This is a genomic window from Sanguibacteroides sp. AM78-02pH3A (genome assembly GCF_027666085.1).
In the GTDB taxonomy this organism is placed as follows: Bacteria; Bacteroidota; Bacteroidia; order Bacteroidales; family Marinifilaceae; genus Gabonibacter; species Gabonibacter massiliensis.
Genome location: NZ_JAQEHX010000001.1, coordinates 346182 through 461524 on the forward strand (window position 1 = coordinate 346182; position 115343 = coordinate 461524).

Annotated in this window: 107 protein-coding genes and 3 CRISPR repeat arrays (2 of these 110 cut by a window edge); of the genes, 75 read left to right on the forward strand and 32 right to left on the reverse strand. The window is 41.7% G+C overall.

Annotation, left to right across the window (positions count from 1 at the left end):
- Positions 1–121, forward strand: the end of a protein-coding gene (locus tag PGR74_RS01485) for an MATE family efflux transporter (protein ID WP_041503784.1). 1235 nt of this gene lie to the left of the window's left edge; the window shows 121 of its 1356 coding nt (coding positions 1236–1356); its start codon lies off the left edge, out of view; its stop codon occupies positions 119–121.
- Positions 122–306: 185 nt separating this feature from the next.
- Here the strand turns inward: PGR74_RS01485 and PGR74_RS01490 are convergent, their stop codons facing one another.
- The 6 genes from PGR74_RS01490 to PGR74_RS01515 all read right to left on the reverse strand — a co-directional run bounded on the left by PGR74_RS01490 (position 307) and on the right by PGR74_RS01515 (position 4769).
- The gene (locus tag PGR74_RS01490; RefSeq protein ID WP_041503783.1) at positions 307–909 is read right to left on the reverse strand and encodes a response regulator transcription factor; all 603 of its coding nucleotides are present in this window, start codon (positions 907–909) and stop codon (positions 307–309) included.
- Entirely contained in the window at positions 890–1597 is a 708-nt protein-coding gene (locus PGR74_RS01495; protein WP_041503782.1) for a hemerythrin domain-containing protein, read from the reverse strand. Before PGR74_RS01495 ends, PGR74_RS01490 begins: the two co-directional genes overlap by 20 nt.
- Positions 1598–1786: 189 nt before the next feature.
- Positions 1787–2101: a hypothetical protein gene (locus PGR74_RS01500; RefSeq protein ID WP_052634689.1), complete on the reverse strand. Its 315-nt coding sequence runs from the start codon at positions 2099–2101 to the stop codon at positions 1787–1789.
- An 85-nt stretch (positions 2102–2186) separates the two neighbouring features.
- Entirely contained in the window at positions 2187–2558 is a 372-nt protein-coding gene (locus tag PGR74_RS01505) for a hypothetical protein (protein WP_110688382.1), read from the reverse strand.
- Between the two features lie 77 nt (positions 2559–2635).
- Positions 2636–3124 (reverse strand): YbhB/YbcL family Raf kinase inhibitor-like protein, encoded by a 489-nt coding sequence (locus PGR74_RS01510; RefSeq protein WP_041503780.1) that lies wholly within the window; start codon positions 3122–3124, stop codon positions 2636–2638.
- 148 nt (positions 3125–3272) lie between these two features.
- Positions 3273–4769, reverse strand: a complete 1497-nt coding sequence (locus PGR74_RS01515; RefSeq protein WP_041503779.1) for an IMP dehydrogenase — start codon at positions 4767–4769, stop codon at positions 3273–3275.
- A 168-nt stretch (positions 4770–4937) separates the two neighbouring features.
- Between PGR74_RS01515 and lgt the strand changes: the two genes are divergently transcribed.
- A complete protein-coding gene (gene lgt, locus PGR74_RS01520) occupies positions 4938–5771 on the forward strand; it encodes a prolipoprotein diacylglyceryl transferase (protein ID WP_041503778.1) in 834 nt (277 codons plus the stop codon).
- On the opposite strand, the gene PGR74_RS01525 is transcribed toward lgt, so the two are convergent.
- Positions 5768–6766 (reverse strand): PCMD domain-containing protein, encoded by a 999-nt coding sequence (locus PGR74_RS01525; protein ID WP_041503777.1) that lies wholly within the window; start codon positions 6764–6766, stop codon positions 5768–5770. The two genes, lgt and PGR74_RS01525, sit on opposite strands and share 4 nt — an antisense overlap.
- A gap of 364 nt (positions 6767–7130) precedes the next feature.
- Here PGR74_RS01525 and PGR74_RS01530 point away from each other — a divergent pair, with 364 nt between their 5' ends.
- Entirely contained in the window at positions 7131–8198 is a 1068-nt protein-coding gene (locus PGR74_RS01530) for an NAD(P)H-dependent flavin oxidoreductase (protein WP_041503776.1), read from the forward strand.
- A gap of 171 nt (positions 8199–8369) precedes the next feature.
- Positions 8370–8942, forward strand: coding sequence for a flavin reductase family protein (locus PGR74_RS01535; protein ID WP_041503775.1), 573 nt, complete (start codon positions 8370–8372; stop codon positions 8940–8942).
- Between the two features lies 1 nt (position 8943).
- On the opposite strand, the gene PGR74_RS01540 is transcribed toward PGR74_RS01535, so the two are convergent.
- On the reverse strand, positions 8944–10212 hold the full coding sequence (locus PGR74_RS01540; RefSeq protein ID WP_041503774.1) for a uracil-xanthine permease family protein: 1269 nt from the start codon (positions 10210–10212) through the stop codon (positions 8944–8946).
- Positions 10213–10362: 150 nt separating this feature from the next.
- Here PGR74_RS01540 and cas6 point away from each other — a divergent pair, with 150 nt between their 5' ends.
- Positions 10363–11142, forward strand: a complete 780-nt coding sequence (gene cas6 / locus PGR74_RS01545) for a CRISPR-associated endoribonuclease Cas6 (protein ID WP_041503773.1) — start codon at positions 10363–10365, stop codon at positions 11140–11142.
- Here the strand turns inward: cas6 and PGR74_RS01550 are convergent, their stop codons facing one another.
- Both PGR74_RS01550 and PGR74_RS01555 read right to left on the reverse strand, forming a co-directional pair.
- Positions 11143–11838: a phosphatase PAP2 family protein gene (locus PGR74_RS01550; protein WP_041504066.1), complete on the reverse strand. Its 696-nt coding sequence runs from the start codon at positions 11836–11838 to the stop codon at positions 11143–11145.
- 62 nt (positions 11839–11900) lie between these two features.
- Positions 11901–12347, reverse strand: coding sequence for a thioredoxin family protein (locus tag PGR74_RS01555; protein ID WP_052634687.1), 447 nt, complete (start codon positions 12345–12347; stop codon positions 11901–11903).
- Between the two features lie 149 nt (positions 12348–12496).
- Here PGR74_RS01555 and ispE point away from each other — a divergent pair, with 149 nt between their 5' ends.
- Positions 12497–13312: a 4-(cytidine 5'-diphospho)-2-C-methyl-D-erythritol kinase gene (ispE, locus tag PGR74_RS01560; RefSeq protein ID WP_110688383.1), complete on the forward strand. Its 816-nt coding sequence runs from the start codon at positions 12497–12499 to the stop codon at positions 13310–13312.
- A gap of 82 nt (positions 13313–13394) precedes the next feature.
- Here ispE and PGR74_RS01565 read toward each other — a convergent pair whose 3' ends face one another.
- From PGR74_RS01565 to bcp, 4 genes are all read right to left on the reverse strand, one after another.
- Positions 13395–13943, reverse strand: a complete 549-nt coding sequence (locus PGR74_RS01565) for an HdeD family acid-resistance protein (protein WP_041503771.1) — start codon at positions 13941–13943, stop codon at positions 13395–13397.
- Between the two features lie 108 nt (positions 13944–14051).
- Positions 14052–16130 carry a S9 family peptidase gene (locus tag PGR74_RS01570; RefSeq protein ID WP_041503770.1) on the reverse strand — a complete coding sequence of 693 codons (2079 nt, stop codon included), beginning with the start codon at positions 16128–16130 and terminating at the stop codon, positions 14052–14054.
- Between the two features lie 64 nt (positions 16131–16194).
- Positions 16195–17214, reverse strand: coding sequence for a recombinase RecA (recA, locus tag PGR74_RS01575; RefSeq protein WP_052634685.1), 1020 nt, complete (start codon positions 17212–17214; stop codon positions 16195–16197).
- A gap of 42 nt (positions 17215–17256) precedes the next feature.
- On the reverse strand, positions 17257–17727 hold the full coding sequence (gene bcp / locus PGR74_RS01580; RefSeq protein WP_041503768.1) for a thioredoxin-dependent thiol peroxidase: 471 nt from the start codon (positions 17725–17727) through the stop codon (positions 17257–17259).
- A 261-nt stretch (positions 17728–17988) separates the two neighbouring features.
- Here bcp and PGR74_RS01585 point away from each other — a divergent pair, with 261 nt between their 5' ends.
- From PGR74_RS01585 to PGR74_RS01605, 5 genes are read left to right on the forward strand one after another with little or no spacing between them, the layout of a single operon-like run.
- Entirely contained in the window at positions 17989–18300 is a 312-nt protein-coding gene (locus PGR74_RS01585; protein ID WP_041503767.1) for a DUF4491 family protein, read from the forward strand.
- A 14-nt stretch (positions 18301–18314) separates the two neighbouring features.
- Positions 18315–18731, forward strand: a complete 417-nt coding sequence (locus PGR74_RS01590; protein ID WP_041503766.1) for a PaaI family thioesterase — start codon at positions 18315–18317, stop codon at positions 18729–18731.
- Positions 18731–19780 carry a winged helix DNA-binding domain-containing protein gene (locus tag PGR74_RS01595; protein WP_041503765.1) on the forward strand — a complete coding sequence of 350 codons (1050 nt, stop codon included), beginning with the start codon at positions 18731–18733 and terminating at the stop codon, positions 19778–19780. The genes PGR74_RS01590 and PGR74_RS01595 overlap by 1 nt, the downstream gene beginning before the upstream one ends.
- A gap of 11 nt (positions 19781–19791) precedes the next feature.
- Positions 19792–20385 (forward strand): hypothetical protein, encoded by a 594-nt coding sequence (locus PGR74_RS01600; RefSeq protein ID WP_110688384.1) that lies wholly within the window; start codon positions 19792–19794, stop codon positions 20383–20385.
- 6 nt (positions 20386–20391) lie between these two features.
- Positions 20392–20700 carry a nitrous oxide-stimulated promoter family protein gene (locus PGR74_RS01605; RefSeq protein WP_041503763.1) on the forward strand — a complete coding sequence of 103 codons (309 nt, stop codon included), beginning with the start codon at positions 20392–20394 and terminating at the stop codon, positions 20698–20700.
- A 1-nt stretch (position 20701) separates the two neighbouring features.
- On the opposite strand, the gene PGR74_RS01610 is transcribed toward PGR74_RS01605, so the two are convergent.
- Positions 20702–23383, reverse strand: coding sequence for a MutS-related protein (locus tag PGR74_RS01610; protein ID WP_270516625.1), 2682 nt, complete (start codon positions 23381–23383; stop codon positions 20702–20704).
- Between the two features lie 456 nt (positions 23384–23839).
- Between PGR74_RS01610 and PGR74_RS01615 the strand changes: the two genes are divergently transcribed.
- From PGR74_RS01615 to PGR74_RS01630, 4 genes are all read left to right on the forward strand, one after another.
- The gene (locus PGR74_RS01615) at positions 23840–25426 is read left to right on the forward strand and encodes an ABC-F family ATP-binding cassette domain-containing protein (protein ID WP_110688386.1); all 1587 of its coding nucleotides are present in this window, start codon (positions 23840–23842) and stop codon (positions 25424–25426) included.
- Positions 25427–25686: 260 nt separating this feature from the next.
- Positions 25687–27462, forward strand: coding sequence for a DNA methyltransferase (locus tag PGR74_RS01620; protein ID WP_052634682.1), 1776 nt, complete (start codon positions 25687–25689; stop codon positions 27460–27462).
- 3 nt (positions 27463–27465) lie between these two features.
- On the forward strand, positions 27466–30207 hold the full coding sequence (locus PGR74_RS01625) for a DEAD/DEAH box helicase family protein (RefSeq protein ID WP_052634680.1): 2742 nt from the start codon (positions 27466–27468) through the stop codon (positions 30205–30207).
- Between the two features lie 14 nt (positions 30208–30221).
- Positions 30222–30680 carry a GNAT family N-acetyltransferase gene (locus PGR74_RS01630; protein WP_041503761.1) on the forward strand — a complete coding sequence of 153 codons (459 nt, stop codon included), beginning with the start codon at positions 30222–30224 and terminating at the stop codon, positions 30678–30680.
- A 109-nt stretch (positions 30681–30789) separates the two neighbouring features.
- On the opposite strand, the gene uvrB is transcribed toward PGR74_RS01630, so the two are convergent.
- The 3 genes from uvrB to PGR74_RS01645 form a co-directional block, all read right to left on the reverse strand.
- On the reverse strand, positions 30790–32796 hold the full coding sequence (gene uvrB / locus PGR74_RS01635) for an excinuclease ABC subunit UvrB (protein ID WP_041503760.1): 2007 nt from the start codon (positions 32794–32796) through the stop codon (positions 30790–30792).
- Positions 32797–32814: 18 nt separating this feature from the next.
- A complete protein-coding gene (locus tag PGR74_RS01640; protein ID WP_041504061.1) occupies positions 32815–33192 on the reverse strand; it encodes a thioesterase family protein in 378 nt (125 codons plus the stop codon).
- 330 nt (positions 33193–33522) lie between these two features.
- Positions 33523–35100 carry a peptide chain release factor 3 gene (locus tag PGR74_RS01645; RefSeq protein ID WP_041503758.1) on the reverse strand — a complete coding sequence of 526 codons (1578 nt, stop codon included), beginning with the start codon at positions 35098–35100 and terminating at the stop codon, positions 33523–33525.
- 248 nt (positions 35101–35348) lie between these two features.
- Here PGR74_RS01645 and PGR74_RS01650 point away from each other — a divergent pair, with 248 nt between their 5' ends.
- The 23 genes from PGR74_RS01650 to PGR74_RS01760 all read left to right on the forward strand — a co-directional run bounded on the left by PGR74_RS01650 (position 35349) and on the right by PGR74_RS01760 (position 63735).
- Positions 35349–38660, forward strand: a complete 3312-nt coding sequence (locus PGR74_RS01650) for a golvesin C-terminal-like domain-containing protein (protein ID WP_041503757.1) — start codon at positions 35349–35351, stop codon at positions 38658–38660.
- A gap of 87 nt (positions 38661–38747) precedes the next feature.
- On the forward strand, positions 38748–39164 hold the full coding sequence (locus PGR74_RS01655) for a carboxypeptidase-like regulatory domain-containing protein (RefSeq protein ID WP_270516626.1): 417 nt from the start codon (positions 38748–38750) through the stop codon (positions 39162–39164).
- Between the two features lie 13 nt (positions 39165–39177).
- Positions 39178–39504, forward strand: coding sequence for a carboxypeptidase-like regulatory domain-containing protein (locus PGR74_RS01660; protein ID WP_270516628.1), 327 nt, complete (start codon positions 39178–39180; stop codon positions 39502–39504).
- Between the two features lie 166 nt (positions 39505–39670).
- The gene (gene nfo, locus PGR74_RS01665; protein ID WP_270516629.1) at positions 39671–40519 is read left to right on the forward strand and encodes a deoxyribonuclease IV; all 849 of its coding nucleotides are present in this window, start codon (positions 39671–39673) and stop codon (positions 40517–40519) included.
- A 189-nt stretch (positions 40520–40708) separates the two neighbouring features.
- Positions 40709–41932 carry a metallophosphoesterase family protein gene (locus PGR74_RS01670; protein ID WP_041504940.1) on the forward strand — a complete coding sequence of 408 codons (1224 nt, stop codon included), beginning with the start codon at positions 40709–40711 and terminating at the stop codon, positions 41930–41932.
- A gap of 21 nt (positions 41933–41953) precedes the next feature.
- Positions 41954–45025, forward strand: a complete 3072-nt coding sequence (locus PGR74_RS01675) for an AAA family ATPase (protein ID WP_270516630.1) — start codon at positions 41954–41956, stop codon at positions 45023–45025.
- Between the two features lie 3 nt (positions 45026–45028).
- Positions 45029–45520: a metallophosphoesterase family protein gene (locus PGR74_RS01680; protein ID WP_041504060.1), complete on the forward strand. Its 492-nt coding sequence runs from the start codon at positions 45029–45031 to the stop codon at positions 45518–45520.
- A 99-nt stretch (positions 45521–45619) separates the two neighbouring features.
- The gene (locus tag PGR74_RS01685; RefSeq protein ID WP_041504938.1) at positions 45620–47209 is read left to right on the forward strand and encodes a S41 family peptidase; all 1590 of its coding nucleotides are present in this window, start codon (positions 45620–45622) and stop codon (positions 47207–47209) included.
- A 144-nt stretch (positions 47210–47353) separates the two neighbouring features.
- A complete protein-coding gene (locus PGR74_RS01690; RefSeq protein WP_041503751.1) occupies positions 47354–47719 on the forward strand; it encodes a DUF488 domain-containing protein in 366 nt (121 codons plus the stop codon).
- Between the two features lie 219 nt (positions 47720–47938).
- A complete protein-coding gene (locus tag PGR74_RS01695; protein WP_270516631.1) occupies positions 47939–48664 on the forward strand; it encodes a DUF5036 family protein in 726 nt (241 codons plus the stop codon).
- Positions 48665–49295: 631 nt separating this feature from the next.
- Positions 49296–49514 carry a hypothetical protein gene (locus PGR74_RS01700; RefSeq protein ID WP_270516632.1) on the forward strand — a complete coding sequence of 73 codons (219 nt, stop codon included), beginning with the start codon at positions 49296–49298 and terminating at the stop codon, positions 49512–49514.
- Entirely contained in the window at positions 49511–50914 is a 1404-nt protein-coding gene (gene cas8a1, locus PGR74_RS01705) for a type I-B CRISPR-associated protein Cas8b1/Cst1 (RefSeq protein WP_270516633.1), read from the forward strand. Before PGR74_RS01700 ends, cas8a1 begins: the two co-directional genes overlap by 4 nt.
- Before the next feature lie 10 nt (positions 50915–50924).
- Positions 50925–51983 (forward strand): type I-B CRISPR-associated protein Cas7/Cst2/DevR, encoded by a 1059-nt coding sequence (gene cas7i / locus PGR74_RS01710; protein WP_270516634.1) that lies wholly within the window; start codon positions 50925–50927, stop codon positions 51981–51983.
- Positions 51980–52651 carry a type I-B CRISPR-associated protein Cas5b gene (cas5b, locus tag PGR74_RS01715; protein ID WP_041503748.1) on the forward strand — a complete coding sequence of 224 codons (672 nt, stop codon included), beginning with the start codon at positions 51980–51982 and terminating at the stop codon, positions 52649–52651. Before cas7i ends, cas5b begins: the two co-directional genes overlap by 4 nt.
- A complete protein-coding gene (gene cas3 / locus PGR74_RS01720) occupies positions 52648–54921 on the forward strand; it encodes a CRISPR-associated helicase Cas3' (protein WP_270516635.1) in 2274 nt (757 codons plus the stop codon). Before cas5b ends, cas3 begins: the two co-directional genes overlap by 4 nt.
- A 36-nt stretch (positions 54922–54957) precedes the next feature.
- The gene (gene cas4, locus PGR74_RS01725) at positions 54958–55470 is read left to right on the forward strand and encodes a CRISPR-associated protein Cas4 (RefSeq protein ID WP_041503747.1); all 513 of its coding nucleotides are present in this window, start codon (positions 54958–54960) and stop codon (positions 55468–55470) included.
- Between the two features lie 36 nt (positions 55471–55506).
- On the forward strand, positions 55507–56511 hold the full coding sequence (cas1b, locus tag PGR74_RS01730) for a type I-B CRISPR-associated endonuclease Cas1b (protein ID WP_041503746.1): 1005 nt from the start codon (positions 55507–55509) through the stop codon (positions 56509–56511).
- Complete coding sequence (gene cas2 / locus PGR74_RS01735; protein WP_270516636.1) at positions 56512–56772, forward strand: CRISPR-associated endonuclease Cas2; 261 nt, start codon at positions 56512–56514, stop codon at positions 56770–56772.
- A gap of 219 nt (positions 56773–56991) precedes the next feature.
- Positions 56992–58405: direct repeats of the CRISPR family, unit length 30 nt; unit sequence CTATTAATTGAACTAAAGTAGAATTTAAAT.
- Between the two features lie 110 nt (positions 58406–58515).
- Positions 58516–58731: a helix-turn-helix transcriptional regulator gene (locus tag PGR74_RS01740; RefSeq protein WP_041503744.1), complete on the forward strand. Its 216-nt coding sequence runs from the start codon at positions 58516–58518 to the stop codon at positions 58729–58731.
- Positions 58728–59057: a HipA N-terminal domain-containing protein gene (locus tag PGR74_RS01745; protein ID WP_041503743.1), complete on the forward strand. Its 330-nt coding sequence runs from the start codon at positions 58728–58730 to the stop codon at positions 59055–59057. Before PGR74_RS01740 ends, PGR74_RS01745 begins: the two co-directional genes overlap by 4 nt.
- Positions 59057–59998 (forward strand): HipA domain-containing protein, encoded by a 942-nt coding sequence (locus PGR74_RS01750; protein WP_270516637.1) that lies wholly within the window; start codon positions 59057–59059, stop codon positions 59996–59998. The genes PGR74_RS01745 and PGR74_RS01750 overlap by 1 nt, the downstream gene beginning before the upstream one ends.
- A gap of 56 nt (positions 59999–60054) precedes the next feature.
- Positions 60055–60159, forward strand: a complete 105-nt coding sequence (locus tag PGR74_RS01755) for a CRISPR-associated endonuclease Cas2 (protein WP_181416477.1) — start codon at positions 60055–60057, stop codon at positions 60157–60159.
- A 219-nt stretch (positions 60160–60378) separates the two neighbouring features.
- Positions 60379–62198: a CRISPR direct-repeat array (repeat unit 30 nt; unit sequence CTATTAATTGAACTAAAGTAGAATTGAAAT).
- A gap of 181 nt (positions 62199–62379) precedes the next feature.
- Positions 62380–63735, forward strand: a complete 1356-nt coding sequence (locus tag PGR74_RS01760; protein WP_270516638.1) for an MATE family efflux transporter — start codon at positions 62380–62382, stop codon at positions 63733–63735.
- A 265-nt stretch (positions 63736–64000) separates the two neighbouring features.
- Here the strand turns inward: PGR74_RS01760 and PGR74_RS01765 are convergent, their stop codons facing one another.
- The 3 genes from PGR74_RS01765 to PGR74_RS01775 are packed head-to-tail and all read right to left on the reverse strand — an operon-like array spanning position 64001 to position 65831.
- Entirely contained in the window at positions 64001–64123 is a 123-nt protein-coding gene (locus tag PGR74_RS01765) for a twin-arginine translocase TatA/TatE family subunit (protein ID WP_235375079.1), read from the reverse strand.
- Between the two features lie 36 nt (positions 64124–64159).
- The gene (locus PGR74_RS01770) at positions 64160–64981 is read right to left on the reverse strand and encodes a carboxymuconolactone decarboxylase family protein (RefSeq protein ID WP_270516639.1); all 822 of its coding nucleotides are present in this window, start codon (positions 64979–64981) and stop codon (positions 64160–64162) included.
- 4 nt (positions 64982–64985) lie between these two features.
- Positions 64986–65831, reverse strand: a complete 846-nt coding sequence (locus PGR74_RS01775) for an aldo/keto reductase (protein ID WP_041504935.1) — start codon at positions 65829–65831, stop codon at positions 64986–64988.
- A gap of 424 nt (positions 65832–66255) precedes the next feature.
- On the opposite strand from PGR74_RS01775, the gene PGR74_RS01780 reads away from it, so the two are divergent.
- The 8 genes from PGR74_RS01780 to PGR74_RS01815 all read left to right on the forward strand — a co-directional run bounded on the left by PGR74_RS01780 (position 66256) and on the right by PGR74_RS01815 (position 74011).
- Positions 66256–66663 carry a hypothetical protein gene (locus PGR74_RS01780; RefSeq protein WP_041503739.1) on the forward strand — a complete coding sequence of 136 codons (408 nt, stop codon included), beginning with the start codon at positions 66256–66258 and terminating at the stop codon, positions 66661–66663.
- Positions 66664–66701: 38 nt separating this feature from the next.
- Positions 66702–67103 carry a hypothetical protein gene (locus PGR74_RS01785; RefSeq protein WP_146216407.1) on the forward strand — a complete coding sequence of 134 codons (402 nt, stop codon included), beginning with the start codon at positions 66702–66704 and terminating at the stop codon, positions 67101–67103.
- Positions 67104–67183: 80 nt separating this feature from the next.
- Positions 67184–69934 (forward strand): outer membrane beta-barrel protein, encoded by a 2751-nt coding sequence (locus PGR74_RS01790; RefSeq protein ID WP_041504934.1) that lies wholly within the window; start codon positions 67184–67186, stop codon positions 69932–69934.
- A 236-nt stretch (positions 69935–70170) separates the two neighbouring features.
- Positions 70171–70752, forward strand: coding sequence for a Crp/Fnr family transcriptional regulator (locus tag PGR74_RS01795; protein ID WP_082027479.1), 582 nt, complete (start codon positions 70171–70173; stop codon positions 70750–70752).
- 78 nt (positions 70753–70830) lie between these two features.
- Complete coding sequence (locus tag PGR74_RS01800) at positions 70831–71265, forward strand: DUF4405 domain-containing protein (protein ID WP_041504933.1); 435 nt, start codon at positions 70831–70833, stop codon at positions 71263–71265.
- Positions 71266–71567: 302 nt separating this feature from the next.
- The gene (locus PGR74_RS01805; RefSeq protein ID WP_270516640.1) at positions 71568–72443 is read left to right on the forward strand and encodes a DUF5655 domain-containing protein; all 876 of its coding nucleotides are present in this window, start codon (positions 71568–71570) and stop codon (positions 72441–72443) included.
- Positions 72444–72599: 156 nt separating this feature from the next.
- Positions 72600–73463, forward strand: a complete 864-nt coding sequence (dinD, locus tag PGR74_RS01810; protein WP_270516641.1) for a DNA damage-inducible protein D — start codon at positions 72600–72602, stop codon at positions 73461–73463.
- A gap of 188 nt (positions 73464–73651) precedes the next feature.
- The gene (locus PGR74_RS01815; RefSeq protein ID WP_270516670.1) at positions 73652–74011 is read left to right on the forward strand and encodes a DUF5655 domain-containing protein; all 360 of its coding nucleotides are present in this window, start codon (positions 73652–73654) and stop codon (positions 74009–74011) included.
- Between the two features lie 424 nt (positions 74012–74435).
- Here the strand turns inward: PGR74_RS01815 and PGR74_RS01820 are convergent, their stop codons facing one another.
- Positions 74436–74663: a helix-turn-helix domain-containing protein gene (locus PGR74_RS01820; RefSeq protein WP_270516642.1), complete on the reverse strand. Its 228-nt coding sequence runs from the start codon at positions 74661–74663 to the stop codon at positions 74436–74438.
- 159 nt (positions 74664–74822) lie between these two features.
- On the opposite strand from PGR74_RS01820, the gene PGR74_RS01825 reads away from it, so the two are divergent.
- From PGR74_RS01825 to PGR74_RS01840, 4 genes are read left to right on the forward strand one after another with little or no spacing between them, the layout of a single operon-like run.
- Positions 74823–78140, forward strand: a complete 3318-nt coding sequence (locus PGR74_RS01825; protein ID WP_270516643.1) for a SusC/RagA family TonB-linked outer membrane protein — start codon at positions 74823–74825, stop codon at positions 78138–78140.
- 4 nt (positions 78141–78144) lie between these two features.
- Positions 78145–79665, forward strand: a complete 1521-nt coding sequence (locus PGR74_RS01830) for a RagB/SusD family nutrient uptake outer membrane protein (RefSeq protein ID WP_041504925.1) — start codon at positions 78145–78147, stop codon at positions 79663–79665.
- A gap of 11 nt (positions 79666–79676) precedes the next feature.
- On the forward strand, positions 79677–80300 hold the full coding sequence (locus PGR74_RS01835) for a fasciclin domain-containing protein (RefSeq protein ID WP_270516644.1): 624 nt from the start codon (positions 79677–79679) through the stop codon (positions 80298–80300).
- Positions 80301–80312: 12 nt separating this feature from the next.
- Positions 80313–80729, forward strand: a complete 417-nt coding sequence (locus PGR74_RS01840; RefSeq protein WP_270516645.1) for a hypothetical protein — start codon at positions 80313–80315, stop codon at positions 80727–80729.
- A gap of 180 nt (positions 80730–80909) precedes the next feature.
- Here the strand turns inward: PGR74_RS01840 and PGR74_RS01845 are convergent, their stop codons facing one another.
- Entirely contained in the window at positions 80910–81272 is a 363-nt protein-coding gene (locus PGR74_RS01845) for a hypothetical protein (RefSeq protein ID WP_041504922.1), read from the reverse strand.
- A 394-nt stretch (positions 81273–81666) separates the two neighbouring features.
- Here PGR74_RS01845 and PGR74_RS01850 point away from each other — a divergent pair, with 394 nt between their 5' ends.
- Positions 81667–82110, forward strand: coding sequence for a LexA family protein (locus PGR74_RS01850; RefSeq protein ID WP_041503726.1), 444 nt, complete (start codon positions 81667–81669; stop codon positions 82108–82110).
- A gap of 1 nt (position 82111) precedes the next feature.
- Here PGR74_RS01850 and PGR74_RS01855 read toward each other — a convergent pair whose 3' ends face one another.
- Both PGR74_RS01855 and PGR74_RS01860 read right to left on the reverse strand, forming a co-directional pair.
- Complete coding sequence (locus PGR74_RS01855; protein ID WP_041504921.1) at positions 82112–82819, reverse strand: SOS response-associated peptidase; 708 nt, start codon at positions 82817–82819, stop codon at positions 82112–82114.
- Positions 82820–82822: 3 nt separating this feature from the next.
- Positions 82823–84082 carry a Y-family DNA polymerase gene (locus tag PGR74_RS01860; protein WP_270516646.1) on the reverse strand — a complete coding sequence of 420 codons (1260 nt, stop codon included), beginning with the start codon at positions 84080–84082 and terminating at the stop codon, positions 82823–82825.
- 302 nt (positions 84083–84384) lie between these two features.
- On the opposite strand from PGR74_RS01860, the gene PGR74_RS01865 reads away from it, so the two are divergent.
- A complete protein-coding gene (locus tag PGR74_RS01865) occupies positions 84385–85161 on the forward strand; it encodes a glucose 1-dehydrogenase (RefSeq protein WP_041504919.1) in 777 nt (258 codons plus the stop codon).
- Positions 85162–85614: 453 nt separating this feature from the next.
- Here the strand turns inward: PGR74_RS01865 and PGR74_RS01870 are convergent, their stop codons facing one another.
- On the reverse strand, positions 85615–85959 hold the full coding sequence (locus PGR74_RS01870; protein WP_041503722.1) for a hypothetical protein: 345 nt from the start codon (positions 85957–85959) through the stop codon (positions 85615–85617).
- 498 nt (positions 85960–86457) lie between these two features.
- On the opposite strand from PGR74_RS01870, the gene PGR74_RS01875 reads away from it, so the two are divergent.
- Both PGR74_RS01875 and PGR74_RS01880 read left to right on the forward strand, forming a co-directional pair.
- Positions 86458–87744, forward strand: a complete 1287-nt coding sequence (locus PGR74_RS01875) for a DNA cytosine methyltransferase (RefSeq protein ID WP_041504918.1) — start codon at positions 86458–86460, stop codon at positions 87742–87744.
- A gap of 1 nt (position 87745) precedes the next feature.
- Positions 87746–88810, forward strand: a complete 1065-nt coding sequence (locus PGR74_RS01880) for a hypothetical protein (RefSeq protein WP_041503720.1) — start codon at positions 87746–87748, stop codon at positions 88808–88810.
- Here PGR74_RS01880 and PGR74_RS01885 read toward each other — a convergent pair.
- From PGR74_RS01885 to PGR74_RS01900, 4 genes are read right to left on the reverse strand one after another with little or no spacing between them, the layout of a single operon-like run.
- Entirely contained in the window at positions 88796–89527 is a 732-nt protein-coding gene (locus PGR74_RS01885) for an ATP-binding cassette domain-containing protein (RefSeq protein ID WP_041503719.1), read from the reverse strand. The two genes, PGR74_RS01880 and PGR74_RS01885, sit on opposite strands and share 15 nt — an antisense overlap.
- Positions 89517–90419: a glycine betaine ABC transporter substrate-binding protein gene (locus PGR74_RS01890; RefSeq protein WP_041503718.1), complete on the reverse strand. Its 903-nt coding sequence runs from the start codon at positions 90417–90419 to the stop codon at positions 89517–89519. Before PGR74_RS01890 ends, PGR74_RS01885 begins: the two co-directional genes overlap by 11 nt.
- Before the next feature lie 6 nt (positions 90420–90425).
- Positions 90426–91067, reverse strand: a complete 642-nt coding sequence (locus tag PGR74_RS01895; RefSeq protein WP_270516648.1) for an ABC transporter permease — start codon at positions 91065–91067, stop codon at positions 90426–90428.
- A 13-nt stretch (positions 91068–91080) separates the two neighbouring features.
- On the reverse strand, positions 91081–92214 hold the full coding sequence (locus tag PGR74_RS01900) for a hypothetical protein (RefSeq protein ID WP_236684951.1): 1134 nt from the start codon (positions 92212–92214) through the stop codon (positions 91081–91083).
- Between the two features lie 179 nt (positions 92215–92393).
- Here PGR74_RS01900 and PGR74_RS01905 point away from each other — a divergent pair, with 179 nt between their 5' ends.
- The 19 genes from PGR74_RS01905 to PGR74_RS01995 all read left to right on the forward strand — a co-directional run bounded on the left by PGR74_RS01905 (position 92394) and on the right by PGR74_RS01995 (position 111476).
- Positions 92394–93302: a DUF5996 family protein gene (locus PGR74_RS01905; protein ID WP_041504917.1), complete on the forward strand. Its 909-nt coding sequence runs from the start codon at positions 92394–92396 to the stop codon at positions 93300–93302.
- A gap of 389 nt (positions 93303–93691) precedes the next feature.
- Positions 93692–93989: direct repeats of the CRISPR family, unit length 31 nt; unit sequence ACTTTAATAGCACTACGGAAGACTTGAAATT.
- A 119-nt stretch (positions 93990–94108) separates the two neighbouring features.
- A complete protein-coding gene (locus PGR74_RS01910; RefSeq protein ID WP_160289146.1) occupies positions 94109–94279 on the forward strand; it encodes a hypothetical protein in 171 nt (56 codons plus the stop codon).
- Between the two features lie 233 nt (positions 94280–94512).
- Positions 94513–96183 (forward strand): putative transporter, encoded by a 1671-nt coding sequence (locus PGR74_RS01915; RefSeq protein WP_041504916.1) that lies wholly within the window; start codon positions 94513–94515, stop codon positions 96181–96183.
- A 143-nt stretch (positions 96184–96326) separates the two neighbouring features.
- Complete coding sequence (locus tag PGR74_RS01920; RefSeq protein WP_041504915.1) at positions 96327–96656, forward strand: cupin domain-containing protein; 330 nt, start codon at positions 96327–96329, stop codon at positions 96654–96656.
- A 59-nt stretch (positions 96657–96715) separates the two neighbouring features.
- Complete coding sequence (locus PGR74_RS01925) at positions 96716–98944, forward strand: heavy metal translocating P-type ATPase (RefSeq protein ID WP_270516650.1); 2229 nt, start codon at positions 96716–96718, stop codon at positions 98942–98944.
- 19 nt (positions 98945–98963) lie between these two features.
- Complete coding sequence (locus PGR74_RS01930) at positions 98964–99179, forward strand: heavy-metal-associated domain-containing protein (RefSeq protein ID WP_041503712.1); 216 nt, start codon at positions 98964–98966, stop codon at positions 99177–99179.
- Between the two features lies 1 nt (position 99180).
- Complete coding sequence (locus PGR74_RS01935; RefSeq protein ID WP_059026128.1) at positions 99181–99951, forward strand: YaaA family protein; 771 nt, start codon at positions 99181–99183, stop codon at positions 99949–99951.
- Positions 99952–100010: 59 nt separating this feature from the next.
- On the forward strand, positions 100011–100760 hold the full coding sequence (locus tag PGR74_RS01940; RefSeq protein WP_059026129.1) for a CDGSH iron-sulfur domain-containing protein: 750 nt from the start codon (positions 100011–100013) through the stop codon (positions 100758–100760).
- A 205-nt stretch (positions 100761–100965) separates the two neighbouring features.
- Positions 100966–101697 (forward strand): DUF1295 domain-containing protein, encoded by a 732-nt coding sequence (locus PGR74_RS01945; protein WP_041504052.1) that lies wholly within the window; start codon positions 100966–100968, stop codon positions 101695–101697.
- A gap of 24 nt (positions 101698–101721) precedes the next feature.
- Positions 101722–102942, forward strand: a complete 1221-nt coding sequence (locus PGR74_RS01950; protein WP_270516651.1) for an NADH:flavin oxidoreductase — start codon at positions 101722–101724, stop codon at positions 102940–102942.
- 42 nt (positions 102943–102984) lie between these two features.
- The gene (locus PGR74_RS01955; RefSeq protein WP_041503708.1) at positions 102985–103779 is read left to right on the forward strand and encodes an SDR family NAD(P)-dependent oxidoreductase; all 795 of its coding nucleotides are present in this window, start codon (positions 102985–102987) and stop codon (positions 103777–103779) included.
- 48 nt (positions 103780–103827) lie between these two features.
- Entirely contained in the window at positions 103828–104700 is an 873-nt protein-coding gene (locus PGR74_RS01960; RefSeq protein WP_041503707.1) for an SDR family oxidoreductase, read from the forward strand.
- 45 nt (positions 104701–104745) lie between these two features.
- Complete coding sequence (gene nth / locus PGR74_RS01965) at positions 104746–105381, forward strand: endonuclease III (RefSeq protein WP_041504051.1); 636 nt, start codon at positions 104746–104748, stop codon at positions 105379–105381.
- A 213-nt stretch (positions 105382–105594) separates the two neighbouring features.
- Positions 105595–106449 (forward strand): lipoyl synthase, encoded by an 855-nt coding sequence (lipA, locus tag PGR74_RS01970; RefSeq protein ID WP_041503706.1) that lies wholly within the window; start codon positions 105595–105597, stop codon positions 106447–106449.
- A 1-nt stretch (position 106450) separates the two neighbouring features.
- Positions 106451–107125: a lipoyl(octanoyl) transferase LipB gene (gene lipB / locus PGR74_RS01975; protein ID WP_181416478.1), complete on the forward strand. Its 675-nt coding sequence runs from the start codon at positions 106451–106453 to the stop codon at positions 107123–107125.
- Positions 107126–107353: 228 nt separating this feature from the next.
- Positions 107354–107953, forward strand: coding sequence for a GNAT family N-acetyltransferase (locus PGR74_RS01980; RefSeq protein ID WP_235375075.1), 600 nt, complete (start codon positions 107354–107356; stop codon positions 107951–107953).
- Positions 107954–108152: 199 nt separating this feature from the next.
- On the forward strand, positions 108153–108902 hold the full coding sequence (locus tag PGR74_RS01985) for a copper homeostasis protein CutC (protein WP_316929911.1): 750 nt from the start codon (positions 108153–108155) through the stop codon (positions 108900–108902).
- A gap of 6 nt (positions 108903–108908) precedes the next feature.
- Entirely contained in the window at positions 108909–110657 is a 1749-nt protein-coding gene (locus tag PGR74_RS01990) for an aconitase family protein (RefSeq protein ID WP_041503704.1), read from the forward strand.
- 21 nt (positions 110658–110678) lie between these two features.
- The gene (locus PGR74_RS01995) at positions 110679–111476 is read left to right on the forward strand and encodes a nitrilase-related carbon-nitrogen hydrolase (protein WP_052634668.1); all 798 of its coding nucleotides are present in this window, start codon (positions 110679–110681) and stop codon (positions 111474–111476) included.
- A 183-nt stretch (positions 111477–111659) separates the two neighbouring features.
- Here the strand turns inward: PGR74_RS01995 and PGR74_RS02000 are convergent, their stop codons facing one another.
- Positions 111660–112847, reverse strand: a complete 1188-nt coding sequence (locus PGR74_RS02000; RefSeq protein WP_270516653.1) for a porin — start codon at positions 112845–112847, stop codon at positions 111660–111662.
- A 307-nt stretch (positions 112848–113154) separates the two neighbouring features.
- Entirely contained in the window at positions 113155–114267 is a 1113-nt protein-coding gene (locus tag PGR74_RS02005) for a hypothetical protein (protein ID WP_236684950.1), read from the reverse strand.
- Between the two features lie 106 nt (positions 114268–114373).
- Here PGR74_RS02005 and PGR74_RS02010 point away from each other — a divergent pair, with 106 nt between their 5' ends.
- Positions 114374–114784 carry a fibronectin type III domain-containing protein gene (locus PGR74_RS02010; RefSeq protein WP_041503695.1) on the forward strand — a complete coding sequence of 137 codons (411 nt, stop codon included), beginning with the start codon at positions 114374–114376 and terminating at the stop codon, positions 114782–114784.
- 66 nt (positions 114785–114850) lie between these two features.
- A protein-coding gene (locus PGR74_RS02015; RefSeq protein WP_041504912.1) for a golvesin C-terminal-like domain-containing protein crosses the window boundary here: on the forward strand, positions 114851–115343 show its 5' portion. Its footprint extends 2729 nt past the window's final position; 493 of the gene's 3222 nt are visible here — the first part of the coding sequence; it begins with the start codon at positions 114851–114853; its stop codon lies off the right edge, out of view.

Here is a 115343-nt window from a genome sequence, read left to right on the forward strand (position 1 = left end):
TTACTGGGGAATTACCGGCGTTTGGGGAAGTATGCCCATCTCGGATTTTGTCGCTTTCGTGACGGCTGTAGGAACGTTGATTTATTTTAAGAGGCATGCGATTTTTCTGAAAGAGGTATAAAAGGAACGAACCGGAAATGAGCTAAACCGGTTCGCTTGAGAGTGTTATCTCTTCCAAAATATAGAGGGCTTACTAAAATCCGAGATATCGTGTTATTTTCTGCGGACAAAGATGGGAGAATTCCCGTTGCGATGCTATCCCTATTTGTGGGGAAAATTTATTAGGACTATCCCCGATTGTGGGGGTTATTCGATTTCGTTTTGATCCAGGAGATTGTGCAAGAGAGCATAGACCGTAAGACCGGCGATTGATTTTATACCCGTTTTGCGGGAAATGTTTTTTCGGTGGGAAATAACCGTATGTATTGAAATGTGATGCTGGTCGGCTATTTCTTTGTTTTGTAAACCTTTAACGACTGAAATGAGTATTTCCGTTTCCCGGTCGGATAGTTCGTAGTTATTGCTACTTCCGGGGGTTGCTTCCTGATGCTCTATCGCTTGTTGTAATTTCTTATTGATCTTCGTTCCGTCATCATATATGGAGATCATTCCGTCGTATTGTTTTAGATTGTCAGCATAAACATAATGATACAAAAGGGCGATGAATAAAGTTTGAGAATATTGAGAGAATATGGATTTTATGGCGTGTTGGCGATGAAAATCCATGACGATCGGGTTGAGTATAACGATATCCGGGAGTGAAGCAGTCGGATGTTCGGAAAAATGAAATAAATCTTCAGAGCAATGGAGAATCTCAAATTCAGGAAGGGTTTGAAAAATCTTTTTTAAACCTTCCGTGACGATAGGTGAGGGCTCTATAAGGGTTATTTTATATTTTTTCCTGTTCATTGTTGTGGTTTTCTAATCGTTGGACAAACGGGACCAATATCTTATCTTCAAATAACGAGTGTTTGTTCAAATCTTCTTCCAATAAAAAAAGATTGAAAAGAATCTTATTTCGGAGATCGGGCTGACAATTACCCGGTAAGTATTTGATAATGATGTTTTTTAGGTCATTCAATTTATCTTCGATATTACTGTGATTTGCTTCAAATTGTTCAATGGAATAATTGCCCGAGGATTTGCCTTTTAATAAATCCAAGATATAGGGAAAGACCGTATTTTCTTCGTAACTCAGGTGATTGGCCACTTCGGCCCGGTAATCTTCGAAAAAGCGAGTCAACAGGGCTCCCTGCTTGGGATCGTAACAACGAACGAGTTCTGCGAGTTGAGCCTGAATAGCGGGGATTTGGTCTTTTATGTAATGATCGTGTGATTTTTGTAGATAACAGGTCAGATCATCGATATGAATCTGACTTAACTCTCCTTGGTTCGGAAAGTATTCATCAAAAGTATAGATATTGCATACCAATAAGAATAGTTCCGTCGATGTTCCCTCTTGTTTGCATACTTCCGCTACATTTTTATCCCCGAAGCCTAATTTTATATCGAATCTGGGCAATACTAACAACAATTTGAAATTGATATGGATCAAGTCGGCCAGTTTCTGCTTTTCAGAAAATAATAAATGTTTCATACGTTAAAATTTGAGACAAATATAAGTATTTATTTAGAATAAATAAAAAGAAAAATATTCGATTTTAGTCGAAATGGAGAGCGATTTTGTTTTATGGACGGGAAAGGTCTGAAAACGTTTCATGAGCATGTCCAGTTTAGGCCCTGTTCAAAGTTATGGGTGAAATTTTTCAGACCTTTCCCTATTTTATTATTTATCGGTTTCCGGAATGACAGCACCGGAGAGAGCGATAGCTTCCTTGTTTCGGAAAGTCATGACGGGTGATACGGCTACATACGAGAGTACGATGTATTCGAAGAGTTGTACGGTAGCGCGTTTCCCTCTATTCGTCAGGGAAATCTCAAGTTTTATTCCCGTGTTGTCTTCCGCGTATTGGCTCAGTCTGGAAAGATTAATGAATTGTTTGGTCTCCAGAAGGTATTGCAAACGAGGTAATTCGTCCGGTTCGAAGAACAAGGCATAATTTTGTTCTTTCCGGCTTTTTGAAAATAGATTTGTTTTCATGTCGGCTTTTATAGTGTGTGTTGTTAATAAAAATGAATCTTTTTCTCCTAAAAGAAAAAGGGTAATACGAACAGAATAAAAACCTTCAAATCAGTAGTTTGCATAATTCGTGAAAATGGTGTTTGTAATCACGAACTTGTGATGTTTTAATGTAATTGTAAGAGAAATTATGATCATTATTATTTATACATGCGTATTCCAAGGGAATTCCTTCCAAAAGAATACGAATCTGAGATGGTAATTGTGAACGGCGTAAAGACATCCCGTTTTGTTGCGGAAGAATACAGTCGCTATAATGGTTTTGATAATGTTCTTGGTCATGAACGTATCTCTCAGCCTGAATGAGTATTTGCTGAAAATGCTCTTGCTCGGATTCAGTCATCACCAATCCCATGACTACGTTGGTTAATTGGGAAACCACCAGGATCAGAATCGTATGTAGTATAAATCTGACCATAATTTTGTATTTGTTCCAAATATAAAAAATAAATAACACAAAACCAATGATTTAGATCGGTTTTGTGTTATTATATATTAAATCTTGTAATAAAAAATAACAGATGCTTTTTCTAACGTATGTTTCCATAGTTCTAAGCCGACCTGTGCCGGAAGGGCCTCTTTATCCGATTGGAGTTTCTGGATGTCGAGAGCGTACACCGTAATCACGTAGGCGTGCCAATTATCTCCCGGAGGAGGGCATGGTCCGCTATAACCGTAACTTCCGCCGTCATTCCGGCTTTGTATGGCATCGCCGGGAGCTATATGCTTGGATGTGTTTCCCGCATCAGTCGGTAATTCCCGGGTCGTGGGGGGAAGATCGAACAGGAGCCAGTGCCAGAATCCGCTTCCGCTGGGAGCATCTTTGTCGTACATGGTAACGGCAAAACTTTTCACTCCTTCCGGTGGATTGGTCCAATACAGTTGAGGGGATTTATTTTCTCCTCCGCATCGGGGATGGGCTTGTTCCAGTACGCCTATACCTCCCAAGTCATTGCTTCTTAATGTAAATGTTCCATTTTTCATATGATTCTTTTTATGATTCCGTATATAGATACTTATCGGGAGTGAAAATGTTACGTATGGGTAAGAAGAAGCCGAGAGATAGTTATAAAATGATATAAAAAAAAACAGCTCTGTTTCCAAAGCTGTTTTTATCGTATAATTGATTTTATCAATTGTGTTCTTTTAAGATCACGTCGTGGGCTCCGCCTTCCACGATACTGGTGGAAGAGACCAGGGTTATTTTGGCTGTCCGTTGTAGTTCCGGTATAGTGACGGACCCGCAACTGCACATGGTGGCTTTGATTTTTCCCAATGTTACGTTTAAGTTGTCTTTCATTTTACCGGCATATGGAACGTAGCTGTCTACTCCCTCTTCGAATTTCAACGATTCGCTGCCTCCCATGTCGTAACGTTGCCAGTTGTGGGCGCGGTTTGAACCTTCTCCCCAATATTCTTTTACGTAGTTATTACCGATTTTCAGCTTTTTGGTGGGGGATTCGTCGAAACGGGCAAAATAGCGTCCCATCATAAGGAAATCGGCTCCCATGGCCAACGCGAGTACCATGTGATAATCGTGTACCAATCCCCCGTCGCTGCATATGGGAACATATATACCGGTTTCTTGGAAATAACGGTCCCGTGCCGCGGCTACGTCGATAATGGCCGTGGCCTGTCCGCGACCGATACCTTTTTGTTCGCGGGTGATACAGATCGAACCTCCCCCGATACCTACTTTTACGAAATCGGCTCCGGCATCTACCAAATAACGGAAACCCTCTTCATCGACTACATTTCCGGCACCTACCAATACTTCTCCGTTGTATTTCTCCTTGATCCATCTGATGGTATCCGACTGCCATTCGGAAAAACCGTCTGAAGAGTCGATACATAAAACATCCACTCCGGCTTCAATCAGGGCAGGAACCCGGTCCATGTAATCTCGGGTGTTTATTCCGGCGCCAACCAGTAATTTTTTATCCCGGGTGTTTAGAAGTTCGTTCGGATTATCCTTATGGCTGTCGTAGTCTTTCCGGAAAACAAAATAGGCCAGATGCTGATCTTTATCTATAATCGGCAAGGTATTCAGTTTATGTTCCCAGATAATTTGATTGGCTTCGGAAAGCGTCATGCCGACTTCACCTACGGTTAATTTAGAAAAAGGAGTCATGAACTCTTTTACTTTTCTGTCGGCAGGATCTTTTTCAGCCCTATAATCCCGGCTGGTAATTAATCCTAATAATTTTCCGTTAGGAGTACCGTCGTCGGTAACACCCATGGTCGTGTGTCCGGTTTTTTTCGTTAGTGCAATAACATCAGCCAACGTGTTTTCCGGGGTCAGGTTGGAATCGCTGGTAACGAAGCCGGCTTTGAATTTTTTTACTTTTCTAACCATTTCCGCCTGGGACTCTATGGTCTGAGAACCGAAAATAAACGATAATCCCCCGTGGCGGGCTAACGCGATGGCTAATCCCGAATCGGAAACGGCCTGCATGATGGCCGATACAAAAGGTATGTTTAGTTCAATCGCAGACTTTTCGCCTTTTTTGAATTTCACCAAAGGTGTCTTCAAGGAAACATTGGTGGGAATACACTGTTTCGTAGTTAAACCGGGAATAAGTAAATACTCTCCAAAAGTTCTTGATACATCGTCTAAATAGATTGCCATATGATTCTCTTTTACGAAATGATTAAAAATTGTGCAAAGATAGTCAATACAAGGGATTTTTCAGCATTTTGCATGAAATGTTTTTAAGTGGTGAGGATTTTTTTTAGATATAGGGGAATAGATTGGAAATTTCTTATATTCGATTTTTGAAATGAAATTTTAAAAGGGATGAGTTATATACATTGGGATGCAGACCCGGTTTTTATCCGTATAGGGGCTATTCCTATCTATTATTATAGTTTGTCGTTTATTGCCGGAACGGTGTTGTCCGTGTGGATTTTAAAAAAGCTTTTTCAGGAGAACGGTATTTCGTGGGTAAATTTACAATTGTTGGTCGTATGGAGTACGGTAAGTTTATTTGTCGGGGCTCGTTTGGGACATTGTTTATTTTACGAACCGGATTATTTTTTATCCCATCCCTTAGAGATTTTTTTGCCGATAACGGCGAAAGCGGATGGCGGATACCTGTTTACCGGGTATCAGGGGATGGCCAGTCATGGGGGTGCATTGGGATTGGTCGTGGCCTTAATTCTTTATTCCGTGTGTCGGCACCAACCGGTCATTCGCACCTTGGATCATATCGCTATCGTATTGCCTTTGGCTGCGGCTTTCATCCGGATCGGGAATTTAATGAACTCCGAAATGATCGGAATCCCGACGGGGATGGCGGGGGCTTTTGTGTTCGAACGGGTGGATGCCATACCTCGTCATCCGGCCCAACTTTATGAGGCCCTGGCTTACTTGGTTGTTTTTTTTCTGAATATAGGACTTTACCGGAAAACAGGCATAGGAAAATATCCCGGATTATACTGGGGTATGATGCTGTCCTTAGTATTTATCGCCCGTTTTGGTATCGAGTTCGTCAAAGAGAAGCAGGTACCGCTCGAAGAGGGGATGATTTTGGATCTCGGACAGGTGCTGAGTATTCCTTTTATTCTTATCGGAATCGTTTTTTTAATTTATGCCTTTAAGAAAAGACCGCTTTCCGGTCGGACCGCTTAATAAGCGAATCTGACATTGTCTACCCAAAACGTGTTTCCTAAGGATCCCACGTAGGCTTCTCCGTGACTGGAAGAGATTTTCAATATAAGGTGTGTAGGGGTGTCGTCGGGATCTCCCCAACCTTCCTCTATGATGGGAACCGATTTCCCTTTGCTGTTTAGGCAGTATTGGTAATTGTCTGCCGGAATCAGATCCATATAAGGTTGGAATCCGGAATCCTTGGAAGCATCCCCGTAAATCAGTTTGATCGAGTGATTATTAACCCAATCCGGGGTCGTTTCGGAGAAACGCTCTACACCCGTGGCTATTCGTTTGGCATGCACGTTTCCTTTTTCGTCTTCCCATCGCTTTTGCAGGATAATAAACACTTCGGCGCAATCTTTTCCCGGAACTTTTGTCGTTCTTCCGAAGCCGGGAGCTTTAATTCGGTCCGGATCACCGTTGGTTTTCATTTTGTAATCGAATACCATCGTCAAAGGACGTTCGGTGAACGGAATACCCATGTTTAATTTAGCCTGGGGATTTTTCGTATCTTTTATGGGTTCCAGCATTTCTCCTAAAAATATGGTTCCTGAAGCCAATACCGTAATGTTCACGATGCCGAATACCTTGCAATTTTCCATACGGGTTTCTAATCGGGCACATTGCCCTTCTCCTCTTTTTTCGGGAAAAACCGTATTGCTGCATTTCGTGATTCCGCTCACGTGGGCCATAACATTGGAGGTCCTCCACGGTGACTGTGAAGAGTGACGGTAGGCGATGGCTCCCCTGATCGTATCGGCAGGGGCTATTTCGTGAAGAGTTTTGGTTTTTCCTCCGATAACGAATGATTCTTCGATAACCCTTACTAACCAGTTGTCCATGTCTCCGAACGGAATTGATTTTATATGAGAACTGTCTTGGGCCTTCCCGACGGCAACTCCCCAAAGAACGAAATTTAAACACAAAATACCTTTTAGTACACGGCTCGTAAAACAGCCTTTAATTCTTCTCATAATGGTCCCTAATTAATGTCTCCTTTTGGTCTACGAAAAAATGAAATTGCTTGTTACTTGAGCAATATTCGTGCCGTATTAACACAAGTAAACAATAATATCCATTTTATTTTTTCCGGATAGATTGCCTTTATCGTATCTGTTTCTGACAGGTCGATTGAAACGTGGGGATAAATAGTAATGTTTATAGAGGTTGAATCATAATTTTGGGGTGAATTAAAGAGTCTTTGAATATACGTTTCGATGGAGAATAAATGCAAGAGAGTATAAACATAGTTAATAATATGTTATAAGTGAGCGAGAAAATGCAATTAAGCGAGATTTTATTGTACATTCGTCAAATATTATTTAATTTTTTAGTAAAATGCGAACATTAAAAATTGGAAATTTATCCATTTCAATACCTATCATACAAGGTGGAATGGGCGTTGGAATTTCGCTTTCTGGATTGGCGTCTGCTGTTGCAAATGAAGGAGGAGTCGGGGTTATTTCGAGTGCCGGGTTGGGGTTGTTGTATCGGAATTTATCGAAGGATTATATTGAAGCAAGCATATTGGGATTAAAAGAAGAATTGCGTAAGGCAAAGGAGAAAACGAAAGGAGTAATCGGGGTAAACGTGATGGTCGCCATGTCTAATTTTGCGGATATGGTGAAAACGGCTGTTGCCGAGAAAGCCGATATTATTTTCTCCGGGGCAGGTTTGCCTTTGAATTTGCCGAGTTTCTTACCGAAGGGGAGTACCACGAAATTGGTTCCTATCGTTTCTTCGGCTCGGGCAGCCCGGGTAATTGCCGAAAAATGGAAAAGTTTATATGATTATTTGCCGGACGCCTTTGTCGTGGAAGGCCCGAAAGCGGGAGGGCATTTGGGATTCAAAGACGAGCAGATTAACGATGAGCATTACGATTTGGAACATATTCTTCCGGAAGTGATCGGAGAAATAAAGGAGATAGAGAAGCGTTATCATCAGGAGATTCCGGTTATCGTTGCCGGGGGAATATATACCGGAGAGGATATCCGGCATTTTATGGATATGGGAGCCGCGGGGGTTCAGATGGGGACACGTTTTGTGACCACGAAAGAGTGTGATGCTTCGGATGCTTTCAAACAAACTTATATTGATGCGAAACAGGATGATATTCAGATTATAAAAAGTCCTGTAGGAATGCCGGGAAGAGCGATATTCAGTAAGTTTATTCAAAAGGTGAAAGAGGGACAAAAACAACCTAAAACTTGCATGTGTAAGTGTATTAAGACCTGTGATATCAGTAAGAGCCCTTACTGTATTATTTCGGCTTTGTATAATGCTTTTCGTGGAAATATGGATAACGGTTACGCCTTCGCGGGAGCCAATGCTTTTCGGGCGACTTGCATTACTTCGGTAAAAGAGACTTTTAAAGCTTTGATAGAGGAGTTTAATAAGACTAAGTAACTGCTTGAGAAATAGAAGGGAGATAGGTATATGTCATATACCTGTCTTTTTTTTCGGGGAAAATTTTAATATGAAAGATACGTTTTTCTTGTCTTAATGCCGGTAATAATGTCTGTTTTATGCTATGTAAACTTTCTCTATCTTTGCCGGAAAATAGTAAAGTCTGTAAATATGAAACATAATTGGAAACCGGGGACGATGATATACCCGTTGCCGGCCGTATTAGTGAGTTGCGGAAATGCGCCGGAAGAGTACAACATTTTTACGGTTGCTTGGACAGGAACTCTTTGTACGAATCCGCCCATGTGTTATATTTCCGTGCGTCCGGAACGCCATTCGTACCCGATTTTGAAGAAAAACCGGGAGTTTGTCATTAATTTGACTACGGCGAATATGGCTTACGCGACCGATTGGTGCGGGGTACGTTCGGGCAAAGACTATAATAAGTTTGAAGAGATGAAGTTGACACCCGGACAGGCTACAATCGTTCAGGCTCCCACGGTGGAAGAGTCTCCCGTTTGTATCGAATGCCGGGTGAAAGAAATTATTCCTTTAGGATCCCATGATATGTTTATAGCAGAGGTGGTGAACGTGTTGGCCGACGATAATTACCTGGATAAAGAGACCGGTAAGTTCGAATTGTCAGATTCCAACCCGTTGGTTTATGTACACGGGGAGTATTTTGGTATCGGTGAGAAGATCGGTCATTTCGGTTGGTCGGTTCGGAAAAAAAAGAAGAAATAACCTATTTTTCTTTTCTGAAAATAAGGTGTTCCAATATTAAGACCGAAATGCCCCCCATGACAAACCCGTTACCGATGATGGGTCGGATAAGGGGAGGAATGGAGTTTAGTGCGCTATCCGGGGCAAAAGAGAGCAGCAATGCTACCATGAGCGGAAAGCCGATTACGATACCGTTATTAAAGTTTTTCACGGCGGTTTCATGGACCGTCATTTGCAAACCGGCAGAAAGTTGTGCTGCCATCAGGTAGAGTAGAACCGCTCCCATTACGACATGGGGAATATGTCCCATTACGATTATCAATTCGGGGAAAAAAGCACTTATTACAAGGCCTATGCCTGCCGGGATCAGGGTATAACGGGAAGCACATCCGGTGGCAGAGATGATACCCGGACTCATGGAGTAATCGATAGGGCCTACAATACCGACCAAGCCGGAAAGTATGTTGGTGATTCCTACAACGCCGACTCCTTGGGTCGTTCGTTTTTCCATTTTGTTTGCACCTATGAGTTTCCCCACGGCCTGAATAGAACCTAATTCGTTTACGATAAGTGCAATGAAACAAAAAATAAAGGAGAGAATGACACCTGCATCGAATTCCAAAGGAAAATTGAAAAAAGAGAGTCCTGCTTTTGAAAAGGCAGAGGAGGGAAATGAGGATTTCGGGAATCCTTGTACTCCGTAATACAGTAAACTGCCTATAAGAAGAGCCCAGAGGACAACGGTGGATTTCCATATGCCTCGAAATACTTGATTTCCAATGATCATGGCAAGGGTAAGCAAGATGGCGAACGAGAGATGAAACAAGGTATGTTCCGCTTCGCCGAACAGAAGTTTCAGAATAACTGGGGAGAGCGTAATGGCTATCAGGATGAGAATAACCGTGATAATTCTGGGAGTGAATATAAATTGTAACTTAGAGAGTAATCCGCTATAAGCGAGTAGGGATAGAAAGATTCCTCCGATCAGAATAGCCGTGTACACGGCGGAAACGGAGGCCGATGCGGATGCCAGGACACCGATGAGCAGAACGGAAGCAGGTCCTATGATAAGAGGTAAACGGTGTCCCCATAATACCTGTATAATTAAGGCAATGCCCATTATTCCGAAAATTTTTTGCATATAAAGAGTTTGGGCGATCGCATCGCTATAATGAATTTGCGATACGATAACTCCCAGAATGACGATGGAAGGAATGGATACGACAAACCATTGGAGTCCATACATAAGCAAAGGTAGCAGAGAGGGTTTGTCATTCAACGCGTATTTCATGGCTTTTTGTTTTAAGAACAAACAAACTTACGATATAAATGCGGGTCAAACAAATGGTACGGAAAGTTTATTAAAATGTTGGTAAAAAAGGGGCATGACTGGTAATATGTAAAATTATTTTTATCTTTAAAACGGATTAAAATAAGAAATATGAGGTTTAGGTTGATTTTGAGAGTCGATAAAAATGTGTGGGGTACGATATTGCCTTGCAATTATTTATATCCCCTGAGCTCCACCATTTATAAAATATTGAACGAAGGTAATTCCGAATTTGCCGCTTGGTTGCATGATCACGGGTATATAACGGGGGAGCGTAAACAGTTTAAGCTTTTTACCTTTTCGAATTTATATATACCCCGTTTTCAGATTTTTGGAGACCGAATGAATATCTTGTCGGAAGAGGTATGCCTGATTGTCTCTTTTTATCCGATCGATGCCATCGAAGCTTTTGTTGTCGGGTTGTTTAATAATCGTCATATCGTTATCGGGGATAAGCGAACCCGGGTTTCTTTCGATGTGGTTTCTGTCGAACGTCTGCCGGAGCCTTCTTTTAGCGAAACGATGAGGTTTCGGACGATTTCGCCGGTTTTTATAGATGAGAAGCGGGAAGGAGGAGGTACTACCCGTCATGTATCTCCCGATGAACCTGTTTTTTTGAGGTTGCTGGAGTATAACCTACTCGAGAAGTATCGTGCGTTCTATCGTCAGGAACCATTGCCAGAATGGCATTTGGATCGTTTGCAGGTATTGTCGCCCCCTAAGGCAAAGACGATTACTATAAAGGAGGGGACTTCTCAGAGAACCCAATTAAAAAGTTACCTGTTCGGGTTCGAGATCACGGGAAATCCGGAATTGTTGAAATTGATGTATGACAGCGGAGCCGGTAGGTTGGGCAGTCAGGGGTTCGGGTGTATCGAGGTCTGGACATGATCAGACGAAAAGAGCGTATATTCCGAAAGCGAAAATCGTAATAAGGCCCGTGTAAATGATGGTAAGCGTGTATTTTATACCGCCCGGATGTTCTATTAGGTAGCAATCGCGTTCGTTGCGGACAAATTCTCTTACACGCGTACAATGCAAGGCGAATCGGTAGAGTAGGTAAACGATACTACCCGCCGTTATACCGACAACCGTACCGAAAAGAAGGTCTCCGGGATAATGTACTCCCACGTAAATTCTCGAGTAACAGGTAATAACGGCCCATAAAATGAAAAAGACGGAGAGGGCTTTATTCCTGAAAAACCATAGGATAAAAAAAGTCAAGGCAAAGGTATTGGAAGCGTGACAGGAGGGAAATCCGTACATTCCTCCTCTTCTTCCGTTTATCAGGTGTACGATGTCTGCTATCTCTTGATTATGTGAGGGACGGGGACGTTCGAATAGGGGACGGAGGATGGAACTACAGGTTTGATCCGCCAAGGTAATGACCAAAGCAAAGGCTATTGTCGTCAAAATGACCGTGCGCCAGTTGAAATTCCTCCATAAAACGTAAAGAATGGAAGCATACATGGGAATCCATATTAATTTCCCCGTATATATAGACATGAAAGTGTCCCAATAAGGAGAATGTATGGAGTTGAGGTTTAAAAATAGTTCTTTGTCCAGTTCTTGAAGCGTTTCCAGCATGTTTTCAAATTTAATTCCGTAAACTTTAAAGTAATAAATCAAGCAAATTTATAATTTACAAATCATTTTTTACGATGTAAGCTTACTTTATTTACTTTGAGAACCTTCAAAATCATTTTTTCCAAGTCATTTTTGGAATGCACACCTAATACTTTTACCGGGTTTTCGTTTTTAGGGATAAAAAGCATCAATGGAATATTTTTAATCTCCAGTAACTTTGCCAGGTCTTTCTCTTTTTCGATGTTCACTTTATAAATTTGTAGCGAATCGCCGTACTCTTTTTGAATCTTTGTCAGGATCGGTGACAATCGGTGACAGGGGGGACACCAATCGGCATAAAAATCCACGATGACCGGTTTATCTCCTTTGTAACGCCATTCTTTATCCTTCGTGTAGTTCCATATCAACTCCTTGAACTCTTTCGTGGTAATGGATTTTACCCTCGGTTCTTTGGGCGTTGAACTTGTTGTTGAAAGCAGGATGATCGAGAAGAAAAATAGTACTCTCATGTTTTTAGTCGTTAGGTAATTGCAAATGTACGTGTTTTGTACGGGATTGATTACCTTATGGATGAAAATAATTTATTTTATGGATGTTTGGAAAACATAAAGAGATTCCCCGTAAATTAATTAATTTTGAGCCATTAAATAGGTAATTTATGGTACTGTTTCCAAATGCAAAAATAAATATAGGGCTTTTTATCACGGAAAAGCGGCCGGATGGTTTTCATAATATAGAGACGATTTTTTATCCGATAGGTTTATGCGATATATTGGAATTACATAAAGAAGAGAGCGGGGCGGGGGAGTGTATTTTTCATACCTCGGGGATACCGATTGATTGCGAGCCGGAAAAAAATTTAGTTATAAAGGCTTACCGGTTATTGGCTAAAGAGTTCGATTTGCCTTCGGTACGAGTACATCTGCATAAAATTATTCCTTTCGGTGCCGGTTTGGGCGGGGGATCTGCCGATGCCGCTTATATGCTGAAAGGATTAAACGAACTTTTTGTTTTGGGATTGTCCGACTCCCGTTTGGAAGATTACGCCGTTCGTTTAGGAAGCGATTGTGCGTTTTTTATTCGAAATAGACCCGTTTATGCCCGGGGAAAGGGAGAGATGATGAGCTCAATAGATCTGGATTTGAATGATTATTACCTTGTATTGGTAAAGCCGGATGGCGGAGTGGCGACTCCGGAAGCGTATGCCGGAATTACCCCGTGTGCTGCGACATTCGATTTGCGGGAAGTACCTTGTTGTCCGATAGCGGATTGGAAAGAACGGGTACGTAATGATTTTGAGAACACGGTAAATAAGAAACTGCCCGAGATAAACAGGATCAAAGAACGGCTGGACGAGGCTGGGGCTTTGTACGTTTCGATGACGGGAAGCGGTTCTGCCGTATATGCCTTGTTTGACCGTAAAGTTGAGGTAAAGGAGTATTTTCCGGATTATTTTACTTGGCAAAGCGAATAGTCGTGGATAAGTGACAAAAAGATCGAAGAGGCATGACAGCCTGTTCGATCTTTGATGACTAAAATACGATAGAAGATGAATCTTACCGTTTGTCTATAAAAGCATAAATGAATGACGAGATACCCGCGAAAATAAAACAAAGTCCCGTCCAGATAATGATATTCAATGCTCCCCAAACCGGATAGAAAATAATCATAAAGGAGAAAATCAACGTGAGTATTCCCCCGGTCAGTATCCAACCCCATCCTCCGATTTTCAGCGAAGACATTTGTAGCGAATCACTGATAAAATCAATGCTTTTAAACAGTAGGATGAAGCCCACGATGTATGGCAGGATATCTTCCGTTATGCCGGGATTGGTAAGTAATACGAAACCGATGATTAAATCGATGATACCGAGCGTAAAACCCCATCCCCAATGTCTGGCATGTTTGCCGGAAAAAGCGTTCAGAATCTCTCCGATACCGATAATCATGATAATGATACTGAAATAAAGGGCAAGTCCTAAATAGGAAATTACCGGATGGCGTAAAATACCGATCCCAAAGACAAAGAGTACGATTCCTAAAATAATGTATAGCCACCGGAATCCTTTGGAACGTGTTGAAGTTGAAATTGTAGATGTTGTCATAACTGTTTTCGTATTAATATTTTGTTTATATACGATACGGAACGAAAAAGTTATGGCTTTTAAGTAAAAATGTAATAAAAAAGTCGTCCGGTAGGACGACTTTTTTATTTATTGTTTTAACCATCGGTCTAACCAAGCGGCAAACGTGCGTTGCCATAGGATGCCGTTCTGGCAGCCTAAAACCCAATGGCACTCTTCCGGGAAATAGAGGTATTGAGCCGGAATACCCCGCATGCGGGCGGCATTGAAGGCTCCCATGCCTTGAGAGGCATCTATACGGAAATCCTGTTGTCCGTGGATGACTAAAATGGGAGTATCCCACTCTCCGACGAATTTATGCGGAGAGTTGTCGAATGTACGCTGAGCTATCTTGTTGTTTTTTTCCCAAGGTGCTCCTCCCATATCCCAATTGGCAAACCACATCTCTTCGGTGTTGTAGTACTGCATCTCCATATTGAAAATACCGCAATGGGCAATAAATGCCTTAAAACGTTTGTCGTGGTGTCCCGCCAGGTAATATACCGAGAAACCGCCGTAGGAAGCTCCGACACAACCCAGACGGTTTTCATCGATGTAGGGCTCTTTCTTCATTTCGTCGATGGCGGACAGGTAGTCTTTCATGTTTTGTCCCGTGTAGTCGCCGCTGATTTGTTCCAGCCACTCCTGTCCGAAACCGGGCAATCCCCGGCGGTTCGGTGCCACGATGATGTAATCGTTGGCTGCCATCATCTGGAAATTCCAGCGGTAGCTCCAAAATTGGCTGACCGTACTTTGCGGTCCTCCTTCGCAATAAAGGATAGCGGGGTATTTTTTATTCGGATCGAAATGGGGCGGATAGATGATCCAGGTTAGCATCTGCTTGTTGTCCGTCGTTTTGATCCAACGCGCCTCTACCTTACCCATCGTCAGTTGATCCAATATTTTTTTATTGATAAAGGTGAGTTCTTGGTCTTTGCCGCTTACCGGATCTACTTTGTATAGTTCTGCCGGCTTACTCATGGAAACCTTACCGGCCAACAAGAAGTCGCCTACCGGGGTCACGGAAGTATAGTTATGGACTCCTTCCGTCAATTTCTTGATGACTCCGTCGTCGAGAGTCAATTTGTAGATTTCGTCGGTAGCATGATAATCGGAGATAAAATAGATGGTATTGTTGTCGGCCCAATTCAATCCTCCCACGTTCTGGTCGAAGTTTCGCGTATACTCTTTTTTCTCTCCCGTTTGCAGGTTCATGACGAAAAGCCGGATCTTGTCGGCTTCATAGCCGTCGCGCTCCATACTTTCCCAAGCCATTAGCTTACCGTCGGGGGAGAGTACCGGGTTATTGTCATATCCCATCATGCCTTCGGTTAAGTTGCGTGTTTTACCGCTGCTTAAATCATAAAGGTATAGATCCGTATTCGTGGACGAGGCGTAAGCTACTCCCTCTTTTTTACGAGCCGTGTAGATGATGCCTTTGTTGTCTTTGGTCCATGCGATTTGTTCCGTACCGCCCCAAGGACGTACGGGAGACTCCCATTTTTCGCCTTCCATGATGTCTTTTCCGGTCGTGATCGGTTTGCCAGGGGTATACTCTGTCACGAACGGGTGTGTATAGGTCTCCACCCATTGGTTCCAGTGACGATACATCTGGTCGTTGATCAACCGGGCATTGGCTTTGGGAAGATCCGGATGCAGGTCGTGTACGTCTTGCTCTAATTTCACCTCTTTTAAAAAGAGTAATTTCGATTTATCCGGAGAATAGATATAACCTCCTATACCGCCTTCCACGTCGGTAATCTGCTTTAGATTGCTACCGTCCGCTTCCATTTCCCATAATTGGACGGAACCCGATCTGCTCGACATGAAAGCAATCTTTCCGTCCGGGGTCCATGTTTCTCCGAACTCTTTGTAATCGGTATCGGTTAATTGCCTACTTTTTCCATCCGCCAGATTCAGTAGATACAAATCGGAATAAGAACGATCTTCTTCCTTATTGAAATAAGTTACGTCGTACACGACGGATTTTTGATCCGGAGAGACCTGGAAACTTCCGAGTCTTCCGAAGGACCATAATATTTCCGGGGTCATAACATCGGAAGTAAGTTTCATATCCGGAGTTTTATAACTGGGTTTTACGATTTCTTTCTTGCTGTCGCATGCGGTAACGGACAACAAAATTAAGATAGAATAAAAATATCTTTTCATTCTTTTAGCTGTTATGTTATTAAATAAAAGAAAGGGATACGCACACCATCCCTTTCATTCGCTCTTATGCCTGTTTGTTTTGAACTTCATCCATGGCTACGACGATCTTTTGCTTTAACTCTTCGGCTAACTCGGGATTGTCCATCACCAATTGTTTCACGGTTTCGCGTCCCTGGCCTAATTTGCTTTCTCCGTAGGAGAACCAGCTACCGCTTTTCTTGATGACGTTGTATTCCACGCCCAAGTCTACGATTTCGCCCGATTGAGAAATTCCCTCGCCGTACATGATATCGAATTCAGCCTTTTTAAATGGAGGAGCGACTTTGTTCTTCACTACCTTCACGCGGGTATGATTTCCGAACACCTCTTCTCCGTCTTTGATCTGCCCGATGCGACGGATATCCAGACGTACGGAGGCATAGAATTTTAAGGCGTTACCACCGGTTGTCGTTTCGGGGTTACCGAACATGATACCTATTTTGTCCCTTAACTGATTGATAAAAATACAGCAAGTGTTTGTCTTGCTTATTGTTCCGGTTAATTTCCGTAAAGCTTGCGACATGAGGCGGGCTTGCAATCCCATCACGCTATCACCCATCTCTCCCTCGATTTCGGCTTTGGGAGTAAGGGCGGCGACGGAGTCGATAACAATGATATCGATAGCTGCAGATCGGATCAATTGCTCGGCGATCTCCAGGGCCTGTTCTCCGTTATCCGGTTGAGATATAAATAGATTATTTACATCTACACCCAGTTTTTCGGCATAGGTGCGATCAAAGGCATGTTCTGCATCGATGATAGCTGCAATACCTCCTAATTTTTGTGCTTCAGCAATAGCGTGGATGGCTAAAGTCGTCTTACCGGAGGATTCCGGTCCGAAGATTTCAATAACCCTTCCTCTGGGGTATCCTCCGACGCCTAAAGCCTTGTCTAAGGCAATGGAGCCGGTCGGAATTGCCGGGATATTTTCCACGACATTTTCGCCAAGTTTCATGACACTTCCCTTGCCGAAATTCTTCTCGATCTTATCGAGGGTAAGTTGTAGTGCTTTTAACTTGTCTTGATTGGTTTCATTTGTTGCCATATGATTGATTTAAAATTTGAATTTTCAATACAATATTTCTGGTTAACCTTTTATATCCAACTCTTTCAATATCTGGTTAGCATGGTCCTTCGTGTTAACCTTGGTGATTATCTTCTCGATACTGCCGTTCTGTCCGATAACGAAGGTGGTACGGACAACCCCCATATAACTTCTCCCATACATTTTTTTCTCGCCCCATACGCCGTATGTTTCCATGATTGTTTTGTCCGTATCGGCAATCAGGTTGAACGATAAATTGTATTTTGCGATAAATTTCTGGTGGGAGGATGCCGGGTCCGGACTTACTCCGATCACTTCAAAACCTTGAGAAGTAAGTGATGCGTATCCTTCGTTTAAACTGCATGCTTCCGCCGTACAACCGGACGTGTTATCTTTCGGGTAAAAATAAAGTATGAGTCTTTTACCTTTAAAATCATCAAGGGTTATCTCCTTGCCGTCCTGATTCTGCCCTTTGAAATAGGGGGCTTTTTCTCCTTCATTTAACTGTGTCATCGTTTTTCGAGTACTATGATATTTCTACAAAAGTAGGAATATTTTGGAGATTTCAGAGGAAGTCGAAAGAGAAAGTTTGAGGAAATTAAAGATTCCGGAAACAGAGTTGTTACGGCGGAAAAGATTTCTTTTTGATCCGGCACGATGATATGACAAAAGTCGGGGCGGATAGAAGGAGCCGACCGAATTCTCGGACGTTTTTTTATTCTTTGATAAAACGCTTTTTATCCGTAGTTTTGCGGTCAATAAAAATGAATTACTATGGAATTTATAGAGACCTATAATTTGACGGGTTTGATTATCGGGATATGTACGTTTTTGATCATCGGCCTGTTTCATCCGGTTGTCGTAAAAGCGGAGTACTATTGGGGAACGAGATGTTGGTGGATATTTTTGCTCTTGGGGATAGCGGGAGTTGTTGCGGCATTATTGGTAAGGGAAGTCATGTGGTCTTCCCTGTTAGGAGTCTTTGCATTCTCTTCTTTTTGGACGATCAAAGAGGTTTTTGAACAGGAAGAGCGGGTAAGAAAGGGATGGTTTCCTAAGAATCCGAAGCGGAAATATAATTTTTAGATTAAACAACAGAGATGAAAATTGAAGAGGTATTGATACAAATGAACCGGGAATGCCGGGGAACCTTGGTGGAACACTTGGGAATAGAGTTTACCGGAATCGGGGAAGATTGGCTGGAAGCCCGGATGCCGATAGATGAACGTACGATGCGTCCGGGAAATTTGCTGCATGGTGGAGCCATTATGGCTTTGGCGGAGACAGTAGGTAGTGGTATTACGTACGTTTCGGTTCCTCGGGAGGGATTTCACGTGTTCGGTATCGAGATAAACGGAAACCATATCCGGAAGGCTCAAGGGAGTTATGTTACGGGGCGTGCCGAATTTATTCATAAAGGAAAACGTACTCATGTAGTGAGTATCAACGTGACGGATGAATTTGGGAACTTGGCTTCCGTATGTCGGATTACAAATGTCATTCTTCCCAAATCATGATGATAGAAGAGGTTCGCGTATATAGCCAACAATTGTCAGAAGCCGTATTTGATAAGCCCGGGGAGCTTGTTCATTGGATGGGGGCCGTACAAGCCCAACATTATCAGATGGCCAAATGGGCTGTTGGTCTCCGCCTAAAGTCCGCCACTTTGCAAACGGTGGAAGAGGCATTGAGAAGAGGTGAGATATTGCGTACCCATGTGATGCGTCCTACCTGGCATTTCGTGGCTGCCGAAGATATTCGTTGGATGTTGAAGTTATCTTTTTCGCGGATAAAGTCCGCCAATGAATCGTTTGCGAAGAGTAAAAATTTAGGTATAACGGAAAAGTCGTATTTTCGCTGTAACCGATTGTTTGAAAGGATATTGGAAGGGAATAGAAGTTTGACTAAGGAGGAGATCGCGACGGAACTGATGAAGGCGGGATTGGTAGTCGATTTTGCTCGGTTGACCCATTACCTGACGCGTGCGGAGGCGGAAGGAATCGTATGCAGTGGTGTCGATAAGGATAAAAAGTCGACTTATGCTTTGTTGGAAGAACGGGTGCCGCCTGTGAAAGAGTTGCATAGGGAAGAGGCCTTGGCAAAGTTGGCGGTCAGCTATTTCAGAAGCCATTCGCCAGCCAGTTTACAGGATTTTGTATGGTGGTCTGGGTTATCGATCGGCGATGCCCGGCATGCCATGGATTTGATCCGCTCGGAACTGACTTCGGATCGTTTTTCCTCGTCCCGATTATTCGTGCACAGTTCATGTGATAAAAACATGAATATCGATAGGATATTGCATTTTCTACCTGCTTTCGACGAATACCTGATCAGTTACAAGGAGAGAGAGACGATCTTGAACCGGGAATATTATTTCAAGGCTTTTAATCGTTGGGGAACCTTTTATCCGGTTATTCTCTATAATGGAAAAATTGTCGGGAATTGGAACAAGGTGGCCTCAAGGGGACAGGTTTCCGTTGAAACCTCTTTTTTTGAACGGATGGAGTTGGATCGTGGCCTGTTAAAAGCGGCGGAGAAGAGGTATAAGGAGTTTATTATGACATAAACGAAAGAGAGATGGCTTCGGTAAAAAAGGCGTTTGAATGGCATTGTTCTTCCGCAAGTTGGGCGGAGGCGAACCGTAGGGCCGGTATACGTATCAGGTCCGAATATAGGCGGGATGTCCGGCTGGACGTTCCGCAACGGATAGAGAAGATCGCTATCGGATATATCGGGGAGTTTGCTTTTGATGAGTGGTGTCGGTTGAAAAAACTCCCGGTTGTTTATTTGGGAGAAAAGATTGGGGATACGCCCGATCATGGTGATTTTTTGGGTGCTCGGAACGAGATAATCGACGTTAAAACACAAGAGGTATTTTATTTTCCTCACGATGACTGGAGGTGTGAGGTTACGGACGAACAGGTCAAAAGAGTGGTGGATATCTATGTGTTTTCCAAATTATATACTCGCGGTCACGAGCGGGTGTTGTTGGTGTTAGGGTGGATATTCAAAAAAGATTTTTTGCAAAAAGCCGTTTTCAGAGCACCCGGAACGATATTACGGGGCAAACCGGTTCATTACGCGAAGTGGGACGTGACGATCGCAGCATTGAACGATATGGACCGGTTGGCGAGTGTGCTGGGGAGCAGATGCTATCGTATTACGAGATAACAGATAATGGACAAAAGTAAAGTTTTCCGCGTGGAACGGGAAAAGAAAATTGTAGAGAGGATGATTCGCCTCTATTGCAGGAAAAAGGAGGGAAATAAGACCTTGTGCCCGACTTGTGCGGAGTTATTGGAATATGCCCGAGCGAGATTGGAACATTGTCCTTTCGGGGAGGATAAGACTTCTTGTAAACATTGTCCCGTTCATTGTTATTCTGCGAAAATGAGAGAACGGATCCGGAGAGTGATGCGTTTCTCCGGACCACGCATGTTGTTGTACTCGCCTCGGGCGGCGTTGGAACATTTGTTTCGGAAATAATCTAACGGCTGTTGTTGATGGTTTCTATAATCTCTTCATTGTTGATAATACGCATTCCGTGACGATCGGAAGTTATCCCCTTTTCTAACAGATAAGGATAGACCGGACGGGATTCCTCGATTCTCGTGGGAAAATAGAAAAATTGGACATTCCGGTAATGCTCCTTTAAATCGTTAGCTGCTTCTATGATATGGGTAGATAGGAGGAAAAGACTGTCCCGACTCTCCGCGAAGCCCATGGATACGGCAACGGTTGCGTCGAAAGCGTCTTTCACGTTGGTTCCTTTAAACAGTTCGTCCATTATCAGTACCAGCCTTTTTCCCCGGTTCAACTCTTCGGCGACAGTCTTTACCCGTAAGACTTCCGAGTAGAAATGGCTGTATCCTACCAGCAGGTTATCGGATAAGTTAATGGAGGTGTACATGCCTTCCTGGAGGCTAAACTCCATCTCCCGTGCGGGTACGGGAAAGCCTAAATGAGCCAGGTATATAGCGATGCCGAAGGCTTTCATAAAGGTGGATTTTCCGGCCATATTGGCTCCGGTCAGGAAGAAAACGTTTTGTTCCGTATCTATTTGAATGGAATTGGCTACCGGAGACTCTACGTGGGGATGGTAAAGCCCTTCCATTCGAACGAAATTCTTTTTTTTCTCGCGGAGAAGCGCGTGGGTGAAATGTTTTTCGTTTGCCACGTTTGCCACGGACAGGTAAGCATCCATTTCGTAAATCATCCGCTCCAATGTTTTCATTTCCATAAAGACGGTTCGTCGTAACCGATAATCCAAATGGGCCATTTTAAAATAGGAGAGACGTTTTTTGTCCTTTTCTTTTTTCCACCAACGTATGTTTTTACTTTCCAGAATCGTTCTGAATACGGATCTCTCTTCTTGATAAACGGGAGTATTGTCGTCAAGCGTTTGCAGGAAGCTATTCAGAGAGTCTAACATTTTTACAGAGGAAAGAATACCGTCTTTGACAAAATCGAATTGGGCATCGTCCATGAAAAATTTTAAGATTCTCCATTTTATTATCCTGTAAAAGGAGAGAAGTTTGAAACGGGGAATCGGGACGTTAAAATAGGTATTGACCTCCTTCATGATAAAACTACCTACCGGGAGTTTTTTGTCGATACGTTGAAAATAACGGATGATCTCCCTTCTCCTCTCGATCTCCTTTGCATCGGTAGTGGGATTCATAAACAGAAGTTCGAGTGTCTGGCTGCCTCCCTGAGTTACCGTTCGGTTAAACGTGTTGAAAACGGATTCGTCTTTAAACTTGCCGAATAACTCTAAATCGTTTATCGTCTGTTTATCGACAAAAAAACGTCCTTCTTCTTTCGGAGAAGGAGGAACCTTCACCTTGCCTTGAATAATCTCGATGATCCGTTCATTGTTGATGATTCTCATTCCGAAACGGTCTTCCGTTATACCCGGTTGCAAGGTGTGCGGAAAGACGGGTTTTTCTCCCTTCATTAACGTGGAGAAGTAAGTGAACAAGATGTTGTCATAATGTCCTTTTAGGGCGACTCCGGCTTCCGTAATATGAGTGGATATCATGAAGATCGCTTTTTGGTACTTGGCAAATGCTTCCGTTACGGCATAAGTCCCGTCGTAGGCGTCTTTCACGTTCGTTCCCCGGAAAAGTTCATCGAAAATAATAACCAAGTCGTGTTGACGGTCTAAAAGTTCTGCTACTTTTTTTACCCGTTGAACTTCCGTGTAAAAATGGCTGTAACCCCGTTTTAATTGGTCGGGAAGGTTGATGGTGGTATATAATCCTCCTCGGAGAGAAAATTCCATAGACCGGGCGGGAACCGGAAATCCCATATGTGCCAGGTATAGAATAACGCCGAAGGCTTTCATAAAAGTAGATTTTCCGGCCATATTAGCCCCGGTTAAAAAGATGATCTGCTGGGAGGGGTCAATGGTCAGGTCGTTCGTCACGGCATTTTCCACGAAAGGGTGGTAAAGTCCTTTTATATCTATCAGCTGCTCTTGCTCCGGTAGGGGAATCGGAAAGGTAAAGTTGCGTGCGATGGCGGTTTGAGCGACAGCGATGTAGGCATCGAGAATAGAAAGATGAGTCATTAATCGGGACAGTATATCCCGGGCCCTGAAACGAAATATAGTATCGCAAGCAGCTGTTTTTTCATAATCGAATGTCTTTTGCCCGTTCTCTTTAAGAGTCCAAGCCAAACGTTCGTCGTCGACGATTTCTTTCATCTCCTCTATCATCGTTTTCAAAGGAGTTTCTTCTGTCGAATCTCTTTCTTCCGATACGAAGTTACGGACGGAGTTGATCAATCTGATTGTCAGCATGATTCCTTCCTGATTTCTCTTGTAATCCAAATCCATGCCGGATCTTCGTTTTAAATTTCCTTGTATGCTTGTGCTATTCGGGTCTATTCTGCTTTTTTCGCTTTGTTCCCCCAGGTAATTTTCCACGTTATTGATCAAGCTGCCCATAAAAGGGAAACTGCTTTTTTTATCATGGAAATAACGTATTACGGCTAAGCGTTTTCGGATTTCCTCCAGATCGGATATCGGTTGTTTAAACATGCTTTCCAGCAGTCTGGCTCCCGCGTTTGTACAGGTTTTGTTGAATAAACCGTATATGCTGCTATTTTTGTTTTTTCCGAATATACTCAGATCGTTTAAGGTTTGGTTATCTGTATAAAAAGTCATAAGTCGTGTTTATGGTTATTGATTGGTATTAGTTCGTATATTAAAGATTTTTTAAAGTTATGATGTTAAATGGATAAAAGGAATATATTTCGTTATTTTTAATTATTTGTAACTATTATATTTAATCACGAGTGTTTTACCATGATTTGCTTCTAATTTTGTTTGTTTATATTCTTCATGGTGACAAAAATATTGTTGAAACAGGGTATGACCTGTTTTCGTTTTGGATATACAGTAAAATGTATTACTTTTGTTCCAAATTATATCTTTACTCGAATGAATATTTAATTACTTCTTTTCAAAATCGGGGTTATACCTATGCCAGTAAACGGTTTTAAATAAGAAACCGGGCAGGTTTTTCGTTTAGAAAGTTGCTATTCGTGAATTTGATTCTTTATTATCACTTTTGCCCCGTGATTTCAACTATTTGAGTATTAATTGAGTAATTTATATAGAATGAGCATAGTTGTACGACGACTTACTTATCGACATGCCGACAAAGAGATGCTTTTTCAGGATCTTTCTTTTGCTGTAAAACGAGGCCAAAAAGTGGCTTTTGTCGGGAATAACGGAACCGGAAAGTCGACTTTAATGCGTGTTATAAACGGGGAGCTTTCCGCCGTGTCCGGGGAGATTATATGTAACGGAACAACGTATCATGTGCCGCAGCATTTCGGTCAATACGATCATCTGACGATAGCGGAGGTTTTGCGGATCGATAAAAAACTGACGGCCTTACGGGCCATTACGGGAGGCGATGTTTCGGAAGAACATTTTACGGTGCTCGGAGAGGATTGGGATATAGAAGAGAGGGCTCGGACGGCTTTGGAAATTTGGGATTTGGAGTATGTTTCGCTCTTCCGGCCGTTGGCAAGTCTTAGCGGAGGAGAGAAGACCCGGGTGTTGCTTGCGGGTATTCATCTGCATTCGCCTGAGATAATTTTGTTGGATGAGCCCACCAATCACTTGGATAGCGAGTGCCGTGAACGGTTGTATGGGCTTATACTAAACGCTAAAGCGACCATTGTCGTGATTAGCCATGACAGGGTATTATTGAATCTGATGTCATCGATTTACGAATTGGATAGAAGGGGAATAACTTACTACAATGGGAATTATGATTTTTATAAGACTCAGAAAGAGACTCTTATTCATGCGCTTTATTCTCAACTGGACGAAAAAGAAAAAGAATTGCGTCTGGCCCGTAAGGTCGCTCGGGAAACTGTCGAGCGCAAGCTGAAATTAGATGCCCGGGGAGAAAAAAGAAGTGCTAAAAAAGGGGTAAGCCGTATGGCGATGAACACTTTAAAGGACAGGGCAGAAAAGAGTACTTCAGCTTTGAAGGGAGTTCACGAGGAGAGGCAGAGGGGTATTACAGAGAAGTTGACGGAGGTTCGGGCCTGCCTGCCGGATATAAAGTCCATGAAAGTAGATTTTAAAACCTCGTCGTTACATACGGGAAAAATTTTAATCACGGCTCGGCATATTAATTTCGCTTATTCGTCTGTCCCTTTATGGGAAAAGGATTTGGATTTCCTGATAAAGAGCGGCGATCGGGTACTTATCCGGGGAAAAAACGGTTCAGGGAAAACAACCTTACTGCGGCTGATGACCGGAGAGTTGAATCCTTCCAGAGGGGCATTGACCCTTGAGGATTTTAAGTATGTTTATTTGGATCAGGAGTATTCGATCGTTAAAAATGATTTGTCCGTGTTTGAGCAGGTACGACGGTTTACCGCCGTGCGACAGGAACATGAAATCAAAACGATTTTGAATCGTTTTTTGTTTCCCATGCCGGTGTGGGAGAAAAGTTGCAGAAAGTTGAGCGGGGGAGAGAAGATGAAGTTGGCTCTTTGCTGTCTGATGGTCAGTGCCGATACCCCGGATGTTTTTATTTTGGACGAACCGACCAATAATATCGATATGCAGAATGTTGAAATTCTGACCGCTACCGTAAAGGATTTTCGGGGAACCGTGTTGGTGATTTCACACGATCCTTATTTTGTTGAACAAATCGGAGTAGACTACACGATAAACCTTTAATGAAAAGTATAATGGCTCTTTAACTCCGGGTAACATGTGTATTATCATTTTGAATTTAAAATACGAAGTTTAATTTTGTAACCGGAAAAGAGCGGAAGAAATTATTTCTCTTGTTTTCTTCGATGTCGTCGTATCTTAATTTATATTTGTAAAGGAATGATATTGAACCTGAATCAATCGAATGCGATTGATAATGGAGAGGTTAGAGAAAGGATGGGGAACACTTCCTAATAATAACAGAGGATAATACGTATAATAGAATGAAGAAATTGATCGGTTGCACGGATGTGGTTTTTGATATATTGAGAACAAAAAACAAGTGTTTGACGGATAGCGGTGAAGTGGATATGAATGCGCTTAAGAGAGCGGTAGGTGAACAAGAGGAGTGGTTGATCTCTTCTTTGTTGGAGAATGAGATATGCCGGAAACGTTTTTTTATTCGATGCGGTGCGGTTTATGTATTTAAGCAGAGAGATTTCGTTTTTTTTCTGGAGCAGGATATGCTGGATCACAGTTATACGAAATTTGAGAATAAAATCGGATTGGCTACCGGAAGAGGTAAACTATTGAAAGATTACGGAGAGGTGGTTTTGTACTTTCCGTTTAAAGATTGTGTACTCGAAGGAGGACAAAGCACGGAAGAGGGAGTGGACATTTATTTTGAAGCGAATGCCGATACATCCGATTACGTGGAGAAAAAGGCGAAGAGGAAAGAGGTGTTTTTCAATGCGGTCATAGGTAGTGAGGAGATAGATCGGTTGTTGGAACCTAAGGCTTTTGAAAACGTAAGGCGTAATACCGGAAACGGAGAGAAGCGATTTGCAGGATTTCAATACGATGAACGAGGAGTGATCAAGGATAATCTGGTCATAAAGGGAAATAACCTGTTGGCTCTGTACAGTTTGAAGGAACGTTTTTTGGGAAAGGTCAGGTTGATTTATATCGATCCCCCGTACAACACGGGAAACGATAGTTTTGGTTATAATGACAATTTCAACCATTCGACCTGGCTTGCTTTTATGCGTAATCGATTGGAGGTCGCCAAGGAGTTGTTGGCTGATGACGGGAGCATTTTGGTTCAATTGGATTGGAATGAGGTACATTATATGAAAATCCTGATGGATGAGGTATTCGGAAGAGAGAATTTCCGGAATGAAATTATCTGGTGTTACAATGGCCCGGGTTCACCTAAGATGAAACAATTGAACCGGAAACATGATAATATATTGTGGTATAGTAAAACCGGCAACTGGATTTTTAACGGGGACGATGTTAGGATGAAATCCGAAGTGCACGTGGGAGGTTTTAACGGGGAGATGAACAGTGACGTGAGTGAGGGGTACACGGAGAAGGGAAAAATTCCGGAAGATTGGTGGGAATTGTTCCACACGGAGGAGGATTTCGTGGAGGAGATGAAACGGATATTTGCCGAATATAAATTGAATTCCGATGCCGATTGGCTGAAGGCGGCGGTAGCGGCCCGAATAAGGGTGGACGGAGAGAAGAGGACTGGATATATCACGGAAAAACCCTATAAGTTAATGGAACGGTTGATTAAAATGACCACGAACGAGGGGGATATCGTTCTTGATTTCTTTGCCGGAAGTGCTACAACGGCTTATGTCGCCGACTATCTCAACCGTCGGTATATTGCCGTGGAACAATTGGAAGAGACGCAGGAGAAAATCAAGACCCGTCTGAAACATACGGAATACGTCTATTTCGAGTTGGCCAGAAATAACCAGAGAGCTATAGAGAAAATCAATACATGTAAAAATTACGATGAGTTGCTGGCTTTTTTTGAACGGATGTGCGAGCGCTATTTTTTGGATTACAACTTGAAGGTAAGAGAGTTTAGGGAAAAGGTCAGCCGCGAAGAAACTTTCATGGCTTTGCCTCTATGGAGGCAAAAAGAGATTTTCTGTAAAATGCTCGACTTGAATCAGCTTTATATCAACTACGCGGAGTTGGGGGATATCCGGTATACCGTGAAGGAGGAGGATGTTTTTGCCGCTAATGAATTTTATAAAAAATAAGATATGACCCATACGAGTTTAGGGAATCCGGCGAAGATCGATTATTTGTATGAAGAGTTGGAAAAGAGTAAGAAATATGTCGAGAACCCTATTGTTATACCTGAATACATCACCCGGAATCTGAAATTCGACCTGTTTTACTGGCAACGGGAGGCCCTGGAAAATTTTTTACTGAACGAGAGGAATAAGGAGAGAGGGAACCACCTGATGTTTAATATGGCTACCGGTACGGGTAAGACCTTGTTGATGGCGGCTTTATTACTCTATTACTATAAGCAGGGGTATCGTAAGGTGATCTTTTTTGTTAATCAGAACAACATTGTAGGCAAAACGGAAGATAATCTCTCCAATCCCGGACATAACAAATACCTGTTTCAGCCGATCATCACGATTGATCAGGAGACCGTGAATATAAAGAAGGTGGAGGTGTTTTCGGATCGGGATGATGTATTGGAGATAAAGTTTTGCAGCATACAAAAATTGCATAACGACGTCTATAATATAAAAGAGAATACCACGACCTTGCAGGAGTTGCAGGAGCGGGATATCATCATGATAGCGGATGAAGCGCATCATCTGAATGCCAACACGAAAAACGAAACGGGAGTATTGTATGGTCCGGATTTTAACACGGGCATATCGGAAACAAACGCGAAAGAGGAAGATATCGAAAGGGGATGGGAAAATACGGCCATACAGTTGCTGTTGAATAAATACGGTTATAGGGGTGACAGGCCGAACAAAAATATACTTTTGGAATTTACGGCTACTATCCCGGAGGTAAGGAGCGTGTTGCAAAAGTACGCGGATAAGACGGTTTATAAATTTCAGATTGAAGATTTCCTTCGGGCCGGATACACGAAAGAGATTCATTTAGTCAGCTCTTCTTTCGATAAACGGTTGCGAATATTGCAAGCATTATTGTTTAACTGGTATAGACAGGAAATTGCTATTAAGTTCCATTTATATGATTTTAAGTCGGTTATCCTTTTCCGGAGTAAAACTATTGAAGCTTCCCAGACGGATTTTGCCTTTTTTAGAGAGTTGATAGATAATTTGAGTATTTCCGATTTCGATTTTATCGGGACGGTTAAGGAAGAGGAGCTGGATAGGATGAAGGAGGTTTACCGAAGAGGACAAAGCCGGATTGTGGATATCAGGCGTTATATTGCGGACAACCGTGTTGAAGTTCAAAGTATAATCGAATTTTTGCAGACCCACTTTAAGGTTCAAAATTGCATTATAACCAATTCTTCCGATAGAACGGCTAAGGGGAAAGGGAAAGGAGAAGAGAAAACGACGGAAAGTCAGGATCGTTTATTGAACAATCTGGAAGATAGAAATAATATCATCCGGGCTGTATTTTCCGTGCAAAGATTGACGGAGGGATGGGATGTTCTAAACCTGTATGATATCGTACGATTGTATGAAGGACAGAATACGGGGGGCAGCAATGTAAAGAAATCGGCAACCAGTCGGGCGACGACCCAGGAGGTACAGTTGATAGGCAGAGGAATAAGGTATTATCCGTTTTCTTATGGAGATAAGGAGAGAGGAAGACGGAAATTTGACGATGATCTGACCCATGAATTGAGGGTATTGGAGGAATTTTATTTTCATAGCGATAACGATGAGCGCTATATAGGGGACCTGATTCAGGAGTTGAAACGGAAAAATTTGATAGAGGACAGGAAGATACGTAAGGTATTTGGACTGAAAGAAGCGTTCCGTGCCTGCGAATTTTACCGGAAGGCGAAGCTGTTTAAGAACGAACGGATCGTCAATCCTTTCAGGCAGAAGAAAAGTCTGGATCAGATCGAAAAGGAGTGGTATTTTGCCTGTACAATTATAGAAGAACAGAAAGAGGCTAAAATTCTTTTTGATGATAACCGGGACGATGAGGATAAATATGTCGATCATGCTGAATCCAAGACGCTACTGATAACGATTAGGGATATGGAACGTCATATCGTTATGAAGGCGATCAATCGATTGTCTAAGCAGGTGGATTCTGTCTATCGGATAGGAAATTTGTCTAAGGAATTGAAGGTCGAATCTATCGATGAACTGTATGATAGCGGCCTATTGGCGGGACTTCCTCTCTCCGTAACGACGAATCGGGCATTGACCCATAACGACTATCTGAAGATTGCAATCCGTTTCTTCGAACAGCTGGAACAGGAGATAAAAAAGTATTCGCGACCTTATACCGCCACCTGCTTTAAATCGGTTGCTTTGGCGGATGTATTTGAAAAATCTAAAGAAAAGCTGGTTGAGGCGAATTATGATAAAGAGTACGAAAAGAGTATGGTTGCGAACGATTGGTATGTGTTGGATGCGTTTGTGGGGACGGATGAAGAACGTGATCTTTTGGAATTCATAAAAGGATACATCGGTAATTTGAAAAGTCGTTACGATGAGGTATACCTGTTGCGTAACGAAGAGATATATAAAATATATGATCGCGAGGGACGAGGGTTTATGCCTGATTTTCTGTTGTTCCTGAGAAAGGGAGATGACTATTTTCAGGTATTTGTGGAACCCAAAGGGAGTGACCGCCTGAAAACGGATCAATGGAAGAATGATTTTTTGCAAGCCATAACGACAGAGGATCAAAATTATATAGATCGATCTTTGATGCAGCAAGGGAATAAAAGTTATCGGTTGATAGGTATACCTCTTTATAATTCGACTAATACAAAGAAAGAGGTGGAGACTTGTTTCGTCCGCCATCTTTTGTCTTAAATAAATAATTGAAAATGAGTGAGATTGTACGACCTTCAGTTTGTGATTACGATGAATTGACCGACCTCTGGGAAGCCTCGGTTCGGGCTACTCATGATTTTCTTGCGGAGGAGGATATTCGTTTTTTTAAGCCTTTGGTGCGGAATCAATATCTTGATGCCGTATCGCTCTTTGTCATTCGGGGGAATGAGGGGCGAATTCTGGCTTTTATGGGAATTCGGGAAGATATGCTTGAAATGTTGTTTGTCCATCCCGGAGTACAAAGAACGGGATTGGGGCGACGTTTATTGCATTATGCCGTGCAATGCAGAGGAATTTCTAAGGTTGACGTAAACGAACAGAATGAAAATGCGCTCTGTTTTTACGAGCGGATGGGCTTTGAAGTAACCGGGAGGAATGCAACGGATGCTTTTGGAAAACCGTTCCCTATTCTGCATATGAGCTTGAAAAGCGAAGGCTCTTCGAGAGAATAGGGGTAATTTCGCCCATATTTAGAGATTGGTGAATATTTTAATTTACGATTGAGTGCTGATCTTACCCTCTTTAAATCGCCAACCCCTCAATCTTAGAATCCCTCAATGGTTAATTCGTTAATTTCCTTAGATGTTCCTCCAATTTAAACATTTCGTCCCGTAGACGAGCGGCTTCCAGAAAATCTGTTTCTTTAGCCGCTTTTTGCATGGCGGCTTTGGTTTTTTGTAGCATTTTTTCTATTTCCGGTTTGCTCATGTAGGCGACGACTGGGTCGGCAGCCGTATTTACGTGCTCTTCTTCGACATAGGCGCGAGAAGTCTCTTTTAAGACCGATTCGGTGGTTTTATGAACTTGAGTCGGCGTAATACCGTGCTGGCGATTGTATTCCGTTTGCTTCTCCCGGCGGTATCTTGTTTCGTCGATGGTCTCTTGCATGGAGCGGGTAACGGTATCGGCATACATGATGACCTTTCCGTTCAGATTACGGGCAGCCCTGCCTGAAGTCTGGATCAGCGAACGGGTAGACCGCAGGAAACCCTCTTTATCGGCATCCAAAATGGCGACTAAAGAGACTTCCGGCATATCCAGTCCTTCCCGTAACAGGTTTACGCCGACGATGACATCGATGACTCCTTTCCGAAGGTTTTCGATGATTTGTACCCGTTCGAGCGTATCTACGTCCGAATGAATGTATTGACATTTGATGCTGATACGGTCGAGGTATTTGCTCAGCTCCTCCGCCATGCGTTTGGTGAGGGTCGTGACCAATACCTTCTCGTTAAGCTCTATTCGTTTCTGTATTTCGTTTATGAGATGATCTATTTGATTCTTACTGGGTACAACCTCTATTTCCGGATCCAGGATGCCCGTCGGGCGGATGATTTGCTCCACGACGACCCCGTTGCATTTTTCCAGTTCGTAATCGGCGGGTGTGGCACTGACGTATATGGTTTGTCCCGTGTTGGCCTCGAACTCTTCGAACGTGAGCGGCCGGTTGTCGAAGGCGGCCGGGAGACGGAATCCGTATTCCACCAGAGTCTGCTTGCGGGAGTGATCTCCCCCGTACATGGCCCTCACCTGGGGAAGAGTAACATGGGATTCGTCGACCACGAGTAAAAAATCCCGGGGAAAGTAATCCAGCAGGCAAAACGGACGTATGCCTGCGGCTCTTCCGTCGAAATAACGGGAATAATTTTCTATTCCGGCACAATACCCTAACTCGCGTATCATCTCCACATCGTATTTTACCCGTTCTTCCAATCGTTTGGCTTCAAAATGTTTTCCGATGGATTTTAGAAAATCGACCTGTACGATCAAATCTTGCTCTATATCGTGTATGGCTTTGGCAACGGTGGCCTTGTCCGTCACGAAAAGATTGGCGGGATAGATGTTTAAGGTTTCTAAAGTATCTATTATTTTTCCGGTTTGGGGACTGAAAGAGGAGATCCGGTCGATCTCATCCCCCCAAAATTCGAGTCGGTAAGCTATGCCGTCGAAAGTTTCAATCGAAGGGAATATGTCTACCGTTTCCCCTTTGGCACGGAATGAGCCTCTTTTGAATTCCAATTCGTTATTGGCATATAGAGCATCCACCAACCTGCGAAGTAGTTGGTTTCTTGCAATCTTCATCCCGGTTCGCAACCTGATCGTGTTGGCCCCGAAAGCGGTCGGATCTGCCATTCCATATAAACAGGAGACGGAAGATACGACAATGACATCCCGACGTCCGGATAGCAGGGAAGCGGTAGCCCGTAGACGGAGCTTATCTATTTCATCGTTGATAGCAAGATCTTTCTCGATATACGTGTTGGTAACGGGTAAATAGGCCTCCGGTTGATAGTAATCGTAGTAGGAAACGAAATATTCTACGGCATTTTCCGGAAAAAATGCCTTGAATTCCCCGTATAACTGGGCCGCTAACGTCTTATTATGGCTTAGAATCAGGGTCGGGCGTTGTATTTTTTGGATTACATTGGCAACGGTAAATGTTTTTCCCGATCCGGTTACCCCGAGTAAGACCTGACACGGATCACTCCCCTCGATGCCTTTCACGAGTTGCTCTATGGCCTCCGGTTGGTCTCCGGTCGGCGTATACTGTGACGTTAACTTGAACATGGATCTGTGCGATTGATGTTAACCGAGTTTACTCAAAAATTTCACGGGATTGATGATAAAACGATCATGAACAGCCGTACCGATTGTTGCGGTTTCATCCCATGCCTCGATTTCAAAGCGAATGCGACGTCCTTCTGTTTCCGTAATGGTTGCCTTACATCCTACTTTTTTACCGACGGGAGTGGCTTTCACGTGCTTCACGTTGATTTCTATACCGACCGTGTCGTTTTCGGCTTCCAACATGCCTTCTAAACATTTGATAGCGGTATTTTCCATTAAACCGACCATGGCAGGGGTTGCGAACACCTCTAATTTACCCGATCCGTACACGGCTGCGGTATCTTCATGTCTCACGATAATCTCCTGAGTAAAAGAGAATCCTATCTTTATTTCCATAACTTTATTTGTATTTGACATACAAAGTTACTGAATTATCTGGCCCATACCATGTTTTTGAGGATTTTTGACGGTTGATCTCTGCTTTTATCGAATGGAGACGGACCCTTTGTTTCTATTCCGGTTATTTTTCTTCTTTACAGTGTGGTATTTGATCCGTGCTGTAAATCTTTTCCAATGGTTTTCGGCTTGCTTGGGGATGAATGAGAAGTTCGTATTAATTGCGTATATCGTCCGTATGCTCGTTTATGCCGGAAAAATCGAACACGTTTTCTTCTTTGAAAATTTCCTGACTCTTTTGACGAGGTTATAAAGAATTTTTACCTCGGATTAAAACTCCGAGGTAAAGTGGAAGAGCAACTTTTTATAGTTATTCTGTGCCATTTGAAGCATGTATTGCGATTCGGCTAAGAATACGTCCCGTCCCCACTTGTCTTTAGCCAAATACTGGGCTTTATGGAGCTTAAAGTCTTCTAACTCTTTGTAATCTAACGCTTCGATCCAGCACGCTTTGTAAAGGTTGATGTTTTCCCAGCGACAGGCGGCACCGTACTCGTGGAGTAAGCGGTATTCTATTACCTCGAATTGTAAGGCTCCCACCGTCCCGATGATTTTTCGGTTATTAAATTGGTTGACAAATAATTGGGCGACACCTTCGTCCATTAATTGATCGATTCCTTTGGCTAACTGTTTGGATTTCATCGGATCGGCATTCTCGATGTATTTGAAGAGTTCGGGCGAGAAGCTGGGAATTCCTTTGAAATGCAGTTTTTCTCCTTCCGTCAGGGTGTCTCCGATCTTAAAATTACCCGTGTCATGCAAGCCGACGATATCACCGGGATAGGCTTCGTCGATGATGGATTTTTTAGAAGCCATAAAAGCGGTAGGGGTAGAGAATTTTAAATTTTTTCCCAATCCCACGTGCAGGTAATTGGTGTTCCGCTTGAATATGCCGGAGCATACCTTCACGAAAGCAATGCGGTCCCGGTGGTTTGGGTCCATGTTGGCGTGGATCTTAAAGATAAATCCGGTAAATTTATCCTCTTCCGGGCGGACTATTCGTTCTTCCGTCTCCCGGGGAAGCGGCGAGGGGGCTATTTCGATAAAACAATCCAGCATCTCCCGGATACCGAAATTATTTAAAGCCGAACCGAAAAAGACGGGAGCCACCGTGGCATCCAAGTACTCCTTGCGGTTTATGCCCGGATATACTTCCCGAACCAACTCTAAATCGTCCCGCAATTGTTGGGCACTCCGTTCTCCGATGTACTCGTCCAGTTCCGGGCTATCGATATCGTTCAGTTCGATACCGTCCTGTATGGTTTGTACGCTGGCCGAATAGAGGCATAAATTCTGTTTGTGGAGGTTGTAAATACCTTTAAAGGTATCACCGCTGCCGATAGGCCAACTTAAAGGATTTACCTTGATTTGCAACTCCTTTTCGATGTCGTCCAGTATATCGAAAGGATCGTTTGCCGGCCGGTCCAGTTTATTGATAAAAACAATAACGGGAGTTTTGCGCATCCGGCATACCTGCATCAGTTTGCGGGTTTGGGTTTCCACACCCTTGGCGGCGTCGATCACGATAATCACGCTGTCGCAGGCCGTCAATACCCGGAAAGTGTCTTCGGCGAAGTCCTGGTGACCGGGGGTATCCAAGATATTAATTTTGACGTCTTTGTATTCGAACCCCATCACGGAGGTGGCCACTGAAATACCTCTTTGTCTTTCGATTTCCATAAAGTCCGAGGTAGCCGTTTTTTTAATCTTGTTCGATTTAACCGCTCCGGCAATATGAATGGCTCCCCCGAAAAGGAGTAATTTTTCCGTTAAGGTCGTTTTACCCGCATCCGGGTGGCTGACAATGCCAAAAGTACGTCTTCTTAATATCTCTTCAGTAAAACCCATGTATTTCCGTGTGAATATATACGACTATTTTTTGCGGCTGCAAAGATAATGATTTGAGTATTTAATTTAAGGTTTAAGGCAGAAAAATTGCGGACGTAAAAATATCGAGTCTATTTTCCATTACGTTTAAAACGTTATCGCTTGTTTTTTTCGTAAAGTATAACCGGAATAAAAATATTTTTTATATTTACTACAATTCACATTCATCCTTTGATTGATTTGGTGGTGTCTATATAAAAAGGAAAATTATGCAACTAAAAAGAGTTATTACTGTAGCTCGTTACGAAAGACGATTATTAGGACGTAATTGGATAGTTCGAATTTTACTGGTATGGGGAATAATTGCCATTATCGGGGAACAATACTTGCTTCAAGGAGATCAGGACGTCAATCGGTTTATGATTGCCCTACCGGGCGCAATACCTTACGTGAATACCTATCTTTTCACTCTACTTCAATCGATACTGGTGATTTTGGCCGTTGTAGAATGGCGTCGAAGGGAGAAGAGCAGGGACACGTTGGAATCCGGGCGGGTAAGGTCAGTCGGTAATACGGAATACTTGTGGGGTAAAGGATTGGGAATTATTGTGTTGCTTTCTATATTTCAATTATTCTCTTTACTGTTGGCCATGGGAATAAACCTGTTCGCGAGTGAGTCTCCCTTTTGTTTCTGGGATTATCCTTTCTATTGGTCGACACTCTCTTTTCCGGCATTGATTTTTATGACAGGATTATCGATTTTTGTGACGGGGTGGATTCGGAATACGGGTCTTGGTCTTGTCGTTTTATTTACTTTTTTCTTGGGAACGCTATATTATTTAACCGATTTAGGACATGGTATTTGGGACTTCACATCGACAGATATACCCAATGTATTCTCGGACGTGACAGACTGCATGGGGATAATAGCTTATATCTCATATCGTTTCATTTATTTGACACTTGGCGTAGGCTTGTTGTTATGGTCGATAGGAGGAGAGTGTCGTTTGCCGAACGGAAGGAAGGAGATTCGGTACGGGTATTTGATGGGTGCGGTTCTTGTGATGCTGGGTTCGGGCACGGGTATTTTCCATTCGGTTCGTTACTGGCAGGATGAGACTACCCGTAAAATTTACTTGAAATTCGCTTTACAACATACTCCCTCTCCCTTTATTCGGGTCAATCGTCATGATCTGGAGGTAGAACAAAAGGGAAATCAAATTTTGGGAAAGAGTCGGTTGGAAATTATTAACCGGGATAAATCGCCCGTGGAACAATGGGTTCTGTATTTGAATCCCGGTTTACAAATTATTTCTTTTAACGAGTCTTCCGGACAGTCGGTGGAGTATGATCGGGAGAATCAAATCGTTGTGGTAAAGCGACCGTTAAAAGGTGGGGATACCTGTACTTTTAGCCTGACTTACAAGGGGAAGATCGATGAACGGGTGTGTTATCTCGAGGTTCCCTCGGCAGATTATTGGCATATGCAATGGTATAATTGTCCGATGCGCTTCGGAAAACGTTATGCCTTTGTGGGGGATAAATACACGTTGTTAACTCCGGAATGTCTTTGGTATCCGGTGGCGGTATCCCCGGTGAATCTCTCTTTCCTTCATGCAACGGGAAAAGATTTCACGGATTTTCGACTTCGGGTTTTTGATCCGAGCCGACGGAGTGTGGTATCACAGGGAGAAAGAATACGTGAGGGAGATTCGGTACGATTTTATAATTGGCAACGTTTACAGGGGGTGACATTGTGCATGGGAAATTTCGAGAGCCGTTCCGTCAGGGTGGATTCCGTCATGTTTGAATTATACAGTTTTAAAGGACACGACCAACTGTCGCCTTTGTTTAAAAACATGACGACGGAAGAGTTCCAAAACGTGTTAAAAAGATCCATGGGTAGATTGAAATTGAAAGACTACCCGTTTCGAAAGCTTGTGATGTTAGAGACCCCGGTATCTTTTGCGGTAAATTCCAGGTCATGGAAATCCGTCGGTGAATGTGTACAGCCAGAGCTTGTCTTATTTCCGGAGAGATGGTATCCTGTAAGATGGATGAACGTGAAGAATTCGTTTCGGAGTTTTGAAGAGAATTACCAAAGACAGTTAACTATGGGTATAGTGAGTAATCGTTCTTTCGAGGAGGAATTTTTAGCTTTTTTTATATATTATCTTACGTCTCAAAAGGTGTCCATGGGAATAAATAATGTTTTTATTCCCGCTTTTGCCGAAGGTTTTCGGGTTCCGCGATTGGAACCTAACGGGCAATATGTATCGCCGTTGTTTTTTAATTATTCCGGTTATTTTTTTTCGAACGATTATCCGATTATGGATAAGGTTATGTTTACCCTCTTGGAACGGAAAAGGGCCGGGAGAGCAGATTTTAACGGAAGTGATGAGATGCTGAAAGCTGATCGATATTTATCCACTCGTAGCTTGGAGGATGCCTTACGAGATACTTTTATTCCGGATCCTGTTTTTGAAGCGATTCTTATGCTAAAAATGAATTATATTAAAGACTATGTCTCTCTTAGCATACCAGAAAAAGAGTTTTATCTCTTTGTTGAAGAGTTTAAATCTCTCTATCCTTTTCAGGAAATGGACTTTAACGAGTTTATGCGAAAATTGAAATCGGAAAAGGGAGTGGACTTGGAAAAAATATTACCGGACTGGTTTCGTGGACGAGAAATCCCCGCTTATCTGATAAAAGATATCGGGGTGGATAAGGTGATTACCGATGAAGAGGAGGATATGTACAGGGTACGTTTTAAAATAAAAAATACCGGTAAAGTGGATGGTATTGTAAATTTGTCTTTATCTCTTGCCGATTTTGACAAGATGACATATTGTTACTTTATTCCGGCAGGGGAGAGTAAAGAGATTAAAAAGCTTGTAAAGACAAAACAGTTGAATTATGAATTGAATTTAAATCTCTCCTCCAATATACCTCACGGGTATACGGAAGTCCTTTATAAGGAACCGGATGAGGTCCGGGATACGGCGGATGGTATTTTTGATATAGACGATAGTGTTTTTGCTCCGGCCCCGGATGAATTTATCGTGGATAATGAAGATCCCGGTTTCCAATTGGTGGAAGCGGACAAACGGCAGCGTCTGTTTGAAAAGGAGAGTCGGAAGGAGAAAAAATACCAGTTTGATTATATCGCCTTACGCGATATGGGACAGCTTTTACCGACTCGCTGGACTTATTGTGCGGGAAGTTCCGGAATTTACGGAAATGTAGTTCGGAGTCTGGTATATAAAAAGGCAGGAGAAGGAAAAGCCAAGGCGATTTGGAAAACAGACTTGCCAAAGAGCGGGGTGTACGAACTGTTTGTTTACATTGGAGCGTATCAAGTGAGAATGGATGGGGAGCCCGTACAGAATTACGAGCTGACAGATCGTGATGGAATAAGGCAGGTCTCGGTGAAGACGGAAGAGGGCAAGGGATGGCTTTCTTTGGGTGAATTTGACCTTTCTGCCGGAGAGAATCAAATCGTGTTAAGCGATAAAGGAGTGGAGGAAGAACAGGTGATCTATGCCGATGCGGTGAAATGGAAATTTATGGGTGATAAATAATTTATTTTAATAATTTTTGTCTTAAAATTGTTTTTATAGTAAATATAAGTTATATTTGGGTGTTGTGTTTAATTAAAATAAAAAATGATGAAAACAAAAATGTTTGGACAAAAATTAATGACACTTTTACTTTTGATGTGTGTCATGAGTTCAATGGCTGTGGCTATTGAGATACAACACCAGGTAACAGGAACAGTTACAGATGCACAAGGTGAACCGTTGCCCGGGGTTAACATACAAATCAAGGGAACTACAATGGGAACCATTACGGATATGGATGGGAAATATTCTATCTATGCTGCTCCCAGTAGTATTTTAGTTTTTAGTTATGTTGATAAACAGACTCAAAAAGTGAAAGTCGGAAGTCAAAAAGTTATAAATGTCATTATGCAAGATAACCGCAAATCTTTAGTAGTTATTTATAATCGTTACCTGATTTATGGTCCCAATTACCTGGTGGCAATATTGGAGGATAAATCTATGAATAATAAAACTTTGTGTTGACAGTTAAAATCGTATGAAAAGAAAATTACTATTGATCGCTATTTTTTTGGGAATTATTGTGGTCGGAACTAATGGTGTGCTAAAAGCTTACGAGTCCCAGAAGAAAGTATCCGGTGTGGTGACCGATACGACGGGAAAAGCATTGGAGAAGGTAGAGGTGCTGATAAAAGGGACAATCACGGGAGCTTATACGGATGCAGAAGGGAAATATGTCATATATACTTCGGCAAGCGGAGTATTGGTCTTTTCGAAAAAAGGAATGAAAACACAGGAAATTACGGTTGGGAATCAAACGGAAATTAATGTGGTCATGCATAAAACAAAAGAAAAAAAGAAATAGACAAAACACGCTGGTGTGGGAGTTCCGGGTAATTAAACTATCCGGAACTTTTTATTGAATTTTCAAATTACCTCCCTATCTTTGTATACGAGTATAACTTCTTGCAATTTATATCGTTTGAAAGGTTATTACGGAGTTAGCATGAAGAGATTAAAAACTTGAAAGAATGAAAAAATATATAGGAGCGCACGTGAGCGCATCGGGAGGAGTAGAGAATGCTCCGTTAAATGCTCATGAGATCGGGGCCACGGCTTTTGCCCTCTTTACGAAAAATCAGCGGCAATGGAAGGCAGCACCGCTTTCGGCTGAAAACATAGTCCTTTTTAAGGAGCGTTGCGAACAATGGGGATATATGCCTAAGCAGATATTGCCGCACGATAGCTATCTGATTAACTTAGGACACCCCGAAGCGGGTGCTTTGGAGAAATCGAGAGAGGCGTTTTTGGACGAGATGCAGCGTTGTGAGCAGTTGGGACTAGATCGGTTGAATTTTCATCCGGGAAGTTCCTTAAAAGAGATCACCGACGAGGAGTGCCTGCAACGGATTGCTGAATCCATCAATTGGGCGTTGAGCAAGACCGAAGGGGTAAGTGCCGTTATCGAGAACACGGCCGGACAAGGCTCTAATTTGGGTTACCGGTTCGAGCAAATCGCTTACGTCATCGACCGGGTGGAAGATAAAAGCCGGGTGGGGGTATGTATCGATACCTGTCATGCTTTTGCTGCGGGATACGATTTGTCGACATCCTCCGGTTTCACGGAAACTTTCGAGCATTTCGACCGGGTGATCGGTTTTAAATACCTGATGGGAATGCACTTGAACGATGCCAAAAAAGGATTGGGCTCACGGGTGGACCGCCATGAAAGTATCGGTAAAGGCGAGTTGGGGATAGAGACATTTAAGATGATTATGCAGGATCCTCGTTTCGACGATATTCCGCTTATCTTGGAGACTCCCGACGAATCGTTATGGCCGGAAGAGATAGAGATGTTGAAAGGATTTGTAAAGGATTGATCGATTTAGGGATTAGGTGATTTAGGGATTAGGTGATTTAGGGATTAGGTGATTAAAAGATTAAGTGATTAAAAGATTGGGTGATTGAGAGGTTATATGGTTTTGGGATCGGATCTTCTGACCGGTGGATTGCAGAACTGTTTTAAAAGTGTGTAACGGGTGCGAAATAACGAATAAAACAGATAAAGTATGAAGATTTTGCATACTTCGGATTGGCATTTGGGAAAACGTTTGAACGAACGGGAACGGATGGCCGAGCAGATAGAGGTAATGGACGAGATTGTACGTATTGCCGGGGAGGAGCGGGTGGATGCCGTCGTGGTGGCCGGAGATCTTTTCGATACTTACAATCCTCCGGTGGAAGCCATCGAATTGTTATACCGTACCCTCTATCGGTTGGCAGACAGGGGACGTCGTTTGGTGGTGGCCATTGCCGGAAATCACGATTCGCCGGACCGGATCGACTCTCCCGACGTGCTGGCTAAAGAGTGCGGTATATTTTTCGTGGGTAATCCCATGACGGAGTTAAGGACCTCCGTTATCGAAGGAGAGGTAAGCCTGATAGAGGCTGACCGGGGATACGCTGCTTTCCGTCTTCCGGGATACGATTATTCGTTGCGGATTATACATACTCCATACACGAATGAGCAACGACTGAAGAAGTTTTTAGGAACAGAGGATCGACCTGCCCGTTTGCGGGAAGAGTTGGCCGAACACTGGCAGGAAACAGCCAAACGCTATTGTGACGATTCGGGTGTAAATCTACTGATCGCCCATCTTTTTGTAATGAGGGAAGGAGGCGAGGTTCCTGAAGAGCCCGAAGATGAACGTCCTATTCAGGTGGGAGGTGCCGATGCGGTATATTCCTCCATGATTCCGGCTGCCGTACAATACGCGGGATTGGGCCATCTGCACCGGTATCGGATGATCGATACGGTTCCCTGTCCGGTTGTTTATAGCGGTAGCCCGTTAAGTTACAGTTTTAGCGAGGCGGAACAACAGAAGTATGTTGTGTTGGTGGAGGTAGAACCCGGAAAGGCTCCATCGGTCGAAAGAAGGGTTTTAAAAAGCGGTTGTCCGCTGGTCAGGAAAAGATTTTATGGAGCCGGAGAAGCTATCCGGTGGTTGAATGAAAATCCCGATGTATGGGTCGAGTTGACCGTGGTAACGGATACTTACCTGACGGCGGCGGAGACAAGAGCCATATACGCCGCTCACGACCGGATCGTATGGTTGATTCCGGAAGTGAAGAACGAGTCGCTAACGGCAGCCCGTGCCGTTTCGATTCATGAATTGCGTTCGGACGTGAACGCATTGTTTGCCGAGTATTTTAAAAGCCGGAAGGGACAGGAACCCAACAAGGAACTGATGACACTCTTTCAGGAGGTACTGGCTAAAAATAAAGAACGATAACGTGCTATTAATTATATTTATATGATTCCCGTAAAGCTGACATTGGAAGGAATTTATTCGTACCGGGAGCGGCAAACGATTGATTTTACCCGACTGACCGGGGCTAAACTGTTCGGTATATTCGGTCCGGTAGGAAGCGGTAAGTCGACTATATTGGAAGCGATGATATATGTCTTATACGGAACTATCGATCGTTTGAATACGGAGGTGAAATACAATCTGATGAATTTGCAGGTCGATCGGCTTTTCGTGGATTTTGAGTTTGTTGCGGGAAGGGAAGGGAGAAGATACCGGGCTTCCGTGGAGAGTAAACGTAACCGGAAGAATTTTACGGATGTTTCTTCTCCGAAGTTCAATTACTATTTTGAAGAGAAAGGAGAGTGGCACCCGTTTACCCGGGAGGGATTGATCGGTGTCATCGGGTTGACCGTGCAGAATTTTAAACGGGTCGTGATTATTCCGCAAGGAAAGTTTCAGGATTTCCTGATGTTGCGGGACAAGGAGCGAACGGAGATGATGATGGAACTTTTCGGAGATCTGCGTCAATACGATCTTTCAGAAAGCGTGACGACATTAGAGACCGAAACCCGGCAACAAGTGACTGATTTTCGGGGCCGGATCGTCGGATTGGGAGAGGTCGCCCCGGAAACGATACAAGAAAAACGGGAGAAACGGGAAGAGTTGAAAACGGAGGAGGAACGATTGAAAGAGGAGATACGGGAGATTTTATCCCGGGAAGAGAAGCTGAAAACGACAAAACTGCTTTTGGACGAATTGGCCGTGAAAAAAGAGACGGAGCGGCAGTTGGTTGATATGCAACCGGAAATGGAGCGGTTGCAGGCCGAACTGACGGAATATGAGTTTTGTCTTCAGCATTTTCAACAACCGGTAGGAAACCTGGAAGATCTCCAACATCGTTCGGGAGAGGTGAGATTGGCTTTGGAAAACCTGCGGAAAATCGGGGAAGAGAATAAAGAGATTTTACTCTCCTTTATGAAAAATTTTGAAGTTCTTCAGGAGAGATACGGGGAAAAAGAGGAGATAAGGAAACGAATGGAGCGTGTAGATGCCTTTATTCGTCGCTTGGAAGTAGAAAGAGAATGCCGTGATTTGGAAGGTCGGAAAGCAAAAGGCGAAGAGATAGTCGTAAAGACCCGTCAGGAGATTGAAAAACGACAGGAAGAGTCGAAACGGGAGAAGAAGGAGTTGGAAGAGTTGATACGGGTTATCCCCGATATGAGGGTTTTGTCAGATATCCGGGAGTGGTTTACCGTTCGTCAACACTTGTTGACGGATCGGGAAAAAGACGGGAAAGAAAAAAAGAAAATCGAAAAAGAGAAAGAGGAACTTATCGGGGAGTATATCGCGTTGCGGAAAAAGTATACGGTTATACAACATTTGGAGAAGGTAGAAGGAGAAGTATGGTTAAAGGTATGCAGAGAACAGACGGAGTCGGTTGCCGAGCGGTTGAAGTTTTTGCGAAAAGAGGCGTTGCGTCTGGGTACCCGTGAATGTTTGGCGACTTTTGCCATGGAGTTGTCGGAAGGAACTCCTTGCCCTTTATGCGGTGCTTTGTCGCATCCTTATCCTATGCATGCGGAGGATGTGGAGGGAGATGTTAAGGAGAATACCGATTTGATCGTACAGTTGGAGAACGAAGAGAAAGAGCTTTCGGTTTTAACTTCCCGTTTGACCTTGCTGAATGAACGTTACCGGATATGTCGGGAACGGGAAGATCAGCTGGAGGCTGCGATGAAAGAGACAGAAGAGGCAATGAAAAAACATTCGGATCTATTTGGCTGGAAAACCTATTCCCCGGAGTGTCCGGAGAAGGTCGAGGAGGAGATGAAACGGGCGGCGGAGATGAAAGTCCGGCGGGAAAGGCAGGAGGGCCGGATCGCTCGAACCGGCGAGCAGATTGAGCTTCAACGGGAAAACTTGGAAAAATACAGACTCAGGTTGGATGAGATCGACCGGTTGTTGGCACAGAGAAGGGCGCAGGTGGAGTTATTGGCGGTACAGATCGAAGGACTCGATACGGAAAGATATGAATCCTACGGTTTGGAGCAGTTGAACAAGGTGTTGACGGATGGAAACAGGGAATTGGAGAAATTGGAAAAGGATTACGCGGGGGCCGTGGAAAAGCGACGGGAAATGGAGTTGGAAAATCGTAAATTGGAAGGAAATATAGAGGAAAAAGAGCGGGAATTTATCCGGTTAAGAAGGGAAGAGGAGAGTGTGAGAAAACAATTGGGCTCCCTTTTAAAGGGTACGGATTATTCCGGTATAGAACCCGTGAAAGAGGTATTAAAGAAAAAGATACATATTCGAGAATCCCACGAAAAAATAAATCGATATAATCAGCAACTGCATGCGGTAAGGTTACGGAGAATCGAATTGGAAAACTTGTTGAAAGACGTTGTCTATGATGAGGATCAGTACATGACCTTGCAAAAAGAAATTTCCGCAAAACAATTCCGCGAACGGGAGTTGGTAGCGGAATTAGGGGCTTTAGACAATCATATTTCGGATTTGGAGAAGCGCTATGCCTCCCTGCTGGAGATCCGGAAAGAGTTAACCGTTTTGGAAGAGCGTCTTCAGAATCTCCAGCTGTTGAAAGGACTTTTCCGGGGAAACGATTTTGTCAAATTTGTCTCTTCCATTTATTTGCAGAATTTATGTAATGCGGCGAACGAGCGTTTTTTCCGGATGACCCGTCAACGATTGAAATTGGAGTTGAGTGAAGATAACGATTTTCTGGTACGTGACTTTATGAACGAGGGAAGGACCCGGAGTGCGAGAACTCTTTCCGGCGGGCAAATTTTTCAGGCTTCCCTCTCTTTAGCTTTGGCTTTGACGGATAACATCCGGCATCTGTCGGGGTGCAAGCAGAACTTTTTCTTTTTAGACGAGGGGTTCGGTTCCCTCGACAAAGAGTCGTTGTCTGTCGTCTTCGACACCCTGAAAGCTTTACGGGATGAAAACCGGATCGTGGGCCTTATATCTCACGTGGAGGAGATGCAGCAGGAGGTTCCGGCCTGTATACAGGTGGAAAACACGAGTGAAAGAGGAACTATTGTAACACAAAAATAAATGATTATGAAAATCGGTTTGTTATCGGATACGCACGGGTGGTTAGACCCTAAGATCGTGGAATTTTTTAAAGATTGCGATGAGGTTTGGCATTGCGGGGATATCGGGGATACAGCCGTTACGGACGAGCTCTCCGGGCGTTTTACCTTACGGGCCGTTTACGGTAATATCGACGGAGGGATATTGCGCCGGATGTTTCCCGAAAGACAATTGTTCGATTGTGAAGGAGTGAAGGTGTTGATGACCCATATCGGCGGTTATCCGGGACATTATGAACAAAAGGTAGCCGGAATTATCTACCAGGAACATCCTAAACTTTTCGTATGCGGGCATTCGCACATTGCGAAGGTAAAATATGATAAAAATTTGGATTGTTTGCATATTAATCCGGGAGCGGCTGGAAAATTCGGTTTTCATACGGTACGTACGGCTGTTCGTTTTGTTATTGCAGCCGGAAATATATCCGATCTGGAGTTGATCGAATTGGAGAAATAGAATGATTTAAGACTATATTAATAGAATTAATAGTTTCTCTTCGTTACATTTGCATAATCTTTACGTAGAAGGATGAAAGAGAAATTAAAATAATACAATATGAGAAGAAGTTTATTATCGGCGGTTTTGATTGTGATCGCCTGTTTTAGCTGGGGAAGGGCAGACGCACAACGGGACGAAAGGGCCGTTCGCGAGCAATCCATCAAGTACCAGCGATTGATGCAAATGATTGATGCGGTATACGTGGATACCGTTAACCTGGGCAAATTGACGGAAGATGCTATCATAAAGGTATTGGCGGATCTGGATCCTCATTCCGTCTACATCTCCCGCGAGGAGGTGGAAGAGGCCAATGAACCCCTGGAGGGCGGTTTTTTCGGTATCGGTATACAGTTCAATATCTTGCGCGATACTTTGATGGTGGTGGACGTTGTACCCGGTGGACCTGCCGAAAAGGTGGGCATGATGGCCGGGGATCGTATTGTTGCGATCGATGGACAAAACGTGGCCGGGGTGGGATTGACCAACACGGAGGTCCGGAAGAGATTGAAGGGAGAGAAGGGAACCCGTGTGAATGTCGGCGTCTTGCGAGGTAACGAACGTTTTGATTTTAATATTATCCGGGATAAAATACCGATTCATAGTGTGGATGCGGCTTATATGATCGACAAAAACATCGGGTATATAAAAATCGCCCGTTTTGCGGCTACCACGGTTGAAGAGTTCGAGGAAGCCGTGAAAAAGTTGCAGGCTCAGGGAATGAAAGACCTGATCATCGATTTGCAGGGAAACGGCGGGGGATACATGGGGGCGGCCATAGGTATTGCCGATCACTTGCTGGACGGACGTAAACTGATCGTTTATACCGACGGTCAAGCCACGGGACGTATGGATGAGTATTCTACGCCTGCCGGGTTATTCCAAAACGGAAGAGTGGCTGTTTTACTGGATGGGAATTCGGCTTCTGCCAGTGAAATCGTTTCGGGAGCCGTTCAGGATTGGGATCGCGGTTTGATCGTGGGGCGTCGTTCTTTCGGGAAGGGGTTGGTACAACGCCAATTTCCTCTGACAGACGGCTCTATGGTGCGTTTGACCGTGTCTCATTACTATACACCTTCCGGCCGCTGTATCCAAAAACCTTATAAAGGAAAAGATTACCGGGCCGAGTTGTACGAACGTTACAATAGCGGAGAGTTGGTCAATGCGGACAGTATTCAGGTGACCGATTCTACTAAGTATTACACGAAAGAGAGACATCGTTTGGTATACGGTGGCGGTGGAATCATTCCCGATCTATTCGTCCCGATCGATACGGGAATCAACTACTCCTATTTCAACCACTTGATTGCCAAAAATGTGATTAACGATTTTATTTTGAACTACGTGGATAAAAACCGGGCGAGTTTGAAAAAACAGTATCCTCAGTTTGAAGATTTCCGGAAAAACTTCCGCGTGACCGAGGCGATGATCAACGAGATCGTGGCTAACGGAGAGAAACAGGGAGTAAAGAAAGACCAGAAATTACTCACCCCCGTTATTCCGGAGATGAAGCAATTTATTAAAGCTTTGATAGCCCGCGATCTCTGGGACATGAATGAGCTCTACATGATCACCAACGAGGACAATAAGGCACTGAATGCGGCTGTTAAAGCTCTTCACGATGGTACGTACGATAAATTGATGAAATGATTTCGATCGACGAAACGAAAGTCCGTGATACCCTTAGGCTGTCACGGACTTTTTTTATAGACCGGAAACTCGTTAAAAACGTAACTTTTGGCCGGATAAACCGGTATGAATGAATATACGGGAAGCTGATAAAACAGAAGAGAGATGACGAAAATACAATTGAAAAGAGTGTATGACGATCCGGAAAAAACAGACGGAGTACGGGTCTTTGTGGATCGTTTATGGCCGAGAGGTATGAAAAAAGGAGACTTTCACTACGATATCTGGGCCAAAGAGATCACCCCGTCGCCCGACCTTCGCAAATGGTTTCATGTCGATCCTGAAAACCGATGGAATGATTTTGCCTCTACATACGGGAAGGAACTGGAACATTCCGATGCGGCCCGCCAATTTGTCGAGGCTATCAAATCCTATTCCGTCGTCACCCTTTTGTATGCTTCTCGGAACAAAGAACACAATCACGCTGAAGTTCTAAAATCCTTCCTCGAAAAGGAGCTGTCAAAATCATAAATTTTACCATCCATTTAATTTTAAATTAGGTGAATGCTGAGATTAGGCGATTTTATGATTCAATCCCTAAATCTCCAAATCCTCAATCTTTACGTTGCTGGAATCTTTATTTTTGTTGTTAAATATCGAAGAGATTGGAACGAATGTCTAATATTTCTCTATTTTTGAGGCTGGAAACGAAGTAAAATTATCGTGTGTCAAACTAAAGTCAATTGAAAAATGGAGAAAAGAAATTTATGGGGAATGCTTTTGTTATTCCTGAGTGTGTGTAGTTTTGTAAGTTGTAGTGATGATGATAAAACGATTGTTGAGCCGGAGGGTACGATTACGTTGAATATGCTCAATGAAGATAACGGAAAGGTTATGCTCGGTCAATCCGGTGTCTACTTAAATAAATCGAATAACCTTACCGGAAGAGGGGTTTGGATATCCGATTTAGGAAGAATGCCCAATTTAGGCCATGTAAGCGATATAAAAGTATTGGCTACTGCCACGGAAATCGCAGCCACGGTTAGTCATGGCTACTTGATCTATTCTCAGGATATGATAATGGAATTTCCTTCGGGAAATAAAGCCTTCAGGGTAAAAGATACCTATTATAAAATGTACATCGAATCGGCTATGGAAGATAACACGGGAATAAAAGTGAAATACCTTCCCGTAACATTATCCAATGATGTTTTGCCAGAACCCGGAACGGATATCGGTTCTTTCGTTTATAATTACCGGTTGCAAATCGACATTACCCGCTTAAAGGATATCGAGTATATCATCCCGGATAATGAAGAATATTTCGATTGTAGCATTTATGAAGAAGAGGAACAAGGAAAGGTCGTAAAATATCTGACTGTAAATCAGATAAAAAATTATAGTTATCATGGAACCGTGTATTTGTACCTGCGAACGGGCAATACATTTACTTATTTGACTTTCACGGCTAATTGATAGCCGATAAGTTGAATACAATAAACGCCCCGGCAAACTAATGCCGGGGCGTTTATTGTATGGATGTCTACCTTACTTTTCCATAAAATGGAGCCTATAATCTGCTAACCTCTCTTTTTTTTGAATAAAAATTAACAAAATAGTGTAATACTTGTTTATTTCTTTCCAGAAGCAGATAAGCCTTGTCAAAAGTCTCGTATCATTCAAAAATGATTGTTTTGCTTCTAATTTAGTGTATTTGGGAGTTGATGTTTTCATTAAGTTGATGAATTTTATAAAATAAATTGTTATATTCGGAAATAATATCTATTTTCAGAGGCAAAATAAGTTTTTGATTTGATATGTGTAATTTTAGATCATTTGAACAGAAGAAATATTTGAAAGAGAAGTTTAATATAAAAAAAGCTCCAAAATTATTTGGAGCCATAATTCCGAAAGGTTCAATGAAAACTTTTGATACAGTTTGTTTCAATTCTATTAAGTGCATGATTAATAGGACAAAATTAATAATATAAATGGATAAAACAAAATACAAAATGAATGTATTTGGTAATGATTAATAAAAATAACTTGTAATATAGTTTTGGCGTAAATATCATTTTCTTATATTTGTGTGATAAAATACATAAATATGAATGATATAAAATATATTACTGACGAAGGATCTAAACTAGATGAAATAGATACGATGAATTATATTGTATTGAGAATTAATGATCTAAAAAGAGAAAGATTATCATATGACGATATTTTATATAGTATATTATCTGATGATAGTTTTGTCGGCGATCGTAAAAAATTAACTGAATTTGTGGAAAGAGTTTTGCAAAATATAATTAGAGCTATATGAATCAGCAAATAGAAAATGTAAATTATAGATGGTTGACAGAGCCGACGGGTGATCCTTTTGTCGATGCGGGGGGATATGCCTTGGAGGAGTTTGCCAAAAGATATCCGGATAAGGATATTTTGGAATTGATAGAAGAGGTATCTAAGATTTATGTCAATCGGTGGGAGGCTAAAATAAATCCTTTTTTCCTGAATTCTAAAATTACTCAACCCGCTTTTAAAGCGGACCGGAAGATAGAAGAAACAATGAAGTACTTTCGGGAATTGATAGAAGGGAAAGGGACTGTAGGAAAAGGAATTTGTCGAATAACCGGACAAAAAACAGAATTATTCGCAGCTGGTCGGGATAATTCCATTTTATCCGGTTCGGGAACATTTGTCAATTTTCATAATACGTTCGAAGCTGGAATTATGGTATCCAAGGAAGTATTGATTCGTAATCATTTTGTTCCTTTGGCTTGCATGTCATTGCAGGGACGAATAGCTTTGATTCATAGTAATGATAATAAATTGACCGCATTTTTCGCTGCTACTAATTGCAGCGAAAATTTGCATGCATTGGCAATTAATGTTTCGGAAGGAATTTTAAAGTCCAAATACCGGGCTCCGACAACAGCTCTCTTTCGTTTTATCGAGAGGGTTACAAGTGAGAGTATGCGAGAGTATGAAATCAGTAATTACTCTTTGATACTCTATCATTTTACCAATTTCGGGGCTAGCCCGGAAGTGAAAATATACACGGTTCCCGCAACTTTGTTCCGTTTTTATACTTTAACTCAAAGAGGAGAATATAAGGAAGATTGGAATCGATTTGTTGAAGCGTATTATCGGAATTCGGAGTATAAAGGAGCGAAATACAACGAGAGTACCCGGAATTTTGATTTTGAAAAAAAGGATAAAATAGAAAATATAAACTGCGTTGAGTATCAAACGTGGTTTAACCGGATTTACGAGTGTCTGTTAAACGAAGAATCTATTTTACCTTATATCAGAAATTGGAGTGAAAAACACGATTTTAATATAGAGATCGTAAAAAAATACCTAACCTTAATTAGAAATATGAAACAGGAAGCACAGAAAAAATTATTGCAATTAGCCGATTTTGTGATAGAAATTGAAGGGAAAGATCGGATAGGTAAGTGTATTCAACAAATTAAGAATGCCAAAACGTCTTCGGCTTTGAGTCGTTTTTTAATAACTAAGGTTCTCCCTAAGAATATGGAATTAAAAAATCCGCCGATTATCACCGTGGAAGATTACTGTCTTTATCTTTTTCCAGAAGATGTATACTGGAGAGACGTAAGGGATGTTTTCTTGATTGCTATTTATCAAAGATTACATGAAAAAGGCATTTATCTGAATGCAGAAGATATTGATGATGACGATAATATAAACGAATAAACATACGACTATGAAAAATTTAAAAACACAGGGTTTTGTCCTTTTGGATGTGGATGTGGTAGCATTGAATAATGCCGGGAAAAGTACTTCGACTTTAAATGATAACGGTGTTGCCACAAAAACGATCATAAAAAATGGTAGAACATACGTCTATGTTTCCGGACAAGCTTGGAGATATTGGTGGCGCGAAGCGTTACAAAAGAATTGCGGATGGGTATTATCTCCGGTAATTCGCGATTCTAAAATTGCTTACACGAATGCGGATCCTATTATGTATCCTGACGACGATGTGTTCGGATATATGCATGCCGCAACGGAGATAGTGAAGGACAATAAGGGAAAAGAGAAAAAAGGAAATATCACGGTAACGCGTGTTTCGCCTTTGAGAAATTCTGCTATTGTATCTGTCGCATCTGTCTCTTTAGCCGAAAATTGGTCGAGTATGGCCCGTCAGGAAGGCGATTCCGTACCCTATACGAAACAGGAATATAGTGCCGTGATGAAAGGAATGTTTAGTCTGGATTTAAGTATGATCGGAACTTTTTCCAATTATAATAAAACCGGCTATATGAATCTGTCCGATACATTGAAGAAAGAAGCGATAGAGAAGGGTGGAGTAGAAATAGAAGATCCTTTTATCCGTAATCAAAAACTGATTCGATTGAAGGGTTCGGAAAGAATCCGCCGTGCTGTCGATACGATAAAGGCATTGAAACATATTTCAGGAGGCGCTATGCAAACGGATAATATGGGAGACGTAACTCCAAAGTTTATCATCTTGGCAACCACGAATACGGGCAATCATCCTTTTTCTCACGTGGCTTCTACGACTGGAATTCGAGATGGCATTGCGAGGTTAAATGTAAATGGTATAGAAGAGGTTATTAAAGATTATCGGGAGACTATTATAGGAAAAGTATATATAGGAAAGCGAGGCGGTTTTTGGGATGATGAAAATGAAAGTTTAAATGTTTTAGCCGAAAAACATAAAGATTTGATTGTTTTGGGAACAGTAAATGAGGTGATTGATGCTTATTGTGAACAAATAAAAAAACAATTGGAGGAATGAAATTATACCGAATCAAGATTAGTTCATGGACAGCGAGTTTCAGATATCCGAATATTCTTTCAGGGTATCAGCCGACGCTTGAAGTCCCGCCTGTAAGTACTGTGTTGGGCTTGATGAATGCTTGTGCTGGAGAATATTTGAATCATGAAAAATTGGAGATAGGATATTATTTTGAATATGGAGCTAAAGAAGTAGATTTAGAAACGATCTACCAGATCGAGAGAACGGACAAAGGAACGCCTAAAAATGAAGTAAAATCTAATGTTATAAAGCGGGAATTCTTGTTTGATTGTCGGTTGTATGTTTATTTAAGTGATGTTGCGTTAGTGACGTACTTTAAACAGCCCTATTTTCCTTTGGTATTGGGAAGAAGTAGCGATTTGGCCAGCGTAGAATTGATCGAGGAGATTGAATTGCAAGAAATTGTTGGTGCTGAACATATAAAAGGGCAGCTTGTCCCTTTTAAAGGGAATTTTTTACCGGGAGTAATACAGGTATTATCTAATTATTTTACCGACGAGATTCCGCGTAGAAATATAGGTCCGGAGCCCTATTCTGTCATTTCATGTTTCGGAAAAACCGGAAAAACAAACATAAAAGCATATAGGGATGTCATAGATAATTCTCCGGTAGATATCTATCTTCATCAGCTTATTTTTGAAAAATGAATATAGATACTAATTTTCAGGTTCTGGCAAAATCAGAACCTGAAATTACTTTAAAGCAACATATTGAAGATTGTTTGAATATTTATCGGCAATTGCGGTTTTGTTTTCCTAATTTGCCCGTATCGGACAGAGATCATTTTTGGAAACAACTGTATAGAGCTGTCGTTATGCACGATCTTGGCAAAGCTCACCCTGAGTTTCAGCGTTTGTTGCGAAAAATAAAGAAACACGAATGGCATCAACAAAGACACGAGTTGTTTTCTCTGTATTTTTTGTATGCTCTTAAAATAACAGAAGAGGAGAGAAAAGCATTGTCCTACGCTGTTGCGGGACATCATAAACAATTGAACGAGTTATTCGATTTTATCAGTAAGAATTACAAGACGGAAAACGAGAATGAACTGTTGGAAGAGTACGTAGACGGATTAGTCGAGTTCATGCAGGAGTGTGCTAAAATCGATTATGCTATCGTCAAAGAACTTGTAGTTACCTATATAGGGACATGGAACGATGAAGTAGAAAATTTTGATATCAGTAACTGTATTCGTCGTTTAATGCGAGAGAGCCCCAATATCATAGATTCGGCATTTATGGACAGGTTATTATTGGTCGGGGGAATGAAGCAATGTGATCATATGGCTTCTGCAGGAATGCAAACTTTAGCACAATTAAAAACAGAAGATTTTGATTTTTTATTTCGTTATCCTTTATATTTCCACCAACAGATGGCCTTCCAAACTATTGGTAACGTGATCACGAATGCCCCGACCGGATCCGGAAAAACGGAAACAGCTTTGTTGTGGTTACGAAAACAAATGGAAGAAAGAGGACAAGGACGGGTATTTTATATTTTGCCATTTACGGCTTCGATTAATGCCATGTACGAGCGGTTAGATAAAGAGCTGAGTAAGGATGAAAAAAAGGTTGGGATGTTGCATGGTAAATTAGCTCAGTACTTGGAGTATCGGATGTCAGAGGAAGATGATGTATTATCTGGGGAAGAAAGGAAACAGTTATTGGAGGATTTCAAGTCTTTACAAATGCCTTTAAAAATTGTGACTCCGTTTCAATTATTAAAGCATCTATTTGGATTAAAAAGCTTTGAAAAAGGGATGTTTGAATGGAGTGGCTGTTATTTGATTTTTGATGAAATCCATGCTTATGATCCACGTATCTTTGCTCAAATTATCGTATTATTGAAATTTATGCTTCGTTATATGAACGCAAGGGTACATATCATGACGGCTACATTGCCTCAATTCATGTGTAAGGAGTTGGAGCAGGTACTGGGAGATTATACCCATATACAAGCTTCGACAGATTTGTATGAGAAATTTACACGGCATCGAATTCACGTACGAAAAGGAAAATTGGAAGATGCGTTGGATGAAATACAGGGAAGATTGGATAAAGACAGGAAGGTATTAGTTGTTTGTAATACTATAGCTGAATCTCAAAAAATATATCATGCTTTGGATGCCCAAAAGAAAGTATTATTACATGGATCGTTTAATGCAGAAGATCGTTTTGCAAAAGAGAAAATTTTAAAAGATCGTGATGTAAAGCTTTTAGTCGGGACGCAGGCTATAGAAGTAAGTTTAGATATCGATTATGATTGTATTTATACAGAACCAGCTCCTTTAGATGCCTTGATTCAGAGATTTGGACGGGTTAACCGGAAACGGGAAAAAGATTTATGTGATTGCTGTGTTTTTGAAGAGAGAAATGAGACTGATAAATATATTTATCGGGATGAAATCGTAATTTTTAAAACGTTGGAAGTTTTGATGAGAATAGAGCGAAAAGGGGGAGTAATCAAAGAGACTTATTTACAGGATGCTATTAATTTTGTTTATCCTGATTGGAATAAAGAAGCCAAAGAAGAATACGAACAGACTGTGAATTTATTAGAATATGCGGTGTTTCATGAACTGTCTCCTTTAAAATATTCTTCTGAACGAGAGGAGCAATTTCATGAACAATTTACTGGAGTACAAGTATTACCAGTTGCTTTAAGAAGAGCGTATCAGGAGTATTTGGAGGCGAATCAATTCGTGAAAGCCGAGGGATTATTAGTGAATCTAAACGAGAGAAGTTTTGTCGGTTTATTAAAAAAGCAACAAGCATACGGTGAAAGATTTGTGTTAACATCTGGTCTAACGGGAAAAATGTATGATAAATATACCTATTTGATAAATAGGAAATATTCTAAAGAATTAGGATTGTTGAAAAATGAGATAGAGCAAGACGAAATAGACTGTTTTTTGTAAGAGAAAAACGATCAATTAGTGTTAAAACGAATATTTATGTATATAACAGCTACTCACGTCAACTATTATTATATTTGCTTGAGAAAACTTTGGCTTTTTGCAAATGGGATAAATATGGAACATACTTCGGATATCGTTACTGAAGGTAAATTAGTACATGAAACCTCCTATTCAAATAGAGCTGCTCGTTACGATGAGGTTCGCATTGGAGGTTCGGTTATTGATTTTTATGATCCTCGTGATAGAGTTATTCATGAAATAAAAAAATCTTCGGCAAAAGAAGAAGCCCATATCTGGCAGGTAAAGTATTACATCAATCTTTTTGAGAAAGAAGGGATCGAAGGGGTTATTGGCCTGTTGGAATATCCATTGCTGCGGGAAACGTTGAGGGTTGAATTGGAAGAGGGCGACCGGGAAAGATTGCGGGAAATAGAAGTGGAGATTCTTAAAATAATAGAATCGGAAAATTGTCCGGAAAGAATACCTAAACGTAAATGTGGCTCATGTTCATATTATGAGTTTTGTTATGCCGGAGAAGAAGAAATATAAGATAAGCTGTTAGATTATAATGGAAAAAGAAGATACATGAAAAGAACATATTATTTGTTTAATCCGGGACGCTTGATTCGAAAGGACAATACGTTAAAATTTACGCCTGTAGATGAGGAGGGGAGAGAAGGGCAATCTCGTTATATCCCTGTCGAAACAGTCGATAATTTATTTGTATTCGGCAGTTTGGATGCCAATAGTGCCATGTATAATTTTTTGGGTAAGAATCAAATAGCTGTTCATTTTTTTGATTATTATGAACACTATACCGGTTCTTTTATGCCTAAAGATTATTTGTTATCCGGTAGGATGCAAATTGCACAGATGAAACATTATATTCGTAAAGATAAACGAATGGCCATTGCCCGGCGATTTATTCAGGGAGCGGCTTTTAATATGTTGAAAAATCTGAAATATTATAACAATCGAGCCAAAGATACTTTGTCACAAATAAACAGGATCGAAAATTATATTCCTTTAATTGAAACTGCAATAGAAATACCTGAATTAATGGGAATCGAAGGTAATATCCGACAAACTTATTATGAGGCTTTCGATATTATTATCGATGGCTTCGTTATGGGTAACAGGAGTAAGATGCCTCCTTCGAATGAAGTGAACGCTATGATTTCTTTTGCTAATAGTATGTGTTATTCTGTTTGCCTGGATGCTATTTATCATACGCAGTTGAATCCAACAATTAGTTTTTTGCATGAGCCGGGAGAAAGGCGTTATTCGTTAGCATTGGATTTGGCAGAGATTTTTAAACCTATATTGGCCGATCGGTTGATTTTTTCGATGTTTAATCGTAAACAAATTCAGAAATCTGATTTTGATCAGAAATTAAATGGTTGTCTTTTAAAGCCTTCCTCTATGAAAAAAGTTTCTCAAGAATGGGAAAACAAAGTAAAAGAGACGATTAAACATAAAATGTTGGGTCGACATGTAAGCTATAAACACCTGATCAAGTTAGAGTGTTATAAATTGACAAAGCATTTATTGAATATAGAAGAGTATAAACCTTTAAAAATGTGGTGGTAAATGTATGTGATATTGGTTTACGACGTGGATCAAAAGCGAACCTCTAAGATGTTAAAATTATGTCGTCGCTATCTTTCTTGGATTCAGAATAGTGTCTTTGAAGGAGAAATATCCGAAGTGCAGTTGAAACAATTAAATGCAGAAGCTAAAAATCTTATGGATGATAAAGATAGTTTGATTATCTTCAAAAGTCGGGATGAAAAATGGCTACAAAAGGAGATCATCGGGGATGAAAAAGCCAGCATTTCTAATTTTTTATGAAGTCGACCTCTTGTTTTAACGATTAAAAAGAGGGTTCCGTAAATGCATATTAACATAAAACGCTCTTTGAAATATTGATAATAAACGAATTAGATAAAGTAGTCGACCTCCCGGTAAAATCTACGAATTAGAGGTCGACTGAAAAATATCTCAAAGAATGATCTATCGACAAAGTATAACTATTTGATTCTTTGTCGATTTTGTTTAAATTTATAATGCCTATTAATTGAACTAAAGTAGAATTTAAATTTTTCATCTTATTTTGTTCGGTGTTCCGGCCAAAAACTATTAATTGAACTAAAGTAGAATTTAAATCTTTATATTAAGTCTCCTTGTGGAAAGTGTCCTTCTCTATTAATTGAACTAAAGTAGAATTTAAATAGGATTTTGAATATCGGGAAGGGAAACTCTTCCAGCCTATTAATTGAACTAAAGTAGAATTTAAATACGATTACCCGGAGTATATTTAGTATGCTTCACAAACTATTAATTGAACTAAAGTAGAATTTAAATAGAACACCAATCAAACGATCACGATCAAGAATCAACCTATTAATTGAACTAAAGTAGAATTTAAATATGAGGAAAACAATAAAGACCTGGATGAGATTTCTGCTATTAATTGAACTAAAGTAGAATTTAAATCTTTCGATCGAGATCGAGCAGAGTGAGTTTACAACCTATTAATTGAACTAAAGTAGAATTTAAATACAACACCAAGTAGCGCCATATCAATTCTTTTTAAGCTATTAATTGAACTAAAGTAGAATTTAAATTTACTTAGAGTTGTACGAGTGTTTAGGTTTTTCTGCTATTAATTGAACTAAAGTAGAATTTAAATTATCTCAATCGTTTAAGTTGTTCTATTTCTCTTTTACTATTAATTGAACTAAAGTAGAATTTAAATCGTATTAAATAGGTTTATTATGAAATTTTTAATTACCTATTAATTGAACTAAAGTAGAATTTAAATTACAGCGAATCAAAAAGACCGGGACCAGCTTCACCCTATTAATTGAACTAAAGTAGAATTTAAATCCAAAATATCATCAATTTTTTCACCGGAAAACACTGCTATTAATTGAACTAAAGTAGAATTTAAATATAATGGGCATGGCGTAGCACTATGCGAATGCATTTCTATTAATTGAACTAAAGTAGAATTTAAATATGTCTACGAGTAATATTCTGATAAGCCGGACGAGGCTATTAATTGAACTAAAGTAGAATTTAAATTGAAACAACAAAGGAAGAGTACTATAATGCGCAATAACTATTAATTGAACTAAAGTAGAATTTAAATTCAGAAGAAGTTTTTGATTGTTGCTTTTCCAACTCACTATTAATTGAACTAAAGTAGAATTTAAATTACTGCAAGATGGACGAAAGAGAGCGAAGCGTTTAGACTATTAATTGAACTAAAGTAGAATTTAAATAGCGGACTACCTTCAGACGAAGCAGAATTTTGATAACTATTAATTGAACTAAAGTAGAATTTAAATAAGCATAATAATAAATAAAATAAAATCCTGTATATACTATTAATTGAACTAAAGTAGAATTTAAATGGTCTGAATTTGTTATAAGTACTTTATCTTTATTACTATTAATTGAACTAAAGTAGAATTGAGATTTTTTATTTTATACCCTTTGGGGTGTAAAGAAGTTTTAGATTAATAATTTTATACCCCATGAGGTATAATATGAATATAATTGCTATATTTGTACCTAAACGGGTATAATATGAAAAACCAAACTATAGCGGGATATGTAAAGCAAATGCGTAAAGAGACAGGGCTTACGCAAGTGGATTTATCTGAGAAAGCAGGTGTCGGTCTGCGCTTTGTTCGTGAGTTGGAACAAGGAAAAGAAACACTTCGATTAGATAAAGTAAATCAGGTTCTTATTTTGTTCGGAAGTGAAGTAGGTGTTGTACCGGCCAAAAGAGATAAGTTATGAAAAAAGCTGAGATCTATGTTGGCAATCAATTAGCCGGGATTTTGATTGAAGATGAGAATGGGTTCACATTCACTTATATGGATGAATATGTCTCGGAACATGATTCACAACCTGTTAGTTTAACTCTTCCTATTGTCTCGACACCTTATAGGAGTTCTGTACTATTTCCATTTTTTGACGGATTAATTCCTGAAGGTTGGTTATTAGCTATCGCAGAAGAGAGTTGGAAAATTAATAGCCGTGACCGCATGGCACTTCTTTTGGCTTGCTGTAAGGATTGTATCGGAAATGTGAGTGTTGTCGCTAAAAGAGAGGAGGGTAATTAATGAAGAGATGTTTATACTGTTATCGGGAGTTGGATAACCAAATGATGGATTATCATTCTCAATGTTCTAAAAAAATATATGGTTCCAAAGAACCTCCTATTCTTCCTTATAACAAGAAAGATTTAGTGAAACTTGCTAAAAAGGTCGTGAGGAGTCAAACTACACTTACGGGAGTACAGCCTAAACTCTCTTTAAATATTGAAAAAGCAGAAGGAGTTTCTAAAAGTTTTACTATCGTCGGCTTATGGGGATGCTATATCTTGAAGCCACAGAGTCGATATTATAAACAATTGCCAGAGTTAGAGGATTTAACAATGCATTTAGCAGAAATTGCTAAAATTAGAGTCGTTCCTCATTCTTTGATCCGTTTTGAAGATGGGGAATTATGTTATATTACAAAACGTATTGACCGGAATGCAAGAGGGCAGAAGTATGCGATGGAAGATATGTGTCAGCTAACGGAAAAGCTTACTGAATATAAATATAAGGGTTCGTATGAGCAGATAGCTAAATGTATTCTCAAGTATTCCGCTACGCCTAAATTAGATGTGATTAACTTTTGGGAGGAAGTGCTTTTTGCGTGGATAACGGGAAATTCGGATATGCATTTGAAAAACTTTTCTTTATATAGCATAAAGCCTTATAATTACGTGCTGACACCAGCTTATGATCTATTGCCTACTAAGTTGGTGCTTCCTTTGGATTCCGAAGAATTAGCGTTAACTCTCAATGGAAAAAAGAGAAAAATAGGTAAATCTGATTTTGTAATGGCTATGAAATTAACAGGATTGGAAAATAAAATCATTGGGAATATTTTTAAGAAGTTTGAAAAGGTTCTATCCAAATGGCTCGAATTTATTGATATTTCTTTTTTAGAGGAAAAAACGAAAGAAGAATTTAAAGAGCTCATTAAAAATAATTTTGAGTTAATGAAGGAATAAATATATAGATAATTGGATAGAGGTTTGAACAATTAAATATAGAGGCTAAAAATCTTATGGATGATAAAGATAGTTTAATCGTCTTTAAAAGCCGGGATGAAAAATGGCTACAGAAAGAGATCATCGGGGATGAAAGAGCCAGCATTTCTAATTTTTTATGAAGTCGACCTCTTGTTTTAACGATTAAAAAGAGGGTTCCGTAAATGCATATTAACATAAAACGCTCTTTGAAATATTGATAATAAACGAATTAGATAAAGTCGTCGACCTCCCGGTAAAATCAACGAATTGGAGGTCGACTGAAAAATACCTCAGAAAATAAGATACTGACAAAGTATAACTATTTGATTCTTTGTCTGTTTTAATTAATTTTATAACGGCTATTAATTGAACTAAAGTAGAATTGAAATGATATTCAAAGTCCTCGGCAGATCGGTTCGTTTCTCCTATTAATTGAACTAAAGTAGAATTGAAATAGCCTTAACTTCAGCAGGAGCTTGAAGGTAACGACTATTAATTGAACTAAAGTAGAATTGAAATAGTAGAATCACACTCAACGCCAAAAATACTATCGAGACTATTAATTGAACTAAAGTAGAATTGAAATATGAGGAAAACAATAAAGACCCGGATGAGATTTCTGCTATTAATTGAACTAAAGTAGAATTGAAATAACATATTCAAAATAGAATTAGGAGGAGTATCCTTAGCTATTAATTGAACTAAAGTAGAATTGAAATGCAATAGGATCAATATTCTTACGAATCCAACGATTACTATTAATTGAACTAAAGTAGAATTGAAATTCAACAGAAGGAATAGGATCAGGAGATTGAAGAACACTATTAATTGAACTAAAGTAGAATTGAAATATTAGTCTGCGTAGTTTCAAACATACCTGTAACTACACTATTAATTGAACTAAAGTAGAATTGAAATAGAACACCTATCAAACGATCACGATCAAGAATCAACCTATTAATTGAACTAAAGTAGAATTGAAATAGAATCCAAACTATACAAATTAGAAAACAAAGAATTCTATTAATTGAACTAAAGTAGAATTGAAATAGCGATAGCACAAAGATGAGAAATCATGCCCAACGTCTATTAATTGAACTAAAGTAGAATTGAAATACATTATTGCGTTCTAAGAATTCTTGAAGCTTAAACCTATTAATTGAACTAAAGTAGAATTGAAATAACAAATATAAACATTAGTAACCATAATCGCAAGAAACTATTAATTGAACTAAAGTAGAATTGAAATAGCCTTAACCTCAGAAGGAGCCTGCAAGTAACGACTATTAATTGAACTAAAGTAGAATTGAAATATTGGTCTGAGTAGTTTCGAACATACCTGTAACTACCTATTAATTGAACTAAAGTAGAATTGAAATACGTAGTATAAGGAAAATTCTCCAAAACAGGACGGGACTATTAATTGAACTAAAGTAGAATTGAAATGCGACAGGATCAATATTCTTACGAATCCAACGATTACTATTAATTGAACTAAAGTAGAATTGAAATAGCAATAGCACAAAGATGAGAGATCATTCCTAACGTCTATTAATTGAACTAAAGTAGAATTGAAATTACAGGCAGAAACCTTAAATCCAAACATATTCAAAACTATTAATTGAACTAAAGTAGAATTGAAATGTTACAATAACGAAGAGTAAAGATATTGTTCCGACGACTATTAATTGAACTAAAGTAGAATTGAAATGAAGTCATGGCGTTAGTACCGCCAAGAAGGGCATAAGCTATTAATTGAACTAAAGTAGAATTGAAATCTGACTGCTTCGGGCTTTGCATTTCGTGATAATAAACCTATTAATTGAACTAAAGTAGAATTGAAATGCGTTGAGTTTTGGTTGCTTTGGTAAATTCATCGAGACTATTAATTGAACTAAAGTAGAATTGAAATACGTGTTGTACATTATCTATCCATTGCAAAAATTCCGCTATTAATTGAACTAAAGTAGAATTGAAATGTAGGAATATAAGTTATGCGCATAGAGTTTTCTTGTATCTATTAATTGAACTAAAGTAGAATTGAAATGACTTTGTCAGAGAATAATCGTTGAATAGCTGCCCACTATTAATTGAACTAAAGTAGAATTGAAATTTCATTTATACCGGGCAAACCGAACCATTTAGTAAGCTATTAATTGAACTAAAGTAGAATTGAAATCATTGAGGGGTTGTTATAATTAATAAGGTGTGTTTTACTATTGATTGAACAAGGGATTGGTGAATTCGATGATTAGGCAATTGGTGATAGAAAAATAAGACTGATTCGTCGAGGAAGGGGAGGAGATGCTTTTTCGTTTATTTATGTACCTTTGCGCCGGTAAAAACAAGACCTGATTTTAATGACGAAATCCATTGATTTGACGGTAGGACCTATCAGCCGGACGATGCTTTTGTTTGCGGTTCCCATGATAGTAGGAAATCTGTTACAGCAGTTTTATAATGTGGCTGACACGTTGATTGTTGGACGATACTTGGGTGCGGATGCGTTAGCTGCAGTCGGTTCGGCTTATACGCTGATGATTTTTCTTACTTCTGTGCTTCTCGGTTTATGCATGGGGAGTGGGGCTATATTCTCTCTCCGGTATGGAGCAAAAGACGGTGTAGCCTTAAGACGGAGTATTTATGTTTCATTAGTATTGATCAGTTTGGTAACGGTTGTGCTTAATATAGCTGTTTTTACATGGATTGATCAGATTATCGGTGTACTGCAAGTGCCCGAAGAGTTGTATGACCTGATGTATGATTATTTATGGGTTATCTTTTGGGGAATAGGTTTCACTTTTGTTTATAATTTCTATGCATCGCTATTACGTGCGATCGGGAATTCCATCGTTCCTTTATGGTTCTTAGCCATAGCGGTAGTATTAAATATTGTCTTCGATCTCCTGTTTATCCTCGTTTTTGACTGGGGAGTTATGGGAGCCGGTGTTGCCACGGTTATTTCTCAGGCTGTATCGGCTATCGGATTGTGTATTTATGCTGTTCAACGATTTCCGGAATTTAGAATACGACGTACGGATATGCATTTAGATTGGCCTACTATAAGAGAGATTACTTCTTATTCTATGCTGACATGTGCTCAACAATCCGTTATGAATTTTGGTATATTGATGATACAGGGATTAATAAACAGCTTCGGTACAGCTGTAATGGCAGCTTTTGCTGCTGCGGTTAAGATCGATTCGTTTGCTTACATGCCAGTACAGGATTTTGGTAACGCTTTCTCAACTTTTATTGCTCAAAATTTCGGAGCTAAACAGACAGACCGTATTCGCCGTGGGATTCGTAGTGCTATTATGACTACTACCGTTTTTTGTGTTATTATTTCCGTTCTCGTGTTTTTGTTTGCCCGTCCGTTGATGCTGATTTTTGTACGACCAGATGAAACGGAAATCATCTCTATCGGAGTGCAGTATCTTCGTGTAGAGGGGGTATTTTATTGCGGGATAGGTTGTCTTTTCCTGTTGTACGGTTTTTACCGTGCAGTCCGAAAACCGGCGATGTCCGTGGTATTGACGGTCATTTCTCTGGGAACTCGTGTTATTTTGGCTTACGTGTTGGCAAATATTCCGTCTATCGGTGTCGTGGGAATCTGGTGGGCTATTCCTATCGGCTGGTTCTTGGCTGATATAATCGGATTAGCCTATTATCGTAAAACTATAAACGAGTATCGATTGAGAAACGAGATTAATTGATAAATAAAATTCCAATATTAAAGTGGTACTTGATTTTGCCCCTCAGGCTGGCCCCGGAGGTGTTGATATTCTGAAAATAGTTGATTGCTAAAACTGTACGGAGTGGAAACACGCGTGTTGAATCGGGTTGTAAAACGTAATATAGGAAACAAAGGGGACGGTTCTCAAAGATTATTTTAAACCCCGAGAATCATCCCTGGTTAACTGTTCCGGCATCTCAACTCGTTCCGATACGATTTCCGGTTATTCGATTTTGTTCTCGATACTATTCATTCTCTCCCTCCTTGAAAGAGCGTACACCTTTCCCGATACCTTTCATGAGTTCGGGAATCTTTTTACCGACGAAAAACAGCAGTACGACCGAAGCGATAACAAGTACCTCTTGCATTCCGAGACCACCGAAATAATAATCTCTTATATGTCCTTACTTTAATTTGTCATATTCTTCGTCCGTCACCGGTTCGAGCCACTCGTTGGAGGTATTTTCTCCGGGTATCTCGAAGGCGAGGTGTGCGAACCAACTGTCGGCTGCCGCACCGTGCCAATGCTTTACGCCGGCGGGAATATGAATGACCGTTCCGGGCAGGATCTTTTGTGCGGGCTTGCCCTCTTCCTGATACCAGCCGCATCCGGCCACGCCGACGAGCATCTGACCGCCGCCTTTCGTTGCCCGGTGGATGTGCCAGTTGTTACGGCAACGCGGTTCGAATGTCACGTTAGCGAACGGAATCTGCGAATTCGATACACGGGCGAGGTAACTGTTGCCAACGAAATATTCGGCATATGCCGTGTTCGGTTCGCCGATAGGGAAAATCATCTCCTGCTGGAAACGTTCTTTCTCCGTTACCGCATCCTCGTCCGCCCAAACCTCCTTAGCCATGCGGAACCCTGCCCATGCGTTGGGCCAGCCGGCATAAAAGGCTGCTTGTGTCAACAACGCGGCAATCTCACGGCGGGTGATGCCATGTTTTTTGCCCATCTCCAGATGCGAACGGAAAGAGGAATCGATCACTCCTTTGCCGAGGAGGATAGAGATGGTAATCATGCTGTGGTTGTGAAGACTGAGCGTGGAATCGTTCCAGACGGCTTCGCCGAAAAGAACATCGTCATTGAGTGCCGCAAATTTGGGGGCGAACTCACCGAGAACGGTGCGTCCGGCAGTTTGGGTTATTTTATTCTGAGCCATAAGTGTAATGTTGGTAAATGTCGTAAGCATCGCAATGAATATAAAAATTATCTTTTTCATAAAATCAATCTGCTTTTAAAGTCAGTAAAAAATTGACGAACTCCGGATCGTAATGCGGGAAGAAGAGGGTTTTGCCTTCGTCCAAAGCGGCGATTGCCGACATGTCGTCATCGGCGAGCGTGAAATCGAACACTTCCATATTCTGACGCATCCGCTCCATACGGGTGGATTTGGGAATCACGATTACGCCCCGTTGAATCAGATAACGCAGAGCAACCTGTGCGGCGGTTTTACCGTATTCGTTACCGATTTTCATCAGCGTAGGGTCGTGGAACATATTGTTTCGGCCCTCGGCAAAAGGTCCCCACGACATGATTCGAGTTCCGTATTTCTCCATGATTTCCTGAGCCTTGAACTGCTGGTTGAACACATGAGTTTCCACCTGATTGACCATCGGTTTGATTTTCACGTGTTCCGCGAGGTCGATAAAGCGATCGGGATAGAAATTACTCACGCCGATGGCACGTGTTTTTCCGTCGTTATAAGCAGCCTCCATCGCGCGATAGGTTCCGTAATAATCGCCGAACGGTTGGTGGATGAGTAAAAGATCCACGTAATCGGTCTGTAATTTAAGCAGGGATTCGTTAATGGATTTCATCGCTTTTTTTTCGCCGCCATTGGTAATCCATATCTTGGTGGTAAGAAAGATTTCTCCACGGGCGATTCCGCTCTTCCGGATGGCATCGCCTACCTGCTGTTCGTTGAAATAGGCTTGTGCCGTGTCGATCAAGCGATAACCGACACGCAAGGCATCGGTTACGCAACGTTCGCACTCTTCGGGTGTTACCTGGTAAACACCGTAACCAAGTATCGGCATTTCAACGCCATTGTGTAATTTTACTGTTTCCATGTCTTATTGTCGTTATTTATTGATTCTATTCTTTTATAATGAATGCGTTAGGGTTATTTCTCCCCTTTCCGTTCAATAACTCATTTTGCTTATCTGTCGATTTACCAGTTTATCTATTACAAAATTACAGAAGAGTTCTCATTCCGTTGATATCAATTTTACGGATTGAATAACCAATTTCATCGGTCAGTACGAAACAGACTGTCGTGTCGATGAAAAGGATAGGGCAGATTGTTTTGATACATGCCGAATCATCTGAAAGTTTGTTAAACCAAATTGTTTAATTTATTTTCATGTATTTAACTTAAATTGTATGATTTTTGTGATTTAATATATTTCGAATAACTTATTATTTCGTTTAATTTGTAAAATAGCAATGTGATTTTATTCATCTTGTGATTTATTAACTAAACCTTATTTAATTATGAAAAAATTATTATTGATTTTAGCGACGCTCGTTTTCGCATTGACTTATTTGCCTTCTCGGGTAACTGCAGCTCCAACGGTTAAAGTTTCTCCTAAATCTATAGAAGTAAATGTAGGAGAGACATGTGTTTTTAACGTATTAGTCGAACTATCATCAGGTACTATACAAGAGGTCGTTATTGATGTCACGGGTTTTCCATCAGGGAGTGTACTTGAAGCTTCGATTATAAACCAACGTGATAGAAAGTATGAAGCACAAGTTGATATGAAAATAGATCAACCAGGTACATATACTTTAACTTTTAAAATAGATGTGACTTACAAAGATGGTAAAACTACAGTTACTAAAACTGTGACCGAAACAGTTGTTGTTAAAGTAATAAAAAAAGAAGTTGAAGTATTATAAGGATTTATATGGTTGTTAATGATTTAAAATACGTTCTTATGAAGAAATTACTTTTCGCTATCACCCTAATATTCATTATGTTGCCTGTATCGGCGGCAGCTCCTGTAACTCGGCCAGTTATAACTATTTCTCCTAATAGTATATCAGTTGAACAGGGTACTACATGCGTGATTGTTATTGTTGTCGAATGTGATAATCCGATAGATGTAAAATGTCAAATTCCGACCGGCTTTCCTGATGGGACAATGGTGCAGAAAATAGAGAAATCGAAAACGGAGACAAAGGTTGAGATAAATTTTAGAATTACTATTCCTACATCTGGAACTTATAATGTGAATGTTCCTGTTAATGTAAAGGTTAAAGAAAATGGTCGTTGGTCAGATGCAATTGAAGAATCTAAAACTATACCGATAACTGTGACAGCATCTTCAGCAAACTAAAAGTATTCGGGCCGATGTATTCGGCCCGGATTACGATATGTTTTTGTTGGTATTCCAAACTATAAAATGGTGAGACGTTTATGAAAGCTTTTAAATTTGTTTGCCTGCAATTGTTTATTTTTTCGTTTACAGTCACTATGGTTAAGGCCCAATGGCAAGGGAAATTGACTACAGAGGATAGGGTAAGGCTTAATTCTTCAACTTTAATAGGATATAATATGATTTTTTATGAAGCTATTGTAGTGGATTCCGTGACTAATGAGCCCTTGCCCGGAGCGTTGATTCATTTTGTAAACCCGAATAAAGCGAACGTTTCGGTAAGAACTTTTGCGGTGGATAAAAACGGCTATTTTTGTGTTTATTGCGATAAGGATAAACGTTGGGTGTTAGAAATTACTCATTTGGGATATAAAATATTTAAAAAGATTCTTTCTCAGGATCAACCGTTGGTGAATTTCGGTAAAATCAAGTTAATTCCGGACACGTTAAAAATTGATGAAGTTGTCGTTCAGGTGCGCAGGGAAATGTATAAACAGAAAGGAGACACGTTAATGGTATATCCACAGGCTTTCAGGTACATGGAGGGAGATAATCTGTTGGAGATTTTTCGGCAAATTCCGGGAGCCAAGGTTACGGAGGAAGGCGATGTATATATAGGTAAAATGAAAATCGAGAAGGGGTTGGTGAACGGGCGGATGCTTTTTGGGGACGATGTTAGGACCCTGATGAAATCTCTTGATGCGAAAGACGCTTCAGTAATGGCGATTTATGACGAAGTTGATGAAAAAGATGAAATTTTACGTGGAGATAACGCCCGGAAAAGGAAGGTTGTTAATGTTATGACTTTCCAACAATTCACATCTTACTTGGCGGGAAATATGATGCTTGAGGGTGGTTTGGATAAAAACAAAGATATAGACGGTGGCAGACAGGAGCGCTACTGCGCGAATGGAGATATCGGTTTCTACCGGGAGCAACAACAAATAAGGTTGAAAGGAGGAATTGACAATCGTAATTTGATTATTTGGTCTCCCCCTTCCGGGTATACGCGAAAATGGAATGCCGGGGCAGAAGTTAATAGTACCATAAATGAATCGAACCGTTATGCTGTATCCTATGATTATGGTAATGAATACTCGACGGAAGAGAGTTTATCGAACATAAACTATTTTCCAACCGATCAATTCCAATCGCAATTCTCTGAAAATTTTAATTATAATGAAAACGATGAGAAAAATCATAGGATTAAATTGGAATACAATTACCTGAAGCAACGAAAAGTTAATATAGATGCCTCTTGTGACATCGGAATTTATAAAAGTGCAGATCTTTCGGATTATTATTCGGATACTTACAGAGATGATGTTTTGCTAACAAAAACAGAAAGAGTCGGTCATTCTGATAATAATAGCGTAAACATAAGTCCGGCAGTAAGTTTTACTAAAAATATAGGGATCGGAGGGTTGAAAGTATCCGTTTATTCGAATATTAATAAGTCAAATGGTAATGAAATTCGAAACGATACCACTTTTACCGTTGGATTTAAAGAGAGAACCGTATTAAATATAACTACCAAAAGACCTGATTGGAATATAGTACCGAGTGTTGAATATAATGTAAATTTTAAAAAAGCGGGATCGTTCTCTTTTATTTCTAAAGTTAAATATGAAAACTTGTCCTTTTATAATGTGGCGTTGAATAGGATTACCGGAGATATGGATCGTTCTCTTTCAGTTGATTATACTTTAAGTCAAACAATTGTTAATGAGGATGTTGTGTATTATTTTGGTAATGGAAAACATTCATTAAATGTAAATCTTGCATATACCGGCACTTTTATGAACCGGAGAGATAAGTTACCTGTTTATGATAAAGTGTATCGCTCATTTCACGCTTTTCTCCCGGCCATCACTTACGGCTATTCTTTCACGAAGCGTACTTATGATATATCTTTGTCAACCTCGCAATCGGTACCTTCTAACAGTCATATGATAACAGTCATAAATGATAATAATCCCATGTTCCTTTTTGCGGGTAATCCTGATCTTAAAGACTCTAAAACGTACATCGTGTCTTTTACTTCATATAATCGTAAACAAAATATCCCTCGTGCGATTAGTTTCGGTGTAGACTTTTCGATAAATCATAACAGCATAGTTTACAGTCGTATGTATTTCAAAAATTCGACAGTTCTTCCTCAATACGATAATTATGAAGCACCGGCAGGAGCTACTTTGACAATTCCGGTGAATGCCGATGATTTTTTGCGAACCGGAGCCAATTTGTCCTATAAAGTTCGTTGGGATAAAATCAAATCTATCGTTGATTTTAAATTGGAGTATCATTATCAGAATCCACAAGTCGGCATTGAAGATAGATTGGTCCGTACCCATGAACAAATTAGTAATTTTTCGGCAAATTTGGTTATGAATTTATCATCTAAATTCAGGGGTGAAATTAGCAATGACACTCGATACCGATGGTTTGAAAACGGTAACGCGCAAATAGATGAAGGGGTAAATGAGGTATTGAAAGCAAAATTCCGTTGGGATTTTCTTAAAAGAGTTTATTTGACAAGCTCTTACACGTTTGAATACCTCAAAGGAACTTATTCGAAAACCGTGGAAAACCATATTCTAAATGCTTCTATGGGCTGTCGGGTATTCAAAAATCGTAAAGGTCTGGTAAGTTTTAATGCTTATAATATTCTTGATCGCACAACTAATTTTGTGACTTCTGTAAATGACCAGTATGTTAATAATACGTGGCGACAGTTATCCTCCTCTTATTTTTCACTTTCGTTTGAATACAGATTTAACAACACCAAATAAAGAAGATATTTTTTACATTTTAATCTGAAAGGAATGATATAGTTTTTTTCTGTTTTTAATATTGATCTTGCAATATCGTGGTAATGAAAACGGGATAGTATGGTTTTGAATAATTTATTTGATCTTTAGGAAGATTCTCGAGGTTTGTTTTAATTTCCGGAAACCGTTCCCGAGAGATATAAAAAAGAGCCCATTCATAAAGGTATACCATACATACTTTTTTTATATTTGCAAATATGATAAACGACTGTTCAAGCAACTTATTTGGCTCTTTGGTAGAAAAATTGTCTTCGAAAGAATGTTGTATTTTAGAGCATTTTTATAAGAATGTCAATGGGTTATCTCTTCCTTCAAAAACAATATTGCTAAATGAAGGTAAGATAGCCGACACGTTGTATTTGATTAGAAAAGGCTGCTTGCGCCTTTTTTTCTGCAACGAGGAGAAAGATGTTACCTTTCAATTTTTTTTTGAGGGCGACTTTGTGGCTTCGTTTGATAGCCTGTACAAAAGTCAACCGAGTCTTTTTTCATTGGAAAGTATAGAGCCATCCGAGGTCTTCTCTGTAAAAAAGGAGCATTTTTACACTCTTGTCGAGCAGATTCCCTTGTTAAGAAAAGTGTATGAAGAGAAACTCATAGATCGTTTTCATGTTTATCAACGATTATTCCTTTCTCGAATAAAGAGCACTCCGGCACAACGATATAAGGAATTATTGAAAGAATGTCCCCACATCATACAGCGAGTTCCGCAGCATTATATAGCATCTTATCTTGGAATTACCCCCGTGTCCTTGTCCCGAATTAGGAATAGGCGTTAATGCCATTTCTTTACAATTGTTATCGTCTCGTTTCTGATAAAATGGCGAACTTGGCCCCGTCTACATAAAAACAGAAACATGATAAAGAATATTTTTTTAATAGACTGGTTATTAATTCCCTCGTTTATCTTTTCCTTGTATACCGGAATAGAACTGCACGTTGCCGGTCATGGAAACAACCATGAAATATGGCATAATTGGGCCGTTTTTCATGTAGTGATGAGTCTTTTGTTTTTTATTTTTGGAATATGCCATATAACAACACACTGGAATTGGTACAAGGGAATTGTGAATAAAGGAGTAGGAAAGAAAAGCAGGGTTACGTTATGTTTATCCGTGCTGTTTGTATTTGTTACGGTCACGGGTATCGTTTTGCTCTGTATGGACGGGGCGAACTCCAATATAGGATTATGGCATTATAAGATAGGGATTGTAACGAGCGTACTATCTATTGGCCATATCTTCAAACGTATTCCGATGTTACGCAAATTTTTAAAAAAGAGAACTGTCTAATGATTTCGAATTGAAATGGGTGCTACTGCTCCCTCCGGTTTCAAGACAAGCCCTATTAATTGAATTATGGAAAATATGGTGGAGTGTATGGAAAAATGAATTAAATAATCGGAGACGATACTTGGAATAATTAATTTGAAATTTGAAATTATAGAGCTTTTTTTATAATATCTTCTTTTATATCTTTGTAAAACTCAAAAAAATGCAAGTGACACAAGTTCTTGTTCAGGGTTAGAATGTGATCTAAAGAAGAATTAATGATGCAACCATCACTTTACAAAATATCAAAAAGTCTTGAGTCTTTGAGAGAGACCCCGTTTAAGAAAGAACGAGAGTTACAGAATATATTTGAAGCTAATCTACCTCAGATTATGGGGTTAATGTTAGTAAAATCCGAGTTCGTTATTAAGAACAAGCGGGTCGATACGCTTGCGTTTGATCAGGAATCAAAGGCTTTTGTGATTATCGAGTACAAGCGTGATCGGAATAGTAGTGTGGTAGATCAGGGGTTTACGTACTTGAGTTTAATGCTTCAGAATAAAGCGGATTTTATACTGGAATACAATGAACAGAACCCGAGTAAGACATTATCGCGTAATGATGTTGATTGGTCGCAGAGTCGGGTAGTGTTCGTATCTTCCGATTTTACAGATAATCAGATCGAGGCGACTAATTTTAAAGATATAGCCATCGAGTTGTACGAGGTCAAACGATACGGAGATCATCTATTGATTACTCCTATTAAAAAGAGCAAAGCCGCGGAGAGTATAAAACCGATTACGCAAAGGAATAAGGAGTATAAAAGTGTCGTCGACGAAATTAAGGTATACACGGAAGAAAATCTTTTATCCAATAAATCAGAAGATGTTGTTACATTATGCGAAAAGTATAGATCGGCAATTATTAACTTGACGGATGATATCGAGGTTAAGCCTCAGAAATGGTACATTGCTTTTAAAAAAGACAGACGGAACATTTGTGATATCGAGATTCAGAAAGTAGGTCTTAAGATAGCGATTAATGTGAAGAAAGGAACTCTTGATGATCCGAAAAAGATAACAAGGGATATTTCCGGATTGGGACATTTAGGCAACGGTGATTACGAGTTAAAAGTATCGGACGATAAGCATTTAGAGTATGTTATGAGCCTTATTAAACAGGCAATTATTGAAGGGTGATGTTTTGCAAGGACGGTTCTTGGGAATTAGAAATGAGCATAGAGAACCGTCCTTGATGGTTAATATAGCGTAAATTTTTATATCTTTGTAATATGACAGACGTGAGTTCAATGCACTGATTAAAAATAATTTGGCAAAGATTAAAATTTAGGGACTATGGATATTCAACGTATTAGTCAATATAAAAGCTCTTTTGACTCCATTGTAAAGGAGATAACTGATGATAATAGAGAATCGGTAGAGGTGTGGTATGCCCGTGAGTTGCAAGCCCTATTAGGGTATGCTCGCTGGGAAAATTTTGTGGTAGCCATTATTCGTGCTATTGAATCGTGTACAACACAGGGAGTCTGCGTGGATGATCATTTTCGTGAAGTCACGAAAATGATCGAGATAGGCAAAGGAGGTCAACGTCCCGTACAAGATTTCGTGCTCACCCGCTATGCCTGCTATTTGATAGCTCAGAATGGTGACCCCAAGAAAGAGGAGATAGCTTTTGCTCAAGGTTACTTTGCAGTACAAACACGTCGTGCGGAGATAATAGAGGAACGATTAAAGTTGCTTTCACGCTTGGAGACAAGGGAGAGACTACGTGCATCCGAGAAACAACTCAGTCAGAATATTTATGAACGTGGGGTGGACGACAAAGGCTTTGGACGTATCCGTTCGAAGGGTGATGCAGCTCTCTTTGGTGGAAGGACTACCGAACAGATGAAACTTCGACTTGGAGTAAAGAGCGGAGCACTCGCCGACCACCTGCCAACGCTGACTATTGTAGCAAAGAATCTTGCCACAGAAATGACCAACTATAACGTGGAGCAAAAGGATTTGATGGGTGAGGCTCCAATCACAGGTGAGCACATTCAAAATAACCTTAGCGTAAGGGATATGCTAGGTAAACGAGGCATTCAGCCCGAAAACCTGCCCCCAGCCGAAGATATAAAGAAGGTAGAACGCCGTGTGGCTAAAGAAGAAAAGGCGTTGGAGAAGAGCACGAAGAAATTACCGAAAAAGAAAGAATAACAATGACGACATTAGAGCAAATAAAATATAATGACCTTGATTTGATATACTTAAACCTTAGTATTTGTATACTTTAATGATAATACAAATGAAATGAGGTATCATTTTGAAAAATTCCAGAATGAACCCGGAGTATTTTAAAACCGATTACGCAAAGGAATAAGGAGTATAAAAGTATCGTCGACGAAATTAAGGTATACACGGAAGAAAATCTTTTATCCAATAGATCGGAAGAGGTTATTGCGTTATACGAAAAATACAGATCGGCAATTATTAACTTGACGGATGATATCGAGGTTAAGCCTAAGAAATGGTATATCGCTTTTAAAAAAGACAGACGGAACATCTGTGATATTGAGATTCAAAAAGTAGGGCTAAAAATAGCTGTCAATGTAAAGAAAGGAACTCTTGATGATCCGAAAAAGATAACAAGGGATATTTCCGGATTGGGACATTTAGGCAACGGTGATTACGAGTTAAAAGTATCGGACGATAAGCATTTAGAGTATGTAATAAGCCTTATTAAACAGGCAATTATTGAGGGATAGTATTGTGTGGGGAAGAGCCTAAATTGTTTTAATATCTTTTGAGGTCTTTAGGATGGTTCTCGGGGTTTGTTTTAAACCCCAAGAATCGTTTTTGGGGAATATACAATATTATAATTTTGATTTTCTAATAGCTAACGAAGCTTCTTCTGTATGTTTGGGATATTTCCCTTCAACGTATTCAAAAACCAATGGATTACTATCCATAAAATGAGAAGTGTATTTTAAGTGTTTATGTTGTGTTTTGAAGTAATAAAGATGGATTGATATAATCAATATTTGGATTATTGAAAAATAGTTTATATATTTGCCAATGTGTAGTGTAAAAGGTGTGTGTTGGTTTTTATGGTGTTGTGGGCATGATAGAATATTATCCCATTGTTATATTAGGAAATATATAAACTAAGACTATGAAAAAAACGACAGCTTATAAAGGCTTTTCTGGTAAAAAGTCCCGGGGAGAACATTTTAAAATTTTTGCGATTTCATTAAGATGATCGAGATTATAGGCTTTATCGCTTGTAGCGTCTTCTATTTTAGAGATAAATTGATGTGATACATTTAAACAATCAGCAAAGTATCTTATACTCATATCTGCATCTTCTCTATGTTCTTTAACTTTCTGAACGGTGTATAACTCAATATTAGATTTCATTTTTTCCATTTTTATGTAAAGGAATAATTTTTACACACCAATACTGGCAATCTATAGATTGCTGATTAAAATAAAAAACGGAGGAAGCGTCTCTCTGTCTTGCAAACGTGGACACTTCCTCCTGAATCAGTCAATAATTATTAACTAACAATCAAAGTTATGAAAAAAACTTATGATCGAAAAGTGTTTAAGCGAAAATTGCCCGGTAGGCGAATTCGGGTGATTATTATTCTGTTGCAAACGGTGGTGCTCGTGGGATTTCCCCTGATGATGCGAGCGAGTACACAAGATTCGACCCGACAAAAAAGTTACGTGATCAAGGGGAGGGTAGTGGACGAAAAAAAAGAACCTATGCCGGGGGTGACCGTCCGGTTGGATAGTACTTTCCTGGGATGTACGACCGATAAAAAGGGACATTTTTCTTTTTTGCTTCCCCGAAAGACGGGGAAGTTGATTTTTTCGTTCGTGGGCTATAAGACGGTAAAAATGGATTTTAACGCCGATAAGTTTTTGTCCGTGAAGATGAAAGAAGATGTTTCAACGTTAGACGAGGTGACGATTGTTGCTTACGGGACGCAGAGCAGGAGGGAGGTGATCGGGGCGATGTCCACGGTTAAGGCCGAGGAGATAAAGGATATTCCTACCCCCTCGCTGGCCAATCTTTTACAGGGGAGAGTGCCCGGGATGAACGTGATCAACGCTACCGGGGCTCCCGGTGGGGGCGGGATATCGGTGACCATACGAGGATTTAACAGCCTTTCGATCGAGGCCTCCCGGAGAGGGTCGGAGCCGCTCTGGGTGATCGACGGGATTCCCATGCTGTCGTTTACTTCGCCCATTACCGGAACCAATACCGTGGCGGAGATCGACCCGAACGATATCGAGAGCGTGCAGGTGCTGAAAGATGCCGCTTCCGCTTCCATATACGGGTCGAGGGCGGCAAACGGGGTGATTCTGGTCACCACGAAAAAAGGACGCTTGAACGAACGGGCTAAGGTGAATATCAACGTATCCCGTACCTTTGCCTTTAATCCCTCCTTGCCCGATCTGACCGGGGGAAACAAAGAACGACACCACCGGATGGAGGCGTTGAAGAATTTGCAACAGGCTTACTACGACCCGGAAACCAATACGTATCGATACGTGGAGTCCTACGAGGAGTCTTTACGGAAGGGATTGCATTACAACTATTTTTGGAACAAGGGAGGAGGAACCTCGGTTGCTCCTTATCAGGATAGTCTGAACAAATTCTACAACAACTCGACCAATATGTTCGATTACTTTTTTCGGACGGCGAAGGTGACGGATGCCAACCTGCAACTGAACGGGGGAACCCGGCAGGTCAGCTACAACGTGGGGCTCGGTTATTATAACGAGGATGGCGTGTTGCGTAACACCGGGTTTAGTCGGATCAAGTTGTTGAGTAATTTTACGATACGACCCTTTGAAAATATGGAGGCCAACCTGCGTTTCTACCTGGCACGCACGGGCCGGAAACGTTCTTCCCGTTTGAGTAGCGTCAGCGGTTTCTTTTCGGGAATGGAACTGGAACAGATTCCCGATGAACTGATGGAGTTTCCGACCCTCTATCCCGGCCCGGGGCATCCCGCTTTCGAGGAGACGGTGAAGCGTTTTAACTCGATTATCGAGAAAAACGAATCCTATCGCTTGCGGGCGAGCTTCGATCTGAGTTATGAGTTTATCAAGGGATTGCAATGGAGGTCGTCGCTTTCCCTCGATTATTCGCAACAAAACCATAACCTCTTTACGCCTTCCAAACTCGACGAGTATCACGAATCTTTCTCGTTGGGACAGATCGGGCGTAACCTGATGTTGCTAAATGAAAACCTGCTGACGTACAAGCGTCGTTTTAGGGAGGATCATGCCATCGATCTATTGGTCGGACTCTCTTTGCAGGCGGACGAGATGAATTTTAACAAGGGGTGGGGGAAGCGGGCCCCGAGCGATCTGATCCATTACGTGTCGTGGAGGGGAAACGTGTTCGATGTACCGGACAAACGGGTATTGAAGGATTTTATGAGCAGCCGGGAAAAGAGTACCATGGTCGGCCTCTTCGGACGAATCAATTACAATTTTAAACAAAAATATCTGGCTTCCTTTACCTTACGCCGGGATGCCTCTTCCAAGTTCGGAGAAAAGGTGCGTTGGGGGACTTTTCCCTCTTATGCCGTGGGATATGCCTTTTCGGAAGAGCCTTTTATGGATTGGAGTCGAAACGTGTTGGAGTACGGGAAGATCAGGGTGAGCCTGGGGAAGTCGGGAAGGCAATTCGACCAGCCTTATATCGCTTACGGTTTATTGCTCCCGGGAGATCCTTTTTTAGGAAAGCCGACGGTTCAGCCCTATTTGGCGGAAGGGTTGATCAACCGGGAACTGACCTGGGAGGAGACCCGGCAATGGGATGCGGGAATAGACCTCGATTTTTTCAATTATAGATTGGGAATTACTTTCGATTACTATTACCGCTACACGGATAAGTTGTTGTATAAGGTCGGGTTACCGGGAGACTATTCGGGATTTCTCTTGCAATGGCAGAATGCTTATGCTATTTCGAACGAAGGGGTGGAATTACAGGTGAAATGGGATATTATCCGGAAGAGCAAATGGCAATGGAACATGACCTTTAATATCGCCCGTAACTGGAATCGCTTGGAAAAAAGTACGAACGGGAGAGACTTTTGGACGGAGAACAGGTACAATAATTTGAATATTATCGGGAAACCCCTGAACGGAATTTACGCTTTTCAGACGAACGGTTATTACTCGGATCAGAAAGAAGTTCCCTATACCTATCAGAGCGGGAGGTACACGCCTCTTTGTGTCTCCACGAATCAGTTCTATCGTCCGGGAAACCGGGTTTTTGTCGATACGGACGGAAACGGTAGGATAGAGGCTGACTTGCCGTATGCCGACGATAGGGTGTATGTCGGTTCACCGCTCCCCATCGCTCACGGTGGAATTACTTCCGCATTGAATTGGAAGGGATTTGACTTGAATGTATTGTTTAACTACGTATTGGGACGTCATATCCTGAATGCCGGGAGGGGAGCAAGCGTAGGAACGGTTCTCGGAATAAGTGTAAAGGATATCGTGAAACCCGTTTTTGCCGATCTGACCAAGGTCACTTTCTGGGAAAAACCGGGAGACAAGAGCGATTTTCCGAGAAATAGCGTGGAGATGGGTTTGAAAGATTTCTCCACCCATATAGCGAGCAACGTGCAGAAGGTAAACTTTATCAAATTAAAGACCATGACTGTCGGGTATACCCTGCCGGAAACGATAAAGAAAAAGATCGGGTTTGGGGTGCGTGTTTTCGTGTCGGGAGAGAACCTCTTTACCTGGACAAACTACACGGGCCCCGACCCGGAATCCGTCGACATGGTGTCCGGCATCGATAATTTAAGCAATTATCCTTTGGCCCGGCGAGTGACTTTAGGTTTAACCGTTAATTTGTAAAACGATGATCAGAATTATCTATTTTATACCCTTGTTGTTGCTGTGTTGGGGATGCAACGACTTTTTGAACGAGGAGCCGGAAATTTCCGTTACGAATAACAATTACTGGAAAACCGAACAGGATGTGGAGAGTGCCGTTTACGGAATGCATCTGCAATTTCGTTACGCGATGGGGAACGGTAACCCGCAAGATCGGGATAGGGGAGTGATATTCGATATGTTGCCCGCTCCCTGGTTGCGTTTAGTGAATAACGATTTACGTTCGTTTTATCAGATTTCGGATTCGCGTCTTTTTTGGAGGGACTATTATAATGTAATCTGCCTTGCCAATTCGATTCTCGATAATATTTCCCGGGCTTCGTTACCTGAAGAAAGATATCGTTTTTATTTGGGACAGACGTTGGTGGTCCGGGCATGGCTTTATTTTTATATTATTTGCAATTGGGGGGATGCTCCCTGGATCGATCACAATGAAGACGTGGGAGAGAAGGGACGTATCCCCTGGCAGGAGATTGCAGCGTATATTATCCGGGATTTAAAACAGGCTATCGACCTTTTACCCCGGGCCGATGCTTTACAGGACAGTCAGGGAAAATTTATCGAGAGCAAACAAATTCCTTCCAAAGGAGCTGCTCATGCCATATTGGCACAGGTGTACGCGTGGAAAGCCGGATTAAACCGGGAACCGGAGTTAAACCGATCGGCCTTGGCGGAGTGTGATTCCGTTGTTTCCGATCCCTCGTACGATTTGGTCGGTTCGATTCGGGAAGTATGTGAAGCGGTGATGTTGGGAAACAGCCGGGAGGGCATTTTTGAATTGGATTTCGGGAAAGATTCCGATGGGGATTTATCTCTCAAAGGGGGATATTCCGATCTTTGCCAAAGATGGCCCGTTCTTCCTTTAACCACTCCGGCCACTTATTCAAGAAGTCAGCTTGCCATCAGCAGTGCTGCGGTTTACCGTCTCTATCCCGATAAAACGGATCAGCGGCGGGAAGAGTATTTTTATAAATTGGATAGCATGGCCGGAGTATCGACTGCCATCACGAGGGGAAGAGCCTATATACGAAAGATACGGCACGTTGTCATTTACGTGGGAGGACCACTGGATGGGAGGTTGAAAGGATACGAGGGTAACCAGATTATAATCCGGTTGGCCGATATCCTTTTGCTGCGGGCCGAACTACGGGCTAAAACAGGAGATACCGGGGGCGCTATTGCCGATCTGAACCGTGTCCGTCGCCGGGCGGGAGCCGCAGAATATCCGGCCGGAGAGAACGATCTGAAAGAGGCAATCGCAGTCGAGCGGGACCGGGAGCTGTTTTGTGAAGGAATCACGATTCGTTTTTTCGATATCCTGCGTAACGGGACTTTCCGGGAAAAATTAAGAGGCGGATTTAAAACGCTAAGTGATCAGGATGTAGCAGACGGAGCCCTGTTTCTCCCGGTGGGTAAAAGTGCATTCTTTAATAATACGCTTATGCGACAAAATATCTATTGGAAAAAACAAGGGTTCCAAAATTAAAATCACAGATTATGAGAAAGATATATATGATCGTTTTGATTGCTTCCTTTTTATGGGAATGTGACGATAACTATTTTCACGACACGGGATTAGCGAATGGGGTACATGATTGCACGATGTGGGAGTACCTGCGGTCGGATCACGAGAATTGGGATTCCACGGTCTTGTTGATCGAACGGGCCGGACTTGTACCCCTGTTCGAGGGAAAATCTGCCGAATACCCGGAGATCACTTTTTTCGGGCCGACGAACCTTTCGATCATTCAATTTTTGTTGACGACAACGGATCGTGCCGGAAATCGGTTGTATCACCGGATTGCCGACATCCCGGCAGAGACCTGCGAACGTCTCGTAAAATCCCACATTATTCCCGGTAGAAGGATAAAGGAGGATTTCGATTACGAGGTAAGGGGAACCCTCACGGGAGGGACGATCCTGCAAACGCTTACCGGGATAGAGTTACGCGTCTTTCGAACTAAAGGGGATTACAACGGTATCCCCGATATCGGTCCCGAGGGTTTGGGTATTCATGCTTTGGTCAACGGCTTTATTGCGGGAGTGGCTTCTGCCGATATTGTGACCAATACGGGGATTGTACACTCCTTAAGTTATAGTTATCAAATGGTCGAACTTTAAACACGAATACAGATGAAAATAATATATAAAGTATCGGTTATCCTATCGGTTCTGTTTGCGGGAGTCGGTTGTCAGGATATAACAGTGGGGTATTTGATGACCCGGAATGCAAAATATACTCCCGATACGTTAATCGTAAAAGCCGTGTTGGACCCGGTAACGGATGCCCGCCGGATTCAATTCCGTATTCCCTGGCAATCTACAGGTATGGAAGGTGTGGAGGGAACAACTCCGGTACGCTATTCGATCCGGAGTATCGGTAGTGAAAACGCCGGGTTTTTATCACAATTCCGGATGTACGGGAAAGGAATCATCGAATTGCCTTATAATCATACGGTTCCTGTCGGCAGGTACGTGATTGACTTAAGGATAGAAAACGAAGGGTATATGCATGATCTGGACTCTGTTTTTACGGTGATCGTTAAATAAGAATTGACGATTGTAATTGTAAATTGACGATTGTAGATTAGGAGATTAAGTGATTCAGTGATTCAGTGATTGGGGGATCGAGGAATCAGGGATTTGCGATTAACAAAAATGAAAGAGTCTGAATAAAAAGAGAGGGGAGTGGAATCCCCTCTTTTCAGGTTGTAACGTCTGTTCGTTGGCCTATTTGAGACCAGGGGATGATGTTGGCGTCAAATAGACTGAGACATCGCTGCAATCTGTGTTTTCCCAATCAAAACTGACGGTCTTGGTTCCGTATTGGTTGTAATCCGGATCTGAAAACCTTAAGTCGGAAGGGCTGTTGCTGACGGAAATAGAAAATTTTCCGCTAACATTGGTTCTTTCCGAGTTTAATACTCCTGTACTTGTAACCTCTTCAATCAAAATTCCTTCCAAAACTTCATGAGTAAGGGCATCGTACACTGTTCCACTAATCGTTCCTGTAGTTTGCGGAGCGGTAAAATTCGTGAAGACAAAACCTATCGCCATGGATAGGATGAGGCCGATAAAAATAGTTTTTTTCATTGGTAGTTGTTTTTAGGTTTAACGAAAAAAAGATATAATACACAGCCCCTTTTGAGAATATTTCCTGTAAGTTACGACATTTCTTTTAATTAAACAATTGACGATTGTAGATTTTAGATTGACGATTAGGAAATTAAAGGATTAAGTGATTAAAGGATTGAGTGATTAAAGGATTAAGTGATTAAAGGATTAAGTGATTGGGTGATTTAAAAATTGTGGATCGGGGGAATAGTTTTATGTATTTCGACAATTTTTCTCATAAGTCGTGTTATTTTTTGACCTGTTAAAGAATAGGCGTGTTCGTATGTTGATCTTCTTAAACAAGTTTAATAATTCTATTAAATAATTATCTGTCAATGGAATATGGTGTTGTTGTATTATATTTGTATTCAGGATGGAAAAGAAGAAAGTGTGTTTGGAAATTTATTCGTGTGATTCGTCGATGCACATTGAACTGCTTTATGCTGATTGTGGAATCCGGGCCGGATTCCCGAATCCCGCCCAGGATTTTATGGATTTATCAATTGATTTGAATACCGAGTTGATAAAACATCCGTCGGCAACCTTTTACGGTAGAGTGGTGGGTGATTCTTTAAAAGATGCAGGGATCGAGGAAGGGGATATTTTGATTATCGACAAATCCATAAAACCTCGGGAAGGGGATATGGCAGTATGTTTCGTGGATGGAGAGTTTACGCTGAAGATTATAAAGTTTGAAAAGAAGACGATATGGTTATTACCTGCAAACACCGATTATCAACCTATAAAAATAACCGAAGAAAATGATTTTATGATTTGGGGAGTGGTTACCTATACGATCAAAAAGAGACGCAAATGAATCATGCACTTTTTTTCGGTTCAATGATGGACGGATCATGAGGATTTTTCAGGATGAAGTCGTTATTTATTTCGTACGCTTTCATAAGCGTGTTCGGGAAGGGATGTAAAAAACTTTCGATCTCTTGTTTGGTTAACCGGGGATCTAACCAGTTTTTTTCTTCCTCTTGCAGGAGTATAACAGGCATCCGGGAATTGGTGTTGTGGATGTATTTCATTAAATCGTTCGCTTCGGTGGTGATGATCGAGAAGGTTTTTATAATTTCTCCAGTCTGAGGATCAGTCCAGTCGGAGTAGATCCCGGCCATAGAAAAGATATCTTCATCATTAACCTGTATGAAATACGGGATTTTCTTCTTTCCCTCGTGCCGCCAGTCAAAAAAGCCCGTGGAGGGTACGATGCACCTTTTCGTGTTGATCGAACCCCGGAACGATGGTTTTTCAAATATACTTTCAGCCCTTGCGTTGTATGTTCTGGTCCTGATTTCGTTGGCTGCTTCCTCGTTCTTTATCCAAAACGGGATCAATCCCCATTTGTAGACTTGTATCTCCGGATCGGTGGTGATGATAGGGAAGTCGGGATTATTGAATGCGGAGACATGATATTGTTCCTGGATAATTTTTTCCGCGATTTCAATAATATTCAATTGTTTCCCGTACCGGGCTGCCAAACGTTGGGCCTTCTTTGACATTGAATTATGAAAACACATAATCTATACTTTAATCGTTATGATCTCATCCAGCCTTGTCGTGTAGTGTCGGGAGAAATGTTCCTGCTTCAGCTTCCATGTTCCCCCGGTTCCTTGTGCCGCGAGATATACTTTATTACGGTAATAGCGGTCATTAAGTTTATCCAGGGTGTTCATCATCCGGTCGTGTTTTTCCCTGTCTATCTGATGAAACAGGTTGAGTTGTGCGTTTTTCCCGGTGATTTCCGTGATGATTACCCCGCCTTTTTTGTAAGCGTATCCCTTTATGTAGATTTTCCTCAATGCTTCTCGGGCGTGTCGCACGATTTCTATTGTACTGTTCGTCGGTGTCGGTAAGGTGACAATACAATTTCGATAATATTGTGGCATATCAGGTCGGAAGTTGTTCGTGTGAATGAATACCATGAGGGAAATCGCATATGATTTCTGCCCTCTTAATTTCTCCGAGCAGCTGGCGGCAAAAGTGGAGATGGCTTCCGACAGACTCGTGTAATCGGTAAGCATATCTCCAAAGCTTCTGCTTGTACAAATCTGTTTTTTAGCGGGAGGAATCGTATGGAGCTCGATGCAAGCCTCCCCGTTTAATTCTCTCCACGTTCTTTCCCCTGTAACGGTCATGTGTTTTCTTACCCATTCGCGAGATAGGTTCGTGAAATCAAAAGCGGTATCAATTCCTTTTGATTTTAATTTTTCAGTTTGTTTTCGACCGATGCCCCAGATATCTTCGATTTTTGTCAATTGTAAAGCCCGTAACCGTTTGTATTCCGTGTCAATGATACAGACTCCATTGTAAGCCTTGTATTTTTTTGCGAATTTATTGGCAATTTTGGATAGTGTTTTTGTGTTGGCAATGCCGATGGAAACGGGAATTCCGGTGTTTTGGCGTACTGTTTTAACGATGGATTTTCCATATTCCCGAAGGTTGTACCGTTCGTATCCGCTAAGATCTAAAAAACTTTCGTCAATGCTGTAAACTTCGATCTCCTTCACAAAATTCGACAGCGTGTTCATTACCCGGTTTGACATATCCCCGTAGAGCGGGAAATTTGTCGAGAACACGTGTACCTGATGACGTGAGACAATCTCTTTGATTTCGAAGGCAGGGACACCCATTCTTATTCTTACAGCCTTCGCTTCATTACTTCTGGCGATAACACACCCGTCGTTATTCGATAAAACAATAACCGGTTTTCCGTTCAAATCCGGACGAAAAACACGTTCACAACTTGCGTAAAAGTTGTTGCAATCAAGTAAACCAAACATAACACACCTTCTTGTTGCCAAAAATAAATAATGTTTGTTTTCCGAGAGTCGGATTATGCTCGATTAACTGTTATAAAGTTTGTAATATTCTGTTATATGGTTAGAGATTACAGTAGAATAAGAGGAGTATAAGCGGAGTATAAGCGGCTTTACAAGGAGAGAATTATAAAGTTTGTAATTGTGTTATTTTATGACAAAATGAAGAACTATTTTTTTTATTCTTAGTTTAAGAAATATAGTCGTCCGGTGAGGTATCGCCTTCGACAAAAGAAGTTTAATGATTTAATAAATAATGTATCACTATGGAAATTAATAAATTGTTTGATCTTAAAGGAAAAGTCGCTGTCGTGACGGGCGGCGGTGACGGTATTGGCAAGGGATGTTGTGAAATACTTGCAGAGGCGGGTGCGTGCGTCGTAATCAGTGATTTGAATATCGACAAGGCGCAATTAGTTGCGGATGAAATAAAAAGCAAGGGAGGAAGAGCAATTGCTGCGGAGTGTAACGTGCTGAAGGACGAGGACCTTGTAAACCTCGTGGATAGGGCCGTGAAAGAGTTTGGAACCGTAAATATTTTGGTAAACAATGCCGGAGGCGGGGGAGGCGGACGAGAGAATCCGTTTAAGATAGATCGGGAGTATTTCGAGAAGATTTTTAATTTCAACGTATTCAGTGCTTGGCGGTTGTGTCAGCTAACAGTACCCCATATGGCAAAATCAGGTTACGGGAGTATTATCAATATTACTTCGATGAGTAGCGTAAACAAGAGTCCCGACATGAGTGTGTATGCTTCTTCTAAAGCGGCCTTGAATCATTTGGTTGCCAATCTTGCTTATGATTTCGGTTCCATGGGAGTACGTATCAATAACGTCGGACCGGGTGCTACTGTTACGAATGCGCTTCAGTCGATTCTGACCCCGGAAATAGAGCAACGTATGTTGCAACATACGCCTATAAAGAGATTGGGCAAGGTATCGGATATCGCTGGTGCTGTTCTTTATTTTGCCGCTCCTGTTTCCGAGTGGGTAAGCGGACAAGTATTGTTTGTAAACGGAGGAGGAATACAAACCTTGGATTAAAAACCGGCGATTGTAAAATTTAGCGATTCGGTGATTAAGAGATTAAAGGATTCAGTGATTGGAAGATTGAGTGATTGGGAGAAAATTTTTGTATCTTTAGAAAGCACATCCTAAAAATAACACTTTGGTAAAGTATAACTATCTGATTATTTGTTTTTTTTGGGGGGAGGGTGGTAACGGTTGTTAATTGAAGTCAGGCGGAATTGAAATGCATATTTTAAACTCTTTCCAGTCCTTTATCTCCGCTGTTAATTGAACTCATATAGGGGAGATAGGTGTACAAAGAACTCCTATCTCCTCTTATCGGGTTATCGAAAGTCGTTAAAAATATTGTCGTTAGACACCGGTTTGTTTTGTGATTCGGCTATTTCGAAGGTTATTCCGAATGGGAGATCAATAGAAAATATTCCGATTCAGTTTACGTATTTATTGTTTTAGCGTCTGTTTTACAGGTTATTTGGGTTCTAAGTAAATGGTTTCGTTACTACAAGCAGTATTTTTCCAATCGAAATTATCGCTTTGTGTCTTGTAACGATTTTGATCCGGATCAGAAAATCTTAGGTTAGCCGGGTTGTGACGAACAGAAATGGAGAATCTGCCTTCTGAATCGGTTTTTACAGACTGTATTGCAACCTTGTTTACGATCTCTTCAACCCAAATATGTTCTAATGTCTGGTGAGTAAATACATCGTGTACGGTTCCGTTAACTTCTCCAGTCGATTGTAGGATATTCAGGTTCGTGAATGCAAAACCTATCGCCATGGATAAGATGATGCCGATAATAATAGTTTTTTTCATTGGTAGTTTTTTTAGGTTTAACGAAAAAAAGATATGGTCACAGCCCCTTTTGAGAATATTTCCTGTAAGTTACGACATTTCTTTTAATTAAACAAGAAACTGTTTGGATTAGGTGATTAAGAGATTAAAGAGATCGACGGTTATAAATTAGGAGGTTGTAAGACGATGTGGTTCTGCGATCATATAATTGAAGGATTAAGAAATGGAGTGATTCTGTGATTTAAGGATAGGTATCTCGGGGGAACATTCTTTTAGAAAATGGTTCGTTGTATTATATGGAATGGAATTGAAAATTATTTTACTATTTTTGTCGTGGTTGTATTGTATCGATGGAATTGAAATAAGTGATATTATTTCTATTTTCAGAGTATAGAATATTTTTACTGCATTAATAAGATTTGAAATAAGATACTCGATCGTTCCACTGCGGGAGTATCTTTCTTATTCGTGTTGTTGTATTAAATAAAATAAAAGTGTAATATATTAGGGGAATCAGATATGGGAGTTTCTTCTGTGGAGGCAGGGAATAAAGGTAAAAATATTCGCGTCCTTTCGTTGTTTTCCGGTTGCGGAGGTATGGACCTGGGATGGGAGGGCGGATTTTCGGTTCACAAGGATAGTTTGTGTGAAGCGAGGAACCCGGATTTTGTAGAGAGTAGAGGGAGGGGAGACTTCGTGAAACTGAAACCGACTCGTTTCGAATTGGTTTTTGCCAATGATATTTTGAAAGAGGCGAGGACTGCCTGGGTATATTATTTTAAAAAGTACGGCTATTCGCAGGAGATTTACAGGAACGAGAGTATCGTGGATTTAGTGAAACGTCATCGGTCCGGTGAGCAGGTTTTTCCGGAAGATGTGGATGTGGTGACGGGTGGGTTTCCTTGTCAGGATTTTAGCGTGGCCGGGAAGAGAAAAGGATTCGACTCCCGTAAAGACCATAACGGACGTATCATCGAGGGGGAGATGGCCACGGAGGAGACCCGGGGAAAGTTATACATGTGGATGAAAGAGGTCATTGAGATTACCAAGCCTAAGATATTTATTGCCGAGAATGTAAAAGGGTTAGTCAATCTTTCGAATGTTAAAGAGATCATCCAGCATGATTTTTCCATGGCTGACGAGCACGGGTATATCGTACTGGAGCCTCAGGTATTGCATGCCGCCGATTACGGCGTACCGCAATCCCGAGAGCGCGTGATTTTTATCGGTATTCGAAAATCGGCCTTGAGAGAAGAGGCTTTCCGGGCATTAACACGGAAAACAGTTCCGGATAATTATAATCCTTATCCGGGGGCGAGTCATGCTTTCCATGACGAGACGAATAGAGAGCTGGCTACACCACAAACTTTAGCCAAGGTATTTGCCGGTCTGAAAGAACCGGAGGAGAGCCGGGATCCTTCTCAGATGTATTATTCCCGGGCCAAATTTATGGGGACGCATTGCCAGGGACAGACCGAGGTGGATATTCGGGGCATTGGTCCGACGATCCGGGCCGAACATCACGGCAATATAGAGTATCGCCGCCTATCGAAAGAGCATGGAGGACAAATGGATAAAGAGTTGAAACGGGGATTGAAGGAGCGGCGCTTGACACCGAGGGAGTGTGCTTTGATACAGACCTTTCCGCCCGATTACGAATTCGTGATACCGAAAGAAGGGAAATCCCGTCAGTTCGTATTGAGTCCCTCTGCGGCTTATAAGATTATCGGGAATGCGGTACCTCCTTTGCTTGCTTATCATATTGCCAGGCGCATAGAATCATTGTGGGATCTTTATTTCAAATAGTATGAAATCTTTATGGTGTCAGGAGCCGGATATAAAAGCTTTTGAGCTTTTGATCGAGCAAATGCTTCAGGTGTTACGGACCGAAGCAAGAGAGCAGCCTGAGCACTACAAGAAACTTTTGGGTAACCGTTTGGAGGGGAAGGTGGCGGATGTCCTTCGGAAATGCGCCGTGGGTACACCGTTTGAAGATGATATAGAGTTGGTTTCGGGACAGCGCTTTCCCGATATCGTGATTCAAGGATACTTCGGCATAGAGGTCAAGACGACTCAGGCGAATCACTGGAAATCGACGGGAAGCAGTGTCGCCGAAGGAACCCGGGTGAACGGGGTGGAACGGATTTACATGCTGTTCGGTAAGATGTGCGAACCGGTAGAATTTAAATGCCGGTTGTATGAAGAGTGTTTGCCGGAAGTCGTTGTCACCCATTCGCCCCGGTATGCGATCGATATGAATTTGCTTTCGGGAGAGACGATATTCGATAAGATGGGTATTTCTTACGATGAATTGCGTCGTCAAACAACACCTATCCGTACTATTTTGAGCTATTATCGCTCCAAGTTAAAGCCGGGGGAAGAGTTATGGTGGTTGGATTCGGAATCGGCCTCGTCGGGGACGGGAATGGTGATCCGGTTATGGAATAACCTGACCCCGGAGGAACGGAATGTTTATATGATAAAAGGATTTTGTTTTTTTCCCGAATTATTAAGCAGTCATAAGGATAAGTTTAATCGTTTTGCCGTATGGTTGTCTACCCGTGAAGGTGTCGTGTGTCCTAACGTACGGGATGTATTCTCGGCAGGAGGGCAGGGGAGCATCATCTACCGGTCGGTTCGTTACGAGAGAGTGCCGAAGTCCGTTTGTCGTTTGTACGAGCATTTGCCGTTGATAAAGCAGTTTATCCTTTCGGCAGACGAAACGGAATGGATTGATTTTTGGGGAAACGATGTGAAGGGAAAAGGCAGGATTGCCTGCTGGATAGACCGGGTAACGGGGTATGTAGGGAAACAATTGGAAAACGGTTTCCCTATGCAGGAGTCATTGCGTGAAGTTTTATCCTCCGATTAATTCCTTTACGAAAAGAGTCGCGGGTGTTTTTTCTATCTCTTCCGGGGTTCCGTCTTGTTCGATTTTACCTTTGTTCATAACCAGTACGCGTGTTCCTAATTTCAGGGCTTCTTTGATATCGTGGGTTACGAAGACGATGGTTACTCCCAACTCGTTGTGGATGCGGATGATCTCGTTCTGTAACATTTTACGGGTGATTTCATCCACGGCCCCGAAGGATTCATCCATGAGCAGGATATTCGGATCGGCGGCCAGTGCCCGTGCAATACCAACCCGTTGACGTTGTCCTCCTGAGAGTTCGGCGGGATAACGATCGAGCATCTCCTCTTCCAAGCCCACGACCCGGATCAGTCGCTCCACGGCTTTTTTGTTTTTTTCTTTATCTTTATGATTCAAAAGGTTAGGTACATAGGCAATATTTTTGCGAATGGTCATGTGAGGGAAGAGTCCGATACCCTGAATCACGTAGCCGATATTTCTACGGAGCAGGGTTTGATTCTCTTTTGTGATATCTTTCCCGTTTACATAGACAGACCCGTAAGTGGGGGCCAGCAAGCCGTTGATGAGTTTCAACACGGTCGTTTTTCCGGAGCCGGAAGTACCGATAACGGTTAGAAACTCACCTTTTTTTATTTCTAAGTTGAAATCTTCCAACACCTGATGTTCCCCGTAGTTTTTAGAAACATGTTCAAACCGGATAACCGTTTCATTTTCCATGATTTTTGTTTTTTTTGATTAATCCTTTACTTTGTAGAAAATTAGCGGCAACGTCCCGCTCCGAGTTGCCGGCGATCTCAACCTGATAGTTCAGGTCAGCCATCTCTTGATCGGTCAGTATACCGTCCATCAACATGAGTATTTTCTTTAACTCCGGGTGTTTTTTTAATGTTTCCTCCCGGACGACCGTGGCGCAGTAGTATGTGGGGAAGAATCGTTTATCGTCTTCCAATACCGTCAGTTCGGCTCCGCTTAGCTGGCCGTCGGTTGTGAATATGTTCATCACATCGATTTTATTCGATTTGATCGCCTCGTATTTTAAACCGATGTCCATATCCATCGTCTTTTTAAATTTCAGATCGTAGAACTTGCATAGAGCATCGTATCCGTCGTGAATTTCAAAGAAATCGTATTCCGCACCGAATATGAATTGATCGGGATACCTGGTCAGATCGGAATAAGTTTTCAGATGGTATTTTCGAGCTTTGTCGTTACTTACGGCTAAGCTGTAAGCATTATTAAAGCCGTATCGACCGATCCAGTACAGGCGGTATTTATCGAGATACTCTTTTTGCAGGGCCGAATACAATTCGTCCGCGGGAAGCAACGAGTCTTTTTTCAGGATAACGAGCCATCCGGTACCCGTGTATTCCGGATAAAGGTCGAAATCTCCTTTTACGATAGCGGGATGGATATTGCTGGTTCCGCCTCCGATGCCTTTCGTGATTTTCACTTGTAAATCGGAATTTTCCTCTATGAGCAATCTCAACATTTCACCGAGAATGAATTGTTCCGTCATGGGTTTGGTAGCGATACGGATCGTATCGTCAGGCGTGTTGCAGCTATAAAGTAATATAAAACTTAGAGCTATGGCTATAAATGAATTTTTCATGGTCTATCAAATCAGTTTACGTTTTCTTTTGATGTATTTTTCGTAGCATCCTACTCCCCAGTCTGCGAATAGGGCCAGAACGGCAATCAGTAAACTGCCTGCTATGGTCATGGCCGAATTATTGGTCGTTATTCCCCGGTAGATGGCGACGCCCAATCCCCCGGCTCCGATAAAGGCCGCTATACCGGTTAAGGCAATGGTCATGACGACCATATTGCGAATGCCTGAAAGAATAACGGGGAAGGCAAGCGGAAGTTCTATCTTGTATAAGATTTGAAAGGGAGTGCTTCCCATTCCTTTGGCAGCTTCCGTGATCTCTTTGTCGATCCCCGTGATTCCCGTGTAGGTATTACGTACCATGGGGAGTAGGGCATAGACCGTCAGAGCAACGATAGCCGTTGTATTACCTATACCAGAGAAAGGAATTAAAAAACCGAAAAGGGCAATGGAGGGGATGGTATAGATGAAATTGGTAATTCCCAAGACGGTTGAAGAGCTTCGTTTATATTGACTGATGAAAATTCCTAATCCCAATCCGATGATAGTGGCCAACACGATCGAGATAACGGAGATTTCGATGTGTTGCAGGGTCAGGTTTAAAAAGAAATGCCATCGACCGACGTAAAGGTTATATAATTCTTTGATCATAGGTTGGTTTAGTTTAAAAATAGTATCCGATATTCATATTAAAACGAGCGTGCCAGGATTCGCTTGCCCCCCCGGGGCCGAAGCCGTTCCAATCGGGACCTAACCAGGCGTGATTTTTACCCAACGCGTAATCCACGTATAACCATACCGGACCGGCAACGACCAGAAGTCCTGTCACGTTTTGATAACTGTTTTTCAACAGTTTGTCCCACTTTTGCAGGCAACCAAAATCGTTATACACTTGTATTTTTTCGATTAGTTTCGAATCAATATTGAAGGTATACCCGGCACCAACCGTGTAGATGTTGGCTTTGGCGGCTACGAGATAGGGAGCTCCGTAGGCTGTCATCGTGATGACATTTCTCTCTTCTCCTTCTTTGTTTTTGGGATACATGGCATAGGTTGTCAACTGCGTTTTCAGGCTCAGATTTTTCCAGTATAGCTCATAATGTAGGGCCAAAGCGTAGTGAGTTCCGTTGTTGCGGGTGTCCAAATTGTAGAGTTGCCCGAATTCGGCGGATCCGCCGAATTTATTCAATGTATAGGTTCCCCATTTGTAGAAAGCCTGCAAATTGAATTGATTGATCTCTTTATTACGTCCTGCCACGTCATAACCGTATCGGTCGTCCGTCACCTCCGAATCCGAGCCGAACAGGAGTTCGTCGGCATTTTTAAAGAAGGCGATAGCATAGTCCCATTTTTCTCCCTTATGGACAAATTTGATTCCCATATCCGAATCGTCTTCCAGGCCCACGTAATAGGTGATTTGTAGAAAAAAGTTGTGAGAACCGATAGGTTGGATTCCGAACGGTACCCCGGTCACCCCGGCTTGTATCTGATTTTTAGAATTGAACCGGTAACCGATCCAGCCGTATTTTAACATAGGCCCACCGTAGTCCTTGCTGTAAAAACGATAGTCTGCATCTAACAGAATATTTTTATAGGATCCGGCGAGTGTGAATCGTAATACATCAAAACCGAAATCTCCCCCTCTATCCCGATGTCCCCGGTTCCAGTCCGAAAAATTGTAATTGAAACGCAAGGCTCCCCCTAATTTGAATTTAGGTTTCTCTTTTTCTGTCGCATACAGGGATAAGGTAAACAGTAACATGCAACTCATGAAATAGAAATATTTGTTTTTCATCATATAATATTGTTAATTGTTCTTGGAGAATTTAACGATATCGAGGAGGTTTTGTTACCCTTTTTTAAAAATAGACAAAGAAAAAACGCATTACACGCTTGTTTTACTATACATCCTGTTAAAACTATTTTCTATTATCACCGTTTAATCAATCCTATATGAATGTTTAAAATAATGACGATATGGATAAAAAATTTTTAAATTATACGGAATGGCAGGATACGGCCGATTTGGTACATCTTTTATTGCAAATGGTAGGGAAAGTAAAATTAGAGCGTTGTCACAAACGTCCGGAATGGGCACATGTACGTCTTTACATGACTTTGGACGGATTGTCTTCCGGGATTATACCTTGTAGTACCTCTCCTTTCGAGATTTTTGTCAATTTGAGAAAGCATCAGATCGAGATTCATAATGAGGAAGGAAAGAGTCGTACGTTACCATTGGAGGACGGTACGTCGATAGCCGTATATTATCACCAGTTTATGGATGCTCTCGAGCAGATCGGTGCGGCCACTGAGATTAATATAAAACCGCAAGAGTTTTATGATCCGATACCTTTTGACCAGGATAGAAAACATCATCACTACGATAAGGCTGCCGTTGAATTGTGGCTTCAGAATTTACTTTTTGCTTACGGGGCTATGAGGCAATTTCTTTCCGGTTTCCGGGGAAAGGTAGACGGTCCCGCGTATTATTTCGGAACGATGGATTTGACTTGTATCGTGTATAGCGGGGAATCGGCTCCTTTCGGTATGAATAAGTCGATTTCGGATCATGCTTTTGACGAACGGTATTTCGAATGCGGATTTTGGCCGGGAGATGTGAATTACGGAAAACCCGCTTTTTACGGTTTACCCTATCCTTTTATCGAGGATATTCAGGGACATGATGATATGCTTCATCCGGATAAAGCTTTCTTTCTTCCGGCTAAAAAGGAGTTTTTTTTAAATCTGGAGGATGTTTTTTCGTATAGTGATCCGGCGAATGCCGTGGTACAGTTTTGTAATTCCGGATTGACTATTTTTAATAAGTTGTCACCTTGGAAAAATTACGATTGGATAACCACTCCATTAAGTTATTCGAAATAGGCAAGGAAAATCCTTTTTTGTATATTGATTGATAAGACTTTATACGTTGTTTTATAACGATAAAGTCTTATTTTTATGTATATAATTCTTTTGAATTTTATTTGATTTTGCAATGGTTTGGGTTTGTTTTATAATTTATCTATCTTTAAGGCTATATAAATGTTTGCGGAAGTCGACCTTCGATGAAAGGGGGTCTGAGCGTGGTTACGGGGATTATATTTGGTAATAAAAGTTCTTTGATGTTTTGATAATAAACGAATTAAATAAAGTCGTCGACCTCCCGGTAAAATCTACGAATTAGGGGTCGACTGAAAAATACCCATGAAAAAGTACTGTTATGAAAGATTAATTTATTGATTGTTAGTTTGTTATATTGAAACCTATAACGGACTTTAATAGCACTACGGAAGACTTGAAATTCAATTCCAAGACGAGGACGAACGTTAAACTTAAACAACTTTAATAGCACTACGGAAGACTTGAAATTAGAAAAACGAATATCAAAATCAGAGAAACCTAAACAACTTTAATAGCACTACGGAAGACTTGAAATATGAAGGCTAAGGAAGCCGAAGAGCTTTTTATTGTTTACTTTAATAGCACTACGGAAGACTTGAAATAAATCTAAACAATAAATTGTTCTTGCCTCGATATTAACTTTAATAGCACTACGGAAGATTTAAAAATATAAATCAGAATTAACTTCTAAACTTTTTTAGGACAAGACAAGCTTCTGATTCAGCTATCTTTAAATCGTCAATCTAAAATCCGAAATCGTAAATCTTTCAATCACAGAATCTCTTCATTTGCAATTGAGAGGGCTGAACCCTTCGGGGCGGGACGTTTCCGTCGGTCATGTAGCCGTTTTTCGTTCACTACCCTCCGGGACTCGCTTCGCTCAAACAATCCGTCGGTTGGCCGTTCCTCAAACCGGACACGACGCTCGCCGTTCACTATTGATGCCCCTTCGTTTTTAGCCCTTCCCCCTTAATCCTCAATCACTCAATCACTGAATCCTTTAATCCCCGAATCCCTTGATTCTTTAAATCGTCAATCTAAAATCCGAAATCGTAAATCTTCCAATCACAGAATCTCTTCATTCTTTTAATCTACAATTAAGATGTATCTTTAGGAGAGTTTTTCGTAAAAGGAGGATGAAGTTTTATTTTTTATTATTTTCTTTACAAGATTTTTCGGAAAGGAATAGGGTATGGAATGGTTAAATGGAATATTAGCTGAACATTCTGTTATACAGGCTGTTATTGTCGTTTCGTTGGTTTCGGCCATAGGATTGGTATTGGGTAAAATTACGCTTTGGGGCGTATCGTTGGGAGTGACGTTCGTGTTCTTTGCCGGAATCATGGCAGGTCATTGGGGATTGACGATCGATCCGCAAATGTTGAATTACGCGGAGAGTTTCGGGTTGATCCTTTTCGTGTATGCTTTGGGACTGCAGGTGGGGCCGGGTTTCTTCGCCTCTTTGGGTAAATCCGGAATACGATTGAACCTATTGGCTATGACGGTGGTCATTTTAGGAGTGGTCATGACGTTATTGTTTCATTGGACGGCAGGAGTTTCTTTGCCGGATATGGTCGGAATATTAAGCGGGGCCGTGACCAATACACCCGCTTTAGGAGCTGCCCAGCAGACGTTGAAACAGATCAATGATCCCGCCTATTTATCTTCCGATCTGGCTTTGAGTTGCGCTGTGACTTATCCTTTGGGTGTTGTCGGTGTAATTATAGCCTTGATTATGATTCGGAAACTGTTTGCCTCCCGTATATTTTTTAAACGGGGGGACGAAGATAAAACCAAGAAGACCATTATTGTCGGTTTCCGGGTGAGTAATCCGGGAATCTTCAATAAATCGATAAAGGATATTGCTAAATTGTTGTCCAAAAGATTCGTTATATCGAGGCTTTGGAGAGAAGGGAGGGTAATTATTCCGGCCTCCGATACGATTGTGGAAGACGGGGACCGGATCTTGGTGATTACAACCGAGAGCGAGGTGAAATCCCTGGAGATTGTTATCGGTGAATTGGATAGTCAGGATTGGAATAAAGAGGATATCGATTGGGATGCTATCGACAGTCAATTGGAGTCTCACCGGATTGTGGTTACCCGTTCGGAGATCAACGGGAAGAAATTAGGGGCATTACGTCTGAGAAACCAGTACGGTATCAATATTACCCGTATTTACCGATCGGGGGTAACTCTTTTGCCGACACCCGATTTGACGCTCCAGTTGGGCGATCGTTTGACCGTAGTGGGGGAAGCTGCGGCCATTGCTAATGTGGAAAAAGTACTCGGAAATGCCGTGAAAGATTTGGACGAACCGAATTTAGTCTCGGTTTTTGTCGGTATGGTTGTCGGTTTGCTTTTGGGTTCCATACCTTTGGCGATACCGGGAATCAGCTTTCCGGTAAAATTAGGATTAGCCGGGGGACCGATTGTTGTCGGGATTCTCGTGGGGGCGTTCGGCCCTCGGATTCATATGATTACTTACACTACCATTAGTGCTAATCTGATGTTGAGAGGGTTGGGATTGTCCATGTATTTGGCCTGTCTCGGGTTGGATGCGGGCGTTCACTTTTTCGATACCGTTTTCAGGCCGGAAGGCTTGTTGTGGGTAGGTTTGGGATTTGCGATCACCTTTGTTCCCGTGGTGTTGGTGGCTATCTTATCCGTTAGCGTGATAAAAGTGGACTTCGGTTCGGTTGCCGGGATGTTATGCGGCAGTATGTCCAATCCGATGGCCCTGAATTATATAAACTCTACCATCGATGGGGATACTCCATCTGTTGCATATGCTACCGTCTACCCGTTGACGATGTTTGTTCGGGTGATCATGGCCCAGGTAATCCTAATGCTTTTCTTGTAATTGCGCTGTTCTGTGTTACTGTACTGATTTATCCGGATTTTTTCGGCAGGTATCATAGATAACGGCGGAATAAAAACGTGAAAAAGTGCTGTATTTTTTAATAAAATGCTCTTTTTTTTTAATGTAGAAAGTTGTATACTTGTATGAAAGAAAAAAGAGGAATGAAATCAATTTACGAGGCGATCGGACAGGCGGGAAACGAGGAGTTGGTGACCGTTTTGTTGCGTAAGGAAAATGTTCGCGTAGAACGAATTGTTTCCACGGGGCAGGTATCTCCCGAGGGTTTTTGGTATGACCAGGAGGAAAACGAATGGTTGATGATCGTACAAGGAGAGGCCGTGTTAAATGTGGAGGGAGAATGGAAGGAACTAAAGCAAGGGGACTATTTATTTTTGCCGAAACATTGTAAACACCGGGTAGAGAAAACGGGAGAAAAACCTCCTTGTATCTGGTTGTGTCTGTTTTGGAAGTAAGCGTCGGGGTTGAAACTAAACCCGGATAATAACGTATAGTAAAATCAAGGAAAATCAATATGTCAGATCATTTAGGTCATATCAGGGAAACCTATCAGGTATTAGGAATGAGTTGTGCTTCATGTGCCGTGAGTGTGGAGTCGACTTTAAGTGCCCAGAAGGGAGTGCAGGAAGCAAGGGTTAACCTGTCGAATTCAACCGTGTTTGTTGAATTTGATCCTCAGATAGTTACGCCGGATGAGTTGCGGAAGGCCGTAGAGGCTGCCGGTTATGAATTGGTGATAGAAAAACAGGATGATCCGGAGGAGGCAGGACGTTTGCAAAGGGAGGAATATCTTTCATTAAAGCGAAAGACTACCGGAGCGATATTGCTTGCCATTCCTGTTTTTGTGATCGGAATGTTTTTTATGCATATGCCTTACGGAAATTGGATCATGCTTGCCTTTACTTTACCCGTGATGCTCTTTTTCGGGCGTGATTTTTTCGTGCATGCCTATAAACAGTTCCGGCATGGCCGGGCCAATATGGATACGCTGGTGGCCGTGAGTACGGGAGTTGCTTTTCTTTTCAGTTTGTTTAACACGATTTGGCCTGAATACTGGACTGATCGGGGATTGGAGGCACATGTTTATTATGAGGCTGCTGCCGTTATTATTGCTTTGATTTTATTGGGCCGGCTATTGGAAGCAAGGGCCAGGTTCAGTACTTCTACCGCTATAAAGAAATTGATGGGATTACAGCCGAAAACCGTGGTGAAGATCGAAGGGGATGGCCGGGAGGTGGAGATCCCCATCAAAGAGGTGTCGGTCGGAGATGTCTTGGTCGTTAAACCGGGCGATAAAATTCCGGTGGATGGAAGTGTTACGGAGGGAGTTTCGTTTGTGGACGAGAGTATGATCACGGGCGAGCCCATTCCGGTGGAAAAAACATCCGGTAGTGTTGTCTACGCGGGAACCATTAATCAGAAGGGAAGTTTCAGATTCCGGGCCGAAAAAGTCGGGAACGAGACTATATTGGCCCATATCATCAAAATGGTACAGGAGGCGCAAGGAAGTAAAGCTCCGGTACAGAAGTTGGTGGATAGGATTGCCGGAATATTCGTTCCCGTTGTTATGGGAATAGCCGTGCTGACCTTTGTGATCTGGATGCTTGTAGGGGGTGAGGAGGCGTTTACCCATGCCTTGCTGACTTCTATTACAGTATTGGTAATTGCTTGTCCCTGTGCGTTGGGATTGGCCACCCCGACCGCCATTATGGTCGGAATAGGTAAGGGAGCCGAGAATAATATTTTAATTAAAGATGCGGAGGGGTTGGAGATGATGCATCTGGTAAATGCGATCGTGTTGGACAAAACGGGAACGATTACGGAAGGGCAACCGGTCGTCACCGATATGAGCTGGAGAGGGAAGGATAGACGGGAGGTGTACCGGGGTATTTTATCCGCGATCGAGCGTCGTTCGGAACATCCTCTGGCGGATGCTGTGGTAGAGTCGTTGAGGGCAGGTTCTGTTACGGATATCGAGGTAAAGGATTTCGAAACGAGCGTGGGGAAAGGGGTTATAGCCTACGCGGGGGGAGAGGTTTATGGTGTAGGTAATCGTAAGTTATTGGAGGATATGCATGTCGCTTTGACCGGAGAGGAAGATGTTTTGGCATCCGGTTGGGAGGAAGAGGGAAAAACGGTCGTATTTTTTGCCGGACGGGAAGGAGTTATTGCCGTTATCGCTATTGCCGATAAGATCAAAGTTACTTCCGGGCAAGCTATAAAGACATTGCAGCGGATGGGAGTGGAGGTTTATATGCTGACCGGAGATAATACGCGTACGGCTCGGCGGGTGGCGGATGTTTTGGGCGTGCATCGTTTTAAATCGGAGGTAATGCCCTCGGATAAGGCTGATTTTATCCGGGAGTTGCAGCAGGAGGGAAAAATCGTGGCTATGGTCGGCGACGGTATAAACGATTCGCAAGCATTGGCTCAAGCCGACGTGAGCATCGCTATGGGAAGAGGGGCGGATATCGCTATGGATGTGGCTGAGGTGACTTTGATTACTTCCGATTTGAATGTACTTCCGAAGGCGATAAACCTGTCTGTACAGACCGTAAGGACGATTCAGCAGAATTTGTTCTGGGCTTTTATTTATAACGTGATCGGAATACCTTTGGCCGCTGGTGTATTGTATCCTTTTACCGGTTTCCTTTTGAATCCGATGATTGCTGCGGCGGCTATGGCATTCAGTTCAGTTTCGGTCGTAACGAACAGTTTACGCATTAGATTTAAAGGTTTGTAAAAAATTAAAATGAGAGGGTATGGAAAAAAAATTCAGATTTAGAACAACATTGAAATGCGGAGGTTGTGTAGCTAAGGTTACCCCTTTGTTGAACAGTTTAAAGGATGTGACCGAATGGTCTGTTGATTTGAATTCTCCGGACCGGGTATTGACGGTAACATTGAAAACCGGAGATACGGATTCCGTGATGAAGGCTGTTTCCGGTGTCGGGTATAAGATTGAGGAGTTGAGGTAGGATGCTGGTCATGTTATCTCCGGCCAAGACCATGAATATGTCTTTGGTCGAACAAGATATACCCCATACGACACCGTTATATGCCGCCGAAGCCGAATTTCTTGCGGAACGGATGCAAAAGTATTCCGTGATCGAGCTGGCTCGTTTGCTTAAGGTAAGTGATAGGTTGGCCGAAGAGAGTTTTCAACGTTATCGGCGTTTCGGGTCCTTGTCGAGTCCTCGTAAACAAGCCATCATTGCTTACGACGGAACGGTTTTTAAGGCTATGGATACGGCCTCTTTTACCGATGCCGATTTCGAATACGCTCAGGAGCATGTGCGTATCGTGTCGACTTTATACGGTTCGGTACGTCCTTTGGATTTGATTCAGGCTTACCGTATCGCTTATACGTTGAAATTGGATAAGGTAGAGGGAAAAAATTTGTATGATTACTGGCGACCCAAATTAACCCGGCTTTTGATCGAAGACGTTCGTAAGGCCGGCGGTATTCTCGTGAATTTAGCCAGTTTGGATATTTTGGGAGCCTTACGAATGGATCAAATCAACGAGGAGGTAAGGGTGATTACTCCTGAATTTCAGGAGTTCAGAAACGGAAAATGGGAAACCGTCCGTACTTATGCCAAGATGGCCCGGGGAATGATGACGGGGTATATCATACGGGACCGGATCGAAGATCCGGAGGATTTAAAGTCTTTCAGTTGGAAAGGATTTGCTTTCGATACGGATCTGTCCGACGAGCGGCACTATATTTTTACCCGAGAAAGGTATTGAATTCGGGAACAAAACGATGGGTTTTGTAGTATATAGAGCACAAACCAATTCTATATGTCATGACACAAAAAAAACGTAATGTAGAACCGGGGACTCCTAAGGTAGATAGTAAGTACTCCATTGTTATCGATCGGAAAGGTCCTTATTTTGTATATGGACAACCCCCTTTGAAACAGGAATTCATTATGCCGAACGAGGAGGGAAGTTCATGGGAATATGTTCCCGGAGAAAATTATTCGACGGCGGACGAGCCGACGGCTTTATGCCGTTGCGGGGCTTCCAAACATAAGCCTTATTGTGACGGAGCCCATGTAACGGCGGATTGGGACCCGGCTTTGACGGCCGATAACGTACCTTTATTGGAAAGGGCCGACGTTATAGAAGGACCGACCTTGGATTTGACGGATAATGAAAGATATTGTGCTTTTGCCCGTTTTTGCGATGCTTACGGAAAGGTATGGAATTTGGTAGAGGAATCGGATGACGGGGAGGCGCGGGAACTAACGATCCGCGAATCCAATTATTGTCCTGCCGGGAGATTGAAGACATGGGACAAGGAGAAGGGAGAATTTATCGAACATCATTTGAAACCGGCATTGAGCTTAATTGAAGATCCGGTAGAGGATTGCAGCGGTCCGTTATGGGTAAAGGGAGGTATTCCGATCAATGATGATAAAGGTGTTGAATACGAGTTACGTAACCGGGTCACTTTATGCCGTTGCGGAGTTTCTTCCAATAAGCCGTTTTGCGATGGTTCTCATGCCAGTATTCATTTTCAGGATGAGTTGCCTCAAGAACCGAAAAAATGAAAATATAACGAACTGATAGAGGGGAAGAACCGATCCATACCGGATCGGGCGGGAGTTGGACATCCGGAAGGTTGAAATAAAATATGTACCGGCCGGATGTCTTTTTTTTGCTATTCCTATAGTAATCAGGCATAATTTTTGTTATGTTTGCCTAAATTTAGACAACGATTAATATATGGAGGCATTCAATAGTTTTTTAATCTCTATGACGGTATTGGCGGTAATTGTTTTTATCGTTCTTTATTTTGTGAAAGCTGGATACGGAATTTTTTTCGACGGAAAGTGGGGAAGACCGATCGACAACAGGATAGGGTGGGTTTTGATGGAGTCGCCCGTTTTTGTGGCCATGTTTCTTTTCTGGTATTTTTCCGGTCGTCGTTTCGAGATTGTTCCTTTGTTGTTTTTTCTTTATTTCGAGCTTCATTATTTCCAGCGTTCTTTTATCTTTCCTCTTTTATTGAAAGGGAGGAGTAAGATGCCGATGGGGATCATGGTCATGGGAATCGTGTTTAATCTGTTGAATGCTTGCATGCAGGGAGGATGGATTTTTTATCTGTCTCCTGAAGATATGTATACGGTTGACTGGTTGACCACACCCCAGTTTATCATCGGAAGCGTGTTGTTTTTCGTTGGGATGGGAATTAATATTCATTCGGATCATATTATCCGTACTCTGCGGAAGCCGGGAGACAAGGGACACTATTTGCCTCGAGGAGGGATGTTCCGTTATGTTACTTCCGCTAATTATTTCGGGGAGATCGTGGAGTGGAGCGGTTTTGCCATTTTGACTTGGTCCTGGGCCGGATTGGTATTCGTCGTGTGGACCTTGGCCAATTTGGTTCCGCGTGCCCATTCCATATACCAGCGTTATCAGCATATGTTTGGCGAAGAAATGAAAAAATCTCATTTGAAACGGGTTTTCCCGTTTATATATTGACAGAGCAATAAAAAAAATAGTACCATGTCATCTAATTTGTTTACACCGGGAGCTATAGGTCCTTTGACGTTACGAAATAGAACCATTCGTGCGGCGGCATTCGAGGGAATGTGTCCGGGAAATGCTCCTTCTCAGATGTTGCGCGATTATCATTGTTCCGTGGCTAAGGGAGGTATCGGAATGACCACGATCGCTTATGCGGCTATCGTGCGAAGTGGCTTGTCTTTCCCCCATCAATTATGGTTAAGGCCGGAAATTGTCCCGGATTTACGCCGGCTGACGGATGATATACATAAAGAGGGGGCTGCGGCTTCCATTCAAATCGGGCATTGCGGCAATATGTCCAAGCCGGCGATGGCCGGGTGTACGCCGATATCTGCCTCTACCGGATTCAATATCTATTCGCCGACTTTTGTCCGGGGAATGAAAAAAGAGGAGATATACGAGATGGCCAAGGCTTTCGGACGTGCCGTGCATATGGCCCGGGAGGCCGGTTTCGATGCGGTGGAAGTTCACGCGGGACACGGGTATTTGCTCAGTCAATTCTTGTCTCCTTATACCAATCATCGTAAAGACGAGTTCGGTGGTTCGTTGGAAAACCGGATGCGGTTTACGCGAATGGCAATCGGAGAGGTCATGAAGGCGGCCGGTGATGATATGGCGGTATTGGTGAAGATGAACATGAGGGACGGGTTTAAGGGAGGAATGGAGATTGACGAATGTATAGAAGTGGCTAAAACTTTGGAACGGGAAGGCGTGCATGCCTTAATTCTGAGCGGGGGATTCGTGAGCTGCGCTCCTATGTATGTTATGCGGGGGGCTATGCCGATAAAAACATTGACTCATTACATGCAACAGTTTTGGCTGCCGATAGGGGTTGCCATGGCCGGTCGGTTTATGATTCCGACGGTTCCCTTCCGGGAAGCTTACTTTTTTGATGATGCGGTAAAATTCAGAAAAGAGGTTAAGTTGCCTTTGGTGTATGTCGGCGGATTGGTATCTAAGGAGAAGATCGATATGGTACTGGATGCCGGCTTTGAGTTCGTATCCATGGCGAGAGCTCTGCTGAATGAGCCTGATTTTGTAAACCGGATGGCGAAAGAGGAACATGCTCGGAATGCCTGCGAACACGTGAATTACTGTATCGCCCGGATGTATTCGCGGGAAATGGCGTGCCACCAGCATATGAAAGATTTACCTCGAAAGTTAGAACGGGAGATTGAAAAGATAAAAAGAAAGGGATAATCCTTTTAGATATTAAGAGAGAATCGTTAGAATGTAAAACAGATGGATAGAAATAAGCTAAAGGGGAAATTTGCATTAGTGACGGGGGCGAGTTCCGGAATCGGAAAAGAGTATGCCCGGGAGTTGGGAGCTATGGGGTACGGATTGGTGCTCGTGAGCAATGAGGAAGAACGTATTCGGGAGGTCGGAGCGGAATTGGCGGCGGAGTATGGAGTGGAAACTCATCCTTTGTACATGGATTTGGCCGTAACGAATGCGGCGGAGCACCTTTATACGTATTGTAAGGATAGAAATCTGGAGATAGAGGTTTTAGTGAATAACGCGGGCATATTTAAAATGAGCAAGGTGGTGAATCTTCCTGTTGCCGTTACGGAGAAAATGTTGTTATTGCATATGGTTACGCCTGCTATGTTGTGTCGGTATTTCGGCGAAGACATGAAGGGTCGGGGTCGGGGGTATATTTTGAATATGTCTTCCATGTCGGCTTGGCTCTCTTATCCGGGAATTTCCCTGTATGCCTCTACCAAATGCTTCTTAAAGTGTTTCTCCAGGGCTTTTCGTCTGGAAATGTTGGATTATGGCATTTACGTGACGGTATTATGTCCCGGGGCGATAGCGACGGATCTTTATCATTTGAGTAAGCGTTTGCAGAAATTGGCTTTACGTTTGGGAGTTATGATGACTCCGCAAAAATTGGCTCGCCGGGCGATTCGGGGGATGTTTCGCAAGCGAGCCTGGATGATGCCCGGGTTGGTGAATTATTTTTTTATGTTTTTCTTGTTTTTCCTTCCATTGGGGATGGTCCGGTGGATCATGAGAAAAACGAAGATGATATAAGAAGTTTATTTTGAAAGTTAATATTGCAACTATATATAACGAGATCGTATGGACAGATGGATTATTGTAACCGGGGCTAATGGCGGAATGGGCCGGGCCATTACCGAATCGTTGGCAAAGGCCGGGCATCCGGTAGTTATGGCCTGCCGGAATACGGAACGGTCCATGGATATCAGAAATCGTATCGTGAATGAAAGCGGTAACCGAAAAGTAGAATTGTTGCGTTTGGATTTATCTTCTTTTGACTCTATCCATCGTTTTGTGGAACAGTTGGATGATCGGGAAGTGGGGGGATTGGTGAATAATGCGGGTATCATGTGTAAGGAATTTTCCGTCACCCCCGACGGGTTAGAGACGACCGTGGGAGTGAATTACGTGGGCCCTTGGTTATTGACCCGGTTACTGCTGCCTTATATGGGGATAAATAAAATCTCCAGGATCATTAACGTTTCTTCATGTACTTTCCGGATAGGAAAAATCGATGAATATTTTTTTGAGCCTGTACGGGAGAATTTTCGTCGTTTTAAGGCTTATTCCGCCTCGAAGCGGGCTATTTTACTGTATACTTCGGAGTTGGCCGATCGTTTAAAAGAGAAGTCCGTTGTTGTCAACGCCGTGGATCCGGGAGTGGTAAACACGGGAATGATCACGATGCATCAATGGTTCGACCCGCTGGCCGATCGTTTCTTTCGCCCTTTTATTCAATCTCCGGAAAAGGGTGCTGATACTACTATCTGGTTGACTACTTCAAAAGAGGCAGAGAATTACACGGGATGTTTCTTTAGGAAAAGAAAAGAGAGAAAACTTCCGGATGATATGTTGGACCGGGAGAACCGCGTACGTTTATGGAAAGCTACGGAGGATTTTTTAGAGAAAAAGAGAGGAATTCGTTTTCAGGATAAAGTGAGCCTTTCTTTTTAACCATTATTATGTATTATCTTGATAGGGAATAGAATGAATAAAAAAATGAAATTAGAAGAGAGATATAAAAATGTCATTGAGTGGTTTAAGGAAAATATGCCGGTAGCCGAGACCGAACTGCTTTATCATGACCCGTTTGAGTTGATCGTGGCGGTGATTTTATCGGCCCAATGTACGGATAAGCGGGTGAACATGGTGACGCCGGGGCTTTTGGCCCGTTTCCCGAATGCCGAAGCTATGGCAGTGGCGGAGGTATCGGAAATATTCGAATTAATTAAATCCATCTCTTTCCCTAATAATAAATCGAAACATCTTTCCGCGATGGCCAAAAAACTGGTTACCGATTTCGGTGGGGAAGTTCCCGATGACATGGAAAAATTGCAGACTTTACCGGGTGTGGGCAGGAAGACGGCCAATGTCGTGGAGGCTGTGGCTTTCGGAAAAGCGGCTATGCCCGTGGATACCCATGTATTTCGGGTATCCGACAGGATCGGATTGACTACTGACGCGAAAACCCCGTTGGAAACGGAGAAACAATTAGTGCAGCACATCCCGACCGAAATTCTTTCAACGGCACATCATTGGTTGATATTGCACGGAAGATATGTATGTACGGCCCGTAAACCGAAATGTGAACATTGCGGTATCGCTCCCTATTGCCGTTATTACGGGAATAAATAATTTTTTTGAACTGACGCAACCTTTTCCGTTTTTCTGCATCTAAGAAATAACTAAGTAATAAAAACGGGAATTTTTAATTGGATTTGAAAGGTTCATAAATTGATCAAGTCAAAATTAGGGTTAGTAGTAGTGGTAAAGCTGTCTTTTTAGACAGCTTTTCTTTTTTATGCTGCGGAGAAGAGGTATATTTGCCGAAAATTTAAAAGACTTCATATGGCGTGTTGTAATAGCAGAAGAAAACCGGAATGGTTGAAAATAAAGTTGCCGAAAGGACAAAATTCAACAGAAGTATTAAATATTGTTCGGGGACATCATTTGCATACGATATGTACGAGCGGAATGTGTCCGAATCAGGGGGAATGTTGGGGAAACGGAACGGCCACGTTTATGATCGGGGGAGATGTTTGTACCCGTTCCTGTAAATTTTGTAATGTAAAGACCGGACGTCCGGCACCTTTGGATCCTCAGGAACCGGACAATATCGCACGGTCCATACAGTTGCTGAAGTTAAGGCATGCCGTAATTACTTCGGTAGACCGGGACGATGTGGATGATTTGGGTGCTTCTCACTGGGTGAAGGTTATACAGAAGGTGAAAGAGGTAAATCCGGAGGTTACCATGGAGGTGTTGATACCTGATTTCCAAGGACGGAAAGAGTTGATCCAGCAGGTTATCGATGCTCGTCCGGATGTGATTTCCCATAATTTAGAGACCGTAAAACGTTTGTCCGACAGGGTCAGAAGCAGGGCTACCTATCCGGTTTCTTTGGAGGTGATCAAACAGGTTGCGGATTCCGGGATCGTATCGAAATCCGGTATTATGTTGGGGTTAGGAGAGACGAAAGACGAGATTTTAGAGACGATGGATGATTTACGCGGCGTGGGCTGTAAGGTCATGACGATTGGCCAGTATTTGCAACCTACGGCTAAAAATTTGGAAGTGAAGGAATACGTTACGCCGGAGGTGTTCGAAGAGTATCATCGGATTGGTCTGGAGAAAGGGTTTACACACGTGGAGAGCGGTCCGTTGGTAAGGTCCAGTTACCATGCCGAGAAACATGTCAGATAAGATGAAGAAGACCGTATTTTTAGATATGGGATTGGCGGATTATCGTTCCGTCTGGCAAAAGCAGGAGGAATTGATGGATGGGATCAAAGCCCGTAAACTGAAAGGTGAAACTACATCCAATTATCTTTTGTTCGTGGAGCATCCTCATGTTTATACTTTGGGAAAGAGCGGGGATTCGGCCCATATGTTGATTGACTCCATTCAGCTGCGGGCAAAGCAGGCTGAATTCGTGAAAGTAGACCGGGGAGGGGATATTACCTACCACGGCCCGGGCCAATTGGTGGCATACCCGATTTTGGATATGGTTAATTTCGGATTGGGTGTGAAGGATTACGTGGACCGTTTGGAAGAGGTCGTTATTCAGAGTATAGGTGAATACGGGATTCGAGGAGAACGATTAGCGGGGGCGACCGGCGTATGGTTGGACGCTATGGGACCGAAGGCTCGTAAAATTTGTGCTATTGGAATCAAATGTTCCCGTTTTGTGACCATGCATGGTTTTGCTTTGAACGTGAATACCGATATGAATTATTTCAATTACATCCATCCTTGCGGGTTCGTGGATAAGGGTGTTACTTCGATGACTCGGGAGTTGGGACATAAATTGGTGATGGGAGAGGTGAAGGATGTCGTAAAACGGAAGTTTGAGGAGTTATTCGGGATGGAATGGGAATAATTTCTTCCCGTACGATGCAAACCGATCTATCTTGATTTAGTTTTCCGTGATTTTCTATAAAAAGCGAGATCTGTTTCCTTGTAATTAATTGTTTTGTAATGTATTATCGATCATAAATTTATTTTGGTTTCGGAGTACAGCGAATCATTAATCTCCGTATGTTTGCGTAGTTTTAATGATAAAAAAACAATTTGAACAGAGGAAGATTCTGAAAGGAATCTTGCGATTATGAAAACAGATGCAGGTGATTTTCCTTCGTCGATGTGTTCCGGGAGGGAAACTTTATTATTACCGAAAGAAGCACGTCCCGTGCGCCTTGAAGGAGACGGATTTGTGTTGAGAGAGTGGCGTTTCTCCGATTGTAATTCCTTGGCAGAAAATGCAAATAATGTGAAAGTATGGAATAATGTGATGGATCATTTTCCGCATCCTTACACGAAACAGGATGCTTTCGATTACATCAGCATGGTCCATTTGTTGCCGGGACCTCCCATGCGCTTTGCCATTGAGATCGAAGGCAGAGCGGTCGGTAGTATAGGTTTCGGTTCCGAAGGCGATATTGAAAGGATAACGGCCGAGATCGGATATTGGCTGGGAGAAGCTTATTGGGGGAAAGGAATCATGCCTAAGGTTATAAAAGCGGTTACGGAATATGCTTTTGAGACATTCCCTTTTCAGAAGTTGTATGCCCTGGTATTCGATTTCAATCGGTCTTCCATGCATGTTCTGGAAAAGGTGGGATATACCTTGGAAGCCGTGTTGCATAAAGCGGCTGTGAAAAACGGTAGGGTAATCGATTTCTATTATTACAGTATACTGCGTTCCTGATTTTTAGAAGGCGATGAAACGGTATGAACGTTTATGGTAGCGTATGAAACTACGATAAGTATCGTCATGTACCTCGGATCGGTACTCGTATTGTTTATAGGCGTAGGTCTGTTTTCTCCGGTTCCGTATGAATTTCTTTGTGGATTATTTGAATAGAACGGAATAAAGGTTTATTTTTATAATCTAATTGATATTGGGTATGGATATGGAACATAAAGTGGAAGTTGAGGTTTGTGCTTATTCATTGGAATCCTGTTTGAATGCGCAAATGGCGGGGGCGGATCGGGTGGAATTGTGTACGGCTATGTATGACGGGGGATTGACTCCGCCGGCTGCTGCCATCCGAATGGCGAGAGAGTTATTGTCCATCGAATTGTACGTAATGATCCGGCCGCGGGGAGGAGATTTTTTCTATTCCGATTTAGAATTTCAACAGATGAAAGAGGAGATTCTTTATGCCAAATCTTGCCGTGCGGATGGGGTCGTTTTGGGTATTTTGTCGGCAGACGGCCGGGTGGATACGGAACGAACGAGGGGGTTAGTGGAGTATGCCGCTCCTTTGAAGGTAACTTTCCATCGGGCGATAGATATGGTCAGAGATATGGAAGAGGCGTTGGAAGAGGTGATCCGAGCCGGTTGTTACCGGGTATTGACATCGGGAGGGGAGAGTGACGCGGAGAGAGGAAAAGAGGGTATCCGGCGTTTAGTCGATTTGGCAAAGGGAAGGATAAAAATTATGGCCGGATCCGGCGTCAACGCTACGAATGCCCCGCGTATAGCAAAAACCGGGGTGGATGCGTTGCACATGAGCGGCAAAAATCATAGAGATAGTAAGATGATTTATCGTAACCCGAGGGTATCAATGGGAGGGGTTTCCGGTATTTCCGAGTACGAAGAATATTATAGCGATATTGAAAAAATAGAGGCTGTAGTCAAATTGATAAATTAATAAATTATGGAACGTACATTTGTAGAGAAAATATTGAATGCACCTGTCGGGAGTATTGTTGTTCGGGAACCGGATTATGTTTTAAGCCATGATAACTCGGCCCGGATCCGTAGGATATTCGAACGAATGGGAGGGGAAGACGTGTATTGTCCGAATCAATTGGTTATTGTGCTGGATGGAAAAGTATCCGGATTGACGAATGAAATGATCAACGAATATAATTCTATTCGCAATTTTGTGGAAGAACAACATATAGAACGTTTCTACGATTGCGACCGGGGCATTTGCCACCAGGTGCTGGCAGATATTGTAAAGCCGGGGATGTTAATCACGGGAAGCGACAGTCATATGGCTACAGCCGGGGCTTTTAACTGTTTTGCCATGGGTGTGAATAAGACGGAGACCGCGGCTTTGTGGAAAACGGGGAAGATATGGTTCAGGGTTCCCGAGACCATAAAGATTGTTTTAAAAAACAGCTTGTCCGATGGTGTTGTGGCGAAGGATTTGGCTTTGTGGATTATGGGAATACTGAGTGAAATAGAGGTAAACGGACAGATCGTCGAGTACCATGGAGACGGTGTGGGAAGTTTGTCTATTGCCGATCGGATGACGATAGCCAATGTATCCACGGAAATGGGTATCGAGTGTTCTGTTTTTCCGCCTGACGACGTATTGGCTGATTATTTTGGAGAACCTGCTGTCCGCGGAATATGGGCGGATAAGGGGGCAAATTATGTCAGGTATATCGAAATCGATTTGGCAAAAGTGTTCCCGTTGGTGTTGGATACGGTAAAGGGAGAGATCAGGGGAGTGAACGAAATCGAGGGTATTAAAATACAACAAGGACTGATAGGAGGATGCGCTGCCGGTCGTTTGGAAGATTTGAGGTTGGCGGCGATGATATTGGACGGAAAACATGTGGCTGATCATTTTCAGCTTTTTATTGTTCCGGCTTCCCGGGCTATTTATTTACAGGCCATCGAAGAGGGCGTTATCGATATATTGTCCCGTGCCGGAGCTGTTATTCTGGGTGCCAGTTGTGGTCCTTGTTTAAGTGTAGGGCATATGGCTTCTGCCGACAACAGTCGTTTAATTTCGACGACCAATAGTTATTTTATCGGGAATACGGCAACATCGGGTGTAAAGAAATACGTGGCTTCTCCGGTAACGGTGGCCATGACCGCCATGCGGGGAGAATTGTCGACCGTAATTCATTTTCAGGGTGCCGAATTTAAATGCAGGCCCAAGCCCGAAGAACAAAGGTGTATAGAAGGGTATGACTATCGCAGGAGAGCGGCCGTTTGGAACTATTCCGATATAGATAATATCTCTTGTCGACAGATATTTTCCGAGAAATTGACTTATAAGATAACGCATGAGCAGACGGATTTGATTAAACCGGCTCTTTTTGCCGGGTTGGATATGAATTTTTCCGTGGAGGTAAAACCGGGAGATCTGATTGTTGCCGGGGAAAATTTCGGATGCGGCGGATTGATCAAACATGCCGTGACGGGATTGATGGCAGTAGGAATACGCTTAATCATAGTGAAGTCGGTTAACCGTAATTTTTATCGTATGGCAATGAATCACGGGCTGTACATTATCATAAATCGGGAGGTGGCGAAAGACTATACGTCCGGCGATCAATTGACTTTGGATATGGAAGCCGGGAAAGTATACCTGAATAACCGGGAATATATTTTACCGGAAGTAGACCCGCTTTTTTTCGGATTTCTTGGAAAAAAAATTAGTTGATAAGTATACAATAGTTTTATTATGATATTTCGATTATGTATTCTGTGTTTATGTTTGAGTTGGTGTGGGGAGATAAAAGCACAACAAGTTCGACAAAAAAGCGGCTTAAGAGTCGGTTTGGTACAAGCTTCTCTGGCTTGGGGAGATGTTGAAGAGAATTTAAAAGCATTTAGCAGGAGGATATCGCAAAGCAAGAAAGGGGATGTGATTATCTTACCCGAATTATTTGCTTCCGGATGTCTGATGAAGAAGAGGGATAAACAGGAGTCTTTAAGTGAAAAAGTACGGATCGCTTCTTATTTTACTCGCGTTACGGATTCTCTGAAACAATGGTCTGCCCGTACGGGAGCCTTACTTATGGGATCGACGGTGTACGATGAAAATGGGAAATTTTATAATCGATTGATCGTGGCTTTTCCGGACGGTATCTGTCGTTTTTACGACAAACATAATTGTTTTAGAATGGGCGGTTATACTCCGGGAGAGAAGCAGTTGTTTTTTGAATACAAAGGGTATAAAATAGCCACTTATATATGTTATGATTTGCGTTTTCCGGAATGGAGTAAAAATACGGAAGGTTACGATATGGCTGTTTATGTAGCCAATTGGCCGGAGTCTCGTCAAAAAGATTGGGAGACCTTGTTGCGGGAACGGGCCGTAGAAAACAAAGCGTATATCGCGGGTGTAAATTGTTGCGGTACTGATCCAAACGGATTGAAATATGCCGGTGGATCACGGGTATTGAATCCCGATGGGAAGGTGTTGGGAGAGTGCCGTGATTTTACCGACGAAATTGTTTGGGTCGATATTGATAATTAGAATTTTGTGGTTCAATGATTTATTGATTCTGTGATTTAATTTGAATCTTCTGATTGTAAATCGAATGCCTTATTTTAATCTACATCGTCAATCTTTTTAATCACCCAATCTCCCAATCACCTAATCTCCCAATCACCTAATCATTATATCCCTCAATCTCCCGATCATTCTATCTTTCTGTTATTAAAAAAGGGGAAGATTATAGATTAAGCCTAAAGAAAGTTGTGTGGTTGAATAATCCTTTGTACCGAATTGTTTTGCTCTATTCGTGTATTTGTAAGAACGTCCGATGTAAGCCAAATAGAAACGGAGGTTTTCTTTCGCGGGATAGAACTCGACTCCTCCGAAATAACCGTATGAAGTCTGGTATTTCCCTTTTTCCCGGTTCCGGTTTTGTTTGTACACAGAGGCTGTTTCGTACATTCCTTTTACAAACAGATTCCAACGCGGCCGGAAACGGTAGTTGAGTTTAGTCACGTAGGATTGATACCTGGTATACTCTGCGCAACTGGGATTTGTTTCCGTACGGGTGATATCGGAAATGATTTCCCGGCTGTCCAACTCTTCGTCCGAAAGTGTAAAATCTATATAGATATTCAATTTACCGAGGTTCAGTTGATTTCCTAAGACGTAGTAGAGACTACGAGTGTTGCGGGCTTGATTCAGTAGAGAAAAGGACCAGCGGGTAGCCCATTTGTTATCGAAAAAGCAGCCGTTCCAGTTTAGGGTATAGGCTAACGGAAACTTACTTTTCTCGATTCCTTCCGGTAACACCCCGTAGAGTTCTTCTAAAGAGCTGCAACGACTATTGACGATTTGAACCTGAATTTGTTGATTCGCGTTAAATTGATATATTCCGGTTACCCCGGTCATAAAGTCGAAATACATATAATCGATCATATCGCTATACTGGTAAATTTCGTGGGGATCGAGGTCGTATTCGAATCCGCCGTATGCGGCAGCCTGTTTACCTATTTTAAAAGAGAAGCGGTCCGAAAATTTGAGATCGATCATGGCGTAATCGATGGAGAGGGGAAGGTTATCCAGTTCGGCCGGGGTATTTTCCCGATTCAGGCGTTGACGCCATCGATAGGAGAGCCAGGGGGTGATTTTTCCGCGGGCATCGATACGGAACTCTTTCATTTTGAATGCGGCTTGCTCGAGCCGATCGCCTTTGAAGTTAGCGTTGAATCCTATCTGCATGAGTATGGAGAGATTGAAATAATCGGTCTTCTTTTCCATGCCGCTGACCACTTCAAATAAAGATTTTCCGGACAGAGAGTCTTGTTCCGATAGATGCGATAGAAGGGTTTGTGAATGACTTCGGGAAAAAAATAACGACAGCAAAATAATAAACAAGGCGATTTTCATGAATAATTCTGTTTAACGTGTTTTTGGTAAAGTTCAATTAAAGGCCGCAAAAATAATACTATATTCCTCTTTTGCAAAATAAATCGACCTTCCTGTAAGGAGAGTGGGCTATTCGAATAAAACAGGGGAGTCGGCCGTCGAAGGTTTGTAATCTCATAAAATTTGAAGATCCTTATTGATTGCAAAAATATCAAGAAATAAAAAATCCCGACTAATCCATGTCATGATTATTCGGAATTTAAACTTACAATGGTAGAAACGACGACCGACCCTAAAAGGGTTAATTTATAATCTCGTACATCTCTATTTAAATCGTTAAATCCGCTTTATACAGCGTTAGACCCTCCTCGTTATACTCGCAGAAGTATACCGAACTACAATCATTGGATATCGTATAATAGCCTTTTTTCCTATTGGGCAACTCGAACTTTTTGATCGGGTTTAAATTCCAGTCGAACACGAATATCGCTTTTTTCCGTAGTCCTGATTCTTTGTCTTTTTCACTCAAATAACCGTCAACCCCGCATAAAATGTATTTGTCGGTAACTTTCATTGCACCGATACTCAGATTCCTGTCGTTTATGGTAGTAAACGACGCTTCCTTCCCGTCCTTGCGTTGTATCTTCGTGTATCTTTTTTCGTTTACGACATTTCCATTGTTAATGTCGAACGTGTACATTATGAATTGATGATTCACGGAAAAAACAGCCGTATCATTATTTTTTACGGCAATAGAACCTTGGGCGTAAGCGTATTTTATCAGATCGTTTGCGGCTAATTGCTCTCCTTTTGCTTTCTCGATATCAAAACTATCATAGATTATGGTTTCGTAAGCGTTTGCTTTGTTATTGTCAAATACAACAACCGATTTTTTATTGATCTCGTTTCTTTTTCCTATATCGTAAAATAAGACCGGACGTATTGTCGCGAGGGCAGAACCATTGGGAAGTTTGGTCATTCGAGATGCCAAAATACTATCCGGAGAGGTGGTCACGGAAAATTCTCTCTCTCCCGCAGGCATATTACTTACGATATCTTTTATAGCAAAGGTTTTTATCGTGTTTCGATTTGCGTAAAGTAGAACAGAATCACCCACCATGTTAAACCACTCTAACTCGGCTAATTCATTGGCCGCATTTCCTCTCGAAGCAATTACGGCTAATTTCTCTCCCGTGTTTAAGTCATAACAGGAGCCGAAATCCTGTTTTCCTCTTTCGAAATGCCAAAGTACAGAATCATCGATCACGCAGCCCCCTCTTTCAAAAATGTCATATTTTTTAAAGGGCTTAAATTCTAATTTTTCGGTAACGGGAAAATCTTCATCTATATTCGAGATCGGGGTAATCGAATTCTTTGCACTATTGCAGCTAAGAAGAAATGTAACGATTAAAATTGATGAAAATTGATTTTTTATTGTCATAACTATGATATATTTAAAAATATAATAATAATTTTTTGCAAATATAAATATAATAATTAGTTTTGCAAACCAATACATCTAATGTTGATATTTAAATTGAAAAATCATGAAAAAGATTAGAAAAAATGCTTTAAAGTCATTCTTGTTTATCTGTTTAGGTTTGACTGTTACGACAATTGTATTTGCTGGCGCAAGGTTGACTGTTGGCCCTCCTGATCCTCCGGGGAAGCCCATTGCTGTTGAGGTATCGACTACCGGATGTCTATTAAGATATGAAGCACCCCGAAATGATGGAGGGTCACCGATTATGTGTTATATTATTGAAGGTCAGTATGATGGCTTTTTCTCCAGATGGGAAGATAAGGGTACGTCTTATACGACTGAACATACCGTTAGTGATATGATTGAAGGATATACGGCAATATTTCGTGTTATAGCTAGAAATAAATATGGAGCAAGTAAGCCGTCAAAGGAGTCCAATGAAGTGACATTTGAAGATCCACACCCGTCGAAGTAAAATATCAAGAAATAAAAAATCCCGAATAATCCATATTATGATTATTCGGGATTTAAACTTACGATTATGGAAACGACAGCCCTTAAAACCGCTATATTTTACGAGAGCAAGTTAGTAAAAAGAAGCTGGTTATTTTACCTCTTTATCCTCGGGCTATTGGGATACACGTCAGGCATTCTGATCCCGTGGGATATTCATCGTGTCGTGTGGTGGGATATCGCGTTCGCTTCTTCCATTCCTTTACGCGGGATTTACTTTTTAAACCTGTTTCAATCCGTGATCGTCACCTTTATAGCCTGTGATATTCATAGAAAGCGGAAAAAAGCGGAAACCCGGGAGGTCTTTTCCGTGCGACCTATCGGTAACGGCCGATCTTTCCTCGGGGAATCCTTAGGAATTTTTATCCCATTTTTAGTAATCGATGTTATTTTCATGATTATTTGCGTGTTTATCAACATGTTCATGCCAGACTCGCCTGTAAACCCCCTGGTAAATCTTTTTTATCTTCTCACGTACGTGTTACCCACGCTTATTTTTATCACCGGGCTCTCCTTGATCG

Coding starts and splice junctions, on each gene's coding strand:
- PGR74_RS01510 (WP_041503780.1), bottom strand. CDS start 3,124: ATGAAAAATGGAACATTTACATTAAGAAGCAATGACTTGGGAGGTATA.
- PGR74_RS01660 (WP_270516628.1), top strand. CDS start 39,178: ATGAAAAGAAAATTACTATTGATCGCTATTTTTTTGGGAATTATTGTG.
- lipB (WP_181416478.1), top strand. CDS start 106,451: ATGAAGAAGACCGTATTTTTAGATATGGGATTGGCGGATTATCGTTCC.
- cas8a1 (WP_270516633.1), top strand. CDS start 49,511: ATGAATCAGCAAATAGAAAATGTAAATTATAGATGGTTGACAGAGCCG.
- PGR74_RS01685 (WP_041504938.1), top strand. CDS start 45,620: ATGAGAAGAAGTTTATTATCGGCGGTTTTGATTGTGATCGCCTGTTTT.
- PGR74_RS01655 (WP_270516626.1), top strand. CDS start 38,748: ATGAAAACAAAAATGTTTGGACAAAAATTAATGACACTTTTACTTTTG.
- cas7i (WP_270516634.1), top strand. CDS start 50,925: ATGAAAAATTTAAAAACACAGGGTTTTGTCCTTTTGGATGTGGATGTG.
- PGR74_RS01890 (WP_041503718.1), bottom strand. CDS start 90,419: ATGAAAAATTCATTTATAGCCATAGCTCTAAGTTTTATATTACTTTAT.
- PGR74_RS01835 (WP_270516644.1), top strand. CDS start 79,677: ATGAGAAAGATATATATGATCGTTTTGATTGCTTCCTTTTTATGGGAA.
- PGR74_RS01855 (WP_041504921.1), bottom strand. CDS start 82,819: ATGTGTTTTCATAATTCAATGTCAAAGAAGGCCCAACGTTTGGCAGCC.
- PGR74_RS01760 (WP_270516638.1), top strand. CDS start 62,380: ATGACGAAATCCATTGATTTGACGGTAGGACCTATCAGCCGGACGATG.
- PGR74_RS01600 (WP_110688384.1), top strand. CDS start 19,792: ATGGCTTCGGTAAAAAAGGCGTTTGAATGGCATTGTTCTTCCGCAAGT.
- PGR74_RS01670 (WP_041504940.1), top strand. CDS start 40,709: ATGAAGATTTTGCATACTTCGGATTGGCATTTGGGAAAACGTTTGAAC.
- PGR74_RS01490 (WP_041503783.1), bottom strand. CDS start 909: ATGAACAGGAAAAAATATAAAATAACCCTTATAGAGCCCTCACCTATC.
- PGR74_RS01540 (WP_041503774.1), bottom strand. CDS start 10,212: ATGAAATACGCGTTGAATGACAAACCCTCTCTGCTACCTTTGCTTATG.
- PGR74_RS01880 (WP_041503720.1), top strand. CDS start 87,746: ATGAAATCTTTATGGTGTCAGGAGCCGGATATAAAAGCTTTTGAGCTT.
- PGR74_RS01870 (WP_041503722.1), bottom strand. CDS start 85,959: ATGAAAAAAACTATTATTATCGGCATCATCTTATCCATGGCGATAGGT.
- PGR74_RS01675 (WP_270516630.1), top strand. CDS start 41,954: ATGATTCCCGTAAAGCTGACATTGGAAGGAATTTATTCGTACCGGGAG.
- PGR74_RS01830 (WP_041504925.1), top strand. CDS start 78,145: ATGATCAGAATTATCTATTTTATACCCTTGTTGTTGCTGTGTTGGGGA.
- PGR74_RS01625 (WP_052634680.1), top strand. CDS start 27,466: ATGACCCATACGAGTTTAGGGAATCCGGCGAAGATCGATTATTTGTAT.
- cas4 (WP_041503747.1), top strand. CDS start 54,958: ATGTATATAACAGCTACTCACGTCAACTATTATTATATTTGCTTGAGA.
- bcp (WP_041503768.1), bottom strand. CDS start 17,727: ATGACACAGTTAAATGAAGGAGAAAAAGCCCCCTATTTCAAAGGGCAG.
- PGR74_RS01860 (WP_270516646.1), bottom strand. CDS start 84,082: ATGTTTGGTTTACTTGATTGCAACAACTTTTACGCAAGTTGTGAACGT.
- PGR74_RS01755 (WP_181416477.1), top strand. CDS start 60,055: ATGGATGATAAAGATAGTTTAATCGTCTTTAAAAGCCGGGATGAAAAA.
- nfo (WP_270516629.1), top strand. CDS start 39,671: ATGAAAAAATATATAGGAGCGCACGTGAGCGCATCGGGAGGAGTAGAG.
- PGR74_RS01640 (WP_041504061.1), bottom strand. CDS start 33,192: ATGGAAATAAAGATAGGATTCTCTTTTACTCAGGAGATTATCGTGAGA.
- dinD (WP_270516641.1), top strand. CDS start 72,600: ATGGATATTCAACGTATTAGTCAATATAAAAGCTCTTTTGACTCCATT.
- PGR74_RS02005 (WP_236684950.1), bottom strand. CDS start 114,267: ATGACAATAAAAAATCAATTTTCATCAATTTTAATCGTTACATTTCTT.
- PGR74_RS01840 (WP_270516645.1), top strand. CDS start 80,313: ATGAAAATAATATATAAAGTATCGGTTATCCTATCGGTTCTGTTTGCG.
- PGR74_RS01875 (WP_041504918.1), top strand. CDS start 86,458: ATGGGAGTTTCTTCTGTGGAGGCAGGGAATAAAGGTAAAAATATTCGC.
- PGR74_RS01960 (WP_041503707.1), top strand. CDS start 103,828: ATGGACAGATGGATTATTGTAACCGGGGCTAATGGCGGAATGGGCCGG.
- PGR74_RS01950 (WP_270516651.1), top strand. CDS start 101,722: ATGTCATCTAATTTGTTTACACCGGGAGCTATAGGTCCTTTGACGTTA.
- PGR74_RS01800 (WP_041504933.1), top strand. CDS start 70,831: ATGATAAAGAATATTTTTTTAATAGACTGGTTATTAATTCCCTCGTTT.
- lgt (WP_041503778.1), top strand. CDS start 4,938: ATGAGTTATATACATTGGGATGCAGACCCGGTTTTTATCCGTATAGGG.
- PGR74_RS01495 (WP_041503782.1), bottom strand. CDS start 1,597: ATGAAACATTTATTATTTTCTGAAAAGCAGAAACTGGCCGACTTGATC.
- PGR74_RS01585 (WP_041503767.1), top strand. CDS start 17,989: ATGGAATTTATAGAGACCTATAATTTGACGGGTTTGATTATCGGGATA.
- PGR74_RS01605 (WP_041503763.1), top strand. CDS start 20,392: ATGGACAAAAGTAAAGTTTTCCGCGTGGAACGGGAAAAGAAAATTGTA.
- PGR74_RS01825 (WP_270516643.1), top strand. CDS start 74,823: ATGAAAAAAACTTATGATCGAAAAGTGTTTAAGCGAAAATTGCCCGGT.
- PGR74_RS01615 (WP_110688386.1), top strand. CDS start 23,840: ATGAGCATAGTTGTACGACGACTTACTTATCGACATGCCGACAAAGAG.
- PGR74_RS01795 (WP_082027479.1), top strand. CDS start 70,171: ATGATAAACGACTGTTCAAGCAACTTATTTGGCTCTTTGGTAGAAAAA.
- PGR74_RS01525 (WP_041503777.1), bottom strand. CDS start 6,766: ATGAGAAGAATTAAAGGCTGTTTTACGAGCCGTGTACTAAAAGGTATT.
- PGR74_RS01995 (WP_052634668.1), top strand. CDS start 110,679: ATGATATTTCGATTATGTATTCTGTGTTTATGTTTGAGTTGGTGTGGG.
- PGR74_RS01740 (WP_041503744.1), top strand. CDS start 58,516: ATGAAAAACCAAACTATAGCGGGATATGTAAAGCAAATGCGTAAAGAG.
- PGR74_RS01850 (WP_041503726.1), top strand. CDS start 81,667: ATGGAAAAGAAGAAAGTGTGTTTGGAAATTTATTCGTGTGATTCGTCG.
- PGR74_RS01630 (WP_041503761.1), top strand. CDS start 30,222: ATGAGTGAGATTGTACGACCTTCAGTTTGTGATTACGATGAATTGACC.
- PGR74_RS01925 (WP_270516650.1), top strand. CDS start 96,716: ATGTCAGATCATTTAGGTCATATCAGGGAAACCTATCAGGTATTAGGA.
- PGR74_RS02010 (WP_041503695.1), top strand. CDS start 114,374: ATGAAAAAGATTAGAAAAAATGCTTTAAAGTCATTCTTGTTTATCTGT.
- PGR74_RS01955 (WP_041503708.1), top strand. CDS start 102,985: ATGGATAGAAATAAGCTAAAGGGGAAATTTGCATTAGTGACGGGGGCG.
- PGR74_RS01750 (WP_270516637.1), top strand. CDS start 59,057: ATGAAGAGATGTTTATACTGTTATCGGGAGTTGGATAACCAAATGATG.
- PGR74_RS01790 (WP_041504934.1), top strand. CDS start 67,184: ATGAAAGCTTTTAAATTTGTTTGCCTGCAATTGTTTATTTTTTCGTTT.
- PGR74_RS01940 (WP_059026129.1), top strand. CDS start 100,011: ATGACACAAAAAAAACGTAATGTAGAACCGGGGACTCCTAAGGTAGAT.
- PGR74_RS01590 (WP_041503766.1), top strand. CDS start 18,315: ATGAAAATTGAAGAGGTATTGATACAAATGAACCGGGAATGCCGGGGA.
- PGR74_RS01770 (WP_270516639.1), bottom strand. CDS start 64,981: ATGAAAAAGATAATTTTTATATTCATTGCGATGCTTACGACATTTACC.
- PGR74_RS02000 (WP_270516653.1), bottom strand. CDS start 112,847: ATGAAAATCGCCTTGTTTATTATTTTGCTGTCGTTATTTTTTTCCCGA.
- PGR74_RS01920 (WP_041504915.1), top strand. CDS start 96,327: ATGAAAGAAAAAAGAGGAATGAAATCAATTTACGAGGCGATCGGACAG.
- PGR74_RS01775 (WP_041504935.1), bottom strand. CDS start 65,831: ATGGAAACAGTAAAATTACACAATGGCGTTGAAATGCCGATACTTGGT.
- cas2 (WP_270516636.1), top strand. CDS start 56,512: ATGTATGTGATATTGGTTTACGACGTGGATCAAAAGCGAACCTCTAAG.
- nth (WP_041504051.1), top strand. CDS start 104,746: ATGAAATTAGAAGAGAGATATAAAAATGTCATTGAGTGGTTTAAGGAA.
- PGR74_RS01695 (WP_270516631.1), top strand. CDS start 47,939: ATGGAGAAAAGAAATTTATGGGGAATGCTTTTGTTATTCCTGAGTGTG.
- PGR74_RS01515 (WP_041503779.1), bottom strand. CDS start 4,769: ATGGCAATCTATTTAGACGATGTATCAAGAACTTTTGGAGAGTATTTA.
- PGR74_RS01895 (WP_270516648.1), bottom strand. CDS start 91,067: ATGATCAAAGAATTATATAACCTTTACGTCGGTCGATGGCATTTCTTT.
- uvrB (WP_041503760.1), bottom strand. CDS start 32,796: ATGTTCAAGTTAACGTCACAGTATACGCCGACCGGAGACCAACCGGAG.
- PGR74_RS01845 (WP_041504922.1), bottom strand. CDS start 81,272: ATGAAAAAAACTATTTTTATCGGCCTCATCCTATCCATGGCGATAGGT.
- PGR74_RS01700 (WP_270516632.1), top strand. CDS start 49,296: ATGAATGATATAAAATATATTACTGACGAAGGATCTAAACTAGATGAA.
- PGR74_RS01785 (WP_146216407.1), top strand. CDS start 66,702: ATGAAGAAATTACTTTTCGCTATCACCCTAATATTCATTATGTTGCCT.
- PGR74_RS01565 (WP_041503771.1), bottom strand. CDS start 13,943: ATGACAACATCTACAATTTCAACTTCAACACGTTCCAAAGGATTCCGG.
- PGR74_RS01610 (WP_270516625.1), bottom strand. CDS start 23,383: ATGACTTTTTATACAGATAACCAAACCTTAAACGATCTGAGTATATTC.
- cas1b (WP_041503746.1), top strand. CDS start 55,507: ATGAAAAGAACATATTATTTGTTTAATCCGGGACGCTTGATTCGAAAG.
- cas3 (WP_270516635.1), top strand. CDS start 52,648: ATGAATATAGATACTAATTTTCAGGTTCTGGCAAAATCAGAACCTGAA.
- PGR74_RS01535 (WP_041503775.1), top strand. CDS start 8,370: ATGAAACATAATTGGAAACCGGGGACGATGATATACCCGTTGCCGGCC.
- ispE (WP_110688383.1), top strand. CDS start 12,497: ATGGTACTGTTTCCAAATGCAAAAATAAATATAGGGCTTTTTATCACG.
- PGR74_RS01595 (WP_041503765.1), top strand. CDS start 18,731: ATGATAGAAGAGGTTCGCGTATATAGCCAACAATTGTCAGAAGCCGTA.
- PGR74_RS01650 (WP_041503757.1), top strand. CDS start 35,349: ATGCAACTAAAAAGAGTTATTACTGTAGCTCGTTACGAAAGACGATTA.
- PGR74_RS01645 (WP_041503758.1), bottom strand. CDS start 35,100: ATGGGTTTTACTGAAGAGATATTAAGAAGACGTACTTTTGGCATTGTC.
- PGR74_RS01820 (WP_270516642.1), bottom strand. CDS start 74,663: ATGAAATCTAATATTGAGTTATACACCGTTCAGAAAGTTAAAGAACAT.
- recA (WP_052634685.1), bottom strand. CDS start 17,214: ATGGCAACAAATGAAACCAATCAAGACAAGTTAAAAGCACTACAACTT.
- PGR74_RS01980 (WP_235375075.1), top strand. CDS start 107,354: ATGAAAACAGATGCAGGTGATTTTCCTTCGTCGATGTGTTCCGGGAGG.
- cas5b (WP_041503748.1), top strand. CDS start 51,980: ATGAAATTATACCGAATCAAGATTAGTTCATGGACAGCGAGTTTCAGA.
- PGR74_RS01780 (WP_041503739.1), top strand. CDS start 66,256: ATGAAAAAATTATTATTGATTTTAGCGACGCTCGTTTTCGCATTGACT.
- PGR74_RS01620 (WP_052634682.1), top strand. CDS start 25,687: ATGAAGAAATTGATCGGTTGCACGGATGTGGTTTTTGATATATTGAGA.
- PGR74_RS01555 (WP_052634687.1), bottom strand. CDS start 12,347: ATGAGAGTACTATTTTTCTTCTCGATCATCCTGCTTTCAACAACAAGT.
- PGR74_RS01905 (WP_041504917.1), top strand. CDS start 92,394: ATGGATAAAAAATTTTTAAATTATACGGAATGGCAGGATACGGCCGAT.
- PGR74_RS01935 (WP_059026128.1), top strand. CDS start 99,181: ATGCTGGTCATGTTATCTCCGGCCAAGACCATGAATATGTCTTTGGTC.
- lipA (WP_041503706.1), top strand. CDS start 105,595: ATGGCGTGTTGTAATAGCAGAAGAAAACCGGAATGGTTGAAAATAAAG.
- PGR74_RS01500 (WP_052634689.1), bottom strand. CDS start 2,101: ATGAAAACAAATCTATTTTCAAAAAGCCGGAAAGAACAAAATTATGCC.
- cas6 (WP_041503773.1), top strand. CDS start 10,363: ATGAGGTTTAGGTTGATTTTGAGAGTCGATAAAAATGTGTGGGGTACG.
- PGR74_RS01690 (WP_041503751.1), top strand. CDS start 47,354: ATGACGAAAATACAATTGAAAAGAGTGTATGACGATCCGGAAAAAACA.
- PGR74_RS01945 (WP_041504052.1), top strand. CDS start 100,966: ATGACGGTATTGGCGGTAATTGTTTTTATCGTTCTTTATTTTGTGAAA.
- PGR74_RS01885 (WP_041503719.1), bottom strand. CDS start 89,527: ATGGAAAATGAAACGGTTATCCGGTTTGAACATGTTTCTAAAAACTAC.
- PGR74_RS01930 (WP_041503712.1), top strand. CDS start 98,964: ATGGAAAAAAAATTCAGATTTAGAACAACATTGAAATGCGGAGGTTGT.
- PGR74_RS01550 (WP_041504066.1), bottom strand. CDS start 11,838: ATGCTGGAAACGCTTCAAGAACTGGACAAAGAACTATTTTTAAACCTC.
- PGR74_RS01990 (WP_041503704.1), top strand. CDS start 108,909: ATGGAACGTACATTTGTAGAGAAAATATTGAATGCACCTGTCGGGAGT.
- PGR74_RS01915 (WP_041504916.1), top strand. CDS start 94,513: ATGGAATGGTTAAATGGAATATTAGCTGAACATTCTGTTATACAGGCT.
- PGR74_RS01745 (WP_041503743.1), top strand. CDS start 58,728: ATGAAAAAAGCTGAGATCTATGTTGGCAATCAATTAGCCGGGATTTTG.
- PGR74_RS01570 (WP_041503770.1), bottom strand. CDS start 16,130: ATGAAAAGATATTTTTATTCTATCTTAATTTTGTTGTCCGTTACCGCA.
- PGR74_RS01865 (WP_041504919.1), top strand. CDS start 84,385: ATGGAAATTAATAAATTGTTTGATCTTAAAGGAAAAGTCGCTGTCGTG.
- PGR74_RS01530 (WP_041503776.1), top strand. CDS start 7,131: ATGCGAACATTAAAAATTGGAAATTTATCCATTTCAATACCTATCATA.
- PGR74_RS01900 (WP_236684951.1), bottom strand. CDS start 92,214: ATGATGAAAAACAAATATTTCTATTTCATGAGTTGCATGTTACTGTTT.
- PGR74_RS01505 (WP_110688382.1), bottom strand. CDS start 2,558: ATGGTCAGATTTATACTACATACGATTCTGATCCTGGTGGTTTCCCAA.
- PGR74_RS01985 (WP_316929911.1), top strand. CDS start 108,153: ATGGATATGGAACATAAAGTGGAAGTTGAGGTTTGTGCTTATTCATTG.
- PGR74_RS01765 (WP_235375079.1), bottom strand. CDS start 64,123: ATGCAAGAGGTACTTGTTATCGCTTCGGTCGTACTGCTGTTTTTCGTC.